We start from the raw sequence: 111,108 nt of genomic DNA on the forward strand, positions 1-111,108 counted from the left end.
CCGCCATGCAGGCTGTTTGGCCCGTTATTGGCGGCGAGCTGGTATTGGGTACCGTCGAGCGCGAACTTCGCGCCGCCGATGCGATTGCCGTAGCGCCCGATCAAGGCGCCGAAATAGGGGTTCTTGGATTCGTAGTCGGCGAGTTCCTTGAAGCCGAGCACGATGTTGTCGAGCTTGCCCCAGCGGTCGGGCACGTTGATCGCCGTGATGATGCCGCCATAGGCTATGAACTTGACGGACGCGCCCCTGTCGTTGGTGAGCGTGTAGAGATTGACGGCTTTGCCGTCCTGCGTGTTTCCGAATGGAGTCTGGTCCATAGAGCCGGCTCCAGCGCTGGTTCCCGTCAGCACCATGCCGAGCACGGCCGCGCCGAGCACTGACCTGTGCCAGGCACGCGACATGTTGGGATCGATCCGCGTCATGGTTTCCTCCCTCGATTGACCTCTTCGCCGGCGGTTTCTGAAGAGCCGCCTACTGCATGTCTCCTTAAATCGACCTCGATTTAAGGACAAAGACACGCAGCAATTCAAAGTGCTACAGCGTCCTTTGCGCGTCTGATAAGACGCGCGGCGCTGTAGAGGACCGATTCTAAACTCATCGGACCGTTAACGTAAGCTTCTACATGCCTGGGTGTCCCCCGAAGCCTGGCAAGGTGAGCTGCTCCGGCGGCCCCTCCGTTATGTCTGATGTTGATCGGTTAACTGCCGTCCCGAGAAGGCTCATCAAACGGCACGCCACGACGGGAATCGGCGGAAAGCGCCCTTCCCCTCAACCGCCCTGCTGCTATCATCCGTGCATGGCGAAAGATACCGATGCCACGCCGCTTGCCGGCGGCGAGAGAACCGCTGTCAGCCGACGAGGTGAAGTCGTCATACGGGAGACTGGCCCCTGGGCCCGTTCCGTCCATTCTCTCTTGCGCCATCTTGAGGAAGCGGGCTTCGCGGGCGCGCCCCGCGTCGTCGGCGGCGGCTTTGACGCGCAAGGTCGTGAAGTCCTCACCTATATCGAAGGCGATGTCATCAACCCCACCCCCTGGTCGGACGAGGCTATTCATACGCTCGGCAGCCTCATGCGCCGGCTGCACGACGCAACCGCCTCCTTCCGTCCTCCGGCCGATGCCCTGTGGCGCCCCTGGTTCGGCCGGGAGGTCGGCGCTCCGGACATCATCGGGCACTGCGATGCGGCGCCATGGAACGTGGTTTCGCGAAACGGCAAACCGGTCGCGCTGATCGACTGGGAGGCGGCAGGTCCCGTCGACCGGCTGACCGAGGTCGCCATGGCGGCCTGGAACAACGCCCAGCTCTACGATGACGACGTCGCCGAGATGAACGGTTTGCCCGACGCCGGGCATCGCATGCGCCATGTGCGCCTCTTTGCCGACGGCTACGGGCTACCGGCCGAGGCACGGCATCGGCTCGGCTACAGGATCATCGAATTTGCAGCGGAGAGTGCTGCAAACGAGGTGGCCGAGCAGCAGATCACGCCCGACACCGAAATCGCCCCGCGCGTCTGGGGCATCGCCTGGCAGACCCGCAGCGTCGCCTGGCTGATCCGCAACCGTGATGCCCTGGAGAACGCTTTGAGGTGACACCGGGGTCAGGCGATGACGCCGCCGGGCTTCGTTGTCATCATCTCTCGATAGGCCCCTGCCATCCTCTCGGTTTCTTCGAGATAGGTGCCTGCGCCCGGACGAGAGCGAACCAGCTCGTACAGCCTGGCAATCGACGGAAACTGCAGGCACACGGTTTCGCGATCAAGGTAGGCGATCCAGAAGCACAGATAGAAATCCGCAAGAGAGAAGCGGGGTCCAAGCGCATATGGCCCCTTTGCTGCCAGCCTCGTATTCATGACGTCCAGGCGGCTGAGGACGAGCGACTTTGCCAGGTCCTGAATCCCGGCGACATCCTCTCTTCTCAGCGAGAACCGGTGCGGAAAATGGAACCGCTTCATCTCCGATTGTATGTCGCCGGCGATATGGAAAACCGTCGACAGAAAAAGCCCCCTGTCCGGGTCGGTCGATGACGGGGCGAGATCCGTGAGCTGGTGTCGGTCAGCGAGATATACCATCAGCGCGGCGACTTCATAGAGTGTATCGCCCTCGGGCGTAATCAGCACGGGCACCAAGCCGGCCGGGTTTATCGCGAGGAACTCCGCGGAGCGGTGCTTGCCGTTCAATATATCTATCTTTCTGAATTCGTACGCTATTTTTCCTTCCTCGAGCACCCATTGGACGAGCGGTGCGCGGGTGAAGTCACCCCCATAGAGAATGTACATCGGGCTTTCCCCCCTAGAGCGGGATGAGGAAAAGTGTGCGCGCTTTTCCGCCCGCATCCCGCTCTAACTTATTAGAATCGATAACGTTTATGACTTTGGGTCGATTCGACCCAAAGTCATCGTGATCTAAAGCGCCGCGCGTCTGCGAAGCCTTGTATTCCGGCTGTCAAGGTAGCTACACGATTGGGTTGAACGCTGCCTTTCGCCAGCATTACATCCATTCGTCACGACTTTTAAGTAGCCTGCAATGGGAGGGTTTTAGCGGCCTTTGCCGCACACCTGATGCCACGCCGCCTGGTTGTGAGGCATGTGGCGCGGGTCAACCGAGGATGACAAATGAGCAAGTTCGCCAACCTGGCTCTCGCAGCTTTCTTCGCCGCAACAATCGCCGCCGCCAGTACCTCCCCCGCATTTGCAGCCGGTAGCTACTACAAGGGCATATCGACAACGCCCATCAACGAAGGGCACCAGAACGGCAAATACAACCCCGAGGCAAAGACCGTGAACAAGCCGCCGCCAAGAAACGGCGCATACTACAAGGGCATCTTCCGCAAATAGGCACAAAACACTGCAGCGCCGCGCGTACTTCGAGACGCCACAGTACACGACGGCAACGTACTGCGCCTCGTTGCATGCGGTGCGGCGGGTTCTCCTCCGTTCCTCATTCCTGTGCTTGTCACAGGAATCCAGCCCCGGCGCATCCGCGCCGTGATGACTCCGTCTCGCAGCAACACAGATGTTGCCAGAGCTGTGGTTCCGGTTCAGTTACGCAGGATTCTCTCGCGCCCAAGGACTTGGGCGCGCTGGACTCCTGTGGCGAGCACAGGAATGAGGAACGTGGGGGCCGTTCGCCAAACCCACTACGCTGCTGTCGTGTACGGTGGTGAGACGCGCAAAGGTCGCTGTGACGCTTTGAGTTGCTGCATGTCTTTGTCCTTAATTCGAGGTCGATTTACGGAATCATGCAGTGTGCACCGGAAGCGTCACGACAAAGCAGGCGCCGCCGCCCTGCGGGGTTTCGTAACGGACTGCGCCGCCGTGGCGCTCGGCGATCTGGCGCACCAGCGCCAGCCCCAGGCCCCAGCCGCCCGCGGCCTCGCTGCGTCCCGCGGGTCGGTAGAACGGCTCGAAAACGCGGGCGCTCTCGCTATCCGGTATGCCCGGGCCGTGGTCGCGGACCCTGAGTTCCACGGCACTGCCTGCCTGTGCGACAGTGGCTGTGACGGGCGGGCCGCCGTGGCGCAGCGCGTTCTGCATCAGATTGCGTATGAGCCTGCCGATGAGGCGCGCGTCACCCGTGACAGTCGCCGGCGTGCCGGAGACCTCGACGCCGTTGCGCGCTCCTTCTTCCGAGACCAGCGCCAGGAGGTCGACGGACTCGGCCGCATCGAGCCTCTCGACATGGTCGAGCCTGCTCGCCACCAGGATCTCCTCGATCAGCGTGTCCAGTTCGGCGAGATTGCGAACGATCTCTTGCTTGCGGCTCTCGTCCGGCGCCTCCTCGTAGAGGTCGATCGCCATGCGCAGGCGCGCCAGCGGCGAGCGCAATTCGTGGCTGGCATTGGCGAGCAGAGCGCGGTGTGACCTGATCAGCCGCTCGACATGATCGGCGGCCTTGTTGAAGCTCTTCGCCACCGCCGCGACCTCGTCGCTGCCGTCCTCCGGCACGCGTGCCACGAAATCGCCCCTGCCCCAGGCATCCACGCCCCCGCGTAGCCGCTCCAGCCGGCGGGTCAGGTGACGCACCACCGGATAGGCGGCGAGCCCGATGACGCCGGCGATCAACGCCAGATAGGCGAGCGGATTGCGGCCGGCCGGGCGGAAAGGCCGCTCCATGCGCGCGGCTACTGCGCGACCGTCGGGCAGTTCGGTCACCATGGTGTGAAACCTGCCTCCACCGTGGTGCCAGGGTCGCTCGACGATGTCGGGCGGCAGCGGCCGGCCGGCGCTCGCGATCAGCTTGCCGCGCGGGTCGTAGACCGCTATGTCGGCGTCGAAGGCCCGTGAAAACCGCGTGAGCGTCGCCTCGACCGACCGCGGGTCCGTATCGGGCGGAATGAGCGCGGTGACAAATCGCGCGCGTTGGCTCTCCCAACTGGACTCCTCCTCGCCCTGCCCCAGCCACACGAAGGCCGCGCTGGCGACCGCGACCGCGGCAAGGCTCGCCAGCAGTGTCAGGTAGATTTTCAGGAACAGCCGGCTGCGCATCGCTCTAGGTCTCTGTTTACACGCATATCCTCATCCCAAAACCGCTCAGCACTTTCGGGCGACATGCTTTCTTTGGGTCCACGCATGTCGTTGTCCCAAAACCGCTCAGCACTTTTGGGCGACATGCTCTCTTTGGGTTCACGCATGTCGTTGTCCCAAAACCGCTCGGCACTTTTGAGCGACATGCTTTATCTCTCGTCGTCCTGGAAACGGGCGAAGACATAGCCGGCGCCGCGAACGGTGATGATGCGCCTCGGATGCTTGGGGTCGCTCTCGATGGCCGCTCTGATGCGCGAGACATGGACGTCGATGGAACGGTCGAAGGCTTCCAGTTCCTCACCCTTGACCATGTCCATCAACTGCTCACGCGACAGCGTGCGGCCAGCATTTTCGGCAAGCGCCACGAGCAGGTCGAACTGGTAGCTGGTCAGCGCGCATTCGCGGCCGTCGATCCTGACCGAGCGGGATCCGGGATCGATCTCCAGCCGCCCGAAGCGAAAGGTCCGCGAAACCGCCGCGCTGCCGTTGCGGCGGCGCAGGATCGCCTTCAGCCGGGCCAGCAGTTCGCGCGGATTGAAAGGCTTGGGCAGATAGTCGTCGGCTCCGAGCTCCAGCCCGACGATGCGGTCTGTTTCTTCGCCCTTGGCGGTCAGCATGAGGATCGGCACGTCTGAGACGGCGCGCATGCGCCGGCAAGTCTCGAAGCCGTCGAGGTCCGGCAGCATGACATCGAGGATCACGACGTCCGGCGCGCGGCGGTTGAGGTCGGCAAGGCCCGCCGTGGCGGTCGCGGCGGTGTCGACGGTGTAGCCGTTGCCGGAGAGATAGTCGGCAAGCATGGCGGAGAGGCGCGTGTCGTCGTCAACGATCAAGACCCGTTCCGCCATTTCTTGCTCTCCGTTCAGTCACTTGCAGCCTCGCACGCCTTATCAGACGCTGGAGTATAGCCTGTTCCGCCTCGTCGGCTGCGGTACGGCAAGGCTTCTCCTTTGATCCTCATTCCTGTGCTTGTCACAGGGATGAGGTAAAAGTATTCGCCGAACCCGTTACGCCACTGTCGTGTAGTGTGATCAGACGCGCAAGGGTCGCTGCAGCAGCTGAGCCGGTCTTACCACCGGCCGTGGCCCCGGCGCTCCTTCAAATGCTCGACGAGCTTGGCGCGCTGCTCCGGCGTCAGCACTGCGGCAGCGTCGAGAAGCGCAGTCGTCATCTTGCGCGAGGCCTCGTCGATCGCCGCGATGCGCTCGCTGCGCAGTTTTTCGGCGGCGGCACGGTCCAGAGTCGGTGCGCCGAGGAGTTCGATAACCTCCTCACGCGTCTCGCGGAAGTCCCGGAACGTCGGCCTGATCTCGCCGCGCGCCTTGTCGATAATGTCCCAAAGCTTGTCTTCCTGCTCTGGCGTCGTATCGAGTTCGTCGAACATGGAGCCGATCCGGTGTTCCATGAAGCCACCTCCCATATGCGCGTGCATCATGTGACCGCCCATGCCGAAACGGCCCATGCCGAAGCCGAAATCGTCGCTGCGCGCGGCTGCAAAGCCGATCCCGCCGACAACCGCGACGGCCGCGAGACCGCCGATCGCGGCGCGCCGCCCCCATCCTTTCGAGGCGGGTTCGCCGGCCGTCGGGCTCACCAGGTTCTTGTCCTCGTTTTCCATAGTCAGGCTCCTTTCACTCCGCAGCACCTGCTGCGATGTAGGAAAGCTAACCGGGCAACGTTTCGAGCGTTCTGGGCGGATGTAAAGAAATGTAAAGCCGCGGCGGCGCCGTCGCGGCGGGGCTCAGCGGCCCAGCCACGGCGCCCGCTCTGAAAAGCTGGTTACGCATCCGAAGGAATGGGCGCCGAACCTGACGGGTCAGAAGACCAGAGACCGATGCAACTGCGCGCCCGCCCAAGCCCCGTCGGCCACGGCGAGCGAGACCGAATGGGGTGTGCGCGCTACGTCGCCGCAGGCGAAAGCGCCGGGGATGGTGGTTTCCTTCGCGGCGTCGGTGCGGATCTGCGTGCCGAACGGCGTCTCTTCGATCTCGCAGCCGAGCGTCCCGGCGATCGGCGTTGCAGGGGCGTTGCGCGAAGCTGTGAAGAGCCCGGCAAAAGAGAAAGCCCGCCCGTCGGCGAGAAGCACATCGGCATGGCCCTCGATCCTTCTCACCGGCGTCTCCTCGATCGTCACGCCGCGTGAGTTGAGGTCGACGCGGGCAGCGTCGTCGAGCGTCAGCGCGCCGTTGGCGAAAAAGGTCACCTCGCCCCATTCGGGAATGAGCTGCGCTTGATGCACCGACATCGGTCCCGTGGCGATCACCCCGATCCGACCCCGCCCCAGTTCGTATCCGTGGCAATAGGGGCAGTGGAAAATGCTCTTCCCCCAGCGTTCCGCCATCCCATCGATCTCAGGCAGCTGATCGGTCACGCCGACGGCAAAAAGCAGCCGCCTTCCCTCATGCCGGCCGCCATCCGCGATCGTGACGGCAAAGGCATCCTTGACCCCTCCGGCGGCTTCCGCGCGGCCATCGATCCATGTCAGCGTCGGATAGGCCATGAGCTGCGCCCGCGCGCTTGCGGCGATTTCGGCCGGGTCCACGCCATCCTGTCCGAGAAACCCGTGGGAATGGCTGGCAAACCGGTTACGCCTGAGCCCCGCGTCGATCACCACGACGGTGCGACGGGCACGCAGAAGCTGGAGGGCGGCTGCCATTCCGGCATAGCTGCCGCCGACGACGATCACATCATTCTGCATCACTTATTCCTCTTATTGCGCCGCTCCACGTGCCGACGGGCGAAGTCGGTGGCAAGATCGGCCAGGGTGACATGGGCAAAACGCTCGAGCAGGAGCGCCTCGGCGTCCGCGAAGGCGGCGTCGAGCGCGGCGTTCACCGATTGCTCGACGAGACAATCCGGCGTTTCGTTCCGGTTGCCGATGGCAAAGATGGCCGGTTCCCCCAACACTTCGTGCAACTGGCGCAGCGTGACGGCGCCAAGGTCGGCGGTGATGGTCCACCCCCCGGCATGCCCGCGCGCGGAGGCAACGAGTCCCGCCTGTCGCAGGAGCCCCATCGTGCGGCGCACGACAACGGGATTGGTGTTCATGCATTGCGCAAGCGCTTCCGAAGTCATGAACCCGTTATGCTCGGCCATGTGAAGGAGCGCATGCAGGACTGAGGAGAGGCGGCTGTCGCGTTTCATGTAACTTCGATTATTACGAACCGTCGCGGATGGCAAGTTGTTCCTCGCCACGGCGTCTGCTGCGCCATGATTGACGCACATTCAGGGATTGAGACGTGGGCGGAGATGCCCATCGGGCGCGAAGCACTCGCCTTGTCGATCCCGTGGATTCTCTCGCACCGCCGACGCGGTGCGGCTGGATTCCTGTGACGAGCACAGGAATGAGGGAATTCTTGGCTATGGTCGCGCCAGACGAGACCACCGACCAGATCGAGCCCGCCGAAGACTTGGACGAACGCCCCTCACCTGCCGATCAATCCGCCGGCTGCCTCGCACAAACATCCCGCACGCATCCGCGCAGCCAGCGGTGGGCCGGGTCGGCGTCGAGCCGCGGGTGCCAGAGCATCGAAACGGTGATTTCCCGCGTGAAGACCGGGAGCGGAAAACTGTGCATCCCGGCCCGAAGCGCACCGGTGTGCCGCTCGGGAACGCTGGCGATCAGGTCGGAGGCGCGGGCGAGCGCCAGCGCCGCGGCAAAGCCGCCGACGATCGTGACGATTTCGCGTTCGAGCCCGAGCTCCTCCAGTGCTTCGTCGAGCGGCCCCTTGTCGAGACCTCGCCGCGAAACGAGGACGTGCCGGCCGGCCGCGTAACGGGCGGCCGTCACTTCGCCCTTGCAAAGCGGGTGTCCCATGCGCACGACACCGACGAACCGGTCCCGGAAGAGCGCCTGGGTGCGCACCTCCGGACTGATCGCCTCGCCGACGACGCCGGTTTCGAGGTCGACGGCCGCCTCGCGCAGCGGCCCGCTGCCCCGGTCCGGCTTCGGCACGAAGCAGAGGCGCACACCGGGCGCTTCCCCGCCGACACGGGAAATGAGATCCGGCCCGAAGTTCTCCACGAAGCCATCGCTGGTCCTCAGAACGAAGGTCCGTCTCAGCCGTTCGAGATCAAGCTTTTCCTGCGGCCTCAGGACCGCTTCCGCCTCCTCGACGAGGCGGCCGACGCGCTCGCTGAGTTCGAGCGCGCGCGGCGTCGGCACCAGGCCCCGCCCGGCCCGGACGAGCAGCGGATCGCCCGTCGCCTCGCGCAGCCGCGCCAGCGCCCGGCTCATCGCCGAGGGGCTGAGCCGCAGTCGCTTCGCCGCACGGGCAACGCTGCCTTCCGAAAGCAGCACATCGAGAGTGGCAAGCAGGTTGAGGTCGGGCTTCGACATGGCATCGACTATAGCGGACAGTAACATGGCGTCAAACGCACGAATAATGTTCAAACGATGCGCCTTCCGCCATGTCTCACGCTTTCCCGCGATCTCGTTCGGGACGTTGGCAGCTACGGTTGCCCGATCTTGCTGCACGAAGATGGCACCAAAATCTCGACAATGTTTCCGCTCAGGTCAGTGGAAATCCTGCATCCCGTCGCTGTCTGTTCCACCTTCAGCTTGGCCTGTGCTCCTTGCATCGAGATCACCGGCAAGCCGCCAATGTTGGTCGGGCTTGCTGACGCGCCAGGGAACGCGATACCGTACAGGACGATCCCGACCAGGGCGGCCGCGGCGAGAGTCGCCAGGATAGTCGACCAGAAGGACGCGACTGACAGGCGAACGGCGAGCGTACGAGCGGCGGCAACGCGCGTCAGGTCAGGATCGAGGCCATCTTCGGCTCGCTCGGCCCTGCGCGCCAGATTATGCGCTTTCATGATGGCGACGAGCGCGATTATCCCAGCCACAAAGCTGCATAGTAGCACCAGGCATGTCGCCCCAATGACCAGCAAGCCGGCTTGCCTGAACCAGTCGGCAGAAATGAACGTGAATATCCCGGCAACGAGCAAGCCGCAGAACAAAAGAATATTGTTTGCGACAGATGCGATAAGTTCTGCCTGCGCGCTGCCGCGCACCGGAGGAGACGGTGGCTGGGAGGTGTCAGTCGGCATCCATGCACGCCGCTATCGAAATATATGGCCGCGTCAAGGATTCGAGATCGGGGCGATTGTTCAACAGAACCGTTATTCGTGGTGCAGTCAGAGTTTGCCTGCCCGGTTCCACCTCGCGAACATACTTCGATAGCGTCGGAGAGTTTACAAAGTGGTCGATGTGCTCCGATGGTACATTCAGAGTATCCCACGGCACTTTCGGCAAATAATCGTCGAATTCGACAGAAATCTCTCGCCCCAGGATCAACACGTGGTTGCTCGTTCGCGCGGTTGCAGGGACAAGTCTATTGCCGGACAAGACGACTGCATAAGCAAACAGCGCCATGGAAGTGAGCTTGGACGCGCTTTCGTCCATCTCATAGCGAATATGAATACGTTGAACTGCGTCGCCTATTTCCATCAGAAAATTGCCCCGTGGAAACCCGACCTGAAAGCATTAGCGCATGTGACATGCACAAAAATCTAAAACGCGTTGCGTGAATTAGTCCGGACGCGGCGTGCTTTAGAGTATGAGAATATTCACAGAACTGCAATTAGACATTGAAAAAGATTCATTGCTGTCGGCAGTTCCCCGACTAACGTTGAAGAAGCATGCTTCAATCGAGGCGAGCGTCCGGTGCGGGTAGAGCTGCCTTCCGAAAGCAGCACGTCGAGAGTGGCAAGCAGGTTGAGGTCGGGCTTCGACATGGCATCGACTATAGCCGAACGTGACATGGCGTCAAACGCACGAATGAAGTGCAAATAGTGCGCGTTCCGCCATCCCTTCGGAGCGACTACCTTTTCGGCAAGCTCGTTCGAAAGCCGGAAAAGGAGTCCATGCCCATGACAATCACGACACGACCAGTGGAGGCGACCGCCGAAGGAGGCGAAAGGGCGCCCTCCTTTCGCTGGGCGCTCGCCGCCCTTTCCCTCTCCATGCTGCTCTCTTCGCTCGGCACCAGCATCGCCAATGTCGGACTGCCGGCGCTGGCCGAAGCGTTCGGCGCGTCCTTTCAGGCGGTGCAATGGGTCGTGCTTGCCTATCTTCTCGCCATCACCACCCTCATCGTCAGCGTCGGGCGGCTCGGCGACATTTTCGGCCGCCGCCGTCTGCTCAGCTCCGGCATCGCCCTCTTCACGATCGCTTCCGTGCTCTGCGGCGTCGCGCCCAGCCTCTGGATGCTGATCGCGGCGCGGGCGGCGCAAGGCGTCGGCGCGGCGATCATGATGGCGCTGGCGATGGCGCTCGTCGGCGAGACGGTGCCGAAGGCACGGACCGGCAGCGCCATGGGGCTTCTTGGAACGACATCGGCGATCGGCACCGCCCTCGGCCCCTCGCTCGGCGGCGTCCTGATCGCCGGCCTCGGCTGGCGGGCGATCTTCCTCGCCGGCGTACCGTTCGGCGTGCTGGCATTCTTCCTGGCGTTTCGCAGCCTGCCCGCAGACCGCGAGGGACCCAAGCATCGCGCGGGCTTCGACACGACCGGCACCGCGCTGCTGGCGCTGACGCTCGCGGCTTACGCGCTCGCCATGACCATCGGCCGCGGCAGTTTCGGTCCGCTCAACATGAGCCTACTGCTGGCGGCGATCTTCGCCGGCGCCCTCTTCGTGTTTACCGAGGCAAGAGCCGCCTCGCCCCTGCTCCGCCTCGCCATGTTCCACGATCCGGTGCTTTCCGCCGGCCTCGCCATGAGCGCACTCGTCTCGACGGTGATGATGGCGACGCTGGTGGTCGGGCCGTTCTATCTCTCGCGTGGGCTCGGGCTCGACGCCGCTTCTGTCGGCCTCGTCATGTCCGCCGGCCCGCTCGTCGCGGCACTCGCAGGCGTTCCCTCCGGCCGCCTCGTCGACCGGCTCGGCGCGCAGCCGATGACCGTCGCGGGGCTCGCCGCAATCGCCGCCGGCGCGTTCCTCCTCTCGCTGTTCCCGGCAGGGTTCGGCGTCGCCGGCTATATCGCGCCGATCGTCGCGGTCACCGCCGGCTACGCCCTGTTCCAGGCGGCCAACAACACTGCCGTGATGAAGGATGTGGGGCCTGGCGCGCGCGGCATCGTTTCCGGCATGCTCAACCTCTCGCGCAATCTCGGCCTCGTCACCGGCGCCTCCTGCATGGGGGCCGTGTTCGCGCTCGCCTCCGGCACGAGCGAGATCACCGAGGCAGCCCCCGAGGCCGTCGCCGCCGGCATGCGCATCACCTTCGCCGTCGCCGCCGTCCTGATCGTCGCGGCACTCGTCATCGCCGTCACCAGCCGCGCTTTCGCTTCCCGGTGACGTGAAGTGTTCCTGGTAACGTAACGTGAAATCGTGTGGGCAGGTCGCCCCTGCGTTATGCTCCTTGGTGGCACGAACAGCAATGGACTCTCATGGAGTCAGTTGCGCAGTGATGCATCCCCACCCACCTCATTCCTGTGCTCGTCACAGGAATCCAGCCACGGCGCGTCGGCGCCGTGAATGACGTGGTCTCCCGTATATATGGACCAAATGCTGGTGGCCGTCCCGAGGGTGATCCGCGCCCGTTCGCGCGTCGAGCCGAGTCTCCCGCGCCGCAGACGCGGCGCTGCTGGATTCCTGTGACGAGCACAGGAATGAGGGAGTTAGGGGGCATGCCCGCACCAAAAAGCCCTGGCTATGTCCGCTTGGCGATCGCTCTCCCAAGCGTCTGGAACACCCGATCGTCCAGACACTGCGAAACATTGAAGCGCATGAACTCCTGGGCCGACTGGGAAAGACTGAAGGCGTTGCCGGGCGCCAGCACGACGTTGTCTGCCAGGGCTTCCCGGGCGATGTCGGCGGCGTCGAGTCCCGCGGGCAAGCGGCCCCAGAGAAACATGCCGGACTGCGGCTCCAGCCAGGGTTCGATGCCGAGCTTTCTGAGCCTGGAGCCGGTCTCGGCCATCGCGCGTGAGAGCCGCGCGCGGAGCGTCTCCATGTGCTTGCGATAGCCGCCGTCCCTCAGCACGTTGTAGACGAGTTCGGCTGACAGGCGTCCGCCGCCGAATGCGGTGGCGATCTTGAGATCCACCAGTCCCTCTATCCATTCCCGACGGGCCGTGATGAAGCCGCAGCGGGCCGAGGCCGACAGCGTCTTCGAAAAACTGCCGATGTGGACGACGCGGCTGAGACCGTCGAAGGCCGCCAGCCTCGGCGCAGGGGTCAGTTCGAAATCGGCAAAGATGTCGTCCTCGACGATGGTGAGGTCGAACTGGTCCGCGAGCTTCAGCACCCGGTGGGCGACGACGGGAGAGAGGACCGCACCGGTCGGATTGTGGATCGCCGAATTGGTGATGTAGAGGCGCGGCCGGTGCTCCGCGACCACCCTGGCGAAGGCTTCGATGTCCGGCCCCGTCGGCGTGTAGGGAACGCTGACGATCTTCGCGCGGTGGGCGCGCAGCAGCGCGTGGAAATTGAAGTAACACGGGTCGTCGACAAGCACCGTATCGCCGGTTTCGAGGAAGAAGCGGCACAGAAGATCGATCGCCTGGGTGTCCGACTCCGCCAGCATGATGCCGTCGGGCGAGGCTTCGATGCCGCGCTCCATCATGCGCCGTGCGATGAGCTGGCGGAGCGGCGGAAATCCGAGCGGCGTCCCGTAATCGGTGAGCGCGGCGTCCTCCGCCCGCGCGAGCGCGCGCAGCCCTTTGCGCAATGCCGCCTCCGGCATCCAGGACGGCGGGAGCCAGCCGCAGCCGGGCTTGAGCGCCGCATCGCTGCTTTCGAGAGACTGCCGGGAAACCCACAGCGGGTCGACGGCGCGGTCGAGCCGGGGTCCGATCTCGGCCAATGCCAGGGGCACGACCTGCCCGGAAACGTAGAATCCGGAGCCCGGTCTCGAAGCAATCACCCCTTCGGCGACCAACCGCTCATACGCGTCCACGACAGTCGAGGTCGAGACCTGCATGGTGGCCGCGAAAGCGCGGACCGAGGGCAGCTTGCTCCCCGGCGTCAGGCTGCGGTTGGCGATGCGCTGCCGGATGGCGCTCATCACTGCCGCCACGCGTGTGCCGCCGCTCTCGGCTATCGCTGCAACACCCATCTGTACTGCTCCATGATACACAACAGTTTTGTCGGACTGTACTGGATTGTCTCTGGCCACGCCAGCGACTTCGGCCGATATCGGCATAAAAAGGAGCAGACCATGGACAAGACGACGAGCGGATGGATCAACGGCTTTCTCGGCGTGCTGATCTTCAGCGGCTCGCTGCCGGCGACCAGGGCCGCCGTGTTGGATTTCGATCCGGTGTTCCTCACCGTCGCCCGGGCTGGCATCGCGGGCCTGCTCGCCGCGTGCCTTCTCCTTGTCTTCAGGGAGAAGCGCCCCACCACCGACCAGCTCTTCTCCCTGGCGATCGTCTCCCTGGGCGTCGTGGTCGGGTTTCCGCTGCTAACCGCCTTCGCGCTCCAGCACGTGACGTCGGCGCACTCGATCGTCTTCGTCGGCATGCTGCCGCTTGCGACCGCGACTTTCGGCGTGCTTCGCGGCGGCGAGCGCCCTCGTCCCGCCTTCTGGATGTTCTCCGTCGCGGGAAGCCTGCTGGTTATCGGCTTTGCGCTCGCGCAGGGCGTGTCTGCGTCACCCGTCGGGGACGCGCTCATGCTTGGGGCAATTGTCGCTTGCGGGCTTGGCTACGCCGAGGGCGCGAAACTGTCGCGCACCCTTGGCGGCTGGCAGGTGATCTCCTGGGCGCTCGTCCTGTCGCTCCCCGTCATGCTCTCGATCGCGCTCGCCCTGATGCCGTCGTCATTCGCAAAGGTGGGTATGCCCGGCTGGGTCGGACTCGCCTATGTTTCCCTGTTCAGCATGCTGATCGGCTTCATCTTCTGGTACCGGGGACTGGCCCAGGGCGGCATTGCGGCGGTCGGGCAACTGCAGTTGCTGCAGCCGTTTTTCGGACTGGCCCTGGCCGCGACATTGCTCCATGAAGAGGTGAGCTTGCTGATGCTCGCGGTGACGGTCGCGGTTATCCTCTGCGTCGCCGGCGCACGGAAGTTCGCGAAATGAGCGATCCTGTGCTTGAATGCCTCCATCCATAGGAACCAGACGCGATGTACACACCGCCAGCCTTCAGAGAAGATGACCGCTCCGCGCTCCACGGATTGATGCGCGAGGCGCGGCTTTGCCACTTCGTGACAGCCACCGCCGATGGCCTGATCGCGACGCCGTTGCCGTTGTTCCTCGATCCCGACGAAGGCGAGCATGGGACGCTCCACGGTCATCTCGCCAGGGCCAATCCGCAATGGAAGACCCCGCCGACCGGCGACGCCATGGCGATCTTCATGGGGCCGGATGCCTACATCACCCCCTCCTGGTACGCATCGAAACGCGAGCACGGCAAGGTCGTCCCGACCTGGAACTATGCGGCGGTGCATGCCTATGGACCGGCGGAGTTTTACGACGACAGCCAGCGCTTGCTCGAGGTCGTCACGCGACTGACCGATCTTCACGAGGGGCCGCGCCCGGAGCGATGGGCCGTGACCGATGCGCCCGAAGCATTCGTTCAGGCACAGCTCAAGGGCATCGTCGGGCTCAGAATGCCGATCGCCCGGATCGAGGGCAAAAGCAAGATGAGCCAGAACCGCCCGGCGGCAGACAGAGCGGGCGTTGCCGAGGGGCTGGCAGGCAGCGAACGCGTTTCGGACCGCATCGTGGCGCGGCTGATTCCAGGGGGCGGCGAATAAGGAGCAAGCGTTCGCATTCCGCTGCGCCTCGTCCGGTGTTATGGTGTGGAATGACACGCGATGCAGCCATAGCGAGAGCAGAGGCTTACTTCGATTCCGGTGCTTTCCGGGATGATCTGGCGCGTCGCGTCGCGATACCGACGGAGAGCCAGAACCCGGAGCGCGCACCCGCGCTGGCTGAGTATCTCGAAGCCGAGGTCAAGCCCGCTTTCGAAGCACTCGGATTCACCTGCCGGACATTGTCCGAGGGCAACTGGCCTTTTCTCTTTGCCGAGCGCGTCGAGGATCCGGCGCGGCCGACCGTGCTCGGCTATGGCCATGGCGACGTGGTTCGCGGCCTCGACGAGGGCTGGACTGAGGGTCTCTCCCCCTGGCGAATGACGGAACGCGACGGCCGGTGGTATGGACGCGGCGTCGCTGACAATAAGGGGCAGCATTCGATCAACATCGGCGCGATCAGGGCGGTGCTGGAGGCGCGCGGCAGACTTGGCTTCAACGCCAAATACCTGATCGAAATGGGAGAAGAGCGGATCTCTCCGGGCCTTCGCGAACTGGCTATGACACACAAGGACTTGTTTCGAGCGGACGTTCTGATCGCTTCGGATGGACCGCGTCTCTCGGCCGCACGGCCAACGGTTTTCCTGGGTTCGCGCGGCGCCGTCAGCTTCGATGTCTGGGTGGAGGCGCGCGAGGGCGGCCACCATTCCGGCAACTGGGGCGGCCTCCTTTCCGACCCGGCGATCCAACTTGCCCATGCTCTTGCCAGCATCACCGGGCCGACAGGCGAGATCAGGATTGCGGAATGGCGCCCGCAGAATATCCCGGACGATGTTCGGCGCGTTCTCGCCGACTGCGAGATCGAAACCAGCGCCGGCGATCCCGAAATTGATCCCGATTGGGGCGAGCCAGGCTTGACGCCAGCGGAAAAGCTGTTCGCATGGTGCTCGTTCGCGATCCTCGCCTTCGAAGCGGGAAACCCGAAGACGCCCGTCGGCGCCATTCCGCCGCGGGCCTGGGCGCGCTGCCAGTTGCGTTTCGTCGTCGGCGTCGAGGCAAACGATATCCTTCCTGCCTTGCGACGGCACTTCGACCGCCACGGTTTTTCGCACGTGCGGATCGCTCCGACGAACGACGCTGTCTTTCACGCCACACGACTGGATCCGGGGCATCCATGGGTCAGCTGGACGGTGGACTCGATTGTTCGGACGACCGGGAAGCGACCGGCCATCCTGCCGAACCTCGGCGCATCGCTGCCGAACGACATTTTCTCCGATATCCTGGAACTTCCGACAGTGTGGATCCCGCATTCCTATCCGGGGTGCTCCCAGCATGCGCCGAACGAGCATCTTCCGCTCACGATCGCCCGCGAGGGTCTGGCGCTTATGGCCGGGATCTACTGGGACCTCGGCGAACCGGCCGTGCCGGGCAGTGCGGGCGCCAGCCAGCAAGCTGTTGCCGAGTGATATCGCCAGCCGTCCTTCCCGGCGGCTGTTCCCGGTTGAGGAGCCTCCGTCACATGGGGATCACGGCACATGCACCTGCGGATTGGTTGATGCTGTGGTCTCATTCGATACGCCCATCGGCTGCAGCCATTCGACCATAGCTATGGCGAGGCCGAGAGCAATGGCCGGCGCGGCGAGCGCTGCCAGAAACGCGAATCTCTTCATTGCCGGCATCCCGGAAAGGCTTAACGCAACAGGATACGCAGTGGTGTCGGGGGCGGAATTCTCAGGTTCTGCAAGGAGGTTACGGCACTCATCCACTCCGAAGTATCAGACCTAAGTCCGATGCGGCCTGCCAAAGGTCTTAGGCCCATTGCTTGGTGTTTCTCCGGATGCATAGTGCGGCACAGAAACGCCTGCGGAATCAACGGCTAGCCCCCGCCGCCGTAGGCGTGAGAGGTCCCAGAGCGATGCGCCCCGCCCCCCTTTGCACCGCCCTGGGACCTTTCATATCAACTGCGTCCCGTTGCACCTCTATCGTGCACTGTGATCGGACGCGCAAAGGTCCCCGTAGCACTTTGAATCGCGGCATGGTCTTGACCTCAAATCGATTCCGACTTGAGGAGCCATGCAGCAGTCAATGAGCATCGAGGAACTTGCCGACGCGCCGCCGGGTGGACTCGCAGTCGGGATCGGGCAAGGACGACCGTGACGGCTGGCGCCGGCATCCCCAGACACATTGGCGGTCATCACCCACCGGAGCGATGGCCCGCGGCGCCCTATCCCGGGAAGCGCGGGGCTCTCGGCCCCGCGTGGAAAGCAAAAATCAGCCCGCGATCGCCGCGACGACCGGCACGACGTGCGGCCAGACCTCGAGCGATCCGCGATAGATCATGTCGAGCGCGACGTAGAGGATGATCGCCAGACCGACATAGGCAATCCAGTGATAGCGATTGAGCAGCTTGGCGATGTAGCCCGCGGCAACGCCCATCATCGCGATCGACAGTATGAGGCCGAACACCAGCACCGTCGGATGCTCGCGGGATGCGCCGGCTACGGCGAGCACGTTGTCGAGCGACATGGAGATGTCGGCGACGACGATCTGGATCGCCGCCTGCATGAAGGTCTTCTTCTGCGGCTCTCCGGCTCCATCTTCCGCTCCATCGCCGCCCCGGGCGGCACGCAGCTCGCGCCACATCTTCCAGCAGACCCAGAGCAGCAGGATGCCGCCCGCGAGCACAAGGCCGATGATCTCGAGCAGTTGGACGGTCACGCTCGCAAGTGCGATGCGAAGAACCGTCGCGGCGAGAATGCCGACCAGGATCGCCTTCTTGCGCTGCTCGGTCGGAAGCCCGGCGGCGGCAAGGCCGATGACGACGGCGTTATCCCCGGCAAGCACCAGGTCGATGACAATAACCTGCAGAAGCGCCAGCAAGCCGGCAGACGTAAAAATTTCCATGATGTGTTGATCCCCACTGAGCAAAGCGGCTCGGCATCGCTACGGATAAATCATCGATCGATCAAGTGGCGATGCCGCCCTGCTGAAAAAAAACTGGAATGCGCCGTCTCGGACAGGCTTGGGCGGCTGGCGCGCGATGCTATTGCCGGGCCATTCGGACGAGCACGACGACAACTCCGCCGACCCTGTACCTCTCAGTTGCCGGCAGGAACGCAATCGGCGAGGTGGAAGGCGGCGGTCAGGCCGAAACGCCCTGGGGCCAGCAAGCCCGTGAATGAGCTCGTGCGGCCGCCGTTTTCGCAGTCCCAAACCCGAACAGCCGCTTGGGCACGCGCCCGCATTCACAAGGATGGGTCATGGACGAACCGCTCGCCGTCTTTGCCGTCTTCGTCGGCATCGACGTTTCCAAGGATCGCCTCGACGTCCATCTGCGGCCGTCGGACGAGGCATTCTTCATTTCCCGCGACGGCAAGGGGCGCGACTACAGCCGGTCGCCGCCAACGGCCGTAGAACCATGGTTCGCGTCCGTCAGGTCGTCATCGGCCCGCCACGTGAAGTAATTGGCATCGCCGAGATTGAGCGCCTGCTTGAAATTCTCCATCGCCAGCACGTTGATGTTGCTGCGAGCGTGGCGAAAGCGTTTGTCCCTTCACGCAAATTCGGAGCAGGTCTCGCTGGGGCCGCGTATGCAATCCAGGCTTTCGGAAATCGTCTCGGCACCGTTGTAAATGGGAACTGCGATGCGAGCCATGCTTTCCCCCGTTGCGCGCCCTTGTTGACCTGCTTATAAAAGCGGCGCTTGACCAGCCCCCTGCTCGACCACGCGCCGCCGGCGTTGACAAGCGTGTCCGCCATCGCCCGCCTCAAACCAAGGCTGCATCCATGCCGAAAATTGACGTTTGCATCGTTGCCGCCCGGCGTCCCGATCTGCTCGCCGCGACGCTCGAAAGCCTGTCGAAGCGGATGCTCGACCACTTCGAGATCGAGAACGTCCACATGAACCTCGATCCGATCTTCGGGGACGACGACGCGCACGCTGCCTGCCTCGAACTGGTCCGGGGGCGGTTTCCGGCGGCGATCGTCTTTGAGCCGGAAACGCCGAGCTTCGGCGGCGCTGTTTGTCGGCTCTGGTCGGCCACCAAGGCAGATTTCGTCCTGCACCTCGAGGACGATTGGGTCGCCCTAACCGATATCGGCGCGAACGTCTTCAGCGCCTTCCGCGATCCCACGATCGCGCAAGTATCGTTCCACACCGCCGAGCAGAAATGGGACGTCGCCAAGAAGGGCCATTTTCACAAGCGCAACGAATATATGCGGCTGTTCGGCATCAAGATCCCGAAGTTCACCTCCTTCCCGATCTTCACCACCTCGCCGTCGCTTCTCAGAGGTGCGTTCGTGCGAGATTGCGCGCGCCTCATGGACCCGGCGAAGGATCCCGAGAAACAATTCTACTACGGCGTGAACCCGGCGCTGGAAGAATACGTCCGCAACAAGAAGAGTTATATTTTCTCTCCCGAGAAGCGCCCGGTCATCAAGGACATCGGCCGCGACTGGCAAAAGGAAAAGAAGATCAAGAAGGTCATCCGCGACGCCAACTCGGTCTGGGAGCCGGTTGGGTAGAGTTTTGGCTGGGTCCCCCCGAGCCTCACCGCAGACGCAGGCTGGTACCCATGTGGCGCGGCGCGGCTAGAGCAATTCCAGGAAAAGTGTCTAACGGTTTTCCGTCCGGAATTGCGTAATTTCAAATAGTTAGATCATTTCACTGTTTCAAAGAAACAATGAAATGATCTGGAGCCGCGAGGATGAAAGCGAGCCCCCGCGATGGCGGACGTCAGCGAAAGATCCTACGAACGGCTGACGTCAGCAGACCTGGAAAGGATCGCCGCCGTCGCACTTTGCACGCTCGGTGCCATTTTCGATCGCGCGCCGGTCGCCGGCCTTTACCGCGATCGCCTGCTCCTCATTGCTCTCGCCCAGGGCAGTGCGCTGCATTATCTTGACGGCACGAACGGGCTCAAGGACATCGACGTCTGGGCCTTCTTCGAGGCGGGTCTCACCAAGCCGTTCCCTCACCGGAAGCGCTGGTGCGTGGATTTCGGCCCGTCCCGCTTCGGCCGGCACCCGGCCGATCTCGGCTATCGCGGCCGCCGCCTCGACCTCATGGGCCGTTCGATCGCCGTTACCACCGGCGAGTCGCCGCAAGAATCCGTAAAGCGATGGCTTGCCTCGAAAAACCGGTCCGCGATCGAACTCAGCAAGAAGCCGATGTTCTTACTGTTTCCGCAAGCGTTCTTCGGCGAGCGGCTCAACTGAGCAATTCCAGGAAAAGTGTGTGCGGTTTTCCGTCCGGAATTGCGTTGGACGGAGCAATTCCAGGAAAAATGTGTAACGGCTTCCGTCCGGAATTGCGCGGGTGCGCCGTCGCAAAAACGATTGACTCCCTCCCAATATAGAACATAATAAGAACATCCATCGGCAATACGGCCGCCAATCTGAAATTCATCGAAGTGAGAACTCCGGCTGTCCACGGAGAAGGAGAATCCATGTCTGCCGCGGAGCGTTCCGATATCGAGGAATTTGACGAGTGGCTGGACGAGGTCGCAGCCGCGCTCGCCTGGCATGACGGCGACGCCGTGGCGACGATCCGCACCTTGCTCGCCGACTGCAAGCATCTACGGGAGCAACTGGCGCTGACCCAGATCGCCATGGGCATGGGTTTCGCGCGCGGCTGGTCGCCCTGCCTGGAACGCCGGGACGAACTGACTGCTGCATGCTTCCTTAAATCGTAGCCGATTTAGGGATAAAAAATGCAGCAATACAAAGTGCTGCAGCGTCCTTTGTGCGTCTGATAAGACGCGCGGCGCTGTAGGCAGGGGAAGGCGGCCACAGCAACTCCGGAAGGCGCACAGCGGTAGTCATCCCTGCAATTTCAATGAATTGACCAAATTCATTCAGAGAAACGTTGAAGCAATCTACCGGCCGATCGCACGCTCCTGCAATTCCTCGCCGATGAAGCAATTATAGGGCTGCTCATATTGGACCGGGCTCGGCCTCGTTTCCTCCTGCCAGCTCACCTTCAGTCCGGAAATCTCGATGACGAGCTTGGCGAGGATCGCTGCGGCAAACTCGTCGATGTGCCTCACCTTCAGGAGAAAGGATCCCGGGCCGCCGATGACGCACTCGCGGTAGTAGGCGTCGAGATCCGGGATCGACGTCGTATCCGGATCGTTCCGCAGCATAATCGGTAGGCCGTCGATCGTGATCCCCTGAGCGATGGTGTTGTTGCGCGCGAGAGGCGCCGGCGCGCCGGCATTGTTGGGCCCGTCGCCCGATATGTCGATGACGCGGCGGCGCGCTCTGAATGGGCTTGTCTGGAAAAGCATGCGGCCGACCGCAAGCGTGTTGGAGATCGAGGTGAAGCCGATGCGCCTGAGCGGCTGGCGCTCCAAGGTCTCGGCGAATTCCCCCGCGGTCCGGGCGTCGTAAAGCAGCGTCCACGGTATCACCTGAACCGCCTTGCCACCCCATTCGACATAGGTGACGGCAATCTTTCCAAGCGGCCCGCCGCTCAATGCCGTGATCACCTCCGGACTGCGGAAGGCCTCCAGATAGCCGGTCCGCTGCACACTCAACTCCTCCGGCTCCATCGAATAGGAGACGTCGACCGCAATGACGAGTTCGAGATCGACGGCAATGGGATCAGCGGACGCAGTTCCGCAGAGAAGGCAGAGAGCAGCAAGCGGCCAACGGCGTTTCATGGCGGTCACCTTGCGGGATGGGGTCCGCATGGGATTACAGCATGAGCCTCAAATTTCAGGAAGCACGCAGTTATCAACGGGGACGGCTACGGATCTGCAGAAAGGCGATTTTCCACGCCGTTACTCACCGTCGTTTCATATTCAGCGATCATCTTCGGTCTCGCCCCCGAGGATCCAACGCCTCGCGAACCGAAATGGGGATCGATTCTGGATTCTCGAGCCAAGCCCGAGGATGGCGGAAGAGGAAAGTCCGGCACCAAACAGCCGGCTGGACGACCCCAAGCCGCCATTCGCTCTCGGCCGGCGGAGCGTTCCGCCGCTGTGGATAATCATCTGCCGTGCGCGGCGCAGGCGAAAACGTCCGTCAGTCGTCGTCGGCCGGGCACGGCCATTTGGCGGGGACCGTCAAGCCCGCCGGCAGCTTGGTCGCGGCGTCGCCGCAGGCAAGGTCGACCTGCTCCTGTTCGAGCCCGGTCGCGGCCGAGAGGTCGAGGCCCTCTATCCTGGTAAGGAACAGGAAGGCGCGGTCGAAATCGATCGGCCCTTCGAAGACCGCGCCGCTGAGATTGGCGCGCGAGAGATTGGCCATCGAAAAGCGGGTGCCTGTCAGCACGGCCTCATGGAAATTGGCGCGCCCGAGTTCGGCCTTCTCGAAATCCGCACCGGTCAGGCGCGCCCGGCTGAAGTCGGTGCGCTGCAATTCGGAGCTCACGAAGGAGGCGCCCTCGGCAGAAATGTCGGAAAAATTGCCGCGATAGGCCTCTACCCGAGTGAAATTCGCCTTGTCTGCGACGGCGCCGGCGAGCGAGGCGCGCATCAACGTCGCCTTTTCGAGATTGGCGGCACGAAGCGTGGCGCCCCTGAGATCGGTCAGCGTGAAATCGGCATTGACAAGATTGCTTCCCTCGAGGTCGCTGCCGCCGAGCATGAGCAGTCGCTTGTTGCAGTCCTGCCAGTTCGTTTCCGGTCCGGCGGAACTCTTGCAGTCCGCTGCCTCGACATGACCGGTGAAGGTCGAGGCGGCCATCGCGAGAAGGAGCGCCGCCATGCCAAGCAAGAGCGACGATGCGCGCCCCGCAGCCGCCGGATGGCCCGATCGTCCTTCCGTCGGCGAAATCAAACCGGCCGAACCTTTCAGCCTCTTACCAGCGATGTCCATCCCCTTGCTCCAACGCCCGCAGCGAAAAGAATTTTCCAGCAATTCAAGGCGTTACGCCGGTCATTGCCCGACAGAAAAGACACGCAATGACCGCCTTCGTCAAGACCGCGCGCGCCCCCAGAGCTATTCCGAGAGGTTGTGGCACGTCGAGCGCCCCAAGTGATTTTACGCTCAAGCCGGGCCGGGCTTAAGCAAATAAGCGATCGAAAATTCACGAAATCGGGAATGCCCGGCGCCGCCACAGCGCCATGACAGCGCTGTGCGGTCGGAACGGCCGAAGCCGGGCGTCAGGCCTGGACGCCCTGGATGGCGGAGACCTGCCATTCCGCGCCGGGCTTGCGCAGGAAGGTCCAGAGCTCGACCGCCTCGGTGAGGTTGTCGGCGTCGCCGCTGACGACGCGGCCGGTCGAGCGGTCGCGCATCACGTCGATGCTCTCATAGCGCATCGCGACGGTTGCGTAGTCCATGCCGTTCTCGCGCCAGGCCTCGGCGACATCGCCCTGCACGAGATGGACGTCGCGAACCTCGTTCTTGACCCCACTCGTCGCGTTCTCGCTGAGCTCCTCGGCGAGATAGGACATGGCCTCCGGCGTGGTGAGCCGGCGTAGCGCCGCGTAGTCCTCTGCACCGTAAGCCGCCTGCACCTCCTTCAGCATCGCCTCGAAGCGGTCGAGGTCGCGCTGGGTGATGCCGATTTCATCGGTTTCGCCCGGAGCAGCGGCGGACGATTGCGTGGAGGCGGAAGCCTTTGTCGCAGCCTGCCCGCTCAAGCTCGCGCCCCTGCCCGCTCCCTCGCCAATGTTTGGAATGCGGAAGGACGGCGCACCCGACGAGGCGGCAGCCGACGAGCGGGCCGAAGCGCCCGCGCCCGAATAAGCAGGGCGCTGGCCGCCGCGGAAGAACCGCATCGCCAGCGAAATGAGAACGAAGATCAGGCCCACCTGCAGGAGAAGGCCAAGGAAGCCGACACCGCCGCCAAGACCGTGGCCGAGCAGCATGCCGATCAGGCCGCCCATCATCAGGCCGCCGAGCATCGAGCCGCCGAAGCTGTTGAAGAAGCCCGGCCTCCGGTTCGTCATCGGGTTCTGCGCCGCGGGGTTGGTCGCGGGATTGGTCGCCGAATTCGAGCGTGGCGTCATCGTCCGCTCGATCGGCGCGGCATTGGTCGGCGCCGTGCGCGTGACCGGCGCGGTGGAAAAGGTGCGGCTGCCGCGCGAGCCGAAACCGCCGCCGGCCCGCCGTGCCTCGGCCACGTCCACCACCGTCATCATGACCGTGAGGCCAACCGCGACCATTGCCAGAACTCGTCCAAAACGCTGCATGCCACCCATTCCCGTTGTTTCTTTTGGCCGTACGTAGACCACGAAACGCCATATAGCGATTGCCGGCGCCAAGTTTAAGGGCTGCGGGCGGATTTCCGAGCAGTGGTCGCCCCTTAAGCCGGCCGGCCAAGGGCATCGGTGCGGTAGGATTGCGTCTTGAACTTGTTGAGAAAGGCCGTGAACGTGCCAGACGTGCTCTCGATGATCGTCGCCCCGTCCTGCCAGATGCCGTTTTCGGCGGCAAAGGGGGATGTTACCGGGTCGCCCTGGTTCTGGTGGATATTGTGGACGCCAAGGCCGACATTGAAGGGCTCGCCGAAGACGTAGCAGCGGGCCGCATTGGTCAGCACGCCTTCGAGGTCGGTCAACGCGTCGATGCCAAGCCCCTGGTTCCACGGCGGGTTCCAGCGGATGAAATCGAGAAAGCGGGAAAGGCAGCTGTTATGGCGGACGAAGCGGATGCCGAGTGGCGGATGCAGCACGGGCGAGCGGATGTAGTCGAGCGCACCGGAGCTGTCGTTCGACGCAAGCGCGTGCCAGCCATTGGAAAGCTGGCTGAACTGGCTCATCGCACCGGTGGCGAGCGCAACCACTCGCCACTCGATGCCGTTCGGCATGTTCTTCGGATCGACGTCGATCGCGCAGTGGTAGGGCCCCTGCGGCGTGCCGACGATCAGGTTGCCGTGGTAGTAGCGCCCGAAATCGTCGGGGTCGTCGCGAAAATAATCGAGCTTCGTCCCGATCACGAGCCCATAGCCATCCTGCAACGGCATGTCGCGCCCTCCCCGGTCGGGCGGCATCGGCCTGCATCCCGCGATGCTGAAACGAAGCGCTCGATCGTACTAAACTTACCATAGGTTGTGAGCTTCCGGTAGCATCGTGCGGGCCTATGCAACTCTTCGGCCTCAGCCTTCCTCTGAGGTCGAGATTCCGGTATTCACGACTCGACCGGCCATCCTGAAATGGAGGTTTGCGCGCCTTGCCGCGCGTCATCTGGCCTCATAGGAGTTCGCGCGTGCGCAAAGTGAAAGTCTTCTCCGCCACCGTCGGCGAGAGCTTCGGCAAGACCATCGAGAACTTCGGCGACAACCTGATGGCCGATATTCTCCAGGACCTTTTTTCCGTCGAGCCGGTCTATGTCGAACCCGCGCGGGCGGAACTCATCGGTGTCGGCAGCATCATCGACGCCTACTATCGCTATAGCCGCAAGAAATACGCGTTCTGGCGCAAGCGCCCCTGGCGAACGCTGCACGTCTGGGGTTCCGGTTTCATGAATACCGGAACGCCGGCCCCATGGCCGCAGCGCCTCGTCTTTGACGCGGTGCGCGGCCAACTGTCGAAGGCAAGAGTTGCTCCCGACCGCGATATTGCACTCGGTGATCCGGCGATCCTGCTGCCGTTGATCTGGCCCAAGAAGACTGCGGCAACGTCGGAGGTCGTGGTCATCCCGCACTTCGTCACCTACCAGACCTTTCTGGAACGCTACGGAACGTCCCTGCCCAGACACTGGAGAGTGCTCAATCTTCTCGGAGATCCGCAGAAGATCTGCGAGGCGATTTCCGCCAGCGACCTCGTGATCTCCAGCAGCCTCCATGGCCTCATCGTCGCCGACGCCTATGGCGTGCCCGCGATCTGGATGGAGCCTCACGGCAAGATAAAGGGCGACGGCTTCAAGTTTGCGGATTACTTCAGCTTCCGCGGCGCAGCCCTTCCCGGTCCCCTCGATTTCGATAGCCTGCTAACGGCCGGCGGGGTGGACAGGGCTGGCAACGCGCCCGCCGTTCCATCCGCGGAGACGATTGACCGCCTGTTACGGTCCTTTCCGTTCCGTTGAGGCCACGGAGGCGTCAGCCGGCTAATTCGACGTAAATGAGATCGGGGCGATGAAGCCCAGTTCGCGCAATTGCTTCGAGCCGGAAAATCGCACGGAGTCCGGGCTCTGGAAGTCGAATTCGCCGGACTTCTGCAAATCGTCCAGCATCTTGCGATAGGCTGCGGCACCGTCGAAATATTGTCCGTCCGTCACCGCGTGCTCGATCTTCTCCTTATAATCGGAGAAGAACTTGAAGTGCAGCAACACGCCGGAGATCGCCGGAAAGTTCCGCTCGCAGGGAAGCGGCTGGTGAATGCTGACCCCCAGGTTGCATTCCTTGTCCCAGAAGATCAGCGGATATTTCATCAGCTCCAGCACATGGGCGAACTTCCGCTTGCGCGGCCCGCCGGTGATGCTGATCGCCCGCTTGGTATAGGTGATCTCGTACCCGGCGCCGTCGAAGTGGTCGGCGATCTCCCAAGGCATCCGCGCATCGGTGCCGTCGAGTGTCGCCGATCCGAGCGGGCCGACCGGGTACATGTCGAGCATGGGGGCAGCAAGGCGCTTTTCGCCGCGCGTTTCGAGCGCCCGGATAAGATTGCGGAGCGGCTGGCGTTCGCAATCGTCGTAGATCAGAAATTCGTCCGAGTCGACGTTGAGATACCATCGGTCCTTGCCATAGCGCTCGAACAGCGCCTGGCGCCATTCGCGCCCGCGCCGGGCGTCCCGGTATCTGAGCGGCGAGCTCCAGACGTCAACGTCGGGCTGCGAGCTGAGATATTCGCGCGTCCCGTCGGACGATACATCATCGATGCAGATGAAGCGCGAAACGCCGAGCCTTCTGTAGTGGGCGAGAAAGGACGGCATCAGCTTCAGGTCGTTGTGCGTGTTGACGACCACCGGAATGTCGTCCTGGCCGAGTGGCCGCGCACCGCCCGCGTTCAGGCAAGACATTTCGATGGTGCGCTTCCGCTTGCGCTCGCGCGCCGCCAGCTTGAGGGATTCGTACCGGGTCACGATCCGGTCGAGAAGGCTTCGCTGACCCCGCCCGCTCTCATGGTCGGAAAGACGAAAGGGGTAGTGAAGGTCCTTCAAAATCCGCTCCAGGTGCCGCTGCGATAGCTGCGTTTATCGGGATCATCACCGGAATTCAACTCGGCAGACCGTGGCGGCGCGAATCCGCAACTCCCGCGCGGCGGGGACCGGTTGTCGGCGCGCTTTTGCTCGCAGCCATGCTCGGCTGCCGCCACGAAGGTCCGCGAAAAATCCAGCGCTCTGCCAATATGCCGGGAGCCCTTCCGCGAAAAATGTCCATCGTCCTCGTAGATCGCCACGCCTTCGTCTTCCGCCCGGCAATTGACGGCGTCGCAAAGGTAGTCGGTGAAATTCAGGACGGGAAAGTCCGCAGCCACGCTGGCCAGCACCGATCGGACCTTCCTGTCATGTGCCTCGACCGCCGCAACCGGCAGGTCGCAGTCGCCGGGAGGCAGACCAAGCAGGCGTGCCCGCGCTACGCAAAGTCCGGTATTGCGGCCGTCCCTCGGAGGGGGACTTACGACAACGGCCTGGAGCCCGTTCGAGCGCAGCCAGGCGAGCGTCGACTGGAAGTTTTGCGTGACAAGCTCCGGGCTTGAACGTGTGAGGCCCTTGCCGCGGAGGAAAACCGTCTCCCGGCCGAGATACTGGGTCAACGGCGAGGATAGCACGACGTATCTGACGGACTTGTGTGCCAGCAGGAACCGGCGGACCGCTTCATTGTGGTCGAGACACTGCTGCGGCCAGTCGAGAGCGAGGTTGGGAAGCACGGGCGCCAGGTCGAAGAACGGACCACAATTGTTTTTCGTCAATTGCGCCAGGCGCACGTCGGGATCCGAGGCGCGTGCGCCATCCACGAGGTGTCTGGCGAAGGAGTCGCCCCATATTACAATCTCGGGATTCTCGTTGGTGCTGCATTTGAGATCGACGACGCCATCGCATTCTTTGCCCATGCCGACGCTCGGTTCATTCAAACGAGCAAGCGCGAGGTGTCGCGAAGCAAACCCGTCGCTGTGATCCATGGACAGGCCCGCGATGACCGCGACGGCACCCGCCGTCAGGGTCATCGCAAAGACCGGTCGCCGTCCGAAACGCCGGCGATCGCGGAACGGCGTTTCGACATGGCGCCAAGTAAGATAGGCGAGCACAAAACAAAGCCCGATCAAGCCAGCATAGCCCGCCTGCGTCACGCCGCCGCTGAGACGCAGGCGCGCGAAGGCGAACACCGGCTGGTGCCAGAGGTAGAGGCTGTAGCTGAAGAGCCCGACAGCGACGAGCGGTCTCAGGGAAAGGCATTTTCCGGCAAAGGTGTCGCTCCGGCCAAAGGCGATGAAAGCCGCTGTTCCCGCCACCACCGGCACGGTCGCCCAACCCGGATAGCTCGCAGATTCGCGCACGAGAACGTAAGTCGCAACGATCGCCAACAGGCCCAGTGCCGCAAGAATCTCGCGCGCTGGTTTCGCCACCTCGGCTTTCGACAGGCCGGAAAGCGCGACCGCTGCCCCGAGGCCTAGCTCCCAGAAGCGGCTTGGCAGCAAATAGAAGTTGGCGGAAGGATCGAGGCGCGCGAGCACCTGCGTGGCACCGAAGCTGAGCGCTGAAATCGCGAGAACGACGGCGAGAACGCTCACCCCCGAGAAGCGGCGCAAGGCAATGAGCAGCAACGGGAACACGAGATAGAACTGCTCTTCGACCGCGAGCGACCACATGTGCAACAGCGGCATCTGGTCGGTATCCGGCGAAAAGTAGCCTGTCTGGTCCCAGAGCTGGATATTGGCCGCAAAGAGACTCGTCGCGTAGAGCCCCTTGCCGAAAGTGTTGAGCTCATGCGGCAGCATCCACAGGAGGGCAAACGCGGTACAGACGGCACAGACGAACAGCAATGCCGGCGCGAGCCTTCTTGCCCGACGCTCATAGAAGGAAACGAGGCTGAATTGGCCGTCGCGGATTTCCCTGTCGATGATCGAGGTGATCAGGAAACCGCTGATGACGAAGAAGACGTCAACGCCCGCGAAGCCTCCCGAGACAATGTCGAAACCTGCGTGAAACAAAAGCACTGGAACGACTGCAACCGCACGCAGGCCGTCGACTTCGGGTCTGTACTGCATTCCTGTGTGAGATTCCGTATCCGAGGGGTTATCGGCCGGTAACACGGCACCGGCGCCAAAGCCATAAGCTGCGGCCGCGTGCGCCTTGGTTAACTTGGAAATGCTGGGGAAAAAAGGCGGCCACGCAATCACCGCGGCGAGATGCAACGAAGAAACATGTAATAGCCTAAAGCGCGAAAGGATAGCGCGGCTTGAGTTTCCCGGTTGCCAGTTTCGCGAAATTGCGCATCTTGCCCGGGATGTGCTCGCGGCGATCATAGGCCGTGAGCAGATCCCCCGAGCGGCAATCCTCGTTGAAGCGCGCGATCCATTCCTCGGTGAGGCCGTCGCGCTGGACCGTCATCGTCGTTCCCGTCGTTGCCGGTGCGGAAACGCGCAACTGCTCGGCGATATGCGCGATGAAGGGGCTCGGATCGCTCGCGAGGTCCTCATAGGCAAATTCGGTGAAGGGCGCGCCCAGGAGATCCAGATAGCTCTGCCAGAAACTGTAGCTTTCCCGGACATAGAAGTAGCATCGGGCGATCTGCTCGAAATCGTAGCGCGGCTCGGCCTTGGCCCCGTGGTGGGCGGCGAAGGCGCGCGTCTGCCTCGCCCGCGCAAACGAGATCGCCTGCCTCAGCGTGTCTCTGCGCCGTAAAAAGACGATCGCTGTGTCATGTTCGGAAAGGCAGTGGCGGATGAAATCCCGGCCGTAGCGCTCGCGCGTCACGAAGAGCTGGTTCGGAAAGATCTTCATGCCAAACACGCCGTTCGGGGTCGAGCACTTCCGGATGACTTCCGCGAAGAAGGAGTCCCAGGAGAGCGCGCCCATATCGAGACCGTGAAGCTTGGGCGACAGCCACTCGGTCGAATTGCCCATGGCCTGTGAATGATTGATGAGCGACCCGAGCCAGTTCGATCCGCTTCGTGCTTCGGTCAGAAGGAGATAACCACGCATGAATCCTCATCTAGTCCTTGTTGCGCGATAGCGGGAGCGTCGGATTCCGGGGCGTTCCGCGTGCATCGGCAATGAGTCTTTTCTCTCCACGGACACCCACTTTTCGCGCGGGAACGCCGGCGTAGATGCCGAGTGGGTCCGTTCGCCCCCTGACGACGCTGCCCGCGCCGATCACGCATCCCCGGGAAATGTGCGCCCCATCGAGGACCACTGCGCCTGCGCCGATCCAGACATCGTCCTCGATGACGATCCCCTGTCGCGTCTCGGGTTGCTTCTTTATCGGGGTATCGGGATCGCTGAAGCCGTGATTGGCCGGGATCACGACCACATGGGCGGCGATCCGCACCCAATTGCCGATCGTGAGGCCGCCGGAGCCGTAAAGTATCGAATACGGATTGAGGCTGAAATGATCGCCGATGATGACGAAGCCGTCATTGGCATCAATGATCGCGCCGCGCTTGATTTCCGCCTTGCGGCCGATGCGGATCTTGCCCCTGTTCGGATTTATCGTGCCTCCGTCGATGCGGAACTTGCCACCGATCTCAAGGCGCCCCCAATAGCGCAGCCGAAGCAGCAATGCCCGAATTTCGCCAAGCGTCATACCCGCTCTCTCCGGTCACAGTCCGCGAAGTTTCGCAGAGACCCCTGCCGCTCGCAACATCCGCGTGAACGTCGAAAGGCCGGCAAGTCGATCGCGGCCGTCGCCGCGCCAGTCGTCGCTAAAACGCGAACGGATATCGCGGCTCGAGCTTCCCCGACGCCAGTTTCGCGAAGTTGCGCATCTTGCCGGCTATATGCTCGCGGCGGTCGTAGGCAGTCAGCATGTTTCCCGACCGGCAATCTTCGTTGAAGCGCGCGATCCATTCCTCGGTCAGGCCGTCGCGCTGAACAGACATCGTCGTTTCGGCCCTCGCCGGAGGCCGAACGCGAAGGTGTTCCGCGATATGGGCGATGAAAGGATTCGGGTCGCCGGCAAGATCCTCGTAGGCAAATTCGGTGAACGGCACACAGAGGAGCTCCAGGTAGCTCTGCCAGAAATTGTAGCTCTCCCGGATATAAAAGAAGCAGCGGGCGATCTGTTCGAAGTCGTAGCGCGGCTCCGCCTTTGCTCCGTGGTGGGCGGCAAAGGCCCGCGTCTGCCGCGCCCGCGCGAATGAAATCGCCTGCCTTAGCGTGTCTCTGCGCCGGAGGTAGACCAGCGCCGTCTCATGCTCGGAAAGGCAGTGGCGGATGAAGTCCCGGCCGCAGCGCTCCTGCGTCACGAAAAGCTGGTTCGGAAAGATCTTCATGCCGAACGCCCCGTTCGGGGTCGAGCACTTCCTGATGATTTCCCCGAAGAACGCATCGAAAGGCAGGGTCTTGGTGTCAAGACGATGGGCCTTCGGCGCCAGCCACTCGGCCGGTAAGCCCATTTCGCCGGAATCACCGAGGAGAGTGCTCAGCCAGCTGGAGCCGCTTCTTGCTTCGGAGAGGATCAAATATCCGCGCATCAGGTCCCCTGTCTTGTGTTTCACAAACCTGAAGTGCGCGGCTAATCGTCAATCTGGGCAATTTTCTGCCGTGTCCGCCCGATCTTGTCGAGAAAACGGGTGCGTAGTTGTTGATCGACGCAAACATGCAACAGCGCGCGGGAGCGACCGGATGGCGGCAGAACAAATCCACACCGTCGCGCATGCGCAACTGGATGTTTCCTTAAATCGTAGCCGATCTAAGGATAAAAACATGCAGCAATTCAAAGTGCTACAGCGTCCTTCGCACGTCTGATCAGACGCGCGGCGCTGTAGGCCGGCCGATCGCGCGTTGTTCCTCTCCCGATTCAGTGATATATTTTTCGGGTTCGATCGAGGGTGCCGGCACCCCTACTGCAGATCGTTCGCCTGGAGCGCGCTTGGCCCAAACAAGCGCGCTTTCGCTTTTTTGGCGCCCGGAGGAATCGGGTCTAGCGAGACTTCGCGTTCGACGCTGCCCTCTTGCGACCGGTGAGACGCCGGACGACCGCGCTGAACCTCGAGGCAAATCTTGCCCGTGAGAAAAGGGCATGGCCGTCCAAGGTATTGGCCGACTGCAACCGGGCGGCCCTCAGCACCTTCTCGGCCTCATCGACCGTCAGGTCCGTGTTGCAGTAGGTCGCCTGGAACAAGTTCATGACCGCGGGCACGATCATGCTCTGCAGGTGCCTGCCGTCTTCGACGAAACGGTTCGGAAACGCCTCGTTCACGATCTCGTAGGCGGGAAAATAGTAAAGGCGGCCCGCCCATTCATCGCCGCGCTCGCGGATCGTCTCGTCGACGGCGGCGCGGATGATCGCCTTGGACGCCGAGTTGGCTGTCAGGCAGGCGACCGGCCGGAATGTGGCAACAAGCGGAATTGGCGAGACGGTGACGACGATCTTCGCCTGAGGTACGTGTTTGCCGATCAGGTCGATGATCTCCTGGATGCAGGCCTTCGTCTCGCCGAAGGTGCAAACGCGGAACTTGTGCCGGCTCGGATCGTAGTGCTTCATCGGAACTGCACGCCAGAAAACGCCGCCGGTCACCTCGTCGTACCAGATTTCCGACAGGCCGAACGTCAGAATGAAGACGTCCGTCTTCAGGAACACGTCCCGCGTGCGCTCTCGGATCTCTTCCGTCAGGTCGAATTCTTCGGCCTTGTAGCCATGCCAGAGGTTTGTCGGCGGCGCTATGCCTTCGAGCGCCCAGCGGAACTGCTGGACGATCGAGTGGACATTGACCAGGCCCTCGCCCATCGAGGAGATGTAGATGTCGCGATCTCGGTTCTTGGAGACATCGAAGCCCAGCTTCGCAAGGTGTTTGCTGATGTTTTCGGCAAAGCACGACCCGAAGGCGGTAACGTTCGTCGTGGGAGAGATGAACGGCTTATCCGGCGTCCAGCCCTTCAACAGGAATCGCGACGCAAAGTCGTCCTTCACGTGATCGGAGCCGTATGGATTGAAGTTGCTCGCGCTGCCCCGGAAAAAGGATGACCCCATCTTCTTGGGAGCCTCACCCGCCGGGACAACGGAGACCGTCTCCTGGAAACCGGAATGGTCTATCGCCTTGATCGACATGATTGCCCCCTTGCCACGTGGCCGCGCGTGGAACTTATTAAAGAGGCCTTTGTGAGGCAACAGCCGTTGCGCAAGAACGATAACGATCCGTATTGCATCTTGCCCTACAGGATAAAATGGAAAATGGTTGTTGCAGGTGGCGCCGGCACTCTGCTGCATGTTTCCCTAAATCGTAGCCGATTTAAGGAAAAAAAACATGCAGCAATTCAAAGTGTTACAGCGTCCTTTGCGCGACTGACAAGACGCGCGGCGCGGTAGCCTAACCACGGATAACCCAAGCCCCCAGCACAAGCAGGATAAGTGGCGGGCCGAGCAGCATCCCGCCGAAAAGCAAAGCCGCATTCTGTACCCGCCTGCCGGTTCGAAGTCGGCTGCCAATCTCGTCTGGCACGACGACGCTCGGGCTTCCGGATGCAGCAGCCTTTTCCCTAATGGATGCCACCTCATTCTCGGCTTTCCAGCCGTCGGTGACCACTGTCCAGGCCTTGACGAAGATGGAGCCTCCATCCGTCACATCTCGCCGCCGTCCTTCGATTTCCACGTAGACGACCAGTGTCAGCACCCAAAGCGCGGAGACGATCAACCACAGTCGAAAGAGGCCACGTAGGATAGTCATCTTGCGTCCTACCTCACGACCGAGGATAGCACAGCGGCGATTGGCGACTAGTCCGTTCGATCTAGACCTCCACCTACAGCGCCGCGCGTCTTATCGGACGCGCAAGGCCTCAGTCTCATCGAAGAGAAGGGCTGCGGTCCTGGTACCGTGATCTATTCACAGACCGAAGGAGCAATATCACGGCGGAGGCCGCCCGGGACCTGAAGCAAGTCGTCTTCCACGGCGATCGATCCGTTAACCCGTCACCCCAGCAAGTGCGTGAAGAGGCGGAAAGAATCGCAAATGAACTCGGAGGCTGCGAGGCTCTGATCCGGATCCATGATGCCGAGTAGCGCGCGCAATCGGTGGACGTAGACGATCGACTGTCGCGTAACCGGGTGCACCGCATGGCAGGTCCTTGTCGCGCCGCCGACGTGGTCGACCGCTGCAAGGAGCCGAACGCAGGCGCGCCGGCTCTGGCTCGCCACTGAAACATGTCGGAGCGGGGCAGGAAAGATCAAGCCGACAGAACATTCACCTCTGCCGCGGCGAGCCGACGATAAAGCCGGCGACGGCGCACGATCGGCCACCAGTCATAGAGAAAGATTTCGAGAGCCCGCCAGTTGGCCACCCAACCGAAAATGACCAGGCTTTCGCTGAACACTCGTGAAAAAGTGGCGGCTTCCGAAGCGTTGTCGACCAGTTTGCTCGCGATGAGACTGAAGGCCAGAATCGGGATGCCGATGAACAAGGATCGCCGACCCTCTCTGAGAAGTTCGCGCAGTTCCCGGCGCGCCTGATTGGCGCGACTGCCGAAATTGTATCGCACTGCGTGCTGCACGGCATGCGTATGTTCCGGGTTCACTTCCCCAGGCGGCAACTGCACGACAATCTTGATGGGCAGATTCCCCGGCGCTTCCTGAGCCCATTCGACGATGAACCGCTCGGCATCGTCGTCCAGATCCCGCTCCCGAAAGGGAGTTGGATCGAGCGAATTGAAGAGGCGTGCCACCTGGTCGACACGGATCAGGATTGTGTAGCGGTTATCGGGCGTCGGCATGATGCTTTCGTGTTCTCCTCCGTTCAACCAGAGCGTTATTCTCCTGCGGGTGTCATGGCATCGATGATAGCCGATAGCGCTGCCGCGTTGCAGACGCCCGAAATGCCGCCTGATCTGGCAAAAGGATCATCAAACCCGACCGCACGCCCGAACATAGCGAAAAAGGCGAGAGCGAAAATACACATGATGGGAGAGCGTCCAGACGCGGACCCTTCAAACAGGCCAAAAAACAGCTTGAAGGTCGTTCACGGTCCTTGGTTTGGATTTCGGCATCAGCAGACACCTGTCAGCAACTTGAGCGGCACGGTGTCTGTAGCTCGAACCGATGCTCGGCGGGGGAGTCGGCTTTCCGGTCGTCTCCCGGTTGTTTCGGGTGTCGTCGTTCACGTATTTCTTGCCTTTGGCGCGTGCCTGCGCGAACATCACATGCCCGGCGTATTTCGGAACTGGCATGAGTTAACCCCTGGGGATGATCATGAACCTCGTCAAGATGATGCTTAGGTCTTCGCTCGTCTCATTGGTGCTTGCTCTGGCGCTGGTGGCATCACCGGTGGCGGTTTCGCGTGACGCAAACGCTCAAACCAACATCAACATCAACATCGGGATCGGCACCAGCCTCGATAGAGGTCGAGGGATAACCTGTCGTCAGGGGGAAAGACTGCTTCGCAATCGCGGCTTCCGCGATGTTCGTCGGATCGACTGCCGTGGCAGGTTCTTCATCTATCGCGCTTGGCGCGGCAACACACGCTTCGAGATCGCAGTTCGCCAACGCGACGGCCGCATTGTCGACATGGAGCGCATCGGACGCCGGAGATAGAAAAGGATTGGTTTTATTGAGGTTTTTGGTGGGTGATCACGGGCTCGAACCGTGGACCCGCTGATTAAGAGTCAGCTGCTCTACCAACTGAGCTAATCACCCGTCCAGAACCGCGTCGCTGCGGTCTGGTGGGGCGTATAATGGCGTTCGCCCGGCTTGTCCAGCACCCTTTGCAAAATTTTTGGGAAATTTTTCAACGGCTCATGGCATGGCGGCGAGAGCGGTGATGCGGGTGGCGGGGACGACGCCGTCTGCTCTTTTCCCGTCGTCGGGGGCGGCGCCGCGTGTGCGCGAAACCGCTCACACTTATCCGCGTCCCGCTCTAAACTGGGCTCATCTGGCCGGCGTTCTGGAGGAGCAAGAAAATGGCGTCCTTGACGGTTGAATTGCGCAATATCGAAGGCACGGAGGCGGCGATCGCCTGGGCCGGAAGCCACACGGTCGTGGTCGATCGGCCGGAAGGCAAGGCGGGCGGCCGCGGGCTCGGTTTCAACGGCGCACAACTGTTGGCCCTGGCACTTGGCGGCTGCTTCTGCAACGACCTTCGTTACGCCGCGCACCAGATGGGCGCCGCCCTCGGCAAGATCGCCGTCAGCGTCACGATCGAGCTCGAGGGCGAACCGTTGCTGACGACGGCCGCGGCCATGTCGGTCAGCTGCGCAACGCTCGACGGCTCCGATCCGCAGGCGATCATCGATCGCGCCAAGACTATCTGCATGGTCGCCAACACACTCAAAAAGGGTGTCCCGGTGGCGATCCGGTCGGCTGCCGCTGCGTGACCCCTACAGCGCCGCGCGTCTAATCGGACGCGACAGTAACGTAATCGGATTTGGCGGATGCCCCTTTTTTGCCCTCATCAAGGCAGTTGAGCCGTGACGCGCGGCGTCCCCCATCCTCCCTCATTCCTGTGACAAGCACAGGAATGGGCAACGGGACGAGATGCCCGGCCGTACTGCAACCGACGACGCAGCTGCAGGCTGCTGTCGTGTACTGTGGCCTCCGATAAGACACACGGAGCTATAGGCCGCCGCCCGCCTACCCCACCTCGACGAGCAGCGCCCGATGGTCGGAGACTTCCGGCTCTTCGACCACGTCGAAGCGGATGACGTTCACCTCCGGCGTCACTAGCAGGTAATCGGCGAAGCGGTTCTCCTTTTCGTAATAGGAGGTCCGGGTATCCGTGAAACCGCGTGACGTCACGAGATCGGTAAGCCCGAGCTTTCCCAAGACGTCGAAGGTCTCGCTTCCCGGCAGGACGTTGAAGTCGCCGCAGACGACCAGCCGCTCGTTGTCGCGCCGGACCCACTGCACCATGCGCACCAACGCCTCCGCCTGTGCCCGGCGCGCCGGCGTGTCCTCCTTGCCGGCAATATCGCGCAGCCCATGCAAATGGGCGATGGTGATGGTGAAGCCGTCCTCGTAACTCATCAGCCGCAGGCAGTGGGCGTTTCGCGCACGCGGATGCGCGCCCCAGCCGTCGGCCGAAAAGCCGCCATGGACGAAGTCGAGCGCCTGGCCGATGACCGGCAACGACTTGCGCACGAAAGTCGCCAGCCCGAACTCGGAGACAACCACATCCTCGCCATCGAAAAGCTCGCCCCTCGCCGTCGGGCAAAAGAACCCGTCATGCCCCGGAAGCACGGCGGCGATCTCGGCGAAGAGATTGGCGCGCTGCGGCAGTTCGAGCCCGCGGTCGCGGTAGACCAGCCAGTCGGCGCGCGAGCCGGCCGTGCGCGTCACCTCCTGCAGGCAGAGCACATCCGGGTCGATCCCGGCGAGATAGCCGATCAGCGGCGCATGCACCCGGCCGCCCCATGCGTTCAGCGAAACTATGCGCAATGCCATGCCTTTGCTCCCGCGCACCGATGCGGACGCGCCTTGCTGATCGAATGAATTTTTCGAGCGACTCCGGGAAAAGTGTGTAGCGATTTCCCGTCCGGAATTGCGTAGTTTCAAAGAGTTAGACCGCCAGCTCGCCGCCGGCAACCTTGACCGCATGACCGCCGATGCGGGCGGTCGCGATCTTGCCGCCGGCTATGTCGAGATGCAGGTGGATGAAGGACGGCCGCCCCATCTCCACACCTTGCTCGATCAGGATCGGATGGTGCCCGTCGACCAGCTCGTCGAAGAGGTTGATGGCGCCGGCAAGGGCAGCCACCGCGGAGCCGGTTGCCGGATCCTCGCGCATCTCGGGCTTGAACATGCGGGCGTGGAAGCGCGCCATGTGGTTGACGCCGCCGCGACAGTAGAGATAAGCGTTGGCGAGCCTGCCTTCGGCCATCGGCGCAAGCTGCTCCCAGCGTTGCGCGTCGAACTCCACCGCCGCCACCGCGCCGACGTCGTGCAGCGGCACCATGACGAAGGGCACGCCGGCGGTCCAGAACGAGATCACATGGTTCTCGAAGCCGATCTGCGTTGCCTTGAGGCTCAGCGCGTCGGCGATCGCCTGCTTGTCGAAGCGCGCGTCGAGCCGGCTCGGCTTTCGCGGCAGGTCGAACTCGGCAAAGGTCGCCTCCCCCGGCTTCAGCCGCACCGCCGAGCGCACCGGCCCCACCCGCTCCTCCAGCACCTGCATCAGGTCAAGCGGTTTGCCGTTATCGCCATGGTTGGCTTCCGCCAGCGCCACGGCGGCGCCGACGGTCGGATGGCCGGCAAAGGGCAGTTCATGCACGGGCGTGAAGATCTTCAGCCGCGCCGAATGGGCTGCACTTCCCGGCCGCTGCACAAACACTGTTTCCGAAAGATTGAATTCCTGGGCAATCGCCTGCATCGCCCCGTCGCTCAGGCCGTCGCCATCGAACACTACGGCGAGAGGATTACCCTCCAGACGCTTCTCGGTGAAGACGTCGTAGATCGCGTAGCGCCGTGTCATCCATGCCCCCTCGCCGGCACCGCATGTTTCCTCAAATCGGAACCGATTCAAGGAGAAAACCATGCAGAAATTCAAAATGCTACAGCGACCTGCGCCTCTTGATCAGACGCGCTGGCACTGTCGCGTGTGGCTGTGGAGAACCGCCCCGGCCTTGCGAAGGAAATCACGCGCATTTCAATGTCGTGTCGCACACACGAAGTCATCCGCAGGCATCGCGGCGCTCCACCGAAGAGCTTGCAATGCCATCGCGCGGGCGGCAAGGCAAAAAAGCATCGCACGCGGCCAGTCGCCTCACTGCGGCGCGCGCGTCGCTGCGCCAGTCTTGACGGCGAACTCGGCGATGTAGCCGAGGAAAGGCACCGGGTCTTGCGTCTCCACGGCCACCGCCACGTGGCCGTCCGGGCGCACCAGATAGGCGGCATCGCGGCTCAAGCCCGCCTCTCCGGCGCCCGGCGTCCAGGCAAAAGCGTGGATCGGAATCCCGGTTGGGGCGATCGCCGCGCGGAAGGCCGGGCTTGCCGTGCCGTAGACGTGGATCTGCCAGTCGAGCGATGAAAGCGACGCGAAGTTGTCGCCCGCCGACCCGTCGACATGAGCGAGCCCCTCGACGTAGGGCAGCCGATCGCCGCCGCGCACGCGTCCGGCCCCGCCGCGGCTAACGATGCTATTCCCGTAGGAAATGCCGATCTGAGACACGGTCCTGAAGGCAAAGCGCGCGCCGGCTCTGTTCGCGACGAGCAGGGCGATCATCGTCGGCAGGAGGTAGCGCCGCCAGAACCCGACGAGCGCCGAGCGGCTGGTCATCACCCGGAACACCTGATCGGTGGTCTGGATCAGCCGCCGGGCAAAGGCGATCCGCTCCGGCTCGTAGCTGTCGAGCAGCCGCGCATCCGCCCGCCCGCCAAGAACGGCGGCAAGCTTCCAGCCGAGGTTCATCGCGTCGCCAATGCCGGTATTCATGCCCTGCCCGCCGGCCGGACTGTGGATATGGCCGGCGTCGCCGGCAAGGAACACCCGGCCGTCGCGAAAATGCTCGGCGACCCGGTGGTGGAGGCGATAGGTCGAGAACCAGTTGACCGCCTTGACGGTGACGCCGGTGATCCGCTCGACCTCGTCCCGGATCGTCCCGAAGCGGATCGTCTCCTCCGCCGCATGGTCGCCCGGCACGATGCCGATCAGCCGCACCGAGCCCGACTGGCGCACCGGCAGCACGATCGCGAAGCCGTGTGTGTCGAGGCAGACGTTGAGTCCGTTGCGCGCGATCACGTCCTCAGCCTCGACGTCGGCGACATAGAAGGACTGCTCGTAGGTGCCGCCCGGAAAGCCGAGCTTCAGGCCGTGGCGCACCGCGCTGCTCGCTCCGTCCGCGCCGCAGAGATAGGCGGCCCGGACAACCTCGCTCGTGCCGTCCTTCATAACGGTCGCGGTGACGCCCGCCGCATCCTGCTCAAAGCCGACGAGCTCTGCGCGCCGCTCGACGGCGACGCCAGCCTTTTCAAGATGGTCGATCAGGATGCGCTCGTGAATGTCCTGCGGCAGCGCGAAGGCGAAGGGATAGCGGCTGAGCCCGGCGCCGAAATCGCCGAGCTTCAAGGTCGCAGCGATCCCCGACGGGGTGCGCACGGTCAGCCTCTCGACACGGATGCCGGCCGCCAGCACGTCGTCGACGATGCCGAGCTGGCGGTAGAGTTCAAGCGTGCGCGCCTGCACCGCGATCGCCCGCGAGGTCTCCCCCGGCACGGGCGCCTTGTCGATGATCCGAAGATCGATGCCGAGCCGGCTCAGCCACAGCGCCAGCACGAGCCCCGTCGGCCCGGCTCCGGCTATCAGCACCTTCGTCGCGAAAGTCTTCATCGAACCTACCTTGCCTCGGCGCCAACGCGCACGAAGGCCCGATGATGCACCCGCTCCTCACCCGCTGTCATCGGCCTGCACAGCGGTCTTTTGAGACGCACAACGGTCGTTGCACCACTTTGAACTGCCTCATTGTTTTATCCTTGAATCGGCGACGATTTAACGAGCGTCTTGTCGTTCCTACGCATCCGCTGGAGTTTGCAAGCAACCGAGCGATACTCGGGACTTTAGCGATTGCTCAACAATGGGATCGCACATAAACTGCAGCGCGCGATAAGGTAACAACGGGGGCGGTGATGGCCATTTTCATGGACCGGCATGACCTCAAGGGATACACGGCGGCCGATGTCGCCGAGGCGCATCGCAAGGATCTCGAGATCCAGGATCAGTACGGCGTAAAATTCCTCACCTACTGGTTCGACCAACAGCGCGGCACCACTTTCTGCCTCATCGACGCCCCGGACAAGGAAACCTGCCAGTGCGTGCATCGCGAGGCGCATGGCCATGTCGCCGGCGAGATCGTCGAGGTCGCGCTTTCGGCGGTCGAGGCTTTTCTCGGACGCATCCAGGACCCGGAGCCGCCCGCCGACCACCCGCAGGACGATAAGGACTGCGGGCATCGCGCCATCATGTTCACCGACATCGTCGGCTCCACGGAAATGACGGCGCGCCTCGGCGACCGCATGGCCACCGAACTGGTCCGGGCACACGATTCGATCGTGCACAGGTGCCTGAACGAGTTTGGCGGCCGCGAGGTGAAGCACACCGGCGACGGGATCATGGCGTCCTTCGCCTCGACCAGGTACGCCGTTGATTGCGCAATCGCGATCCACCGCGATTTCCGGCGCTACAACAGCGGCAACGCCGAACCCATCCACATCCGCATCGGCATCGATTGCGGAGAGCCCGTCGAGGACAGCAACGATCTCTTCGGCACCACCGTACAACTCGCGGCCCGCCTGTGTTCGGCTGCTGCCGCAGACCAGACCCTTGTTTCGGAGAATGTCTACCGCGAGCACGGTAGCCCCGACGCCTTCAGCGCGACGAGACGTCGGCGGCTCAAAGGATTTACCCGGCCCGTTGCAGCATTCGAATGCACCCCGGCAGGGTCAGGGGGCCGATAGCTCGCCAAACACGCAGGCGTTTGGATTTGCGACAGCTTCCGGACGCCCCTTGAGTGTCACCCGCGGCCCGCGAGGTCTCTCCCGGGTCGCTGTTCGGACCCACCCTTGGCTTGCGCTTACGGCGTGTACCAGATCGGCGACGTGTAGGCCCGCTCCGTGACGGTCATCGACGTGCCCGGCAGCGGCCTTACGCCGAATCGCTTTGCATCATAGGCGGTCCAGCGCGGCGTCGGAATCTCGATCACCCGGCCGTAGTAAAAGGCGGACTGGGTGGCGTCGAATTCCGGATCCGTCCAGACGGCACTGAGTTCGGGAGCGCCGATCGTGTTGGTCCAGGTCGCGTTCGCCTCGTCCACGGTATTGCCGACCGGCGGAACCTTGCCGTCGCTACCCGGCTTGCGATCGCCCGACCAGGCGACGTCATAGACCTTCTCGTGCAGGTTGCCATCCTTGTCGAGCCAGCCCTTGACGATCTGGTAGCGGTCGAGGTTCGCCCCGATCGGGTCCTTCAACGCGGCAACGAGGAATGTCGGCGCCTTGCCTCCGGGTGCGGCGCTGAGATCGCCGCCCATGGGCACGCCCCTGCTATAGCCGATCCGCGCGGGCAAGCGGTCCTCCGCATCCTGCTGAACGAAGTCCCAGCCGCCGAAGAAGCGCACGATCATGCGGGGGCCGGTGGTGGCATAGGTTTCCTTGCGCTCCATGGCGTCCCAAAGGGATTCGCGCGTGTTCTCCCTCGCCCAGACGGCCGCATAGCCCGATGCGGAAACCTCCCAGTCCATCACCTTCACGCCGGTCTTGGGATTGTTGATGAAGGCCTCCATCATCCGGTGCGCGCTCGGCTCCTGCGGCACGGTCTTGCCGAAGAAATTGTCCTCCTCCATGGCGGTCAAGCCGGTGTGTGCGTCGCTGCTGCCGACGAGACCGAATTTGTAGGGGTTGGTACCGAGTTCCTTTTCGAGCTTCAGCCCGTTCTTATAGGCCGAGCGGGCATATTCGAATTCGAGCATTTCCTTCTTCTTGGGGACGCTGCCGTCGAGATTGCCCTTGTCCCAGATCTCGAAATTGGCGAATTCGTCGTTGGGAGACAGGAACGGATGGGCCTCCCCGGTGCCCTTCGTCTGACTGACTTCGACCAGCCGCTCCCATCTCGCCCGCGTCGCGACATAGTCGCCATCGAGCTTCTTGCCGAAGGCCTCGACGACGGGGAACATCAACCCGTTGCTCAGATTGCCGTTGTGGGCGATCGCGAGCACGTTGCCGCCGGTCTTCGTTTCGTAAGCCTGCATCCATTTCCACAGTTCGGCCGGATTGTCGCTGCCATAGGGCGGGTACACTGTGAACGGCTCCACCTGGCTCGCCTTGTCGCTATTGTCGCGGAAAATGACGTTACGGTGCAGGTTGTTGCCGCCGGTGTTCGACGTCCACTCGTAGCCGATGAAGGCGGTGAAACGGCCCGGATCGTTGTATTGTTCCGCCGCGTCGATCGTTGCCTTCCAGGCGCTCTGGTAGGCCGGCGTTCCGGGGAAATACATGAGATCCTTCGGGAAGGTCGCGTGCGAGAACGCGACGATGATGGCAATCGCCGCGTCCGCGCCCTTGCCGGACTGGATCATGTCGTACCATTGCCGGCCCGTCGGGTCGGCGAGCAGGTTCGGCTTGCCGGCGAAGAGGTCCGGGAAAAAGCCCATATTGTCGGAATGATCCGCGACGACGAGGAAGTCGAGCGGTCGGGACAGCTTTACCGGCTGACCGGTGTTCGAGGTGATCTCGTCGCCCCGCGCGAAGCGGTAGGCATCCGTCGGCCCCAGGCGCGCGCCGAACGCGCCCGCGTCCATCGAAAACGACGTGTGCAGGTGCGTATCTCCGAAAAAGGGCCGCGTCGGAAAATCCCGTCCCACATAGGGTGAATAGGCCGGCGGCCGGCGCTGCGCCTGCTCGGCCTTTCCCTGATCGAGCGTGCCGGTGTCCTGCGCGAAGGCTGGCAGCGCGACGGCGGACGCCAGCAGGCTCGCGAGCCTTGCTCCGTGACGCAATGTCCTGATCATGTTCCGTGCTCCCTCAGTTGACTTGTCTCGGCATGGATTGGTTTCAGTGATGTCCTGGCCCGCAGGCGAGCGCGCCGCGGGCCTCGAATTGCGTGGACTGAAGTGCGGCCGGCGCCATCATCGAAACGGACAGCGGTTGCGCCAGGCGCGTCGCCGCTTTCCTTTCCGGGACCGATCGGGCCGCATGGGCGCTGGTGCCGGCGGCAGGCCTTGCACTGCTGGCGGAGCGGTAGGCGCCGATGAACGCCGCCTTCTGGCTCGCCGTGCCATAGAGGCGGATCAGGCCGCGCTCGATCGCCTCGCCCGTCGACAGCCGGCCCGCTGCGATCTCCTCGATGACGGCCTCGCCGGACACAAGAACCAGCTCGCCGGCTTTTGCGCCGGTGACATGAACCTTGGTCACGAGCCTGCCCCCGGCAGCCTCGTAGCGAGTCCACAGCATCGGCTCGAGCAGAACGAGCGAAAACGAGAGGGCCGGCCTCTCGCCGGAACCGTCGCCAAGCTCCTCCCCGAACCGTCCCAGCGCCTCGGCCGTTCGGCGATATCGCGAACCGAAGAGATCGGGTGCCGTATCCCTGACGGGAGCAGGCAGGCGCTGCGCAGCGATCGCCGTCGAGATTGCGCCGAGCACATGGAGCGAGTCCGGATAGACCCAGTTCATCACCCCCCGCGCCCTGGACACGTCATCATGGTAGCCGCAGGCCTGCCCCGGCGGCGGCGACGCAAGAATGAGAGCCGCCGCGATGGAAAGCTGCGAAGCCACTTGCAAAGGTTGCCGATATCCACCCATATCAACCTCCCGCGCGTTCAAGGAATGGAGAACATCGCGACGCGCTGGATGGTCCAGAACATCGCGACGCTGCCGATCGCGTAGGCCGGGACGCGCTGCGCCCAGACCGGCAAGGTGACGGGCAGCCGCCGCGCGACCGCCAGAAGCAAAATCACGGCCGCAACGAAAACGAGCTGCCCCGCCTCCACCCCGACATTGAAGAAGAAGAGCGCCAGCGGAATGTGACCCTCAGGCAGGCCGACCTCGCTGAGCGCACCGGCGAAGCCGAAGCCGTGCAGCAGGCCGAAGCCGAAAGCGACGATCCACGGCGCCCGCGCCGCCACGCCCACGCGCCCCTCGTCCCGGTGCACGATCTCGGCGGCGACGAAAACGATCGAAAGCGCGATCACGGCCTCGACCGGCGCCTGCGGCGCATGGACAAGGCCGAGCGTCGCGAGCGCCAGCGTGATCGAATGCGCCACGGTGAACGCGGTGACGGTCTTCACCAGCATCCCCACGCTACGGGTCAGCATGAGAAGCGCCAGCACGAAGAGCAGATGGTCGATGCCGAACAGGATGTGCTCGACGCCGAGCTTCAGATAAACCCGGGCGACATCGAGCGCAGCGTCGGCGATCGGGATCAGCGCCGCCGGCTCGCGCGGCGTCAGCCGCTGCGTCCAGGACGTGCCGTCCAGGTATTCGACGCGAGCCAGCGCATCGGTCATTGTCGCTTCAAGGCCGTCGATCGAGAGCGTCTGGCCGCGCAGCGCCGGGGCGGTGAGCGTCCAATGCTCGATCGCCGCGCCGGAAGCAGCCCGGCCAACACGCGCCGATGCGCGTGTCTCACCGGAAAAGACGGGATCGAGGCCGAGCCTCATCTCGCCCTGCATCGGCACCTTCCAGAGCACCGAATATTCGCCCGGCCGCTCCTCGCGCAATTCGAGATAGGCCGGCCGGACCTCATGTGCGAGGGCTGCCGTCGGAAGGAGCAAGGACCATGCCCCCGCGAGACAGATCGTCAGGAGGCAGATCGTTGCGAGACGGATCGCAAACCGGCTCATCGACGCGTCCCCGTGTCTCCGATCGCCGTGTCCCCAGGCCCCGGTTCTCCGGGCAGAGGTCCGACCGCGGCCTCGATGCGCTCGTCCGCCACGATTTGGTATTTCCTGAAGAGCTCGGCGAAATACCGCTCTTGAAGGACACGCCGCTGCTCATCGCGCCATCGTTCGGCAACGTCGGCTTTCGCGTCCGCGAAGGGACGCTGTTCGCCGGGTATCGCCTCGTAAACACGGACGAGGTGCAGCCCATAGGCGGACTCGATCGGCCCGCTCCATTCGCCCGGAGAGAGCGCAAAAACCGCATCGGCAAACACCTGCCCGAACTGTCCCGCGACTCCGTAGCGGTCGGCGTCGCGGATATCGCTTTCGATCAACAGGCGGTCGCCCTCCTCGGCCGCAGGCGCCAGCGCGTCAGACGCCGCGAGTTTCGCCAGCAACTGCCTCGCGTCGGCCGCGGCATCACTTCGCTTGCGACGGTCGAAGAAGATATGCTGGAAGGATATCCGGCCGGGCCGGACGAACTTCTCCCGATGCGCATCGTAGAACGCCCGCAGTTCGCCTTCCGTCGGCTCGGCAATCCGCGCGGTGTCCTCGATCAGGAAGGTCATTTTCTGCGCGAGCCGGCGGCGCACGACGGTGTCGTCCCCGTCGAGGCCGAGTTCCCGCGCCTCGCGGGCCAGCAGCTCTTCCTTGAGCAGATCCAGAACCAGGCCGCGCAATTCCTCGCGAGACGGCTGGCGCTGCCATTGCCGCGCCCAGGTCTCGCTGACCCAGCGCAGTTCCCCTTCGCCGATTGCAACCTCCAGCGTACCGCGCGCCGGTTCCACCTCACCGCTACGGCCGAGCCAGGCATAGGCGGCAAACAGCGCGGCGCCCGCCAGCGCGAAATGCAAAAGAGGTTCCCTCAGCAACTTCACAGACTTTCCCCCGTCGGCCGTAGCAGGATTGGGTTCAGGCGCGGATCACGTTCAAACGGATCTCGTCAATTCATGGGGACTGCTGTCGCTTCCGTCACAGGTCCTTGGGTCGGATCCAGTCAAGGATCAGGGCAAACAGAAAGATTTGAAATGTTGCGATACTTGCCGGGTCAATGAAGCGGCGCACCCGCAACGATACCGGGTACGCGCGAAAATCTGATGTATTTCGTTTTTTGCTATCGTTTATAGTGTACCATAGCACTCGAAAAGCCAAGTGCCTTTTACCTCCGAGCCGTTTTCATTGAAGCGTATCAACGGGTTCGTGATCACCGCAGTAGGCCGCTTTTCTTCATCTACTCCCCGCTCACGTCATGAATTTGGGCAACTGGGCCGCCAAGGCATCAACCGCAAGTCGCACCTTCAGCGGCAGATGCGGCGTCTGCTCGCCGCAAGGCTGCGGATCGCGAGGTCAAAGCCATCGCCCGCGAGGTCGGCGAAGTGATCGCTGAACGACAGATCGAGTTCGAGCGCCGGATATCGCTCGGCAAGCTTGAGGAGGATGGGGACAACACAGCGCCGGCCGAACAGCGCGGGCATGGTGACGCGAAGGCGTCCGCGCGGCTCGGAAAGCTGATCGGCCGCGAGCGCGTCGGCGGCCTCGGCTTCGGCGAGCACAACACGGCAGCGCTCATAATAGGCGCGCCCGAAGTCCGTCAGGCTCTGGCGTCGCGTTGTGCGGTTGAGGAGGCGTACGCCGAGCCGCTCTTCCAGGAACCGCACATGCTTGCCGACCATCGGTCCGGACAGATCGAGCGCGGCCGCGGCGGCCGCAAACGAGCCGAGGTCCACGGCTTTGACGAAGACGGCCATGCTCGCAAGGCGATCCATATTCGGAACTCCGGGTTTCCACTGTCCTGCACATCAAGCTATTTATCGCCCAAATGCTCGCTGGCATAGCTCATTCAGTTCAATTGTTTTGGAGTTCTGCCGATGGTGCGTGTCGTTCGCTTTCATGAGCTTGGTGGCCCCGAGGTCCTGCGCATCGAGGACATCGATGTTGTGGGGCCTGGTCCGGGCGAGGTTCAGGTCCGCGTCAAGGCGCTCGGCCTCAACAGGGCCGAGGCGCTTATCCGCGCCGGCACCTACATCGAGACGCCCACCCTGCCCTCCGGTCTCGGCCTCGAGGCGGCAGGCATTGTCGAAACCCTCGGCGAAGGCCTGGAGGGTTTCGCACCGGGCGACGTCGTCAGCGTGGTACCGCCACCGTCGATGGTCCGCTGGCCCGCCTATGGCGAGCTTGCCAATTTTCCGGCGAGGCTCGTCGTCAAGCACCCGCCATCGCTCGGCTTCGAGGCGGCGGCCGCCGTCTGGATGCCCTATCTCACCGCCTATGGTGCGCTGATCGACATCGCCGGACTGCGCCGTGAGGATTTCGTCGTGATCACCGCCGCATCGAGCAGCGTCGGACTGGCCGCGATCGAGATTGCCAACTGGGTCGGCGCAACCGCGATCGCAGTCACGCGCACCTCCGGCAAGAAGCGGGCCCTCATCGGTTTCGGCGCCGCGCATGTCATCGCCTCCGCCGAGGATGATCTGGAAGCCCGGCTGACGGAGATCGCCGGTCCGGCGGGCGTACGTGTGGTGTTCGACGCGGTCGGCGGACCCGCCTTCGAGCCGCTGACCGCCGCGATGTCACGGGGCGGCATCCTCATCGAATATGGCGGCCTGAGCCCCGAGCCGACGCCCTTCCCGCTCTTTGCCGTGTTGAGCAAGAGCCTGACGCTGCGCGGTTACCTCGTCCACGAAATCATCTCCGATCCGGCGCGGCTCGATGCCGCCAGGACCTTCATCCTCGATGGGCTGACGGATGGTTCGCTCCGGCCGGTGATCGCCAGGACCTTTCCGTTCGAAGAAATCGTCGAAGCGCATCGATTTCTGGAGTCGAACCAGCAGTTCGGCAAGATCGTCGTGACAGTTTGAACGCGGCGCCGCGCCTCAATCTTCGGGAAAGCATTCGTATTGCGGCAGATCGTCGGTGATCTCAAACCATTCCGCCTTCGACCCGACGAAGATGTGCGCCGAGGGCCGGATCGCCGGCGCGTCGACGAGCGTGCCGAGCGTCACATGCGCATAGGCACCTTCGCGCACGACGGAATAGAGCAGTGAGCCGCAGGCCGCGCAATGGACGTCATGCGCCTCTCCCTCGTCGCCATAGATCAGGCGAGCCTCCTCGCCCCGAACAAGGCTGAGTTCGCCGCGTTTGACGCCGGCGAAGGGCTTGAAGGCCGAACCGGTCGCGCGCCGGCAATTCGAGCAATGGCAGTTCATCGCATATTCGAACCGGTCCGCCACCCGGTATTCGATCGCCCCGCACAGACATTTGCCCGTCAGCATCCTGACGGTGCCGAAACTCGCGTCAGCCATGGCCTCCTCCTGTCTTCGGCCGGCAGGCTACATGACGCCCGCCCCGGTCCGCAACCGGGTCACCGCGCTTGTTCCAAGGTCGCCCTGCAGGCTGCGGTCGCCGCCGACGATCACCGCTTCAAGCCCTCGGCGTCGGAGCGACTTGATCGCCTTTCACATCCTCGCCCAACAATTCCGAAACCCACTTGCTGGACGGATGCTGGCTGCAGAAGGTCAACAGCGCGATCGTTATGGGCACGCCGATGAAGGCGCCAAAGACGCCCCAGAGATAGCCCCACAACAGAACGGAAAACAGGACAACGACGGGTGACACCGACAGCGCGCTGCCTGCGACTCGTGGCTCGACATAACTGCTCACAACGAACTGAATGAGATTCAATCCCACGAAGACCAGCAAGACGCTTTCCGCGGTACCGAACTGGATGAGGGCGAACAGCGTGGGGAACAGGGTGGCGAAAAGCGGTCCCAGAAAGGGGATGTAGTTGAGAGCGAACGCAATGAAGCCCCACTCCTCGGCGAGGGACAACCCGACAGCGCGAGCGAAAATCCAGACCAGAAGCCCGGTGACGACACTCATCGCCGTCCTGATCATCATGTAGCGGCGGATCTTCATGGCCGTTAGCCGACTGCCATGAAGCAGCAATGTGCTGGCAGTCTGGTTTCGCAGCGCCCCGATCCTGCGCTCGAAGGCCTCGACCTCCATCAGCCCGAGCAGAACATAGACGAGAGCGATCAGCCAGAAGCTGAAAGTGCTGTTAAGGCGGCCGCTTACGGTCTGTACCGTACGCAAGATCCAGCCAACGCCGAAGTTGTCCGACCAAAGTACCTCAACGACGAAGCCGTGTTCCTCGAGCCAGAGGCGAGCTTCGTCATAGAGCTGCTGAAAACGCGCGGCATCCGCGATGATCCACCGGCCGACCTGCCCGAATGCCCAGGCTATCAGCCAGCCGAACGCGAGGAAGGCAAGCACGACCATCAGGAAGGTGATGACGACCGCCAGATAATGAGGGAGCACCACCTGCAGCCGGCGCTGCGCCGGCCAAACCAGCGCGATGATGAACAGCGCGAAAGCAACTGGCGCAAAAACCGAACTCGCCACCGAGAGCATCGCGACGAAGAGCAGAGTCGCGATCAGAACTTGGGCGGTGTAAATTGCCTTGTATCCTGCGGCCCGCACGCTCTCCACCTTCCAGATAATTCCACCTGTCTCGCGACGTCAGGCCAATCTGGCAATGGACGCCGCTCCCGCAGCCGTGAGGAAGTTTCGTCGCGAGAACGCATCGAGACGACGTGACACTTGCTGGAGAATGGGACTGGAGCACCCGCAACCGGCGCCGTGGACAAGGTGTTGACAATTCCTGCCCAACCGAAGCATCGCATCCCCTCACTGCGTGCCGCAAGAAGACCGTCAGCAATCTAACATTGCACCCGCGCAGAATCCACCAGGGCCGGCAACAGCTCGACACCATTGCGATCTAATCGGATACGATATATATAAAAGCCCGACAGCAAAGAAGCGGATTGGATATGCCATGACCCCTGCAAAGAACCCGGATTCGGCCACGCTCGCTCCCCCGCAGGCAGGCACGGAAAAACCGAAACTGGCGAATTTTCTGTGCTTCGCGATCTACTCGGCAAATCTTGCCTTCGGCCGCGCCTACAAGCCGATTCTGGATGAGCTTGGCCTCACTTATACCCAGTACATCGCCCTGGTCGCGCTTTCCGAAAGGGACGACCAGACGGTCGGCGAACTCGGCGAAAAATTGTTCCTCGAATCCAACACGTTGACGCCGATCCTCAAGAAGCTCGAGCAGATCGGTCTCATCAGCCGTCGCCGCGACCCGGAAGACGAGCGGCAGGTGCGGGTGAGCCTGACACCCGCCGGCCGCCGACTTGCAGACGCCGATCCCGGCGCGTCGCTGACGGATGCCACCGGGCTCGGAGAAGACTTTGACGAGGTACAGCAAAGCGTGGCGAGGCTGCGCGATAACCTCATGCGCGCCACGCCGGGCAAGCCGTAAACGGCGGGTCAGCCATCCTCTTCCCTGTCGCGGAACAAAGTGTGAGCTTCGGAATTTATAGGAGGTCGTCCTTCATCCGAGGTCGGCGTAGACGTCACGCACAAACAGCAGCAGTATCCGCAATCCGGCGGGCACTGCCGGGGTTGCGGCAATGTCTTTAGTGCGCAACGGCAGAGCCAGACTCGCGCTGGCTTTACCACATCATCGACAGCAGCTTCGGGCCGTCAGGAACCGGGAAATGGAAGACCTGTTCGAGGCCTATGCTCTTGCCGCAGGGGCCATTGAAAGCCTCCGCAACGAGTATCCTCGGCGCGAAGAACTGCTGCTCGAATATCAGAACCTGTGCCTCGACATGCAGGCCGAGGTCGTGGCGTTCCTGGAACGCGGCCCGGCCCCTCACGCACAACAGCCAAAGGATGAGTGACAACTCCCCTCTGGCGCGGACAGATTTAACCCCAACGCGTTAGCAAACAGAGCCCCCAGTCATCTCTCAGGGGCTCTGCTCTAAATTGCTACTAAAAAGGAATGGGTAATTCTATGACGCTACAAAGTTGTAGCCGAATCATTTTGCCAAACTAAAATTGCATGTCTACTAGCCTATAAGGATTATTTGGCGAGCCGGCTGCGCCGAAGCTCGTCTGCGTTTGCGCCGCGGAAGTTGGATGAAAAGGAGCCCGCCACTAGGAATGATCGGGAAACCGGCGGGCCCTGAGTTTGACGCCAATTATGTTGGCCTTCCAATCGTGCCAGAATTGGCCGATTTGTCCACTAATCGATAGGGCTAGATCAACCCGCGCGTGCAACTGCAAAGGCGTTGTCTACGAAAGCGTGCTCGCTGTTCGTTGTCGGCGATAGGCGACACAGCCACCATGCGAAGGAATTAAAGAAGCCCACTTCCGGAGAAGTGGGCCCTGAAAACGTCCTAAAACCACTTAACAATATGGAGTACAACGTGCCAGATTTTTTCCCCGTTTCCAGTAACATTTTAGGGGTAATCGCAATCTGGCATGCCCGCACTTGGCGTCGTTCCCCTGCACTGTGGTGTTGGGCCTGAGCGACTTCACCGATCCGAGCCGTGGCCGCCTATGGCGCACGAGCTGGCTTTTGCGAGCGCGCGACGATGATGATGCCGATCAGCGAAACGATCAGTCCCCCGGCCATCGCAAAGGACAACGGCTCGCCGAACATCATCCAGGACCAGATCATCGTCACCGGCGGGCTCAGATAGAGGATGGCCGTAACCCGGGCCGGGGAGGATTTGCGAAGCGCGATGTAATAGAGGCTCCACGCGCCGAAGGTCGCGACGAAGACGAGCCAGAGAATACCGCCGATAAAACCGATGTCGAGCACCGGGAGAATGCCTCCTTCGTGCCAGGCGAACACCGCGAAGATCGCGGCCGCCGAAAGGCATTGGATGCACAGGCTCTGGTAGATGGGCATGGAATTCGTCGGACTGCGTTTCTGCAACAGCGTTGCCATTGCGAGCGAAAGCGTGCCGAGAACCGGCAGGCCATAGGCCCAAAGCGGCACGTCGCCCATGTTGAGCGACCAGCCCGAGGCGATCAACACGCCGGCCATGCCGAGGATCGAGCCGAACCACTGGCGCGCGGTCAAGGCCTGCCCGAGGACCGGCCAGGACAATATCGCCACCGCAAGCGGCAACATGTCGGCAATCAAGGCGACGAGGCCCGTCGGGACGCCATAGGAGATCGCAAGCGCAAACCCGGCGAGATAACCGGACATCGCCAGCGCGCCGAACAGCATTTGCGAGAAGGCATCTTTCCACCTGATCGCCGGCCCCATGGTGAGCGCGAAAGGAAGCAGCAGAAGTCCGGACACCAGGCTTCGCCACAGGAGGATCAGGAAGATCGGCGCATGGTCGATCGCAAATCGGATGCCGACAAAGCCGGCGCTCCAGGAAATCACCAGGGCCGCTTCGAGGATGACCAGGATGAGAACCGCCGACATTCCCCTCTTCGGGCGGTACGAGCCCGCGGCAACAGCTTCACTCATGGATGGGGTCCGTTTTCTGGCGATGGCGCAGTTGTGAGAAATTCGGAGACCTGAGGGGAGAACGTTGCCCTCAGAACTGCTCCAAAACCGAGATTGCGATCTTGCGGGCCGTCTTCAGCCGCGCGTCATGCCCGTCGAGACCCGCACGCGACATCGCCCCTTCGAGCAGAAAGGACAGATGTTGCGCGGTCTCGTCGACCGCCGTGCCGGCTGCCGGCTGCATCTCGAGGAGGTGTTCCCTGAACAGCCGCTCCACCTCTTGCTTCTGGAGCGCGACCACCGCCCGGCCGGGGTCGCCGACTGGCAGCTCGGCGGCGGCATTGAGGAGCCCGCAGCCTCGAAATCCCCACGCATAGGCAAGGGCCGCATGGTCCACATAGGAGTCGAACACCGCCAGGATACGCTCCTGCGGTGTCGTCGCCGTCCTTAGCCGCTCCTGATAGACGTCCCTCCATTCATCGAGACGTCTCTGCATATACGCGTTGACGAGATCCGCCTTGGACGAAAAATTATTGTAGAGGCTCATCTTCGCGACCCCCGCATGGGCGGTGATCGCATCGATCCCCGTCGCCCCGACACCCTCGCGATAGAACAACTCGGCTGCTGCTTTCAGCAGGCGCTCCCGGGCTGGCGTTCTCTCGGTCATCTCGTCTCTCCAACAAATATGTAGACCGATCTACCTATTCAGTTGATCTGTCAAGTCTGTTGGAGGGCAATTTGCTGGCGTTGCGGAAGATGGCGGGAGCGAAACCAGCAGGCGGGGCTTTCACCACCCCGCCTGTGATCCCTACTATCTATCGCTTGCCGAGCAGCGGGAGTGTCTGCAGCGACTTCGACAGCTGGATCGCGCTCCACGGCATGTATTCGGCAATCGCCAACCCGACGACGTCGGCCTCGGCATCCACGGCCGTGAGAATCCTTGCGACCTCCTCGAAGCGCATCCGGCCCTTCGCGATGCCGTCAAAGGCGTTCGGCTTGGCCGCCGGATCTAGGGAAAGGAGGAAGTCGTAAAGCGTCGGATCGAGCACATCCAGGTCGAAGTGCACCGCAACCTTCTTCGCGCCCGAAGCGCGCAGCCACGCCAATACCGGCTCGGCCGAGCCGGCCAGGTCTTCCGGGCTGAGACGTGCCAGTCCATGCTTCGCAATGAAATCCGTTTCGAACGGAGTGGTTTCGGTCAGACCGACATAGAGGATCTGGCGCGCTTGCACCGGCCTCGGGACGGCGGCCACAAAAACGGGATCGCCTATCCCCATCAGCATGGCGAGCACATGCGCATGGGCGTTTCGGAACTGCTCTGCCCCCATTACGTCGGGATGCGCATCGACCCACAGAACCGCCAGATCGTCGCCATACCGCTCATTGAGATAGGCAATCGGCGCGAGATCCACGAGGCAATCGCCTCCGAGCGTGACAACAGCGTCGGGACTGTGTCGGCGGATGGCCGACATGGCTGCCGCAACGAGATCCAGAAGCGGCCGGCGGGAGACGATGCCCTCCTCGACCGGTCGCACATCGTCATGGGCTTCGGGGACCGCAACCGTCTCTTCCGGCCCAAGCGGTTGCGGGGCTATGGCGGCAAGGACACGCGCGCCTATTCTGTAATCGGGGTGGTCGCCGCCCTGCCATTGAGGCAGATTCAGGCGCAGAACCTTCTTCGGATCGACTGTCATCGTCTCACTCTTTCCTGTCAGTATCGGTACTCCCCAATCGGGAGCAGGAAATAGCTGGTGATTGAAATCGGAAACAAAATGGTTCATCTGTGACATGTCCGTCCACAGGCATGGACAATCTCCCACCCGGAGAAACACGATGAACCAGTTGCTTGCGATGCGAGCCTTTGTGCGGGTCGTTGAATCAGGGTCGTTCCGGGGAGCTGCCAACCAGCTTCTGGTGCCGCGCTCGACCGTCAGCAAACTTGTGACGGATCTCGAGAAGCATCTCGGGACAAGGCTGATGCACAGGACCACGCGCAGCATCGTCGTGACGGCGGAAGGCGAGGAATATTATCGATATGCGGCGCGTCTGGTCGCGGAGGTCGACGAAGCCGACAGTGCCGTGCGCGGCAAGAAGCTGACGCCCCGAGGACATCTCCGCATCGAATCCCACCCGACCTTCGCGCAGAATGTTCTGATACCGCATCTCCCGGAATTCCATCAGCAATATCCTCAGATTTCGATCGCGTTAGGTATTGGCAATCGACCTGCGAACATCATGGGAGAAGGCGTCGACTGCGCCATCAGGGCCGGCGAAATCGGCGACGAGTCTCTGGTGGCAAGGCATCTGTTCGATGCCGAGTTCGTCACATGTGCATCACCGGCCTACCTGGAGCGGATGGGAGTACCCGCCTCTCCGGAAGACCTCGACAGCAAACATGCCAAGGTCGGCTTCTTTTCCCACGCCGACGGCAGTATGAAGCCTCTGATTTTCACGAAGCCCGACCGCAGATACGTCGCCGGCGATCTGCAATTCTCAGCCAATGAAGACAACGGTCAGATCGCAATGATGCTGGCCGGCATGGGGATCGGCCAGAACCTGAGGCCGTTCCTGCTGCCCTACCTGCAGACGGGGCAACTCGTCGAGGTCCTCGGCGAATGGAGCCACCCACCCCTGCCCTTCCATGTGGTTTACGCGCCCGGCAGGCATCAGAGCACCAGGCTGAAGGTCTTCATCCAGTGGCTCGTGCAGCGCTTCGGAAAAACGGGCAGACCTCCCGGAGCCAGCTAGGTGTGAGTTTTCCATAGGTTGTCCATCCGGTCCGGACCGGCAAAGCTGAGGTCGTCGAAGCTTCAGTGATTCCAGGGGGACCGGATGAACATCCATAAGAATGCCCGTCTGACGGCGCGCGGTCGAGAGCGCATTGTAATGCAGGTCGAGAGAGGGCAGTCGCCGCAGGCCGTTGCCGAAGCCGCAGGCGTCTGCGCGCGCACGGTGCGAAAATGGGTTGATCGCTATCGATGCGAAGGACTGGCGGGATTGCGGGATCGCTCTTCCCGGCCGCATCGCTTGCGCCGGCCGACGCCTCAGGCGGTTGTCGCGGAAATTGAGCGGCTGCAGCGGCGAGGCAGGCGGCGGCAACCCCTTGCCCAGAGGATTCTAGGCAGCGAATTGCTCGGAACGGAGATAACGAGTAGAATCTCAGACATTAATTCGACCATAGGGGGAGTAGGCAATGAGCAGACTGTTGATCCTGTCGGCTGGTGCCATCCTGGCACTAACCTCCGCTGCGCCGGCTATGGCGTCCACTGCGCCGGCTATGCAACCACTCAAGATCTCTAAGGAATGCAGCCAGTACACCGGCGATACCCCGAGCTTCTGCACCATTACGGAATCGAACCTCGCGGCGATCCCGGCGGGCACCAAGATCTTCTACTATGGGCCGGTGACCGGCAGTCCTCTTTTCAGCAGCAGCGCGGCGGTCATTACCGTCGGAAACGGAGACTCGGCGGTCGGGTACTGCGTCGTCTACGACACGGCCAGCCCGCCGCTAGGAACCTGTGCGTTCCATGCCGGCAGCGGGACGCTCGCCGGATTCCAGGCGGTCGTCAAGGTCACTGTCGACGACAAGCAGATCTGGCACTGGGACGGAGGCTACCTACTTGGCGCCGCCAAGTGAGAACGAAAGAAATGCTGCTCTCGTCTGGCTGTTTGACGTGAATTCGTGCCCTGACTCATAACCGCAAAGTGGCAGGACGACGGGGCAAATGCCGTGGTGATCATATGCAGGTGCTGCGGACATGGATCTGATCGCGGCCTTCAGCACGCTTTATGCGTGGTTTGCCGAGGACCTTCGCTTTGTCCGCCTGCTTTTCCTGGCGGTCGGAGTGTGGCTTGCTTTGGATATCGCCTGGAAACTGCGACGTGACGCGCTGCTTCGACGCGTCGGGACATCGACCGAGGGACAGATCGTCCGGGTGTCCAAGGGGGAGGACTATGACACCGCGATCATCCGCTTCACGGATCAGACAGGGCGTACGCACGAATTCGACTCGGAAATTCCCCACTCCGGCCCCCCGGGGGCAAGCGTCAACGTTTGCTATGACCCTCAGAACCCACGCCGCGCCCACGTTGCCGGCAGCCCCCTCGGACGCGCCTTGCTCTACGTGGTTTCGCTGATGACCGCGGCGGGTTTTGTCTTCATGTCGGTAGTGATGGACCACTGACGCGAGCGGCATCTGCTACCGAGTGGCGTGTTGCCTGCGCTTCCATGCGCGTCTCCGGATCGGAAAGGCCCGAGCATTGCCGCATCAACGCGGAAGTAGCGGACCGAGAGGTCCCAGGTCGATATTCAGGTCTTCGGCGGCGAGCCCGAAGTGCTCCCGCAATTGCGACATGCGGTCGTCTAGAAGCATCAATGTCATACCGACGCGCTCCTCCTCCGATTCGGTCAGACCTCCCTCGTCGAGACGACGAAGCGCCTGCCGCTCCATGAGCTGGCGCAGCAACTCCACGACGGTGAGCACCAGGCGGGCCAGATCTCGTTCGACCGTGTCAGGCGCCATCGATATGCGCTGGCGCAGCCCCGGCTGATGTCCAGCGACGCCGCCGCTCACTGGTCTCGCTCCGTTGCGCCGGATTGCGTGGTCCGGCCGAGCGACGTGATCAGGGCGCGAAGCGAGATCTGCACCATGTCGATGTCGGCGATCGCGAGCGTGATGTCTCCGGTGAGCATGATGCCGCCCGCTAGGAGCCGGTCGAGCAGGTCGACGAGCGCGATCTCTCGGGCGGGGAGTGCGGCGGGGCTCACGCGTGCCCCCGGTGCTCGCCGCCGGCGAACGAATAGGGCGGCCAGGGGCCTGTGACCTCGATTGTCACGTGCGGGTTTTCGGCACAGAGCCGCCGTGCACGGGTGGCGAGCTCTTCAGCGAGCCCGGCATCCACCAAGTAGGCTGCGTTGAATACATTTTCGCCTGGAGCTGCGGACAGCTCGGCGCTCTGCGCTCGGTGCTGGCGGCGATCGACGGCAAGCATGGCGAGAGCGGCGTCCACCTGCTCGGCCACCGTGGTTGCGCGCTGCCACGCGTGCTGGCGCCGATCGCGTTCTTCGCGGCGGTAGCGCAGGTAGTCCCTCCCCGCGCGCGCCGATCCGGACCCGCTGGTTTTCTCATCCACGGACATCGCGGCGGGGGCAGATGCGCCCGCGTGTTGCACGTAGATCTTTACCCCCACCTCCACGCGGCCCGCGAGTCGATCCAGCGTCTCGCGGAAGCGCCGATACTCGCGGCGCAGCAACTGCGCAACGCGGTCGTCGGTGCGGTGAACGGTCGCGAGGCGGAACGGCAGCGTTGGTGTGCAAGCGGCAACCGCCGCCACGACCCTGTGGTGCGCACGTGCGATCGCCTCCAGCTCCGCCAGCGTCTCCAGCCTCGCTCGCAGCGCGATTTCGTCGGCGTTGGCAGGCGCAAGCGGACTGACCACGGCGACCAGGTCCTTGTGGCGGACCAGGTGGATCGCGGCGCCGTCGACGCCGACGAGGCCGGCCACCTGGATGGGATCGAACGGGTGCGCGACCGCGTATGTATAGCTCGCCGCGCTCATCGCCGTGCCTCCAGAGCGGCGACTTCCAGCGCCCTGATCTTTTTGCGCAACCGCGCGTTCTCGACCGCAAGCTGCCGCGGCCTCGGATGGGAAAGCGCCGGATCGTGCTCCCACCAGTCGATCCCCATCGCCTTGGCCTTGTCCACCGACGCGACCAGCAGCCGGAGCTTGATGGTCAGAAGCTCGATGTCGAGCAGGTTGATCTTGATGTCGCCGGCGATGATCAACCCCTTGTCCAGAACCCGCTCCAGAACATCAGCCAGGTTCGGCGACGCACCCTGGTGCCGCAAGCCTTGTTGTTCCATCATGCGATCAGCCCTCGCTTTCGTCCCTCGTCCAGCCGGTCGAGGATCTCGTCCTCGCGTCGATCGAATTCCTCGGCATCGATCAGTCCTTCATCCAGTTGCCGCGAAAGCTCGGCCAGCTCGCGCCGGATGGCGGCCGGGCCGCAACGCTGTTCGGCAGCGGCGTCGACCACCCGATCGACGGTCCACAGCGCGACGCGGGCCGGCGCGAGCGGCAGCAACAAAAGGTGCGACAGGAGTCCCACCGTCACGGCCTCACACGTTCGCTTCGTCGCCGACGAAGCTGTAAGGCGGCAAGGGCCCATTCAACTCGACGCTTGCGTAGCCGGGCAGTTCGCTGCGGAGCGACGACAGAGCGCTGTCGAAGCGGGGCCGGGCGCCGGACGCGACCAGGAACGATACGTTGACGAAGCAACCGTCGACAGACGGGCCCGGTCGTACCTGCGCGGCATGTGGTTGCAGGCGGGCGATGACCTGGTCCGCGTCACGCGCGCGCCACTCCGCGACGACGGCGGCCACGTGTTCGCCGAAGGCCAGCTTGTCCTGGTGGCTGCCGCCGTCCGCGGCGCGCAGTGCGTGATTGCGCGCGCGCAGCTCGTCGTTCTGGAGCAAGACGTCGCGGAGGAGACCCTCCTCCGCATGAACGCCTTTGACGTTGAGCTCGGCGTGGCCATCGATCCGGGACAAGAGTTCGCCATAGAGCCGCGCGCCCGATCGAAGCTCTGTCTGCACGGTCTCGTCGTCGGGCGCGACCATTCCGAACCGCATCGGCAGCACGGTGCCGGCTGCGTACATCCGTCCGATGACCGCATCGTGCTTCACCAGATCGCGCCGCTTCGCGCGCAAGTTCTCGGGCGCGTCGCTAACCACCGCGACGAGATCCTGCTCGCGCACGAGCCGGAGGGCGGGGGCGTGCTCCCCCACCCCGACCGCCCCTTCGAGCGGTAGTGGGTGGGAGGCATGCGTGACACAGTAAACGTAGTTGCTCATCAGTCATCCTTTCCGTTACGTCACGCCGGTTCCGTGCGCGCCCGGCCGGGAAGCTCGAGCGGCAGCGCGCCGTCGATTAGCGAGCGGCCGATCTGGGGGCTGCTGCCGGTGAGACTGAGGCGGCCGCACATCTCGGCGAAGCGCAGGTAAGCATCGACGCCGGCGACGACGACCCGCGCATCGATGGTGACCACCTCGAGGCCGATCACCGACACACGCACGAACACGTCGATGACCAGCCCGCGGTCCAGGATCAATTCAACGACCTTGTACAACTCGCCCGACAATCTGCCGCCGGTTGCTTGAGGCGTTTGAGTCATTGCCATTCCAGTCATGCGGTGTCTCCTTCAGGAAGCTGCTACTTGCCCTTCTGGAAACTGATACGGGCATAGCTTCAGGTTAGTTTCAGGGGACGTATGCCGCGTCGCCTTGGCTTCACCTAACGTGATGACGCAGCGGCAAGCCCGCCGGCCTCCATCATCTCGGCCGCCTTGGCGTAGCCGCCGTCCATGCCGTCGAGGAAATGCAGGTGCGATTCCGGCCGGCCGGACGGCACGAGGCAGGTCATCAGCGCATGGGACTGGCGATGCAGTCCGAAGTTGACCTCGCCGCGCGCCCTCGCCGCGGCAAGGATGGCCTCGACCGCATCGATCTGTTCGGGCGTGCAATCGAGTGTCAGGCGCAGGCCATCGTCGTATTTGCGGAAATCCGAGTTGGAGGCGACTTCCGACCAATGTTTCGGATCGACATAGGTCGCCTTGTTCTTGGGAACGCCCACGTCCTCTGGAAGCGGATGAGACTGCCGCTGCCCTGCGTCGAACACCGCAAGCACGCGCCGTGCGAGCGCAGCAAAGACCTCTTGGCTCGTATGCTCATAGGGCTCGACCAGCAGCGACAGGATCTCGCCCTGCTGGCTCGCAAACGGCGTCCATTCACACATGAGCCCGGTCAGGTCCGGCTTCGTCGTGTACCGGCCCGGCTTGACCAGATACCGCCCGTTCTTGATCTGCTCTTCCGCCCATTTGAGCCCGCCGCCGGAAAACATCGCATAGGTCGCGTTTTCCGAGGCCGCGTATCGCGCGACGCGCACGTCGCGCCCGCCGGCGCGGATTTCGCGGACAGGCAGCAAGCCAACTCGAAGATCGAGACCGAGATTGCTCTTGGCAAAGGCTGCGACCTGTCGCAACGCCGAAGTGGCGACCATGAGGCCCTCTGGCGGCAAGGCGAATGCCGCCCCGTCGCCGCGAAACACGAAGGGGAAATCGAAGGCGCCCCAGGCATTGCCGAGCGCGGCAATGATCGACGCGCCGGCGTAGTTGACGTCTTCGTAATGCCCGGATCGGATCGCCGACGTCGAGCCGACAACATCGGTTATCCCGATCAACCAATCATCGGGCAGCGGCTCGTAGATGGACGGATCGAGCACAAGCGAAAACTCGCCATAGGCTTGCGGCGGCTCGGCGCGGCTGTCGGTCATTGCGTGTTTTTCCCCTTGTTGTCCTGTCAGCTTTTTTGGCTACAGCGCCGCGCGCCTTATGAGACGCGCAAAGGTCGCTGTAGCACTTTGATTTTCTGCATGTTTTTGTCCTTTAATCGGCTACGATTAAAGGAAACATGCAGTAGGCGTCGGGTCTGCCTGCCGGAGCGGTTCACTGCTTCGTTGAACCTGCGAACCGCCCGATTCTTTGAACTCACGCAATTCCGGACGGAAAACCGCTGCACACTTTTCCCGGACTTCCTTGAGAGGCAGACCCGACCCATCCCGTTCAGACGAGGCTGGTGGTCACGTCGATGTTGCCGTGCGTTGCCTTGGAATACGGGCAGATCCCATGCGCCGCCTCGATCAGCTCCTGCGCCAACTCACGCTCGATACCCGGCAGGCTCACGTTCAGCCTTGCCCGCAGGAAGAAGGAGCCGTCGTCAACGTTGAGATCGATCTCGGTGTCGACCTCGGGTCCCGCCGGAAGCTTGACGTTTCGCTGCGACGCGGCGAGCTCGATCGCTCCGATGTAACAGGCCGACCAGGCGGCGCCGAAGAGCTGTTCGGCGGCGGGATGCGGCTGCGAAAGCTTCAGGTCAAGCTTGCCGTCGCTGCTCCGCGTGCCGCCATTGCGGCCGCCGGTGTTGTGGGTCTTGCCGGTGAAAAGAAGCTTCTCGGTCATTGGGAAATCCTTTCTGTTCAATTTAACTCGGATCCGCTTCAATCGGATGCGCTGTAAATACGTGAAGGAAATACCTCTGTCAAGCGGTTTCGATTTACTCGGATGCGATTTATTTAATGAGTGCGCCACGGGCGACGCGCTACGCCCTCAGGCCCTGCAAGGCGCGTTCGGATTTTTCCTGTGCCGGAAGCGCTTTTTGTGCGACATTGGCCCTGCCTATTCCGAAGGCATTACAGCCAGGGGGGCCGCAGCGGACATGGAGGATAGCCGCTGCCGCACGTTGTGAGTTCCGACGTCCGCATCTCGTAAATCGTTGCCCTGTCACATTCCGACTTCGCTCAGGAGGCTTCGATGTCTACGCTTGAGACCGCACACGAAATCCGAACGGAGACCCCGCTCTCGCCTGATGAGTTGCATCTCATCGATGCCTATTGGCGGGCTTCCAATTATCTCTCGGTTGGCCAGATATACCTGCTCGACAATCCGCTGCTCAAGGGGCCGCTGAAGCGCGAGCACATCAAGCCGCGGTTGCTCGGCCACTGGGGAACCTCCCCCGGCCTCAACATGCTCTATGTGCATCTGAACCGGGTGATCAGGCGCGACGATCTCAACATGATCTACGTCATCGGCCCCGGCCACGGCGGACCGTCACTGGTCGCGCACGCTTACCTTGAAGGCACCTACAGCGAGTTTTATCCGAATATCAGCCAGGACGCGGAGGGCATGAAGCGGCTGTTCAAGCAGTTCAGCTTCCCCGGCGGCATACCGAGCCACGTCGCGCCCGAGACGCCCGGCAGCATCCACGAGGGCGGCGAGCTCGGATATGCGTTGAGCCATGCCTATGGTGCCGCATTCGACAACCCCGACCTGATCGTCGCCTGTGTGGTCGGCGACGGGGAAGCCGAGACCGGGCCGCTTGCCACCGGATGGCAGGGCAACAAGTTCCTCAATCCGGCCCGCGACGGCTGCGTGCTGCCGATCCTCCACCTGAACGGCTACAAGATTGCCAACCCCTGCTTCCTCGCCCGCATCCCCAAGGAGGAGTTGCAAAAGTTCTTCGAGGGCATGGGCTACAGGCCCTATTTCGTCGAAGGACGCGATCCCGAGGACGTGCACCGGCAACTGGCAGGCGTGCTCGACACGGCCGTCGGCGAGATCCGGAAGATCTGGGCCGATGCGCGATCCAACGGCAATCTCAAGCGTCCCGCATGGCCGATGATCGTCTTCCGGACGCCGAAGGGCTGGACATGCCCGCCGGAGATCGACGGCAAGAAATGCGAGGATTACTGGCGATCGCACCAGGTGCCCATGGGCGAGATGGACAAGCCGGAGCATATCCGCATCCTCGAACAGTGGATGAAGAGCTATCGGCCCGAGGAGCTTTTCGACGACGCCGGCCGACTCAAGGGCGAGATCGCATCGCTGGCGCCAGTGGGCCGCCGCCGCATGAGCGACAATCCGCACGCCAACGGCGGACTGCTCCTGCGTGATCTGAAGATGCCGGATTTCCGCGACTATGCCGTCGAGTTTTCCGGGCACGGCGCAACCGTGGCCGAGTCCGCCCGCGTCATGGGCACGTTCCTGCGCGACGTGATGAAGGCGAACCTGGAGAGCAAGAACTTCCGGCTGTTCAGCCCGGACGAGAACAACTCCAACCGCTGGCAGGATGTGCTGCAGGTGACGAACCGCTGCTACATCGCGGACATCTATCCGGAGGACGACCATCTCTCGCCGGACGGCCGCGTCATGGAAGTGCTCAGCGAGCACCAGTGCCAGGGATGGCTGGAAGGCTACCTGCTGACCGGCCGCCACGGCTTCTTCTCCTGCTACGAAGCCTTCATCCACATCATCGACTCGATGTTCAACCAGCACGCCAAGTGGCTGAAGGTGTGCAACGACATCCCGTGGCGCAGACCCATCGGCTCGCTGAACTACTTCCTGAGCTCCCACGTCTGGCGGCAGGACCACAACGGCTTCAGCCATCAGGACCCAGGCTTCATCGACCACGTCGTCAACAAGAAGGCCGATGTGATCCGCGTCTACCTGCCGCCGGATGCCAACACCTTGCTCTGTGTGACGGACCACTGCCTGCGCAGCCGCAACTACGTCAACGTAGTCGTCGCCGGCAAGCAGCCGGCGCCGCAATGGCTGACGATGTCGGAGGCCGTCCGGCACTGCGCCATGGGCATCAGCATCTGGGACTGGGCGAGCAGCGACAAGGGCAACGATCCGGATGTCGTCATGGCCTGCTGCGGCGACGTTCCGACCCTCGAAACACTGGCGGCGGTGCAGTTGCTCCGCGAGCATCTGCCCGAGTTGAAGGTCAGGGTCATCAATGTCGTGAACCTGATGAAGCTGCAGCCAGCGAACGAGCATCCGCATGGACTGTCGGATCGCGATTTCGACGGCCTCTTCACGAGGGACAAGCCGATCATCTTCGCCTTCCACGGCTATCCGTGGCTGATCCATCGGCTCACCTATCGCAGGGCGAACCACGGCAATCTTCACGTGCGCGGCTACAAGGAAGAAGGCACGACGACGACCCCGTTCGACATGGTGGTGTTGAACGAACTCGATCGCTTCCACCTCGTCGAGGACGTCATCGACCGACTGCCGCAGCTCGGTGCGCGTGCGGCCTATTTCAAGCAGGCGATCCACGCGAAGCTGATCGAGCATCGCGAGCATATCGAAAAATACGGCGACGACATGCCTCAGATCAGCGGATGGAAATGGGGCGCGAAGAGCACACCACCATCCCGACCGAGGACATCGACCGAGGGAGACAACGTCTAAGCGGCACAAGGCGGTAGTGGGCTAGCGATATGTCACGGACGCTCTCGATCGCTCCGAAACTGGAGCGCATGCCGACCGAACAGGATCTCGGTCGGCTGCAGTTTACGTCGCTGCTCTACTATCTCCATTGCACCAATCCGGACAACGGGCTCGTTCGCGACAAGACTGCGCCCGATGCTCCGGCGAGCATCGCGGCGATCGGCATGGCGCTGGCGACGCTTCCCGTGGTCGTCGAGCGCGGCGTCCTGATCCGCAAGTTTGCGGCCAAGCTCGCCCGCAAGAAGCTGTCGTTCCTGCTGGCATGTCCCCAGGGACCGGAGCCCGACGCGTCCGGCTACAAGGGTTTCTTCTATCATTTCCTCGACATCGAGACCGGCCGCCGGGTCTGGCAGTGCGAGCTGTCGACGATCGACTCGGCCTTCCTGTTCGCCGGCGCCTTGACCGTGGCCGCCTATTTCGACGGGGACAGCGCCGACGAGGTCGAGGTCCGGTGGCTGGCCAACACACTCTACGAACGGGCCGACTGGAACTGGGCCTGTGATCACGACCTTACCTTGACCCATGGATGGCGATCGGAAAACGGATTCATCCCTTATCGCTGGCGCGGTTACGACGAGGGCCTGCTGCTCTACATCCTCGGGCTGGGATCGCCGACGCATCCGTTGCCGGCCGAAGCCTATTCCGCCTATACGGAAAGCTACGACTGGCGAAACATCTATGGGCGCGAGCTGCTCTATTCGGGACCGCTCTTCACCCACCAGCTCTCGCACATGTGGATCGACTTCCGCGGTATCCGCGATGATTTCATGCGCCACCACGACAGCGACTACTTCCAGAACAGCCGCCATGCGACCTACGTCCAGCGCGAATACGCCATCCGCAACCCGTTGAATTTTGCGGGTTACGGCGAGCACTGCTGGGGCTTCACCGCGAGCGACGGCCCCGGCTGGATCAAGAAAAATGTCGATGGCGGCGAAAGGGAGTTCTACGACTATATCGCGCGCGGCGCGCCCTTCGGACCGGACGACGGCACCGTCTCACCTTGGGTGGTCGTGGCGTCCCTGCCCTTCGCTCCGGAGATTGTCGTCCCGACCGTCTGGAACTTTGCGAGAATGCCTTTGGGAATGACGCGCCTCTACGGCTTCAAGCCATCCTTCAACCGGACCTTCGCGGTCGAAGGCAGCGACCCTGGCTGGTGGGTAAGCCCTTACCACTTCGGCATAGACCAGGGCCCGGTCGTGCTGATGATCGAAAACTACCGCTCCGGTCTCCTCTGGAACATCATGCGCCACTGCCAGCCGATCGTCGCCGGACTGCGCCGGGCGGGATTTGCCGGGGGGTGGCTTTAAGCGTGCTCAAGCTCACGGTACGTCCGCGCGGCGCCCAAGCCCGTCAGTGGATGTCTTTGGGAACCCTGCCAATCATTTGCTGGCTCCCCGGCCCGGAAGCCGCAGTCGCGTCATCCGTCCGCGTGGCAGGTGACCGGCCGGAATTGGACTGAGACAGCTGTCTGAGCACGAACGCATAGAAGAGAAGGGACGACGCCGATCCTGCCCATCGGCCTCTTGTCAGTTGCAGGACGCCGAGGCCGAGGAAGGCAAACGCAATAAGTGAATTGTTGAGAATTCGAAGCCCGCCGAACGCGTTCCAGAAATTCTCGGTGGCAGGCCCCACGACGTTGCCCCGCATCGCCTGATAGAACGCAAGGCCCGTCAGGCCCATCGCCGTCGCCCGGCTTCGTTCCACCGCAACCACGCCGGGGATCGTCCTCTCCGCGCTGCGAGGGGGTGCGACAGACTGCGGCGATGGCATGGGCTCTTCCTGAAGATCGAACACATCGCTCCTCGCCGCGATCTCGCGAATCGAGGACAGGTCGGTCTCATGCTGAATGAGAATACTCGCGGTCATCGGGTTTGCCCGCAAACCGGCGATCTCCGGATGTTCGGACAACTTCTCCACGGCGGAGCGAAAATAGGAGACGTCGCCGCGGCGAAGAGGGACCCTCACCCGCACACGGCCCGCCATCGAATGTTCGATGATTGCTGTCGGGAGCATGACGGCCTCCTTTTCTACTGCATGTTTCCTTAAATCGGAACCGACTTAAGGAGAAAAACATGCAGCAATTCAAAGTGCTACAGCGACCTTTGTGCGCATAAAAAGACGCACGGCGCTGTAGGGTCAGTGTCGCATGTCGATCATGCCTCCACCAGCGCTATCGCACGCGCTGAACACTCGGGAAGATCCCCACACCAAATCTCCCTCTGGCGCTGTCATCAGCTCTTCATGTGACGCGCTTATTGGAGCGACGAACAGCCGCGCCCTCAAACGGCGGGCCTCCGTGCAGCAAAAGGTACTACCAAATTGATCGCCCAGATCGTTCACTACACACCGGGTCGGTTGCGGATCAAGATTCCCGCCGCGCGGCACCAGACCACGTTTTTCGCTGACCTGCAGCAACAGCTTGTCGGCGCCGACGGCGTCTTGAGCGTCACGGTCAATCCAACTGCGGCAAGCCTGGTCATCGTGCACGACATTGCCGTCGATCCGCTCGCTCTCTGCCGCGAGATTCCGGGGCTGGCGGTCACGTCGTCTGCTGTTCATCCCCACCTTATGGGGACCGGCCGCGCCGATAACCTCAGCGGCGGCCGTGAGACCGACCTCGTATCTCTGCTGGCGAAGCTTCTGCCTCTCGTATTCGCCCGCCATCCCCTTGCCCAGTTGGCGGAGCCCCTTGCCGAGCCGATACTGCGGGCGGCCTTTGACTCTCTGACACAACCCACGTCCTACCCCTTGCCTGTCGCGGCAAGCAGGAAAGAAGAGGACGTCATCGCGATCGCTGCGTAGAGCGCCGTGCGCTCAAAGCCGGTCCGCCGGGAAGCATCGCTGGATCTCTCCGGCGCTTCCACACCAACTCCCTTGTGGTGGTGTTACGCCCTGATTTCATCCACTCCATGATGAGGAATGGCAGCGTTCCACCGGCAAGCGTGACCACGGCATCGATTGCGGTGATCGGCGCGATGCCGAGGAGCCTTCTCAGGAACGGCACAAACAGTCCCGCCGTCTGAACGGCCATCGATCCGCCAACGATCAATGAAAGTGCGTGGTTGGGCGGCCGGTCGTCGGGCGCGAAGATCCCGTTGGATTCGGATCGCGACGTTATGGCGTGGAGCAGCTGGGCCATCACCAGGCTCGCGAAGGTCATGGTCCTCGTGCGCGGAGAATTCAATCCGTAGCGTGAGGCGCCGAAAAGACCCGTTGCCATCGCTGCCCCACCCATCACCGTAGCCTGGGTGGCCAGGCTACCGAGCTTCCTGGCCGGCAGGATCGCCGAGCCGCCCTCGTTCGGACCCTGTTGAAGGACGTCGGGTTCGGGCGCCTCCATCGCCAGTCCTATGCCGGGAAAGACATCCGAAATCAGGTTGATCCAGAGAAGCTGCATCGGCGCGAGCGGCGCTTGCATGCCGATCGACGTGCCCGCCACCACCACCAGGATCTCGCTAAGGTTGGTGCTGATCAGGAAGCAGAGCGTCTTGCGGATGTTCCGCCGCGTCGTGCGGCCTGTCTCTATGGCTGGCTCGAGGCCGGCAAGACCATCGGCGTCGATGATCACATCCGCGATCTCCCTGGCCGCGCTCGTGCTGTCGCGCCCGATGGCGATGCCCACGTCCGCGGCCTTCAAGGCCGGGCCGTCGTTCACTCCGTCGCCGACCATGGCGACCCGCGCCCCGGCTTGCTGAAGGGAACGAACGATTTTGAGCTTCTGGGCAGGGCTGACGCGGCTGAACGCCTGCGCATGACGAGCGGCCGTCACAAGCTCTTCCGGCGTCATCCCTTCGATCTCCGCCGCATCGACAACCGCCAGCTTGCCCTGGCCGTTGAGCCCGATACGCTCGCCAACGGCGGCGGCCGTCGTCTTCTGATCGCCCGTCAGCATGATGGTATGGATGCCTGCTTCGTGCAGCCGTGCCATCAGCCGGCCGACGCCCGGACGCAGCTGATCGGCCATCCCGACCAGCCCCAGCCAGACGAGATCCCGGCCGTCACGTGCGCTCGGCTTGGAGCCTCTCGTCTGCTTGCGCGCAACCCCGAGGACGCGCAGCGCCTGGGACGCCATTTCGAGATTTGCCTCCTTTATCGCGGAGCGCCGACCCGGTGTAAGCTCTCGCCGGGAGCCGTCCGGCAGGATTTCCGCCCCGCACCGCCGCAGGACGTCGTCCGGGCTTCCCTTCACCGCAATCAGCATCCCGTCTTCCGCCAGGTGTCGTGTCACCATGAGCCGAGACGTTTCGCTTCGATACTGCACGGTAATGCGGGCAAGACGCGTGCGCAGGGCACCCACGTCGACGCCATTGTCGAGGGCGGCCTCGATCAGGCAGCTCTCCGTCGGCGAGCCGTTCAGATGCTGCCCTGTGCCGGTCTGGACGATCTCGACATCGTTGCAGAGGCAGCAGGTTTCCAACAGACGGCGCAAGCTTCCCTGCGGCTTTGCGGCGCTTCGCCGGATGTCCTCGATCGAGTAAGTCCTGTCGCCTACCCGGACGGTATCCACCGAGATGCGGCCGCGCGTGAGCGTTCCGGTCTTGTCGAAGAAGGCAACCCGTGTGGACGCAAGCGTTTCGATCGCGTCCAATTTGCGGATGAGAACGCCTTCGCGTCGCAGTCGCTCTATACCGAGTGCAAGCACGGTCGTCGCCACCATCGGCAGGCCCTCGGGTACCGCGGCAACGCAAACGGAAAGCGCGGAGCGCACCATGTGCAGAAGGCCGAAGCCGCGCAGCCACCCCGCCAGCATGAGGACCGCGCATGCTCCCAGCGTCAGCCAGCCGAGCTGCCGCCCCAGGTCGCCGAGCTCCGTTTGGAGAGGCGTCTGCGGGGTGGCGGTTTTGCCGACGAGCCGCTGGATCCGGCCCGCTTGAGTAAGCGATCCCGTCGCCACCACGATTGCGCGTCCGCTGCCTCCCGTCACAATCGTTCCGCGATAGATCATGTTCGACCGCGCGCCGAGAGGCACGTTTCGCCTTCTGATCGTGCGCACCGTCTTCGCGATCGGTACGCTCTCACCGGTGAGCATCGCTTCGCTGACGCTCAGGGCTTGAGAGTCCACGAGGCGCGCGTCGGCGGGGAGGACGTCGCCCCGCTGCACAAAGAGAACGTCTCCAGGCACGATTTGCTGGATCGGGACGGCGGCGCTTGCGCCTGCGCGCACGACTTGCGCCGCTCGCGGCCCGTGCGATGTCAGGCCCTGGATCGTCCGCTCGGCGCGGCTTTCGGTTTGATAGCCGATGACGGCATTTGCGCCCACCACCGCGAGTATCGCGGCAGCTTCGAGCGCGCCCCCCGTCAGGATGGAAACCGCTGCGGCACCAAGCAGCATCGCGACCGGCACGCTTTGAAACTGGGCCGCAAGAATGCTCGCGCTCGACCGCGGCTGGATGGTTTCGAGGACATTGGGACCAATGCTTGCGAGGCGCTGGGAGGCAACCGGGCGCGATAGTCCTTCCTCCGGCGAAACCTCGAGCGTCGAACACAATCGCGCGGGCGAAAGCCTGTGCCACTCGGGATCTCGCGCATCGCCCGGCGCAGCGATTTCGCCTCCGAGCAAAGCCGCGAGGTAGTCGATGATCGAGTCGAGGTTCGACGTTTTCTCGAATTCGAGGAGGATATTTCCGGTAGCGTCGCTGGCGCTGATGTCGATCACGCCCGGCGCCGCGGGGCTTGCCCGCTCCAGCAGATCCTTGACCTCGCTCGACCCTTTGAGGCCGTCGACCTTCAGCCGGGCACGTCCCGGCACGGACACCTGGATTGGGACGATGGAGACTGCGGCACGGTTGCTGGGCGCATTGCGCCCTGTTGTCTTGGGCCTACTTGTCTTGGGCCTTCTTGTTTCGACGAAGGTATGCATCGCAGGCTACCATTCCCCGACCGGCGCCTCGGAATTGCAGCAAGTCCGAGGCGATCACGGCGGTGAAAAAAGATCAATACCCCACCTCCCGTGCTGGCCCGAAGCCAACACGGCGGCGAGAATTTCTCATGCTTGCACGGACTAGCTGCTGGAAGCGGCAGTCTTCTTCTCAGGCGCACGGCGCCCGCCCGCGGTCTCGGCCTCTCCCCCGTTGGCCATTTCCGCCCTTGCCTCGGCGACGAGGTCGGACGCCCGCTCGTTCATCTCGGCCACGGCGACGCGGGTTTGGTCATAGGCAACCAGTCCCGCCTTCAGAATCGTCTTGGTAATCGGCCGCAGCAGTGGGGCTGCGAGTGGCGCCAGGACGATGGCACCCACCCCGATCGCCAGGCCCGTTACTACGTTCCCACCTTTCAATGCATCTTCGATTATCGCCATTGAAGTTGCCTCCTTTCCGTGGCGAGCATGCCGCGGGTCGGACCTGATCTAGCGGTCAGGATTTGGCTTTGGATCCGGATGATCCGTCGGCAGCTTTGCGCTCTTCTTCTATTTCTGCTCTGATCTCGGAAATGGCCGTATCGGTGCTCGCGTTGAGTTCCGCGACAGCCACCTTTGCCTGATCGTAGGTTATCACGCCGGCCTTGATCGCAGATTTGGCGAGGGGTCTGAGTATGGGAGCGATGATTGGCGCAAGCAGGCCCGCTGCGACGCCGATTATCAAGCCCGTGACCAGACGCAGCGCCATGTCCTGCTCCTTGAAGGCTCGTCCGATGTCTCCAACGATTTTCCGCCGGGATGGTTCAGGAGAACACCAAATATTGTCCCAAGTTTGTCACCAGACTGTCACATTCGGCGCTGCGCGTTGATTGCACGCCTAACGCGATTCCAGGGAAAATGTGCAACGGCTTTCCGTCCGGAATTGCGTGGATTCAGCAGCCTCGAGCGCGGCTCAAATCATCCGAGCAATTGAGACGCCAGGAAGATGCAACACCCTGCGATAGCGCCGACGATGGTGCCGTTCATGCGGATATATTGGAGATCGCTGCCAACGACGAGTTCCAGGCGATCCACCAGCGTCCTCGTGTCCCAGCTCCTCACCACTTCCGCGACAAACGCACCGATCTCATGGCGCCACGAAATCAGATAGACGGTAAATCTCTCGAGAATTGCGTCGATATGCTTCAGCATCGTTGCGTCGGTCGCGAGCGCCCGGCCAACCAGCAGGCAGAGTTTCTCCACTGCCATCCGCGCTTTCGAGTCTGGCTGCGACAGGTCCTCGAGCATCGCACGTGAGCTCTTGCGCCATACCACGGCGACCCATGCCTTGACTTCCGGGTGCTCCAGAATGCGGTTCTTGAAGGCGTTGATCTGCTCACGCTGCGCCGGCGAATTGATCAGGTCATCGACCAGGTGATTGAGCGCCTCGCGGAACTTCAGCCGAACATCACTCTCGGGTTCGCGCAGGTCGTTCAGAAGCTCGGCGGAGCCCGTGACGATCGCGTTGGCGATCTTTCGGTCGATGGTCCGCGGAATCCACCAGCGACTGCGTTCCCGGACAAGTTGGAAGATCTGCTCGCGGTTCTCCTCCAGCCATTGGGAGGCAACGCCGAGCGCTCGCTCGAACAGCACGTCCGACTCGCCGCTTGCCGTCATTATACGAACGGCGCGGCCCATGACGGGTGCAATATCGGCCTGTTGCACCTGCTCGCCGACGCTCCGTCGCGCAAAGTCCTGCAGGTCCTTGTTGTCGAGCGTGCGAATGACATAGGGCAGCGCAGCCGCGACGGCCTCCGCAAGGACCGGCGCGGTTGCCGGGGCGGCAAGCCAGTCGGAAAGACGCTGCGCCGCCTGGGCGCTCCGCAACTTCCGCAGCAGCACCTCCTCGGTCAGAAAATGCCGTTCAAGGAAGCGGCCGAGCGTTTGACCGATGCGTTCCTGGTTGCTGGGTATGATCGCCGTATGAGGAATCGGAATCCCGAGCGGGTGGCGAAAGAGTGCGGTTACGGCGAACCAGTCGGCAAGCCCGCCCACAATGCCCGCCTCGGCGGTTGCGCGCAGCAGCCTTACGAGAAAGCCCGGCTGGGTGACGAGGTGCGTGCCGAGGAGGACTGCCCCCATGAAAACGAGGAGCGATGTCGCCAGAAGGCGGTTCCGGTTGAGGCGACGACGCAGGGCATCCTCGGCGACGGACGCTGTGCTGCCCTGCGGCGGCGCGACGAGGGTGTCGAGTGAGCGGGAACGATCCGATGACATGTCTACCTCTTTGGAGGCGGGTATCCAGCTGTTGCGCAAGGCAATGCCGTCCCACGCTCCGTGGCGAGCTGGTGCGACCGGGGTGACCTGCTTGGAGCAATCGCCGCTTACCCGCCCGAAATCGAGGAATGCTACCGTCGCGGCTCCGGTGCTGTCAAAAAACGGTCCGTTTTGACCGCCTCACTCCGGCAGGCCCGCCTTCAGCAAGCCCTGGCGGAACAGTTCGCGCTGCTCGGGCCGCTCCAGGAGCAGGCCGCGGTTGATGAAGTCTTCTGTCGAAAAATCCGGGCACAGTCTTAGAAGCCGCGCCTTCGCCTCATCGGTCGCGGCCGCATCCCCCGCCTGCGCGTAGCAGGCGACGAGGCGTGCGCAGGTGAAGGGGCCGGGATTGGGCAGCTCGTTCAGCGCCGCCGCCGCTTCGCCGTATCGCCCGAGAATATAGAGCGCGTTGCCAAGGGTAGCACTGTACCATGGCGGCGGGAACGGATTGAGCCGGAAGCCTTCGTCGATCCATCGCATCGCTTCCTCGATCTTGCCGCGCCGCGCCAGCAACCCGCCCATCTGCACCAGTGTGTTCGCATCGTTGGGGTTGAGCTGGTAGGCCCGGCGATAGTGCCGCTCTGCCAGATCGAACTCTCGACGGTTCGTGTGAATGAGCCCCAGCAGGCGCTCGCAGCCGCTCTCGCCCTCGTCGAGCAGGACCGCCTTTCGCGCAAGCGCGAGCGCAGCGTCGAGAATGTCTCGCGGCGCGTTGGCGTAGCCGTGGAGCGCGATCATGCTCAGTGCCAGATAAGCGTGGGCGAGCGCAAATTGCGGGTCGCGCTCAAGCGCCGCCCCGAACATCATGTGGGCCTGATGATTGTCGTCGGCGCCGTAGCTGCGCATATGCACGAGCCCGCGCAGGTAGAATTCGTAGGCCGCGAGGCTCGTCGTCGGCTTGCGCAGCGCCTGCCGGACATCGGCACTCTCGATCTGCCCGACGAGTGTCGAGACGATCATCTTGGTCACCTCGTCCTGGACGGCGAAAATATCGGTGACGCTGCGGTCGTAGTGCTCCGACCACAGGTGCTTTCCGCTTGTGGCCTCGACAAGCTGCGCCGTGATGCGGATCCGTTCGCCCGACCGTCGAACGCTGCCTTCGACGAGATAGGTGACGCCGAGCTTGATGCCAATCTCCCTCAGCCCCACCGCCTTGCCGCGAAAGCTGAAGGAAGAACTGGCAGCGATGACGGAGAGCGAACGAAACCGGGCAAGGCCGCCGATGATATCCTCGGTAATGCCGTCGCTGAAAAAATCCTGGTCCGGCGCTCCGCTTGAGTTCTCGAACGGCAGGATCGCGATCGACGTCCGCGCCGCCGGCGAAGACGTCGATGGCCCGGCCATCGGCGCGTGCCCCCAGTGCCAGACGTGAACGGGCCGCACGATGTTCTTCAGCGCGATCTCCCCGCCATCCCGGAAATCCAAACGGCACTTTGCGCCGAGTTGCCGGTGGACGATATCGGCGATGCATATGCCGCCCGGCTCTGCGGATGCCTCCAGGCGGGCGGCGACATTGACGCCGTCGCCGAGCAGATCGTCCCCTTCGATGACGACATCGGCCAGGTTGATGCCGATCCTGAAAAGGATGCGATCGTCAAGCACGACGTCCTTCTGATCCGACACCAGTTCTTCCTGAAGCGATATCGCACAGTCCACCGCTTCGACCGCCGAGCTGAAGACGACGAGCGAGCCGTCGCCCATCAGCTTCACGATGCGGCCGCCGCGTGCGGCGATATTCGGCGAGAGAATGGAAGCCTGCAATCGCTTCACGGCGTCGAGCGTGGAGGTTTCGTCGGCCTCCATCAGGCGGGAGTAGCCGACGATATCGGTCGCCATAATGACCGCAACTCGCCGTTCGACGCGCTCGTCCACCATCCCGCCTCTCCACACTATGCGGGATAGTTTAGCCCGTCCTCATAAAAGTCGAAAGGTAATCAAGCGAGGGAAAGCCTACAGCGCCGCGCGTCCAATCGGACGCCACACTACACGACAGTAGCGTACTGCTGCGTCGTCGGTCGCGGTACGGCAATGCTTTCCTCCGCTCGTCATTCCTGTGCTTGTCACAGGAATCCAGCCAGCCCAAGTCCTTGGGCTGAAAAGACTCTTCCGCGCCGCAGACGCGGCGCTGCTGGATCCCTGTGACAAGCACAGGGATGAGGGAAAAGCATCCAGCGAACCCAATTACGCTCCTGTCGTGTACTGCGATCAGACGCGTAAAGGACGCTGTAGCACTTTGAATTGCTGCATGTTTTCATCCTTAAATCGGCTACGGTTTAAGGAAACACGCAGTAGCGCCACGTGATCGGCAACGATGGCGAACACTATCTTCCGTTCTTCGCAAACAACCACTCAAGGATCGGCGGGATGAAATCTGGATAGTTGTGCGCCTGAGGATCCGGCCCGCGGATCGCCACCGCCTCGTCGACTTCCGGATGCGGGTCGGTCGCGACATGGTCGGCCACCCGCGCAACGAGTTCGTCGGCCGTCACCGCCAGCCGGTGGATTCGGAAGACTATGAGGGTGCCGTTCATGTGCACCGCGTGGTAGCCGCGCTCCGCTGTCGCCTCGGAGAGCTCGATGCCGGTCTCCTCCCGCACCTCGCGCGCAATGTTGCCGTCGAGGTCGCAGCGCCCGTCGACGATGTCCTCGGGCTCCAGCGAGCCGCCGGGGCTGTAGACCCGTCCCGCATTGGCCGTGTGGCTGCCCATGCGGATGGCAATCAGTGCACCGTCCGAGGAAAGGATCATCGGCATGCCGAAGATATGCAGGGCGCCGGGCGCGCGGCTCCTGCGCCACCAGAGAAAGGTCGAATAGGGAACGACGTGGCCGCTCGCGGCAATGCGCCCGTCCTCGATGCGGATCGTCCGCTGCAGCACCATCCTGCCATCAAAGAGGTGCGGGTTCGCGGCAATCTCGTGCTGCCAGCTTTCCTGCGCGCGCTCCACCTCGGCCATATGGAACGGATGCGGCTCCGGCGAAACATCGATCCGGACCGCCGAAATCGGGAAGATCGTGCCCTCGGCGGGCCATTCGGCGCGGTTGCTTTGAAGAAGGCTCATGTTCAGATATCCAGGGTGATCGCGACAGGGCAATGATCGGAGGCCTTCGGCCGGTCCCAGCCGGTGCGCGGATAGCGTTCCACCGCCTGCCCGTCCGGAAAGATCGTCCGGAACGGTTGGCCGGCGCGGATGATCTCCGGCACCCTGCCTGCGTTGCGGCTGGCGAGCGCCGGCGACAGCCAGATATAGTCAAGCTGGCAGAGATGCCGCTCCTCCGGCCCGCGGCTGTGGAACAGCGTCCAGCGGTCGAGCACCGGCCGGCGCAGCATCGGGTTTTCGACGAAGCCATCGAGCGTGAAGATGTCGAGCGCGCTTGCCGCCTCCTCGCTCGGCACGAATTCATAGCCGTTGCGCCGGTCGCCCCGGATCTCCACTTTCTCCTGGTAGTCGTTCATGTCGCCGCAGATCGCAAACATCTTGTCGGCGGTGCGGCCCCGCCCGAAGCGGCTTTCGATGATGTGGCGCACGGCCTTGGCCTCGGCGATGCGGAGCGGCATCGTCGCCTGCCGGCCGTCGAGCCCCTCGCGCGCTGGCCCCATCGACTTGAAGTGCACGACATAGAGCGTCAGCGGCCGGCCGCCGATCCTCAAGTCCACCTCCAGGCAGTCGCGCTTGAAGATGCGGTCGCCCGGCCGATTGGTTTGCGCCAGCTCGTCATTGAAGAGATCGAGGTCGGCATAGGTGAGCCCCGCATGGCTCTTCACGTCGAGGCACTCGATCGGCCGGCCGTCGCGCGTCTCCTCGCGCATCAGCACGGCGACATCGATGCCGCGCGAATCGTTGCCCTCGATCAGGTATTTCTGCCGGTAGCCGTTGCCGACCATGCGGAACAGATAGCCGTATTCGAAGGCCTGCAGCGCCGCCATGTTGTCGGCCTCCTGCAGGCAGAGGATATCCGCGTCGCAATCGGCGATCGCCAGCGCCGACATCTGCCGCGTGTCGTCCGTATGCGCGATCGTGCGGGCCTCCTCCAGCCGCTGGTACTCGGCCTCGCTCCTGACGTCGAACAGCCGCAGCACCCGATCCTGCTTCAACTGGTTGCGAAAGCCGGAAAAGTCGAAGCGGCTCATGAGGTTTTCGATGTTAAAGGTGGCAAGGCGAAGCGACATCAGGCAATTCCGTGAAACAAAGTGTCGCGGAGCTTAGGCATTGGGCGGCAAATGTCGAGGGGGTGCTTCTCTATGGTTCCGTCAGGGGTTTGTGGACGCTTTTTTCTCCCTCATCCCTGTGCCTGCCACAGGGATCCAGCAGCGCCGCGTCCGCGGCGCGGATGACTCGACTGTCTCGTGAGTCATGCCGGAACACCCGCCCTCACCGCGAAGCCGCGCCGTTTGCGTACAAATGAAGCGCCCGGTAGACCGCGGTATGCGCCGGCGTCGGCACGCCGAGTTGATGGCCGAGCGCGTGCATCCGGCCCGACAGCCATTCGAGCTCGATCCGCTTGCCGCGCTGAAGGTCGTTGGCCATGGAGGATTGTGTTTCCGGCGGCAGCATCTGCCAGAGCGACGTGGCCTGCTGCACATAGCCCTCCGGCATCGGATGGCCCTTGGCCGCGGCGATCGCCATGCCCTCGTCGCGCAACTGCTCCATGAATTTCCGGCCCTCCGGGTCGGCGACGATCGCGCCGATGCCGGAGCGCATCAGGCTGGTGCCGCCGGAAAAGGCCGCAAGGGTCACGAACTTCATCCACAGCACCGGCTCGACATCATCGACCACCTGGAGGGAGATTCCCTCGGCCCGGGCGCAGGCGTCGCGGAAGGCGGCGATCATCAGGTCGCTGCGCCCGCCGACCGTCATCTGCGTCATCCCGCTTGTCTGCTTGATCAGACCCGGCTCTTCCAGATAGGTGGAAATGTAGATGGCGCCGGCCACGACCTGCGGCCGTGGCACTGAGCGCGCGAGGATATCGAGCCCATCGACGCCGTTCTGCAACGTCAGGACGATCGTCTTCGGCCCGACCATCGGGGCGATCGCGGCCGCCGCTTGCTCGCTGTCGTAGAGCTTGACCGCGAAAATCACGAGATCGACGACGCCGATCTCGGCAGGATCGTCGGTGGCGTTGACATTCGGCAGGCTGACATTGCCGAGCGGGCTTTCGAGCCTGAGTCCGCGGCTGCGCATCGCGTAAAGATGCTCGCCACGCGCGATGAAAGTGACGTCTTCGCCCGCTTTCGCGAGCCTGAGGCCGATATAGCCCCCAATGCCGCCCGAGCCCATCACCGCGATCCGCATGGCTTCCCTCCCCGCGCTGTTGTCCGCGCAAGATATCAGCTTCTCCAGGTCACGGCACGATCAAATCACGCCCCGGCCGTCGCGCCTCTACTGCATGTTTCCTTAAATCGTTGCCGATTCAGGGATGAAAACAAGCAGCAATTCAAAGCGCTACAGCGTCCTTTGCGCGTCTGATAAGACGCGCGACGGCCGAAGCGATGGGGCGGATCACTCTCCGCCGGCCGAGCGCAGTTGCTCTTCAATCTTGCTGAGATTGAAGGAGCCCGGCGTCTGGCTCGGCGGATAGTCCTTCATGGACTGGAGGAAATTCGCCGCCAGCGCCTGGATCGGCACGATCACGAACACACGGTCGAGGAACCAGTCGTTATAGGTGTTCGAGTTGTGCTGGGCCTTCTCGAACGGGTCGCGCCGCAAGTTGAACAGCAGCGGCACGCGCAGTTCGGTGAAGGGCTCGCGCCAGACGCCGAACGCCTCGCCGCGGTTTTCGAGGAACACCGCCTTCCAGTCGTCATAACGCGCTGCAACCACCTGACCGTCGTCGTTGACGTACCAGAACTCGTGACGCGGCGACTGGTCGACCTTGCCTTCGAAGTAGTCGAGCTGGTTGTAGCCGTCGATGTAGTTGCGGTACGTCCGGCCATTGAGCTCGATCGTGTTCGCCAGCTTCTGCTTGATGTCAGGCTCGCCGGCGATGGCGGCGAAGGTCGGCAACCAATCCTCGTGGGAAACGATGCCGTTGGGCGTCTTGCCCGCCGGGAAGCGGCCGGGCCAGCGGGCAAAGGCAGGAACGCGATAGGCGCCTTCCCAGTTGGAGTTCTTCTCGCTCCGGAACGGCGTCGTGCCGGCGTCCGGCCAGGTGTTGTAGTGCGGCCCGTTGTCGGTCGAGTACATCACCACCGTGTCCTGGGCGATGCCGAGGTCGTCGAGCAGCTTCAAGAGTTCGCCGACATGCATGTCGTGTTCGACCATGCCGTCATGATACTCGTCGCCGCTAGGCCCCGAAATTCCGGTGTTCTGCTCCTTCACGTGCGTGCGGAAATGCATCCGCGTGCCGTTCCACCAGACAAAGAACGGCTTGCCGGCCTGATGCTGGCGGGTGATGAAGTCCTTGGCCGCGGCGACGGTCTCGTCGTCGATCGTTTCCATGCGCTTCTTGGTCAGCGGGCCGGTGTTTTCGATCTTCTGCGTCCCATCGGCGTTGGCCCAGCTGTGCAGAACACCGCGCGGTCCGAACTCTTCGAGGAACGTCTTGCCGTTGGCCAGCACGCGATCTCTCGGATAATCGCGGTTCTCCGGCTCCTCCTCGGCGTTCAGGTGATAGAGGTTGCCGAGGAACTCGTCGAAGCCGTGCATCGTCGGAAGGTGCTCGTCCCGGTCGCCCTGGTGGTTCTTGCCGAACTGGCCGGTCGCATAACCCTTGCTCTTCAAGACCGTCGCTATGGTCACGTCGGTCTTCTGCCAGCCTTGCGGAGCGCCGGGCAGCCCCACCTTGGTCATGCCGGTGCGGACCGGCACATTGCCGCCGATGAAGGCGGCGCGTCCCGCCGTGCAGCTTTGCTGGGCGTAATAGTCGGTAAAGGACAGGCCTTCGCGGGCGATGCGGTCGATGTTCGGCGTCTGGTAGCCCAACATGCCGCGGTTGTTGTGGCTGAAGTTCCAGGTGCCGATATCGTCACCCCAGATGACCAGGACGTTCGGCGGCTTGCCGGAGGGCGCGGTCGTTGCCTGCGCCTGCGCGGTCCCCGGCGAGGCTGCCGTTCCGAGAGCGGAGGTCACCGCGAGCGCTGTGCCGGCAAACAGGATCTCGCGCCGGCTGACGGCGCTTGTGCTGCTTTCCGGATCGGGATGCTTATCTGTATGGATCGTCTTGTCACGCATGGATATTCCTCCTTGGCCGCCGCATGATCGAGGACAAAATCATGCAGCAATTCAGAGTGTTACGGCGGCCTTTGCGCATGCGATGGCGCACGGGCGCCGTAGGCCCGGTTCGTCAGTCGTTCCTTCTTGTCATGCGGTACTTTTGAACGGCCACAGGGGGGGCCGTCGCCTCAGGCGACCGACCAGCCGCCATCGACCAGGAGATTAAGGCCGGTGATCAGCGAAGCGGCCGGCGAGGCCAGGAAGACCACTGCACCGACGACATCGTCGGTGTCGCCGATCCGGCCGAGCGGAATATGCCCCACGGTCCGGTCGTAGAAGTCCGCGTCAGAGAGCGCCGGCTTCGTCCCGTCGGTCCAGATGAAGGTCGGCGCAACGGTATTGACGGTGATGCCGTATCTTGCCCATTCGGCGGCGAGGCAGCGGGAGAGATGGTTGATCGCCGCCTTGCTCGTGCAATAGATCGCCTCGCCGCGCAGCGTTACCGTGCCCGCCTGCGAGCTGATGCTGATGATGCGGCCCGCCTTCCGAGCGATCATCTGCCGGCCGACCGCCTGCGTCATCAGGAATGTCCCCTTGATATTGACGTTCAGGATCTCGTCGAGATCGGCCTCGACGACATCCTCCGCCAGGTTGCCGGGCGCGACGCCGACATTGTTGACGAGCACGTCGATGCGCCCGAACATCGCGATCGCTTCGGCGACCGAGGCCTCGATGTCGGCGCGTTGCGAAAGATCGAGCCGGACGGGAAGGACTTTCCGCCCCATGTCCCGGATGTCGCCGATCAACTCCGCGGACGCGGCGATGTCGCGCAGGCCGAGCACGATATCCGATCCGGCGGCCGCGCAGGCGAGCGCACAGGCGCGGCCGATCCCGCGTGAGGCGCCCGTCACAAAGGTCACCTTGCCCTTGAGGCTGAAATCCGGCGCATGCTTGAGTTCGTTTGCCAAGGCTTGCCCTCCTCCAGCAATTCGCTGGCAAATGAATGGAGCGGAACGGATCGGATTCCTGCACCGGCCTCACTCGCCTGTGCGGAAATCGATTTTACCCGCCCGCTCTGCCGCTCACTGCTTCAGCGCCCCGCTCTTCTTCGCCACCCAGGTGGCGACATAGTCCATCAACTCGGGCGACAGGCAGTCGTAGGGCTCCAGCCCGATCCGCCTCAGGTGATTGCGCACACCGTTCATCTTCGCGGGATCGACACCGCTTTCAATGATCGAGGAGACGAAGGCGGCAAAGCCCGGTTCCGGCCAGCCGCTCTCCTCGAACCGTTCGGGATGGATGAAGTCAAGCCCCTGGAACGGGTGCTCGCGCTCCACCGGCCCGTACATGTGCACGCCGCATTCCTTGCAGGCGTGCCTCCGGATGAGCGCGGTCGGATCGACGATTTCGAGCTTGTCGCCGTTTTCGACAACGGTGACGCTGTCATGCGGTGCAACCGCGACGATCGAGAAGGCCGCACCCTTCGGCTTCCAGCATTTGGTGCAGCCGCAGGCGTGGTTGTGGGCGATCCCGCCGTTGACGCGGACCCTGACCGGACGGTCCTTGCAGGCGCAGACCAGCGTGCCGCCGCTGAATGTGGCGCTGCCCTTGGCCATGCCGGCGTCGAGATAAGGGTGTAATGGGACCGGATTTTCCATGCTTTCCTCCTTCGCCGGTTGTCTCGCCGGCGGTTCGGCGTCGGCGGCAACCTCGTGTTCACTCTCCCCTCCGGAATATACCACTGCACGCGCAATTGTCTTCGGGTGTGGAGGCCACGCGTGGCCACCCGGATGCCTCGCCGTCGTAACCGTAACGTACTTGCGCTTCGCCACCGCCGGCCGAAGATGGACGTATCCATCGCCAGTCCTCGCCGGAGGTTTTCGCCATGCTCGGACGACGCTCGTTTCTAATGATTTTGGCACTGTTTGCGGCGGCCCTGCCCGCGCCGCTGACGGCCGTGCGCGCGGCCGATCAGACGCTCTCTCCGGAGGAAGCCCGGGCGATCGCCAAGGAGGCCTATATCTACGGTTTCCCGCTCGTCGACAATTATCGCGTGCAATATTCCTATTTCGTCGACAAGAGCGACCCGGAATACAAGGCTCCCTGGAACACGCTCTTCAACACCGCGCGCGTCTACACCCCCGAGGACAAGGCGATCCAGACGCCGAATTCCGACACGCCCTATTCGTTCGTCGGCGCGGATCTGAGGGCAGAACCCCTCGTCTTTACCGTTCCCGCCGTCGAGACAGGGCGCTACTACTCGCTCCAGTTCATCGACCAGTACACCTTCAATTTCGCCTATGTCGGCAGCCGCGCCACCGGCAACGAGGCGGGGAAATTTCTGCTCGCCGGGCCGGGCTGGAAGGGCGAGACGCCGCCCGGCATCAAGCAAGTGATCCGTTCCGAAACCGACTTCGCCTTCGTGCTCTATCGCACCCAGCTCTTCGATTCGGCCGACATCGACAACGTCAAGAAGATCCAGGCCGGCTACGCGGTCGAGCCGTTGTCCCGCTTCCTGGGGCAGCCGGCGCCCCCCGCCCCCGCCACGATCGACTTCCCGAAGCCGCTGACGCGGGAGGAACAGAAGGCCTCGCCGGAATTCTTCGACGAACTGAACTTCATCCTGCAGTTCAGCCCCACACACCCGTCGGAGACGGAGATACGTGCGCGCTTTGCCGATCTCGGCATCGGTCCCGACATTACGTTCGATCCCGACACACTGTCTCCGGAGCAGCAGCAAGCCGTCAAGGACGGCATGGCCGAGGCCTGGGCGGCCTTCGACGATTTCAAGAAGAACGAGCTCGAAACCGGGAAGAAGACCAGCGGCGACACCGTCGGGACACGCGAGCACCTGAACGGAGATTACATCGCCCGCATGTCCGCCGCCGTGCTCGGCATCTACGGCAATTCCAAGGAAGAAGCGCTCTACCCGATCTACTTCACCGACGATCAGCAGCAACCGCTCACGGGCGCCAATCGGTACACGCTGCGCTTCGGTCCCGACGAGTTGCCACCGGTCAACGCATTCTGGTCGCTGACACTCTACGAACTGCCTGAGAGCCTGCTCTACGCCAATCCGCTCAACCGCTATCTGATCAACTCGCCGATGCTGCCTGGCCTCAAACGCGACGCCGATGGCGGCATCACGCTCCGGATCCAGCACGATTCGCCGGCTGCGGACGAGGACGCCAACTGGCTGCCCGCTCCGAGCGGCCCCTTCTTCACGGCCATGCGGCTCTACTGGCCGAAGCAGGAAGCGCTCGACGGACAGTGGAAGGCGCCGCCGCTTCAGAAATCGAACTGCCCCCCCGTGAGGAGGATGCATCATGACGACGAAATCCGCGTTCTTTTTCCTCGCGCTGGCGCTCGCGGTGGCGGGCGTTGCGCAGGCGCAAACCGCCGGCAACGCCGTGCCCGTCACGCCCGATAATTTTGTCCGGGCGGAGACCGACCTCTATTTCGGCGGCGTCCTCAAGGACGGCGGCTTCGGCAAGTTCTTCGTCAATCGCGAGCCGACCCCGATCGACAAACAGACCGTGATCCGCATGAACCGCGACACGCTCTATAGCGGTGCCGTGTTCGAGCTCGATGCCGCGCCGGTGACGGTCACCCTGCCAGATCCGGGCAAACGCTTCTTGTCGATGCAGGTGATCGACGAGGACCAGTACACGCCAAAGGTTGTTTACGGCGCCGGTAGCCATACGCTCAGCAAGGAAGAAATCGGCACGCGCTACGTGCTCGCCGCGATCCGCATCCTGGTCAATCCGATCGTTCCCGGCGACCTCGACGAGGTCCATGCGCTGCAGGACGCGATCAAGATCGAGCAGCCGGGCGGGCCAGGCAAGTTCGAGACCCCCAATTGGGATCACGAGAGCCAAGGGAAGGTGCGCCAGGCGCTGCTGGCACTCGCCGCCACCCTTCCCGATTCCAAGCACATGTTCGGCCCGAAGGGTAAAGTCGACCCGGTGAGGCGGCTGATCGGCGCGGCGTCCGTCTGGGGTGGCAACCCGGAAAAGGACGCGCTCTACCTGACTGTCACGCCCGAGAAGAACGACGGCAAGACCGTCTACAAGCTCGACGTCAAGGATGTGCCCGTCGACGGCTTCTGGTCGATCAGCGTCTACAACGCCAAGGGCTATTTCGAAGAGAACAGCGAAAACGCCTATACGCTCAACAATCTCACCGCCAAGGCCGGCGACGATGGCGCCGTCGCGATCCAGTTCGGCAATTGCGACACCCAGACCGTCAACTGCCTGCCGATCACGCCCGGCTGGAACTACCTGGTGCGGCTCTACCGGCCGCGCGAGGAAATCCTGAACGGCTCATGGAAATTCCCGGAGCCGCAGCCGGTGAATTAATGCAGTTTGCGTGGTTTCAGCGTTCGGCTACTGCGGAACGGGAGCCGGGCAAAGCCCGCTGTCGTTGGACGACATCGGGCCGAAACTTTCTTCGGGCGGGCGGCATTCAAACTTCGCGCCGACGATGCCGTCCCAGCCTTTCATGATGATCTCCCGCGCCCTTTCCTGCTCGTCGACGCTCGGAAAGGCCGGATCTGCATAGCCCACGCCGCCCTCGAATTGCGGGAGGCTATTCCGCAATTCGGCCGGCAGCTTTCCGTTGCGCACGAGGTCCGCAAGACGGATCGGCGAACAATGGCCCTTCAGGAAGGCGAGTTGCACTTCGTCCGAGTACAGATATTCCATCCATAGCCGGGCGGCATTCGGGTGCAGAGCCCGGGCACTGATCGCCTGCACATAGACGCCCGCGACGGCGCCGGTCTCCGGCCTGACGATCTCGACCTTGGTTTTCCCCGCAAGACGGTCACGGTCGCCGAGCGCCAGATAGTCCCAGCGGATGAGGATCGGCGTACGGCCGTCGGCAAGCGAGCGGGCATCGCCGACGATCGGAACGAAATTGCCCTTGCGGTGGAGGTCGGCAAAGAACTCGAGCCCCCGATCGGCGGCTTCGTCCATATTGCCCTTCGCAGCCGAAAGGCCCGCGGCGAACACGCCCTGGATCGCCTGGTTCGAGAAGATGTCGCCGGCGAGGCTGACGCTGTTCCGGTATTCAGGGGCGAGAAGGTCGGCCCAGTCCTGCGGCGACTGCTTAACGAGGTTCGCGTTGATCTCGAAAACGACCACGCCGTAATAATCGCCATACCAGTATCCGTCCGCGTCCTTGGCGGCGTCCGGAATCGTGTCCCAGGTCGAAACCTTGTAGGGCTGCAGTAGGCCCTCCCTCTTCGCCGACGGGGCGAAGGAGAGACCGATATCGATGACGTCCGGCATCTCAGCGCCGGTCTTTCCCGGCTGTTGCGTGATGGCCTCGATCTCTTTGGCGGACGGGGCGTCAGGCTGAAGTTCGCTGACGCTCAGCCTGTATTTCGTGGCAAAGCCGTCGATGATGCCGCCGTATCCGCACCAGTCGCGCGGCAGCGCGATGACGCTAAGCTGCCCCTCTTTCTTGGCGGCCGCCACCAACTCGTCCATCGCGTCCGCGGATGCCGTCGGGGCGAATGCCACAAAGGCACGCGCCGCTGCCACCGCCGCCAGGAATATCGCACCCCACCTTCGCCTCATGGCCGTCCCCCTTCCGACTTATGGACAGCGGCGGGAAAAAGTTTAGCAGCTTCTAAAAGTCTCAGGAAGCACCGTCGCATGCCCCGCTCCTCACCAAACAAGGCGTCTTTTCTGCCGCAACGGTCGTGCTACAGTTTGCTTTACAGCGCCGCGCGTCCAACCGAACGCGCAAAGGTCGCTGTAGCGCTTTGAATTACCGCATGATTCCTCAAATCGATTCCGATTTGAGGAATCATGCGGTAGCGTCACGGGGCTGACCGGGGGGTGGAATCCAGATGAAGGCTTTGGTTGCGAAGGTCGCTGCGGCTGCCTTCGTCCTGTTTGCCCGCGCGATAACCGCGGTTCGCGCCATCTGGTCGGAAGAAGGATTGCCGGCCAAGCCTTGTGTTTATTTTGCCAATCATTCTAGCCACGGCGATTTCGTCCTGGTCTGGGCCGTGCTGCCGCCGCGGCTCAGGCATCGGACCCGCCCCGTCGCCGGCGCCGAGTACTGGCTGAAATCGCATACCAACGCCTTCATCGGGCGCGACGTTTTCAACGCAGTGCTGATCGAGCGCGACCGGGAGAAGCGGACGCAGGATCCGATCGCGCTGATGGTCTCTGCTATCGATGACGGCTCGTCGCTGATCCTCTTTCCCGAGGGCACGCGAAACCAGACCGAGGAGAGACTGCTGCCCTTCAAGAGCGGCATCTTCCATCTGGTCGATCAGCGCCCGGAGGTCGATCTCGTGCCGGTCTGGATCAACAATTTGAACCGCGTCATGCCGAAGGGCGAGATCGTGCCGATCCCGCTGATCTGCACCGTCACCTTCGGCAACGCGCTCCGCATCGCGCCCGGCGAAGACAAGGAAGTATTTCTCGATCGGATGCGCGTCGCTCTGCTGGCGCTCGCGCCGAAACCGGTGGGGAGCGGCGAATGACTGCGGCAAGCTCCGATCTCGTCACCCTCGTCCTCGGCATCTTCGGCGTGCTGATCGTCGCCTCGGCGGTCGGCTACCTGCTGGAGCGGCGTCTCGCGACCGACGGACCGAATGCAGCGGTCGAGAACCTCAATGCCCGCATCCGGGCCTGGTGGGCCATGGTCATCCTGATCGGCCTCGCCTTCATCGCCGGCCGCGTCGGCGTCCTCGTCCTCTTCGCGTTCTGCTCCTTTGCGGCGCTGAGGGAATTCATCACGCTGATCTACACCCGGCGCGCCGACCATTGGGCGCTTGCCTCGGCCTTCTTCCTCGTCCTGCCGATCCAGTATTACCTGCTCTGGGCCGAGGAGTACGGCATCTTCTCGATCTTCATCCCCGTCTATGCCTTCCTGCTGATGCCGATCATTTCGGTGCTGCGGGGTGATACGGAGCGCTTTCTGCTTCGCGTCGCCGAAGTGCAATGGGCCCTGATGATCTCAGTCTTCTGCGTCTCGCACGTGCCGGCGCTGCTGACCCTCGACATACCCGGCTACGAGGGGCGCAACGTGCTGCTGATCGCCTTCCTGGTGATCGTCGTCCAGCTAAGCGATGTGCTGCAATATGTCTGGGGCAAGCTCTTCGGCCGCACCAAGATCGCGCCGAACCTCTCGCCGTCGAAGACGGTCGAGGGCTTTGTCGGCGGCGTTGCCAGCGCCACGCTGATCGGCGCCGCGTTGTGGTGGATCACGCCGTTCACGCCGCTCCAGGCGGGCCTCCTGTCGTTCATCATCACCCTCATGGGCTTTCTCGGAGGACTGGTGATGTCGGCGATCAAGCGCGATCGCGGCGTCAAGGACTGGGGTCATCTCATCGAGGGTCATGGCGGGCTGATCGACCGGCTCGATTCCGTCGTCTTCTCGGCGCCGATCTTCTTCCACATCGTGCGCTACTGGTGGTCGCTCTCATGAGATCCGTGTTGAGGGGCTGGGCGCGCAGCAGCACCGTGCATGTGCTCTTCGCCTTTCTGGCCATGGGCGGCTGGGCCGTCTTTGCCAACAGCGCTCATCCCATGCCGCAGCCGCTTGTTTCGGGCCTCCTGCAAGGGGCGCTGTCAGCCGGCCTCACGCTTTTCCTCAAGTCCGTGATCGACGGCCTCTCGAAGCGCTTCGACGGCGCCGCGCGCTTCTGGGCGCCACCGCTGATTGCCTGCCTCGGCTCGGCAAGCCTGCTGGTATCGCTCCACGCTCTCGGCGGAACGCCCGAAATACTCAAGACCGTCGCGGTTCCGCTGCTGGTCTCGACGACCTACGCGTGGACCTATGCGTATTCGATCTCCAGGAAGAGAGGCGTGGAACCATGACCGAGACAGGCGACCGGCGGCCGCTCGCAAGCCGCAACACGCGCTGGGCCGGCGCGATCGCCCGATGGATGGCGGCGCAGGCGATCACGCCCAACCAGATCTCGCAGGCGAGCATGGTAGCCGCAGCCCTCGCCGGCGGCGCGTTCTTCCTGGCGGGCCAGAGCATGGGCGCGTCGCGGATCGTCTACCTGCTTTCGGCGGCCTTGTTCTGCCAGCTCCGGCTGCTCTGCAACCTCTTCGACGGCATGGTCGCCGTCGAGGGCGGCAAGGGCGAGCCGGATGGCCCCTTCTGGAACGAGTTTCCGGATCGTGTCGCCGACCTCTTGATACTCACGGGGCTCGGCTATGGCATCGGCGCGCCGGGCCTCGGCTGGGCGGCTGCCGCCTTGGCCGTCCTCACCGCCTATGTCCGCGAGCTTGGCCGCGCCACCGGAAACCCGAGCGATTTTTCCGGGCCGATGGCCAAGCAGCACCGCATGGCGACGGTCACCGCCGCCGCAGTCATTTCCATCTTCGAGCCCCTGTGGCAGGGCCACAACGAGGTGCTGACGATCGCTCTTTGGGTGGTCGCCCTCGGCGCGGCGCTGACGGCGTTCCGCCGCGGACGGACATTGGTCCGCCGGCTGAAAGAGCCGGGCGAGCACTGATCCAACCACTGTCGGTCGGCCCGCGGAAGGCTGCGGCAAAGTGCATGCGGCTCAATCCCACCTCGCACGCCATGTCGCCAAGCGCGAGCGGCGACGAGCCGCCACGGTGCAAGCGCCGTGCGGCAGCGTCCGGCGTCTGAGCGGCCCCGCCAATGGAACCACCAGTTCAACCCTTCCCCGCGTGCAGCCGCGCCTCGACCCGCGCCAGCGCGCGTTCGAACACCGCCGTATCGTCGAGCGCGCGGCCGAGAACCAGTGCGCCCTGAATGGCGATCACCGCCTCTTCGGCAAGGTCGCCCGCGGTGGCCGGGTCGTTGCCGGCCCTCTCGAGAGCCATGGCGAGTGCCGCCCGCCACCCGGCAAAATAGCCACGGACCTGATCGGCGAAGCGGTCGCGGACATTGTCGAGCGCGAAGGCGCCGACCAGACAGACACGGCGGCCGGAGCGGAAATAAGCCGCCATCGACTGGCACATGGCGCTGATCGCCGTGTGCGGGTCCTCCGCCTCGCGAAGCGGCAGGTAGACGTGCTGCTCGAACCATTGGTCGATTTCGCGGAGCACCGTCGTCGCCATCTCCTCCTTTCCGCCCGGGAAGAAGTGATAGAGGCTGCCCTTGCCGAGCCCGGTCTTCTCGCTGATGACCGAAAGGCTCGCGCCTTCGAAGCCATGCTCCCGGAAAATCTCGGCCAGGACAGGGATGACGTCCGAGCGCTCCGCGACGGTCTTTGCCATGATGTTACAATCCGAGTTCCGAAAGGCCGGGATGATCCGCCGGCCGAGGCCCGGACCTGTCCCAGAAGAACTTCCGGTCCGCTTCCTTGATCGGCATGTCGTTGATGCTGGCGTAGCGCGTATGCATCAAACCGTTTTCATCGAACTCCCAGTTCTCGTTACCGTAGGCGCGATACCAGTTGCCGGAGTCATCGCGATGCTCATAGGCGAAGCGCACCGCGATGCGGTTGCCGTCATGCGCCCAAAGCTCTTTGATCAGGCGATATTCGAGCTCCTTATTCCACTTGCGCGTCAGGAAAGCGACAATCGCCTCACGGCCCTCCACGAATTCAGCGCGGTTGCGCCAATGGCTGTCGACGGTATAGGCGCGCGACACCCTTTCCGGATCGCAGCTGTTCCAGCCGTCTTCGGCCGCACGGATCTTTTGAATGGCCGTCTCGCGGGTGAAAGGCGGCAGCGGCGGGCGTTGTTCGGACATCTTCATCTCCTTGTTTATGTACTGATCGGTAAACTGTGTATCAATCGGTACAGTCGGCACTCAACCAAGTCAATGCCGACGTTTCGCGCACCGCCAATTTGTCGTGCGAATTTGAAAAACACTTAGCGCCAGGAATGCGGTCACGCTGAAAGCTCCTTGCCGTTTCGGCACGGACCGGCGTGATCGGGCGGGTGTGCAAAAATTCGTTGGGCCTTGCTGTCGGAAGCGGCGAAGCGGAAGCGTCCTAGATAGAACCGGATACCGGTTGAGATACGCAAACAGGAGGCTTTCCCCATGTCCAAGGTCATCTCTCACCTCTGGTTCGCCGAGAACGCCCGTGAGGCCGTGAAATTCTACGTGTCGGTCATCCCGAACTCCTCGATCGGTCGCGAAACGACTATTCCCGCCGAGACGCCGAGCGGCCCTCCCGGCAGCGTATCGATCATCGAATTCAAGCTGGACGGTCAGGCTTTCATCGCGCTCGAAGCCGGCCCGCTCGACCCCTTCAACCATTCCTTCTCGATCCAGGTCGAATGCGACAGCCAGCAGGACGTCGACCGCATCTGGGACGCCTTCATCGGCAACGGCGGCGAGGCAGAGCAGTGCGGCTGGCTGAAGGACCGCTGGGGGCTCTCCTGGCAGATCGTGCCGCGTGCGCTCGGCGAAATGGTCGCCCACCCGGACCGCGAACGTGCCAAGCGTGCAACGGAAGCGATGCTCGCCATGGTCAAGATCGACGTCGCCGCGCTCGAACGCGCCTTTAACGGCTAGAGCGGGATGAGGAAAAGTGTGTGCGGTTTTCCGCCCGCACCCCGCTCTAACTTATTAGAATCGATCACGTTCATGATTTTAGGTCGATCCGACCTAAAATCATCGTGATCTAGGACGCCGTGCGTTCAAATGAACGCACAAAGGACGCTCTAGCACTTTGATTCTGGAGCGTCGCATTTGCGTCGGCGCGAGCCATCTCTGCTCCCCTTTCGGGGATCGGTTGGATCGCGGCGCCGCGCACTCGTTCGGAGACGCGAAAAACTGCCTGTAACGATTTGAATTTGCGGACGATTCCTCACGTCCCCATCTCGGTTCTGGAAGCCCCGCGGCAGGCTCAACGTTTCGGATTTTGGACTGATTGCGGAGCGACCGTCGTCGCACGGAAGACAATCGTGTTTCGTTACAGATCGCCCCTAAAAGTTACTGGACCGGCGCATTGGATTTGGCAAATATGAGCACGCAAATCCGTGAGAATTCTTTTCTAAGAATTCATTTCAGTAGCCATTTAGATCAGAGCTCGCTGCCGTCAGTCGGGCTCTGATTGGGAGTGCGAACTCACAGGAATGGCGGCGGTTCCCGAGGGGGGTATAAACGGATTGGCCCGAAGTTTTCGTCGGGCGGGCACGGCGTTTCTGGCAATAGATGAGCGCCAGTAGGTTGGCAGGCATTTCGTCGCAAACTACCATCAGAGTCCGTTCCTGCGGGGCGGGCTCTGTTTTTGTGTTCCGGGGCATGTATCCTTAAATCGTATCCGATTTAACGATAAAACATGCAGCAATTCAAAGTAAGACGGTAGTCAGCGCATTCTTATCACCTTGAGCAGATCGCTCAGCTGACGTCCGCAAGGACGCCGTCTGCCGGCCACAACCTCAACGTCAGCGCGCCTGCTATCCGGCCACGTCCAGGGCCGCCGCCACTCGCCCGTGCGGCCGCGCCCCGCCGCCGCAATGGCGTCGGAGAAGCGCCTGCTGTAAGCTGTTGCGAAAGATGTGGGGCCGATTCCCGCTCAAATCTCTTTCTGATCTTACGGCGCCGCGCGGTTTTTCCGATGTGCGGCGGTCACTGTAACAGTTTGAATGACGGCATGAATTATCATGCCGAGGAAGCCGGCGGAGTACACGCACTGCGGGAAAGCCGCGCATGGAAGACCGGGCATGGAGCGCCGTCTCGCAGCCATCCTGATTGCCGATGTCGTCGGATACAGCCGCTTGAGCCGGATCGACGAAGAGGACACGCGCATCCGCTTCCAGGCGAATTTTGTCGAGGTCTTCGAGCCGCAGATCGCCGAACATCACGGGCGCCTGGTCAAGACAATGGGCGACGGCCTGCTCGTCGAGTTCCACAGCGTCGTCGATGCGCTTCGCTGCGCCGTGGAGGTGCAGCGGCAAATGGCCCGACGCAATGCCGGCACGCCGCCGGATCGTCGGCTCGATTTCCGCATCGGCGTCAACCTCGGCGACGTCATCGTCGAGGGCGACGATATCCACGGTGACGGCGTCAACATCGCCGCCCGGCTGGAGCCGCTCGCCGAACCGGGCGGCATCGCGATTTCCGGCTCCGCCTACGACCAGCTGAGGACGAAGCTTGCCGTCGGCTTCGTCTCGCTCGGCGAGCAGAAGGTGAAGAACATCCCGGAGCCGGTGCGGGTCTATCGCGTCGTGCTCGATCCGGCGGCGGCGGGCAAGACGGTCGCCGTGCGCAAGACCCGTAGCACCTGGCTCGCTGCCGCGGCGGCCGGCGCCAGCATGCTCGCGGGAGCCTTGCTCTGGTGGCAGCCGTGGACGCTGTTCTGGCCCGAGCCCGCTCCCCAGCGCATCGCCTATCCGCTGCCGGACAAGCCTTCGGTCGCGGTGCTGCCTTTCATCAATGTCAGCGGCGATGAGACGCAGGACCATCTGGCGCAGGGCCTGACCGACGATCTGATCACCGAGCTCTCGAAGGTCTCCGGCCTCTTCGTCATCGCCCGTCATTCGGTCCTTGCCGTGCGCAGTTCCGAGACGAACATCCAGGACGTCGCGTCCGAGCTCGGCGTCCACTACGTGCTCGAAGGCACATTGCAACGGGCGGATATGCGGCTGCGCATCAATGTCAAGCTGATCGACGCGACCACCGGCCACTCGCTCTGGGCCGAGCGCTACGATCGCCAATACAGGGATATCTTCGCGGTCCAGGACGATGTCATCGGCAAGATCACGTCAGCCCTCGAGGTCAAGCTCAGCCAGGGTGAGCAGGATCAGCTCGCCCGCATACCGACCGACAATCTGGAAGCCTACGACAATTATCTCAGGGCCGAGCAGGAAGGGCTGATCTACAGCGACGTCAACACCTATCGCCGCACGCTCTCGTTCTACCAGAAGGCGATCGACCTCGATCCGCGTTTCGCCAACGCCCATGCCGGCATCGCCCGCGTCGCCGTCGATGTCTGGCGCAACGACTACAACTATCTCTGGTCCGCGGCGGTCGCCCGCAAGATCGCCTATGACGCCGCCGGCGAGGCGCTGAAGCTCGACCCGAACAATGCCCGCGCGCATACCGTGCTTGCCCTGTTGCAGCTCGTCGACGGTCGCGCCACCGAGGCGCTCGATTCCGCCAATCGCGCGGTCGCCGCCCAGCCGAGCGACGCGGAGGCCTACGGCAATCTGGCGCTGATCCTTGCCCATACCGGCAGCCACCAGCAGGCGATCGGAGAGATGCAACGGGCCTTGCGGCTCGACCCCTCGCCGCCGCCGAGCTTCCAGCTGCTCGCTGGCATCGTCTTCTACACCGCCCGCGACAACGACCGCGCCATCCCGCTGATCGAAACGGCGAGCCACGCACTGCCCGATGCCGAGCCCGCCCATGAATATCTCGCCGCGGCCTATGCCCATCGTGGCGATGCGGCGCGAGCAGCCGACGAGGCCGGAAAGCTGAAGGCGCTCTTTCCGGAGGCGAATTTCACCTATTACAGCTATCTTTATGACTACTGGAACAGGGGGGATCTGGCCTACCACCTCTCCGGACTGAAAGCGGCGGGCATGCCCGAATGGCCCTTCGGTTTTGCGGGATCGGCCGCCGACCGCCTCGCCGGGGCCAATCTCGCCGGCCTCACCGCCGACAAGACCTGGATCGGCAAACACAAGAACGGCACCGAGTTCATCCAGGCTTTCGACAGGGCCGGCAACACCGCCTATCGCACCGCCAACACCAGCATCACCGGCATCGCGGAGATCCGGGGCGATCAGCTCTGCGAAAAGATCGGCGGCTATTTCCTCGACCGCATGGTCTGCGGCTATGTCTATCGCAACACCACGGGCGAGCAGACCGACATGGACTACATCCACGTCACCCCGCAGGCGCTCAAGTTCTTTTCGCTGGAGCGGTGAACACGGAGACGGTGGCGCCCGCCCCATCCGCCTCGTCAAGCGAGTTGGGGGCGCGGCGCCGGATTGTGAGCGCCGGATCAAGACCGGCGGACATCGCTTCGGCTGCTTGTGACAAGCCGCAGCCATGGCGCCGTATGGAAGGCGCTCATGAGCAGGTACATAAGCGCCATTCCGCTCAGCGGGGAACCGTCCTGCGTGGTGGAACAGATCATGTCCGCGCCACCCGCTGAAGTCGTCAGCAGTGCCATGATCGCGAAAGTGGGGGCAGCGGCAAGGCACAGCCAGTCGGCTGCGCCGTGTGCGGCGCCTTTCGAGCTCTCGGGATGATGCAACATCGGGCGTCAACCCCGCCCATAGGCGTCGCGGTGGCGCCACCAGATACCGTTCTCGTTACGCCCCAGAGGCGCTCGGTCGAGCCACTGATACACGCCCCACAGCCCGTCCAGTCCGCGCGCATAGCTGGAATAGGTGTGGTAGACGACACCGTCGTCGAGCACGAAGGCGCTGACGCCGGGCCTGTCGCGCGTGTAGGTGGGAACGTCGGTGCCGGTCATGGCCGCGATTTGCGCGACCGGCCCCTCGTCGCCGCTCCACTCCCGAACGGTCTTTCCGGCAAGCGGCTCCGGCGCCGGCGGCTCGCGGCGGAAATTGTATTCTATGGTGCCCGCGCGCTGCTCTTCCGCGGTGAACCAGACGCTGAAGTCTCGGTTGAACTCGCCGTCGTTCGAGGACGCCCAGGGAAAGCTCCACCCCATCCTCTTCTTGAACGCCTGCAGTTTTGCGAGCGGCGCGCGCGACACCGCCGAGAAGGCGACATCGTGGTTCTCAAGATGAACGACGATGCCGTTGAACCCGTCCGCGATCGAGGAGCAGGACGGGCAACCGGCCGTGTAGTCCGGTCCGAACATGAAGTGGTAGACGAGGAGCTGCGAACGCCCGCGGAAGAGGTCTTTGATCGAAACGTTTCCGTCCTCGGTGTCGAACCGGTAGTCCTTGTCGATCCGGACCCAGGGCAGCGCCTGACGCCTGAGCGCCAGCTCGTCGCTGCGCCGCGTCAGCTCCTTCTCCTCCTGGAGCAGGTCGAGCCGCGCTGCCAGCCATTCGTCACGGGTTCCGGTCACATGTGCCGTCATCACTCTTCTCCTTTGGCCATTTGTCGTCGTACCTTCCTGGCGCGACGTGCTGCTTCGTTTGGTCGTGAGGCAGATTAGGACGGGAGAACGAATGGTGAGAGTGACAAGTGTGACGGGATTCCGATGGATTCGCTGATCACCGCCGCGGCACGCGCGCTTGCAACGGGCGATCCGCTCGGCGCCTTGAAGCGGGTTGCGCTCCGCGATGATCCGCCCGCGCTGGCGCTCCGGGGCATCGCCATGGCTCAGCTCGGCGATCTTGTTCGCGCGAAGGCACTGCTGAAGAGCGCCGCGCGCGCCTTCGGCCGGAAGGAGGCGGTGGCGCGCGCCCGCTGCGTCGTCGCCGAAGCCGAGATTGCGCTCGTCTCGCGCGACCTCACCTGGCCCGCAAAGGCCCTCGACGCCGCACGCGTGACGCTCGAAGCGCACGGCGACCGGGCGAATGCCGCCCATGCACTGAACGTCGAGGTCCGGCGGCTGCTGCTGATCGGCCGCCTCGACGAGGCCGAGCGCATGCTGGCCGGGTTCGATCCCTCCCCGCTTCCCCCAGCCTTGCGCGCCGCCCATGAACTGGCAGTCGCGGGCATCGCTGCCCGGCGCCTGCAGACGCAGGCCGCGCGCGCCGCGCTCACGCGCGCCTCCGAGGCCGCGCGCGAGGCGGATATCCCGGCGCTGACGGCGGAGGTCGAGACCGCATCGCTGGTGCTGAAGACACCGGCGGCGCGCCTGATCGCACGCGGCGAGGAACAGCCCCTCCTGCTCGAGGAGGTCGAGGCGCTGCTTTCGTCCGGTGCGCTCGTCGTCGACGCCTGCCGCAACGTCGTCAGGGACGAGAGGCTGGCGGTCTCGCTCGCGACGCGCCCGATCCTCTTCGCGCTGGCGCGTGCGCTGGCCGACGCCTGGCCGGGAGACGTGCCGAGGAGCACGCTGCTTTCCCGCGCCTTCCGCGCGAAACACGCCGATGAATCCCATCGCGCGCGGCTCAGGGTGGAAATCGGCCGGCTTCGCGCCGAGTTACGGGCGCTCGCGGACATAAGCGCGACGAAGCGAGGCTTCGCGCTGGTGCCGCGCCATGCGCACGAGGTCGTCGTGCTGGCGCCACCTGTCGAGGAGCGGCACGCGGCGGTGCTTGCCTTCCTTGCCGACGGCGAATCCTGGTCCAGCTCCGCGCTGGCGATCGCGCTCGACGCCAGCCCTCGTACCGTGCAGCGGGCGCTCGAACAGCTCGCTGCAGACGGCAAGGTGCAGGCTTTCGGCCGCGGTCCGGCGCGCCGCTGGATGACCCCGCCGCTCACCGGCTTCCCGACAATCTTGTTACTCCCGGGCCCGCTGCCGAACGACTAGTGTGAGGCTACGGCGTCATCGGCCAGGGCCCGATTGATGCGGGCTGGATAAAGACGGATACTTCTCGGCAGGCTTTCGGCTACCGCATGTTTCCTTAAATCGGAGCTGATTTAAGGATAAGAACATGCGGCAATTCAAAGTGCTACAGCGTCCTTTGCGCGTCTGATCAGACGCGCAAAGGACGCTGTAGATGGAGACTGGCGCGATGGACATTCGATCGACACTGACGGAGCTATGCGGGGCCTTTAACGCCCATGACCTCGATCGCATCATGGCGTTCTTTTCTGACGATTGCGTCCTGGAGATGCCGAGAGGAAACATGCCCTGGGGTTCCCGTTTTGAGGGCAAACGGAACGTGCGTGACGCGCTGGCAACACGCTTCGAAGGCCTGCCTGATGTCCACTATGACGACGACGAGCATTTTGTGGATTCCGCGGCCGATACCGGCATTTCGAAATGGACCCTTACAGGCACGAACCGCGAGGGAACGAGAATAGAGGTCCGGGGTTGTGACTTCTACACGTTTCGCAACGGAAAGGTGATCCGCAAGGACTCCTATTGGAAAATCGTGGAGTAAGCTTGCGATGTCGGCCCATCGGATCGATCGGCGCATCGCGGCAAGCCAAATGCTGCGGCGAGCTTTGTGCCGCGCTGCAGGAGATCATGCATCAGGAGGAAAAGCATGAAACGATCCGCCGCCGAAATCCTTCGTGAATACGGCCCCTTCCCCGAAGCAGACGACGTGCATGGCGTCACGTTCGACGGCAGTCACGTCTGGTTCGCCTCCGGCGACCGGCTGAACGCCGTCGATCCGGCGAGCGGAGAATTGACGCGCTCGATCGATGTCGCCGCCCATGCGGGAACGGCTTTCGACGGCCGGCACCTGTTCCAGATCGCCGAGGACCGCATCCAGAAAATCGATCCGAAGAGCGGCCGCGTGCTCGCGACAATCCCGGCACCGGGAGGCGGCGGTGACTCGGGGCTCGCCTGGGCCGAAGGCACGCTCTGGGTGGGCCAGCACCGGGGCCGCAGGATCCACCAGATCGATCCCGAGACCGGAAAAATCCTCCGCACCATCGAGTCCAACCGCGTCGTCACCGGCGTCACCTGGATCGACGGCGAACTCTGGCACGGCACCTGGGAAGGCGACGAGGCCGATGTCCGGCGCGTCGATCCCGAAACGGGCGCGGTCCTGGAGCGGCTCGACATGCCGCCTGGTATGGGCGTGTCGGGGCTGGAATCCGACGGCCGCGACCGCTTCTTCTGCGGCGGGGGGCGCGCCGGCAAGATCAGAGCCATCCGTCGGCCGAGGTAGGATTGGACGACCCGCCTCCGAACCCGCCCCCACGTCGGGCACGATGACAAACGGCGGGCGGTAAGCCGCCTGCTACGCCCGCTGCAGAATTTTTTAAAGGCATGTCGTTTTTCAATCAGCTCGTTCGTCTTGAAGGAGCGCCACCTGCCTGGGCGTCGCCAATTTTGCCAAGAGGTCTTTTCATGTCGAATGCGCAGATCCAGACGCAAAGTCCATATCGCTGGGTGATTGTTGCCGCCGGCGGCCTGTTGGGCTGCATCGCAATCGGCTCCATGTTTTCACTTCCGGTTTTCCTTCTGCCGATTTCCCGCGATACCGGGTGGTCCGTCACCGGCGTCTCCAGTGCCATGACCATCGGGTTTCTCGCCATGGCGCTGGCAAGCATGATCTGGGGTACGCTGTCAGACCGCTGGGGGCCTCGCCTTGTGGTGTTGATTGGCTCGGCTGTCTTGGCCGCAGCCCTCGCTCTGGCAAGCCAGGCGACCTCCCTTATCGAGTTTCAACTCGTGTTCGGTTTGGCTGTCGGCGGTGCTACCGCCGCGATCTTTGCCCCGATGATGGCCTGCGTGACCGGCTGGTTCGAGACACACCGCAGCCTTGCCGTGTCTCTCGTCTCGGCCGGCATGGGAATGGCGCCCATGACCATGTCGCCCTTCGCGGCCTGGCTCGTGACCATCTATGACTGGAGAACGTCCCTCCTGATCATCGCCGCCTTTACCGCGGCCGTGATGATCCCGGTCGCGCTGCTGGTACGCCGACCGCCCGCTCTCGAAGGCCAAAATGCCGTCGCTTCACCGGCTGGAGAGCAGGAAACCGCCATGTCCGTAGGACAGGCGATGAGATCGCCTCAGTTCATCATCCTGTTTCTGACGAACTTCTTCTGTTGCGCCACGCATTCGGGACCGATTTTCCACACGGTGAGCTACGCGATCAGCTGCGGCATCCCAATGATTGCGGCGGTCTCGATCTATAGCGTGGAGGGGCTGGCGGGCATGGGCGGTCGCGTCGCCTTCGGTCTTTTCGGGGATCGGTTCGGCGCCAAGCGCGTCCTGGTCTCAGGGCTGCTGCTCCAGGCGTTCGGCGCATTGGCGTATTTTTTCGTCCGCGATCTTGGCGCGTTTTATGCGGTGGCGGCGGTGTTCGGCTTCATCTACGCCGGGATCATGCCACTATACGCCGTGATCGCCCGCGAGAACTTTCCCCTGCGCATGATGGGCACTGTCATCGGCGGGACGGCAATGGCTGGCAGCCTGGGCATGGCAACCGGTCCTTTGGCTGGCGGTCTGATCTACGACGCCTTCGCGAGCTACGGCTGGCTCTATATCGGCGCCTGGGGCATCGGGATCGGCGCCTTCCTGATCGCCCTGACCTTCAGGCCCTTCCCCAAGGCTGAGAAGGCTGAGCCGGCGCCATTGCCAGCGTGAGGACATTGCACTCGGTCGACCGCGAACAGAGTGTGTCGCGGCCGACCAAGTTTCTTAGAGCCTCACTCGGCGCTTGCCTGCCAATTGGTGTGCAGCTTTTCGGTAACCAGCGTCTGCTGCACCTCGGACCAGTGCTTCTGCGAGTCGACCACCTTGTTGGGGTTCTTTTCGAAGCCGTCGGCGGCACCCGGGTCGTAGCTGATGTAGAGCTTGCCGTCGATGATGCGCCACGCCTTCGGGTCGATATTGGTGGTGACGGTCCCGAAGGAGACACCATCGGCGCAATAGCCGCCATATTGCGGGGCGTATTTCGAGGGCTCGCGCATGAAAAGGTCGCGATGTTCGGCGCTGGCGAAATGCCAGGTGGCGCCGAGCCAGCGGTGCGAATATTTCGCCGATCCCTCGACGGCCTTGTTTTCGGTGAAGTAAGCTACCGGGTCATAGCCCTTGATGGCGACGTCGCCAAAATAGCCGGTGTTGACGAGGTCTTCGGCGCGCGCAATCCCGCCCATGGAGAAGAGCATGGTCGCCGCACCGAGCGCGACGGCTATCCGCATCCGGCATTTACGTTGATAGTCCCTCATGACAGTCCTCCGAATTCCGACCGCTACCCGCGGAACGTCATTTCCGTTTGGTGCACTCGGTGTAGAGCCATTCGCCGACCAGATCGGCGCCCTGGCAGACAGCACCTGCCTTGAGCAGCAGCCCCGCGGCATCCCAGTGCTCGCGCCAACCCGCCTGGGTCAGCGGCGTATAGCCGTTTCTTTCCTTCGCCTCGACCACCGCCTTGTTGGTGAGCAGAAAAGCGACCACATCCGCGTGGCCCTCCTCGGCCGCCGCATGGAGCGGCGTCATCTTGTAGAAATTCTTGTCGTCGTTGACGGCGGCACCTTTTTCGACGAGCAGCTTGACGGTGTCGAGGCTTCCGCCATAGGCGGCCGCATGCAGCGCGGTAAGCCCGCCCTTGTTGCGGATCTCGATGTCGGCGCCCTGCTCCAGGAGAAGCGCGACGACATCGCTCTTCCCGGCGAGCGCGGCGATCAGCAATGCGGGCTCGCCGGAGTCGTCCGGTTCCGCCACCTTGGCGCCCTGGTCGATGAGTTCCTTCACCCGAGCGACGTCGCCGTCCCTCGCCGCGTCATGCAACGGCCCTGCCGCAACGGCGGAGGCCGAAAGCAGGACGCAAAGAACAGGGACGCAAAGAAAATACGACATGCTCCGCGCCATCTTCGTTCTCCCCATGGGCGGAAAGGCGCCAAATTATCACAGCCGCGTGAGGCGAGGCAAGAATGTGCGTATACGTTGCAGCTGGATCAGAACGGGTTGATATAGTTCGTGATCGCGATCTGCCGGAGCAATACACGGCGGACCACGTGCGCGGGCTTGACCCGGTCGGTGAAGATCGCCGCGTCGCCGGTGGCGCCGGCCGGCAGGCGGTTGGCGAAATCCTGGTCGTCCAGCTTCACCCGAACGATGAAGGGCACGCTCTCGATCGTCGTCGGCGCGACCGCCGTCCCGGATGTCTGCGTCTGCCCCGTGGCAACGGCCTGCAGGACGCTTTCGACCGTGCCGGTGTAAACCTCGCCGGGCGCGAACTTGAACGTCGCCTCCACCGGTTGCCCGGGTGCGATATAGCGCGCGTCGATCTGGGGGATTTCGACGCCGATGATCGTCTCGGACGTGTCGATGAACGCCATCACCGGCGACAGCGGCAGGTTGGAAACACGCGCGCCCTTCCGGAGCGCCAGATTGGTCACGTAACCGTCGGCCGGCGCGCGGACCGTCGTCTTGTCGAGATCCCAGCGGGCATTGGTGATCTGCGCCCTGAGATTGTCGACCTCGGCCTGCCGCTGCTGCACGTCGAAGGCCGGGCCGGCCCCGGTCGTCTGCAGTTGCGTCGTCTGCGCCAGCCGCAGTTCCTGGAACTTCAACTCCGCCTCGAGCGCCTCGACCTTCGATTGGTAAGGCACGGGATCGATACGGAACAGCACGTCGCCGGCCTTGAGCGGCGCGTTCGCCGCCACTGGCACGTCGACGACCTCGCCCGCGACATTCGGCACGATGCCGACCGAATTGCGCACGACCAGCGCCAAGCCTTGCGGCGCGCCCCAGTTCATCGGGATGAACAGGCCAACCAGCAGAAGGAACAGCACTAGGATCGGCGAGATCTTCCAGAACAGGTTGAATGGGATGATCCCGAACTTCACCAGGCAGAACAGGAGGACGAGATAGACATTGAGGAGGACGACGATCATGGCCGCCGCTCCCTTGCGGCCGATGCCGGGACATCGACATAGGCCCAGATCAGCACAATCGGCCAGAGCACGAAGCCGAAGAACAGCGTCACCCACCCACCGACGGTGACTGCTTCTGCCCAGGGATGGTTGCGCCGTTTCGCGATCATGCCCGGCAGCATGGCGAGGAAGACGATCACGAAGACCGTGCTCAACACGAGCACGATCAGCACGATCCAGGCAAAGATGTCGATCATGCTCACGGCCGCCCTCCTTCCTCTGTCGGAGACACGATACGAAGTCCGGGACCGAGTGATGAAGTACGTTACTGTTAAAATTCGGCCCAGGACGTCTGGCCTACAGCGCCGGGTTTCTTAACAGACGCGCCGCGTCTGTAGCACTTTCAGCCGTAGAGATATTCCGGCAGCCAGAGCGTCATGCCGGGCCAGAGATACATGATGATCATGCAGAGGATGACGATCAGCATGTAGGGCATCATGCCGGCGAAGATCTGGTTCAGGGTGACGTGCGGCGGCGACACGCCCTTCAGATAGTAGGCCGACATCGCGACCGGCGGCGACAGGAAGGCCGCCTGCAGGTTGACGAAGACGAGCACGCCCCAGAGCACCGGGTCGATGTCGAAGTGCCTCAGCATCGGCAGGAAGATCGGCACGAAGATGATGATGATTTCGGTCCATTCGAGCGGCCAGCCGAGGAGGAAGATGATCGCCTGCGACAGGATCATGAACTGAACGGGCGTGAGGTCGAGTGCGAGCACCCATTGCTCGATCAGCGCCTGTCCGCCGAGGATGGCGAAGACGGCGGAGAAAAGCGCCGAGCCGACGAAGAGCCAGCAGACCATGGCCGTGGTCTTCGCCGTCAGGAACACCGCCTCCTTGGTGCGTTTCCAGTTGAGCGTGCGCGCCTGGAAGGCAAGCAGGAAGGCGCCGGCGGCGCCGACCGCCGCGGACTCCGTTGCGGTCGTGATGCCGAACAGGATGACGGCGAGCACGAGGACGGTGAGGATGGCAAGCGGCATGACGGAGGAGACGAGCAGCTTCATCACCTGCAGCCGCTCGGCGCTCATGTTGCGGTAATAGCGGAGGAGCACCACGGTCGCGATCGCGGCCGCGATACCGAAGGACACATAGAAAGCCGTCGTCGGCCCGTTGACGACGGCCGGCCCGGCATCGGCGGCGGGCGCGCCGAGCTGTTCCAGCCCCTCCGGCGCTTCCGTCTCGGCGGAAGCCTGCGGATGGATGACGGCATACCACCAGACGAGTGCCAGGGTGAAGGCCGTCAGCGAGAAGGGCACAAGCGCCGCGCCGAAATTCTTGACGAGCCGCCAATAGGTCAGCCGCCCCTCGCCCGTCTCCAGCGCCAGCGCCCTCGCCGGCGAGACCAGGGCGCGGAAAAGCCCGGCCAGCATGTTCGGGGAGTAGGCCGTTTGGAGGCTGCGCATCCAGGAGGCGACCGGAACCCGCGTCTGCTCCTCGGGCAAAGCCGGCGCGATCTTCGGATTGATCGCCGCCCAGCCGAGAATGTAGGCGAGATAGAGGAACGACAGGAAGAAGCCCGGCAGCATCGTCGCGGCATAGAGCTTGACCACGGACTGCCCCGCCACCGCCGCATAGACGATGATCATCACCGAGGGCGGGATGAGAATGCCGAGCGTGCCGCCCGCAGTGATCACCCCGGAGGCGAGCTTCACGTCATAGCCGGCGCGCAGCATCGGGTTCATGGCGATCACCCCCATCAACACCACCACGGCGCCGACGAGGCCGCTGGCGATGCCCCAGAAAGTGCAGACGATCAGCGTCGCGACGGCGAGCGACGCCGGCAACCGCCGGAAGGAAAGCTGGATGCTGTAGAACATCTTGTCGACGAGCGCACCGCGCTCCATCACGTAGCCCATCAGCACGAAGAGCGGGATCGAGATCAGCACGTCGTTGGTCATCGCCCCATAGGTGCGCTGGACCATCAGGTCGAAGACGCGGTTGTCGATCCAGTGCTCGGCCGGATTGTAGAAGGCGTAGAAGCCGAAGAGCATGCCGAGCCCCATCAGCGTGAAGGCGGTCGGAAAGCCCATGATGATGACGACGACGATGAGCATCAGCATCGTCAGTCCCAGAAACTGATCGCTCACGGTTCGATCTCTCCCCCCATTCCCCGCTGCCGGGCCGCCTTTTCGATGTTCTGCGCCCGTTCGATCGCCGCTTCGCGGGCTTCCAGGTCGACATATTCGCTGTGGGCGAGCTGCTCGGCGACCACGTCGATCTCCTCGACGTCGCGCAGCCGCTCCGGCCACTCCCCGGTTCTGAGGCACAGGATACAGCGAACGATCTCCGCGAGCCCCTGCAGCATCACCAGCGCGCCCGCGATCGGGATGACCGTCTTGAAGTGGTAGATCGGCGGACCTTCCGCCGTCACGGTCGAATGCTCGCCGATCCGCCACGACAGCGCCGCATAGTCGTAGCCGGCATAGACGAGCGCTGCGACGCCTGGCAGGAAGAACAGGATGTAGAGCAAAAGATCGAGCGCCGCCTGCGTGCGGGGCTTAAGCGAACTATAGAGGAAATCGCCGCGCACATGGGCGTTCTGCGCCAGCGCATAGGCGCCGGCAAGCATGAACAGCGTGCCGTAGAACATGTTGCTGGCGTCGAAGATCCACGCTGTCGGCATGTTGAGGATGTAGCGCTTGAAGACCTCGACGCAGACGAGCGTCATCAGGCCGATGATCAGCCAGGCGGCGGCCTTCCCGATCCAGACGCTGATCGCATCGACCCTCAGGAGAAAATGCTGAACGTTCACCCCGCGCCTCCCACCGGCGGCAGACGCGGCCGTGGCCGCATCACCGCTCTATCTTTATTGCAATCGGTGACGTTTGCGGCCCTGGGCCAGACGGCCCACGGCCCTGTCGAGCTAAAGCTCCTTGGCCACGCCCTCCTGGCCGAAGTAATGATCGAAGACCAGCCGCCGGCCGACGACGGTATCCTGTTCCCATCGCGTCGCCCGATCGGCAAAGGCAATTTGGGACTGGATGACCTCCTTGAACAACGGGTTTTCCGCCGCCTTCTTCTTCACCACCTCGTCATAGACTTCGAGCTGCCTTTTGAGGATCGCCTCCGGCGTCTTGTAGAACTTGACCTGGTCGGTCGTCTGCATCTCGACATAGTCTTTCGAATAGCGGTCGATTGCCTTCCAATGCATGTCCTGCGACGCGGCCTCCGCCGCGTTGGAGATTATCGCCTTCATCTGCTCGGGCAGGCCGTCATATTTGGTCCTGTTGAACAGGATCTCGAACTGTTCGGCATTCTGGTGATAGCTCTGCAGCATGCAGATCTTCGAGACGTCCGGGAAACCTAACACTCGGTCGGACGAGGCATTGTTGAACTCGGCCGCATCGAGCAGGCCGCGGTCCAGTGCCGCGACGATTTCTCCGCCCGGCAGTGCGTTGACGGCGGCACCGAGACCGGTGAAGACGTCGATCGAGATGCCGACGGTGCGGAACTTCAGGCCCTGCAGGTCCTCGGCCTTGGCAACCGGCTTCTTGAACCAGCCGAGCGGCTGCGTCGGCATCGGTCCGTAGAGGAGAGAAACGACATTGGCGCCGATTGATTCATAGAGCTTTGCCAGCAGCTCCTTGCCGCCGCCGTATTTGTGCCAGGCGAGCAGCATGTTGGCATCCATGGCGAAGCCCGGCCCGGAGCCCCACAACGCCAGCGCCGACTGTTTGCCATAGTGGTAGGCGACGACGCCGTGGCCGCCGTCGAGCGTTCCTTGGGACACCGCGTCGAGCAGGCCGAAGGCGGGCACGACGGCTCCCGCCGGCAGTACCTCGATCTTGAGGTCGCCACCGGTCATGTCGTTGACCTTCTTGGCGAAATCGAGCGCGAATTCGTGAAAGATGTCCTTCGAAGGCCAGGTGCTCTGCCAGCGCATGTTCACTGGCCCCTGTGCCTTGACGATACTCGGTGCTGCGACCATCGCCGCCCCGGCCATTGCTGCGCCGCTCAGGAATTTGCGACGCGACGTCCTCCCCCCAATCTGGGTTCTGCCTTTCATCTCTTCCTCCCGAAAGCATAGACTTTTATTGCTTTTCGGAGCGCGAGAACGATGTCACGCGGTCTTCCGCTCGTCTCCCGCTCACTATCCAGAGCGCCAAGCAAACGCGCCAAGGGCGCTCCAGAGTTGAATGTAGAGCATTTCATCCACTTTCAATGATTGCGCGTGAAAACCGGACATTCTCGACAATACTCCTCGATAGGGCCCCGCGCAAAAATGCAGGAACTGGGCTCAAACGCACAGTTGGAGGGATCCGGACAGAGAGCGGGCGACGCGGTATGGCGCAAATTCATGAGGCACTGCGACGTCCGTATCCGTCCCGGCGCGGCGGCAAGGGATCGAACCCGAACGGCAGGGCCGTTCGGGCCACGATGGTAAGAGGAGCAGGCTTAGGCTTATGCTTGGGCTTGGGCTTGGGCTTGGGCTTGGCCTTGGCCTTGGCCTTGGCCTTGGGCTTGCGCTTGCGCTTGGGGCGGAGCCAGGGGCCGCTGATGTACGACGATCCGGGCATGGTAGGGCACACGCGTGTAGAGATCGATGACATCCTGGTTCACCAACCTGACGCAGCCGGACGACGTCGCCTTGCCGATCGATTGCCATTCCGGCGTGCCGTGCAGACGATAGAGCGTATCCTGGCCGTTCTGGAAGATGTAGAGCGCGCGCGAGCCGAGCGGATTCGAGACACCCGGATCCATGCCGCCATTCGCAACCGAATACTTCTCGAGATGCGGCTGGCGCGCGATCATCTCGCCCGGCGGCTTCCAACGCGGCCAGGCCTGTCGCCAATGGATAACGCCTTCGCCTTCCCAGGCAAAACCGTCGCGGCCGATACCGACCCCATAGCGCATCGCCGTACCGCCCGGTTCGACCAGGTAGAGGAACCTTCCGGGCGTATCGACCACGACCGTGCCTGCCAGCTCGCCGGTCGGATCCGCAACGCGCTGGCGATAGTACTTCGGATCCATCTGCTCGTACGAGACGGCCGGAATAAGATGGCCGCCATCCTCGATGGCAGCGTACCGGGCCCCCAGTTCCGCGTTCGTCGCCGGCACGATCGGCCGGCTGAACTCTTTCGGGATCGGCACATGTCGGGGGGATGGCATCGTGCTCGCGCACCCTGCGAGCGTCGCCGTAGTGGATATGGAGCCCACGATGAAGGCCCTCCGCGACAGGCGGTATTCTCTTGGCATTTTTGAAAACATCTCTCGTCAAAGAAGCGGTGTATACAGATAGGCCCCTATCCAGCACGCCCGAGAGTCGCAAGACGCGGCCGGATCACATCTCTGGCATATTGCCGACCAGCCCCTGCAGCACCGGCACTTTCATGGACTCCCAATCACGCGATTGCTACTCTTCCAACCGGGAGTAAGGGGCGCATGAAGCGGCGACTGGCAGCAATTCTGGACGCGGACTTTTCCGGCTACAGCCGGATGATGCGGCATGACGAGGCCGGCACGTTCGCGGCACTGAAGGCCCATCAGACGGAAGTCATCCTTCCCGCCATTGCCGGTCATGGCGGGCGGGTCGTCAGCCACATCGGCGACGGCCTGCTCGCCGAGTTTTCGAGCGTCGTCGAGGCGGTGACCTCAGCGTTGGAGATTCAGCAGGCGATGCTCCGGCGCAATGAAACCATGGACCCCGACCGGCACATGCACCTGCGTATCGGCATCCATCTCGGCGACGTCATCGTCGAGGATGACGGCATCCATGGCGACGGTGTCATCGTCGCCGCGCGGCTTCAGGAAATCGCCCCTCCGGGCGGCATCTGCCTGTCGCAACAGGTCCACGACCATATCGCCGCAAAGCTCGATGTTCCCTTGACCGATCTCGGCCGTTGCACGCTCGCCGACATTCGTCACCCCGTTCGCGTCTGGCGATGGACGCCGGACGAAAAGCCCGGCAGCCCGGCAGCGGCTCGACCCGATGGAGAGGCGCGGTCCGACCGCCCGCCGTCCGCTCGCACCCTGCCCGACCGCAAGCGGCCGTCGATCGCCGTGCTGCCCTTCATCAACCTGTCGAGCGTCGACGAGCAGGAGCATTTTGCCGACGGCTTCACCGAGGAGCTCATCCACACGCTCGCGCGCTGCCGCTGGCTGCAGGTCGTCGCCCGCAACTCCTCCTTCGCCTACAAGGGCAAGCCCGTCAACGTCCGGAAGGCCGCCGAAGACCTCGGCGTCAAATACGTGATCGAGGGCAGCGTCCGGCGCTCCGGCGACCGCATCCGCATCACCGCGCAGTTGCTCCGCGCGGAAAGCGCCACGCTTCTGTGGGCGGAGCGCTACGACCGGACGCTCGATGACCTCTTCTTGCTGCAGGACGAGATCGCCGGCGAGATCACCGGGACGGTCGGGCCCGAGCTCGGCATCATCGAATTCGCCGCGCTTCGCGGACAGACCGCCGCCGACATGGATGCCTGGGACATCTACCTGAAAGGCCTCTGGCATCTCTACAAGTTCAATCTGGATGACCTGAAGATCGCGAAGGACCTCTTTGAAAACGCAACCGGCGTCGATCCGACATTCGCGCAGGCCTATGCGCGCCTCGCCTATGTACACATCCAGCTCGGCTGGTACGGCGCCATGGACGAGCGGGGCGCCAGGATCACCGATGCCATCCGGCTCGCGGAGCGGGCGATCGCGCTCGACAGCCGGGAACCCGCTGCCCATCTCGCCCTTGGCCGGGCGCTGGCGCTGCGCGGCCAGCCGGAACGCGGCATCACCTACCTGCGCACCGCGCTCGAACTCGATGCGAGCTTTGCGCAAGGGCATTTCGCCCTCGGCCAGGCGCTTTGCTACGTCGAGCGCCCCGAGGAGGGCATCGCCGAAATCAACGAGGCGTTCCGGCTGAGCCCGCGCGATCCGCATCTCTGGACGTTCCACAACATGCTTGCGATCGCGCATTACCAGTCGGGACGGCTCGTGGAGGCCGAAGCCGCCGCCCGTGCGTCGCTCAGGCAGGAAAACACCACCTTCTGGCCGGCGATGGTATTGACGGCGGTCGTCGGCGCACAGGGTAACGCCGGGGCGGCCCCTGCGGCGCTCTCCGAGCTTCTCAAGTTCCGGCCGGAGATGACGCTCGAAAAGGCCCGCGCCGAATTCTATTTCGGCGGCATTCCGGTCATGCAGGAGCACTTCATCGACCGCTTCGCCGCCGACCTCGAGCGGGCCGGACTGCCGCAATAGACAGTGCCGGAGAAGCTGCGGGACGAGGAGGCTCGCCTTTTGCCGCTGCTTCTCCGGCTCCCCCGCCTAAGCAATTCCAGGAAAAGCGTGTAACGGTTTTCCGTGCGGAATTGCGTAAATTCAAAGCAATTCCGTGTGCGATGGTTTCGCCTCCGGAATTGCGTCGTTTCAAAGAACTATTGCAGCGTGCGCGATGCAACCTGTGCCGGCTGGCCGTTGACCATCTCGGGCTGGCCCTGGGTGTCGCCGGTCGTGCGCGGGCTGTCGAGACCCGTTGCCACCACCGAGACCCGGAAGGTGCCGTCGAGCGTGCGGTCGAAGATCGCGCCAACGACTATGTCGGCCTCGTCATAGACCTCCTCGCGGATGCGCGTCGCCGCCTCGTCGACCTCGAACAGCGTCATGTCCATGCCGCCGGAGATCGAGACCAGCACGCCCTTGGCGCCACGCATCGAGACTTCGTCGAGCAGCGGATTGGCGATCGCGGCTTCCGCCGCCATCATCGCGCGGCTCTCGCCGGTCGCCTCGCCCGTTCCCATCATCGCCCGGCCCATGCCCTTCATCACCGTCTTCACGTCGGCGAAGTCGAGGTTCATCAAACCTTCCTTGACGATCAGATCGGTAATGCAGCTCACGCCCGAATAAAGCACCCGGTCGGCGATCATGAAGGCGTCGGCAAAGGTAGTCTTCGCGTCGGCGATGCGGAAGAGGTTCTGGTTGGGGATGACGATCACCGTGTCGGCGCTCTCGCGCAGCCGCTCGATGCCCATCTCCGCGGTCTGCATGCGCCGCCGGCCCTCGAAGCTGAAGGGTTTGGTGACAACGGCGACCGTCAGGATGCCGGCCCGCCGCGCAGCCTCCGCAATCACCGGCGCCGCCCCGGTACCGGTGCCGCCGCCCATGCCGGCGGTGACGAAGCACATGTGCGTGCCGCCCAGATGATCCATGATCTCGTCGATCGACTCCTGCGCCGCCGCATTGCCGATATCCGGCAGCGAGCCGGCACCGAGGCCCTCGGTGACGGCGGTGCCGAGCTGGATGCGCCGCTCCGCCTTCGACATCGAAAGCGCCTGCGCGTCGGTATTGGCGGCGATGAAATCGACCCCCTGCAGGTTCTCGGTGATCATGTTGTTGATGGCGTTGCCGCCCCCGCCGCCGACACCGATGACAGTGATTTTCGGACGCATCTCCGTGATGATCGGCTTCTTGAACTCTGTCATGGCTCTTCTCCTTGGGCAGTTTCGTGGGGCTCGTCCGTCCCCGAAAACTGCGACGAAAGCGGTGCGGGCGCGAATCAGTCGCTCATTTTAGGAACTCAAAAAGGCCACGGAGAAGGCAAGAACGGCAAAAACGAGGCAAGTCCACAGCTACGTGCGGCCAGACTCAGAAAATGGCACTGCACGCGTCGGCAGGGATCAAGGCAGGCAGGGCGATTGTCTACGTCTGCTCGATCGGCCGCGACGTAGCCCATCGCCGAAGCGGTGGTTCGCGGTCGTCGAACGCCGCCTCGAAGCAGGCGGAGGCGAGCACTGCATGCATATGAAGCGTCGCCGAGCCTATATTGCGGAAGCCGTGCCGGAGACCGGCGGGAACGATCAGCGATTGACCGGGCGTCAGGACTGCGCGCTGCGCGCCAAGGCGGATCTCCGCCTCGCCCGCCAGCACGGTCAGTACCTCCTCGACGAAATGGAAATGGTCGGGCGCCCCGGCGCCGGGCAAGACCCATTGCTCGAATATGCAGAGCTCGCTTGCGCCCACGGAAGCGGCGACATTCATCCGGGTCTGTACGCCCGGGCGCCATTCCTCGAGCGGCTGGTCGGCATGCGAGAGGATGTTCATTGGCAGCCCCTGTTACGCTAAGAATGATGCGATATAAACGGGTCAGTCCTACCCCGATGCGGCTGCGATGTAGCGGCGGCGCACCGCCTCGGCGATCCCGTCGCGGCTCTCGGCGGGAGAGAGCGAGCGATCCTCCTCGATCCCTGCGGCTTCCTCTGCCAGCTCCGCGTCGCCGATGCTTTCGCCGAACCATTTCGAGTAGTCGCCGCCCCGCAGATGATGCTCCCAGGTCTCGTCATTGATCCCCTCGGCAATCTGCAGGAAGATCATCAGGTTGTGGGCACGCAGGTTCATCTCTTCGTCCGGACCGCGGAAATAGAAGCTCGCCTCCTCGTCCAGATGGCCTTCGGCATATTTGCGCGTGTGGCGCTTGCGGACCTGCCGCGGCTTTTCAACCCGGATGCGCCGCACGGGCGCGGCGCTCGATCGCTGCCAGAAAAGGACCTCATCGTGCGCCCGCGGCTCGTCAAGACCGTCCGGCGGCGCTTCTTCGACAGCCGCACAAAGAACCTCGATCGCCTCGCGCGCCTTCGGACCGAGTGCTGCAACGGCGGTGACAGCCGCGAGCACGTCCGGAGAAACGGAATCCGGATGAACGGTGATCATGATCATGCCCGAGCGATCGTCCGCAAGAGCGAGCGAAGCGCTGTCGCGTGACGCCGGCAGGGCGAGATGCGCCTCGTCGATGATCAGCCAGTGCGGCCTGCCTG

Annotated in this window: 110 protein-coding genes, 1 tRNA gene and 3 pseudogenes (2 of these 114 only partly in view); 37 read left to right on the forward strand and 77 right to left on the reverse strand. The window is 63.2% G+C overall.

Annotated elements, in window-relative coordinates:
- On the reverse strand, positions 1 to 422 hold the 5' end (the start) of the coding sequence (locus RB548_RS10995) for an aldose epimerase family protein (RefSeq protein WP_331371355.1). Its footprint begins 742 nt before the window's first position; 422 of the gene's 1,164 nt are visible here — the first part of the coding sequence; its start codon is at positions 420 to 422; its stop codon lies beyond the left edge, outside the window.
- Between the two features lie 374 nt (positions 423 to 796).
- On the opposite strand from RB548_RS10995, the gene RB548_RS11000 reads away from it, so the two are divergent.
- Positions 797 to 1,588 (forward strand): aminoglycoside phosphotransferase family protein, encoded by a 792-nt coding sequence (locus RB548_RS11000; protein ID WP_331371356.1) that lies wholly within the window; start codon positions 797 to 799, stop codon positions 1,586 to 1,588.
- Positions 1,589 to 1,596: 8 nt separating this feature from the next.
- Here the strand turns inward: RB548_RS11000 and RB548_RS11005 are convergent, their stop codons facing one another.
- Positions 1,597 to 2,274, reverse strand: a complete 678-nt coding sequence (locus tag RB548_RS11005; protein WP_331371357.1) for a glutathione S-transferase family protein — start codon at positions 2,272 to 2,274, stop codon at positions 1,597 to 1,599.
- A 336-nt stretch (positions 2,275 to 2,610) separates the two neighbouring features.
- Here RB548_RS11005 and RB548_RS11010 point away from each other — a divergent pair, with 336 nt between their 5' ends.
- A complete protein-coding gene (locus tag RB548_RS11010; RefSeq protein ID WP_331371358.1) occupies positions 2,611 to 2,832 on the forward strand; it encodes a hypothetical protein in 222 nt (73 codons plus the stop codon).
- A 402-nt stretch (positions 2,833 to 3,234) separates the two neighbouring features.
- On the opposite strand, the gene RB548_RS11015 is transcribed toward RB548_RS11010, so the two are convergent.
- From RB548_RS11015 to RB548_RS11050, 8 genes are all read right to left on the reverse strand, one after another.
- Positions 3,235 to 4,482 (reverse strand): sensor histidine kinase, encoded by a 1,248-nt coding sequence (locus tag RB548_RS11015; protein ID WP_331371359.1) that lies wholly within the window; start codon positions 4,480 to 4,482, stop codon positions 3,235 to 3,237.
- Between the two features lie 188 nt (positions 4,483 to 4,670).
- Positions 4,671 to 5,369, reverse strand: coding sequence for a response regulator transcription factor (locus tag RB548_RS11020; RefSeq protein ID WP_331371360.1), 699 nt, complete (start codon positions 5,367 to 5,369; stop codon positions 4,671 to 4,673).
- A 221-nt stretch (positions 5,370 to 5,590) separates the two neighbouring features.
- Positions 5,591 to 6,139, reverse strand: a complete 549-nt coding sequence (locus RB548_RS11025) for a Spy/CpxP family protein refolding chaperone (RefSeq protein WP_331371361.1) — start codon at positions 6,137 to 6,139, stop codon at positions 5,591 to 5,593.
- Positions 6,140 to 6,337: 198 nt separating this feature from the next.
- Positions 6,338 to 7,219: an NAD(P)/FAD-dependent oxidoreductase gene (locus tag RB548_RS11030; RefSeq protein WP_331371362.1), complete on the reverse strand. Its 882-nt coding sequence runs from the start codon at positions 7,217 to 7,219 to the stop codon at positions 6,338 to 6,340.
- Positions 7,219 to 7,665: an RrF2 family transcriptional regulator gene (locus tag RB548_RS11035; RefSeq protein WP_331371363.1), complete on the reverse strand. Its 447-nt coding sequence runs from the start codon at positions 7,663 to 7,665 to the stop codon at positions 7,219 to 7,221. The genes RB548_RS11030 and RB548_RS11035 overlap by 1 nt, the downstream gene beginning before the upstream one ends.
- A 292-nt stretch (positions 7,666 to 7,957) precedes the next feature.
- Positions 7,958 to 8,860, reverse strand: coding sequence for a LysR family transcriptional regulator (locus RB548_RS11040; protein WP_331371364.1), 903 nt, complete (start codon positions 8,858 to 8,860; stop codon positions 7,958 to 7,960).
- A 113-nt stretch (positions 8,861 to 8,973) separates the two neighbouring features.
- Positions 8,974 to 9,573, reverse strand: coding sequence for a hypothetical protein (locus RB548_RS11045; protein ID WP_331371365.1), 600 nt, complete (start codon positions 9,571 to 9,573; stop codon positions 8,974 to 8,976).
- On the reverse strand, positions 9,563 to 9,973 hold the full coding sequence (locus RB548_RS11050) for a hypothetical protein (RefSeq protein ID WP_331371366.1): 411 nt from the start codon (positions 9,971 to 9,973) through the stop codon (positions 9,563 to 9,565). The genes RB548_RS11045 and RB548_RS11050 overlap by 11 nt, the downstream gene beginning before the upstream one ends.
- 422 nt (positions 9,974 to 10,395) lie before the next feature.
- On the opposite strand from RB548_RS11050, the gene RB548_RS11055 reads away from it, so the two are divergent.
- Entirely contained in the window at positions 10,396 to 11,823 is a 1,428-nt protein-coding gene (locus RB548_RS11055) for an MFS transporter (RefSeq protein ID WP_331371367.1), read from the forward strand.
- Between the two features lie 355 nt (positions 11,824 to 12,178).
- Here RB548_RS11055 and RB548_RS11060 read toward each other — a convergent pair whose 3' ends face one another.
- A complete protein-coding gene (locus RB548_RS11060) occupies positions 12,179 to 13,585 on the reverse strand; it encodes an aminotransferase-like domain-containing protein (RefSeq protein WP_331371368.1) in 1,407 nt (468 codons plus the stop codon).
- Between the two features lie 102 nt (positions 13,586 to 13,687).
- On the opposite strand from RB548_RS11060, the gene RB548_RS11065 reads away from it, so the two are divergent.
- From RB548_RS11065 to RB548_RS11075, 3 genes are read left to right on the forward strand one after another with little or no spacing between them, the layout of a single operon-like run.
- Entirely contained in the window at positions 13,688 to 14,551 is an 864-nt protein-coding gene (locus tag RB548_RS11065; protein ID WP_331371369.1) for a DMT family transporter, read from the forward strand.
- A 44-nt stretch (positions 14,552 to 14,595) separates the two neighbouring features.
- Complete coding sequence (locus tag RB548_RS11070; RefSeq protein ID WP_331371370.1) at positions 14,596 to 15,228, forward strand: FMN-binding negative transcriptional regulator; 633 nt, start codon at positions 14,596 to 14,598, stop codon at positions 15,226 to 15,228.
- Positions 15,229 to 15,278: 50 nt separating this feature from the next.
- Positions 15,279 to 16,691 carry a M20 family metallopeptidase gene (locus RB548_RS11075; RefSeq protein WP_331371371.1) on the forward strand — a complete coding sequence of 471 codons (1,413 nt, stop codon included), beginning with the start codon at positions 15,279 to 15,281 and terminating at the stop codon, positions 16,689 to 16,691.
- A 60-nt stretch (positions 16,692 to 16,751) separates the two neighbouring features.
- On the opposite strand, the gene RB548_RS11080 is transcribed toward RB548_RS11075, so the two are convergent.
- Together RB548_RS11080 and RB548_RS11085 are read right to left on the reverse strand one after the other, a co-directional pair.
- Positions 16,752 to 16,895, reverse strand: a complete 144-nt coding sequence (locus RB548_RS11080; protein ID WP_331371372.1) for a hypothetical protein — start codon at positions 16,893 to 16,895, stop codon at positions 16,752 to 16,754.
- A 601-nt stretch (positions 16,896 to 17,496) separates the two neighbouring features.
- Positions 17,497 to 18,129, reverse strand: coding sequence for a TerC family protein (locus RB548_RS11085; protein ID WP_331371373.1), 633 nt, complete (start codon positions 18,127 to 18,129; stop codon positions 17,497 to 17,499).
- A 356-nt stretch (positions 18,130 to 18,485) separates the two neighbouring features.
- On the opposite strand from RB548_RS11085, the pseudogene RB548_RS32340 reads away from it, so the two are divergent.
- From RB548_RS32340 to RB548_RS11105, 4 genes and pseudogenes are all read left to right on the forward strand, one after another.
- Positions 18,486 to 18,611 (forward strand): annotated as a pseudogene (locus tag RB548_RS32340) (IS110 family transposase); the annotation flags it as partial.
- 400 nt (positions 18,612 to 19,011) lie between these two features.
- Positions 19,012 to 19,749, forward strand: coding sequence for a glycosyltransferase family 2 protein (locus RB548_RS11095; protein WP_331371374.1), 738 nt, complete (start codon positions 19,012 to 19,014; stop codon positions 19,747 to 19,749).
- A 201-nt stretch (positions 19,750 to 19,950) separates the two neighbouring features.
- Complete coding sequence (locus tag RB548_RS11100; RefSeq protein ID WP_331371375.1) at positions 19,951 to 20,442, forward strand: hypothetical protein; 492 nt, start codon at positions 19,951 to 19,953, stop codon at positions 20,440 to 20,442.
- A gap of 230 nt (positions 20,443 to 20,672) precedes the next feature.
- Positions 20,673 to 20,918 (forward strand): hypothetical protein, encoded by a 246-nt coding sequence (locus RB548_RS11105; RefSeq protein WP_331371376.1) that lies wholly within the window; start codon positions 20,673 to 20,675, stop codon positions 20,916 to 20,918.
- A gap of 183 nt (positions 20,919 to 21,101) precedes the next feature.
- Here the strand turns inward: RB548_RS11105 and RB548_RS11110 are convergent, their stop codons facing one another.
- The 4 genes from RB548_RS11110 to RB548_RS11125 form a co-directional block, all read right to left on the reverse strand.
- A complete protein-coding gene (locus RB548_RS11110) occupies positions 21,102 to 21,887 on the reverse strand; it encodes a DUF1194 domain-containing protein (protein WP_331371377.1) in 786 nt (261 codons plus the stop codon).
- Positions 21,888 to 22,251: 364 nt separating this feature from the next.
- Entirely contained in the window at positions 22,252 to 22,935 is a 684-nt protein-coding gene (locus RB548_RS11115) for a pentapeptide repeat-containing protein (RefSeq protein WP_331374939.1), read from the reverse strand.
- A 398-nt stretch (positions 22,936 to 23,333) separates the two neighbouring features.
- Positions 23,334 to 24,368 (reverse strand): Tim44 domain-containing protein, encoded by a 1,035-nt coding sequence (locus tag RB548_RS11120; RefSeq protein ID WP_331371378.1) that lies wholly within the window; start codon positions 24,366 to 24,368, stop codon positions 23,334 to 23,336.
- 113 nt (positions 24,369 to 24,481) lie between these two features.
- On the reverse strand, positions 24,482 to 25,141 hold the full coding sequence (locus RB548_RS11125) for a DUF2278 family protein (RefSeq protein WP_331371379.1): 660 nt from the start codon (positions 25,139 to 25,141) through the stop codon (positions 24,482 to 24,484).
- Positions 25,142 to 25,383: 242 nt separating this feature from the next.
- On the opposite strand from RB548_RS11125, the gene RB548_RS11130 reads away from it, so the two are divergent.
- Positions 25,384 to 26,202, forward strand: coding sequence for a polysaccharide pyruvyl transferase family protein (locus RB548_RS11130; protein ID WP_331371380.1), 819 nt, complete (start codon positions 25,384 to 25,386; stop codon positions 26,200 to 26,202).
- A 21-nt stretch (positions 26,203 to 26,223) separates the two neighbouring features.
- Here the strand turns inward: RB548_RS11130 and RB548_RS11135 are convergent, their stop codons facing one another.
- The 9 genes from RB548_RS11135 to RB548_RS11175 all read right to left on the reverse strand — a co-directional run bounded on the left by RB548_RS11135 (position 26,224) and on the right by RB548_RS11175 (position 35,436).
- Positions 26,224 to 27,201, reverse strand: coding sequence for a glycosyltransferase family 2 protein (locus RB548_RS11135; RefSeq protein ID WP_331374940.1), 978 nt, complete (start codon positions 27,199 to 27,201; stop codon positions 26,224 to 26,226).
- A 71-nt stretch (positions 27,202 to 27,272) separates the two neighbouring features.
- Entirely contained in the window at positions 27,273 to 29,324 is a 2,052-nt protein-coding gene (locus RB548_RS11140; protein ID WP_331371381.1) for an acyltransferase family protein, read from the reverse strand.
- 166 nt (positions 29,325 to 29,490) lie between these two features.
- Positions 29,491 to 30,261: a Stf0 family sulfotransferase gene (locus RB548_RS11145; protein WP_331371382.1), complete on the reverse strand. Its 771-nt coding sequence runs from the start codon at positions 30,259 to 30,261 to the stop codon at positions 29,491 to 29,493.
- A 10-nt stretch (positions 30,262 to 30,271) separates the two neighbouring features.
- Positions 30,272 to 30,862, reverse strand: coding sequence for an acyltransferase (locus tag RB548_RS11150; protein WP_331371383.1), 591 nt, complete (start codon positions 30,860 to 30,862; stop codon positions 30,272 to 30,274).
- A gap of 118 nt (positions 30,863 to 30,980) precedes the next feature.
- Complete coding sequence (locus tag RB548_RS11155; RefSeq protein WP_331371384.1) at positions 30,981 to 31,751, reverse strand: Stf0 family sulfotransferase; 771 nt, start codon at positions 31,749 to 31,751, stop codon at positions 30,981 to 30,983.
- A gap of 449 nt (positions 31,752 to 32,200) precedes the next feature.
- On the reverse strand, positions 32,201 to 33,328 hold the full coding sequence (locus RB548_RS11160; RefSeq protein ID WP_331371385.1) for a GSCFA domain-containing protein: 1,128 nt from the start codon (positions 33,326 to 33,328) through the stop codon (positions 32,201 to 32,203).
- Between the two features lie 259 nt (positions 33,329 to 33,587).
- The gene (locus tag RB548_RS11165; RefSeq protein ID WP_331371386.1) at positions 33,588 to 33,944 is read right to left on the reverse strand and encodes a hypothetical protein; all 357 of its coding nucleotides are present in this window, start codon (positions 33,942 to 33,944) and stop codon (positions 33,588 to 33,590) included.
- A 496-nt stretch (positions 33,945 to 34,440) separates the two neighbouring features.
- A complete protein-coding gene (locus RB548_RS11170) occupies positions 34,441 to 34,983 on the reverse strand; it encodes a hypothetical protein (protein WP_331371387.1) in 543 nt (180 codons plus the stop codon).
- 213 nt (positions 34,984 to 35,196) lie between these two features.
- Complete coding sequence (locus RB548_RS11175; protein WP_331371388.1) at positions 35,197 to 35,436, reverse strand: hypothetical protein; 240 nt, start codon at positions 35,434 to 35,436, stop codon at positions 35,197 to 35,199.
- Positions 35,437 to 35,458: 22 nt separating this feature from the next.
- Here RB548_RS11175 and RB548_RS11180 point away from each other — a divergent pair, with 22 nt between their 5' ends.
- Positions 35,459 to 35,800, forward strand: coding sequence for a hypothetical protein (locus RB548_RS11180; protein ID WP_331371389.1), 342 nt, complete (start codon positions 35,459 to 35,461; stop codon positions 35,798 to 35,800).
- 26 nt (positions 35,801 to 35,826) lie between these two features.
- Here the strand turns inward: RB548_RS11180 and RB548_RS11185 are convergent.
- A tRNA-Lys gene (locus RB548_RS11185) sits at positions 35,827 to 35,902 on the reverse strand.
- 263 nt (positions 35,903 to 36,165) lie between these two features.
- On the opposite strand from RB548_RS11185, the gene RB548_RS11190 reads away from it, so the two are divergent.
- A complete protein-coding gene (locus tag RB548_RS11190; protein WP_331371390.1) occupies positions 36,166 to 36,579 on the forward strand; it encodes an OsmC family protein in 414 nt (137 codons plus the stop codon).
- A gap of 256 nt (positions 36,580 to 36,835) precedes the next feature.
- Here RB548_RS11190 and RB548_RS11195 read toward each other — a convergent pair whose 3' ends face one another.
- The 3 genes from RB548_RS11195 to RB548_RS11205 form a co-directional block, all read right to left on the reverse strand.
- On the reverse strand, positions 36,836 to 37,645 hold the full coding sequence (locus RB548_RS11195; protein ID WP_331371391.1) for an endonuclease/exonuclease/phosphatase family protein: 810 nt from the start codon (positions 37,643 to 37,645) through the stop codon (positions 36,836 to 36,838).
- Positions 37,646 to 37,760: 115 nt separating this feature from the next.
- Positions 37,761 to 38,672: a PhzF family phenazine biosynthesis protein gene (locus tag RB548_RS11200; protein ID WP_331371392.1), complete on the reverse strand. Its 912-nt coding sequence runs from the start codon at positions 38,670 to 38,672 to the stop codon at positions 37,761 to 37,763.
- A 291-nt stretch (positions 38,673 to 38,963) separates the two neighbouring features.
- Positions 38,964 to 40,526 carry an FAD-dependent monooxygenase gene (locus RB548_RS11205; protein ID WP_331371393.1) on the reverse strand — a complete coding sequence of 521 codons (1,563 nt, stop codon included), beginning with the start codon at positions 40,524 to 40,526 and terminating at the stop codon, positions 38,964 to 38,966.
- A gap of 296 nt (positions 40,527 to 40,822) precedes the next feature.
- Here RB548_RS11205 and RB548_RS11210 point away from each other — a divergent pair, with 296 nt between their 5' ends.
- Positions 40,823 to 41,650: a nickel-binding protein gene (locus tag RB548_RS11210; protein WP_331371394.1), complete on the forward strand. Its 828-nt coding sequence runs from the start codon at positions 40,823 to 40,825 to the stop codon at positions 41,648 to 41,650.
- Positions 41,651 to 41,766: 116 nt separating this feature from the next.
- Here the strand turns inward: RB548_RS11210 and RB548_RS11215 are convergent, their stop codons facing one another.
- The 5 genes and pseudogenes from RB548_RS11215 to RB548_RS11235 all read right to left on the reverse strand — a co-directional run.
- On the reverse strand, positions 41,767 to 43,698 hold the full coding sequence (locus tag RB548_RS11215; protein WP_331371395.1) for a DUF3604 domain-containing protein: 1,932 nt from the start codon (positions 43,696 to 43,698) through the stop codon (positions 41,767 to 41,769).
- A 43-nt stretch (positions 43,699 to 43,741) separates the two neighbouring features.
- Positions 43,742 to 44,488, reverse strand: coding sequence for a hypothetical protein (locus RB548_RS11220; protein WP_331371396.1), 747 nt, complete (start codon positions 44,486 to 44,488; stop codon positions 43,742 to 43,744).
- Between the two features lie 17 nt (positions 44,489 to 44,505).
- Positions 44,506 to 45,528, reverse strand: a complete 1,023-nt coding sequence (locus tag RB548_RS11225; protein ID WP_331371397.1) for a HupE/UreJ family protein — start codon at positions 45,526 to 45,528, stop codon at positions 44,506 to 44,508.
- Positions 45,525 to 46,442 (reverse strand): peptidylprolyl isomerase, encoded by a 918-nt coding sequence (locus RB548_RS11230; RefSeq protein WP_331371398.1) that lies wholly within the window; start codon positions 46,440 to 46,442, stop codon positions 45,525 to 45,527. The genes RB548_RS11225 and RB548_RS11230 overlap by 4 nt, the downstream gene beginning before the upstream one ends.
- A gap of 453 nt (positions 46,443 to 46,895) precedes the next feature.
- A pseudogene (locus RB548_RS11235) lies at positions 46,896 to 47,330 on the reverse strand (LysR family transcriptional regulator); the annotation flags it as partial.
- A 102-nt stretch (positions 47,331 to 47,432) separates the two neighbouring features.
- On the opposite strand from RB548_RS11235, the gene RB548_RS11240 reads away from it, so the two are divergent.
- Complete coding sequence (locus RB548_RS11240; protein WP_331371399.1) at positions 47,433 to 48,422, forward strand: zinc-dependent alcohol dehydrogenase family protein; 990 nt, start codon at positions 47,433 to 47,435, stop codon at positions 48,420 to 48,422.
- 15 nt (positions 48,423 to 48,437) lie between these two features.
- On the opposite strand, the gene RB548_RS11245 is transcribed toward RB548_RS11240, so the two are convergent.
- Together RB548_RS11245 and RB548_RS11250 are read right to left on the reverse strand one after the other, a co-directional pair.
- A complete protein-coding gene (locus RB548_RS11245) occupies positions 48,438 to 48,866 on the reverse strand; it encodes a GFA family protein (protein WP_331371400.1) in 429 nt (142 codons plus the stop codon).
- A 118-nt stretch (positions 48,867 to 48,984) separates the two neighbouring features.
- Positions 48,985 to 50,043: an AI-2E family transporter gene (locus RB548_RS11250; protein ID WP_331371401.1), complete on the reverse strand. Its 1,059-nt coding sequence runs from the start codon at positions 50,041 to 50,043 to the stop codon at positions 48,985 to 48,987.
- Positions 50,044 to 50,398: 355 nt separating this feature from the next.
- Here RB548_RS11250 and RB548_RS11255 point away from each other — a divergent pair, with 355 nt between their 5' ends.
- Entirely contained in the window at positions 50,399 to 50,887 is a 489-nt protein-coding gene (locus RB548_RS11255) for a MarR family winged helix-turn-helix transcriptional regulator (RefSeq protein ID WP_331371402.1), read from the forward strand.
- 238 nt (positions 50,888 to 51,125) lie between these two features.
- Entirely contained in the window at positions 51,126 to 51,311 is a 186-nt protein-coding gene (locus RB548_RS11260) for a hypothetical protein (protein WP_331371403.1), read from the forward strand.
- Positions 51,312 to 51,970: 659 nt separating this feature from the next.
- On the opposite strand, the gene RB548_RS11265 is transcribed toward RB548_RS11260, so the two are convergent.
- The 3 genes from RB548_RS11265 to RB548_RS11275 form a co-directional block, all read right to left on the reverse strand.
- A complete protein-coding gene (locus RB548_RS11265) occupies positions 51,971 to 52,900 on the reverse strand; it encodes a DMT family transporter (protein ID WP_331371404.1) in 930 nt (309 codons plus the stop codon).
- A gap of 70 nt (positions 52,901 to 52,970) precedes the next feature.
- A complete protein-coding gene (locus RB548_RS11270; protein ID WP_331371405.1) occupies positions 52,971 to 53,546 on the reverse strand; it encodes a TetR/AcrR family transcriptional regulator in 576 nt (191 codons plus the stop codon).
- A 148-nt stretch (positions 53,547 to 53,694) separates the two neighbouring features.
- A complete protein-coding gene (locus RB548_RS11275) occupies positions 53,695 to 54,573 on the reverse strand; it encodes an arginase family protein (protein ID WP_331371406.1) in 879 nt (292 codons plus the stop codon).
- 139 nt (positions 54,574 to 54,712) lie between these two features.
- On the opposite strand from RB548_RS11275, the gene RB548_RS11280 reads away from it, so the two are divergent.
- The 4 genes and pseudogenes from RB548_RS11280 to RB548_RS11295 all read left to right on the forward strand — a co-directional run bounded on the left by RB548_RS11280 (position 54,713) and on the right by RB548_RS11295 (position 57,063).
- Positions 54,713 to 55,627 carry a LysR family transcriptional regulator gene (locus RB548_RS11280; protein WP_331371407.1) on the forward strand — a complete coding sequence of 305 codons (915 nt, stop codon included), beginning with the start codon at positions 54,713 to 54,715 and terminating at the stop codon, positions 55,625 to 55,627.
- An 84-nt stretch (positions 55,628 to 55,711) separates the two neighbouring features.
- Positions 55,712 to 56,038, forward strand: a pseudogene (locus tag RB548_RS32150) (leucine zipper domain-containing protein); the annotation flags it as partial.
- 34 nt (positions 56,039 to 56,072) lie between these two features.
- On the forward strand, positions 56,073 to 56,516 hold the full coding sequence (locus RB548_RS11290; RefSeq protein ID WP_331371408.1) for a hypothetical protein: 444 nt from the start codon (positions 56,073 to 56,075) through the stop codon (positions 56,514 to 56,516).
- A gap of 121 nt (positions 56,517 to 56,637) precedes the next feature.
- Positions 56,638 to 57,063, forward strand: a complete 426-nt coding sequence (locus RB548_RS11295) for a DUF3592 domain-containing protein (RefSeq protein ID WP_331371409.1) — start codon at positions 56,638 to 56,640, stop codon at positions 57,061 to 57,063.
- Positions 57,064 to 57,147: 84 nt separating this feature from the next.
- On the opposite strand, the gene RB548_RS11300 is transcribed toward RB548_RS11295, so the two are convergent.
- From RB548_RS11300 to RB548_RS11340, 9 genes are all read right to left on the reverse strand, one after another.
- Positions 57,148 to 57,453: a gas vesicle protein K gene (locus RB548_RS11300; protein ID WP_331371410.1), complete on the reverse strand. Its 306-nt coding sequence runs from the start codon at positions 57,451 to 57,453 to the stop codon at positions 57,148 to 57,150.
- Entirely contained in the window at positions 57,450 to 57,647 is a 198-nt protein-coding gene (locus RB548_RS11305; RefSeq protein ID WP_331371411.1) for a gas vesicle protein, read from the reverse strand. Before RB548_RS11305 ends, RB548_RS11300 begins: the two co-directional genes overlap by 4 nt.
- The gene (locus RB548_RS11310) at positions 57,644 to 58,438 is read right to left on the reverse strand and encodes a GvpL/GvpF family gas vesicle protein (protein WP_331371412.1); all 795 of its coding nucleotides are present in this window, start codon (positions 58,436 to 58,438) and stop codon (positions 57,644 to 57,646) included. The genes RB548_RS11305 and RB548_RS11310 overlap by 4 nt, the downstream gene beginning before the upstream one ends.
- Positions 58,435 to 58,746: a gas vesicle protein gene (locus tag RB548_RS11315; RefSeq protein ID WP_331371413.1), complete on the reverse strand. Its 312-nt coding sequence runs from the start codon at positions 58,744 to 58,746 to the stop codon at positions 58,435 to 58,437. Before RB548_RS11315 ends, RB548_RS11310 begins: the two co-directional genes overlap by 4 nt.
- Entirely contained in the window at positions 58,743 to 58,994 is a 252-nt protein-coding gene (locus RB548_RS11320) for a gas vesicle protein GvpG (protein ID WP_331371414.1), read from the reverse strand. The genes RB548_RS11315 and RB548_RS11320 overlap by 4 nt, the downstream gene beginning before the upstream one ends.
- A gap of 4 nt (positions 58,995 to 58,998) precedes the next feature.
- The gene (locus RB548_RS11325) at positions 58,999 to 59,733 is read right to left on the reverse strand and encodes a GvpL/GvpF family gas vesicle protein (protein ID WP_331371415.1); all 735 of its coding nucleotides are present in this window, start codon (positions 59,731 to 59,733) and stop codon (positions 58,999 to 59,001) included.
- A gap of 20 nt (positions 59,734 to 59,753) precedes the next feature.
- Positions 59,754 to 60,068, reverse strand: coding sequence for a gas vesicle protein GvpJ (gene gvpJ / locus RB548_RS32155; protein WP_408642368.1), 315 nt, complete (start codon positions 60,066 to 60,068; stop codon positions 59,754 to 59,756).
- 104 nt (positions 60,069 to 60,172) lie between these two features.
- Positions 60,173 to 61,210: a DUF3095 family protein gene (locus RB548_RS11335; protein WP_331371416.1), complete on the reverse strand. Its 1,038-nt coding sequence runs from the start codon at positions 61,208 to 61,210 to the stop codon at positions 60,173 to 60,175.
- A gap of 289 nt (positions 61,211 to 61,499) precedes the next feature.
- Positions 61,500 to 61,895, reverse strand: a complete 396-nt coding sequence (locus tag RB548_RS11340) for an organic hydroperoxide resistance protein (protein ID WP_331371417.1) — start codon at positions 61,893 to 61,895, stop codon at positions 61,500 to 61,502.
- A gap of 351 nt (positions 61,896 to 62,246) precedes the next feature.
- On the opposite strand from RB548_RS11340, the gene RB548_RS11345 reads away from it, so the two are divergent.
- Both RB548_RS11345 and RB548_RS11350 read left to right on the forward strand, forming a co-directional pair.
- On the forward strand, positions 62,247 to 64,688 hold the full coding sequence (locus RB548_RS11345; protein WP_331371418.1) for a phosphoketolase family protein: 2,442 nt from the start codon (positions 62,247 to 62,249) through the stop codon (positions 64,686 to 64,688).
- A gap of 29 nt (positions 64,689 to 64,717) precedes the next feature.
- Positions 64,718 to 66,037, forward strand: a complete 1,320-nt coding sequence (locus tag RB548_RS11350; protein ID WP_331371419.1) for a glucoamylase family protein — start codon at positions 64,718 to 64,720, stop codon at positions 66,035 to 66,037.
- Positions 66,038 to 66,080: 43 nt separating this feature from the next.
- Here the strand turns inward: RB548_RS11350 and RB548_RS11355 are convergent, their stop codons facing one another.
- Positions 66,081 to 66,743 (reverse strand): hypothetical protein, encoded by a 663-nt coding sequence (locus tag RB548_RS11355; protein WP_331371420.1) that lies wholly within the window; start codon positions 66,741 to 66,743, stop codon positions 66,081 to 66,083.
- A gap of 306 nt (positions 66,744 to 67,049) precedes the next feature.
- Here RB548_RS11355 and RB548_RS11360 point away from each other — a divergent pair, with 306 nt between their 5' ends.
- A complete protein-coding gene (locus tag RB548_RS11360) occupies positions 67,050 to 67,532 on the forward strand; it encodes an HMA2 domain-containing protein (RefSeq protein WP_331371421.1) in 483 nt (160 codons plus the stop codon).
- Here RB548_RS11360 and RB548_RS11365 read toward each other — a convergent pair.
- From RB548_RS11365 to gfa, 11 genes are all read right to left on the reverse strand, one after another.
- Positions 67,513 to 70,479, reverse strand: a complete 2,967-nt coding sequence (locus RB548_RS11365) for a cation-translocating P-type ATPase (protein WP_331371422.1) — start codon at positions 70,477 to 70,479, stop codon at positions 67,513 to 67,515. The genes RB548_RS11360 and RB548_RS11365 overlap by 20 nt on opposite strands.
- 252 nt (positions 70,480 to 70,731) lie before the next feature.
- Entirely contained in the window at positions 70,732 to 71,028 is a 297-nt protein-coding gene (locus RB548_RS11370; protein WP_331371423.1) for a DUF5132 domain-containing protein, read from the reverse strand.
- Positions 71,029 to 71,083: 55 nt separating this feature from the next.
- Positions 71,084 to 71,335 (reverse strand): DUF5132 domain-containing protein, encoded by a 252-nt coding sequence (locus RB548_RS11375; RefSeq protein WP_331371424.1) that lies wholly within the window; start codon positions 71,333 to 71,335, stop codon positions 71,084 to 71,086.
- 209 nt (positions 71,336 to 71,544) lie between these two features.
- Positions 71,545 to 72,843: a DUF445 domain-containing protein gene (locus tag RB548_RS11380; protein WP_331371425.1), complete on the reverse strand. Its 1,299-nt coding sequence runs from the start codon at positions 72,841 to 72,843 to the stop codon at positions 71,545 to 71,547.
- Positions 72,844 to 73,023: 180 nt separating this feature from the next.
- A complete protein-coding gene (locus RB548_RS11385) occupies positions 73,024 to 74,757 on the reverse strand; it encodes an adenylate/guanylate cyclase domain-containing protein (RefSeq protein ID WP_331371426.1) in 1,734 nt (577 codons plus the stop codon).
- 446 nt (positions 74,758 to 75,203) lie between these two features.
- Positions 75,204 to 75,941 (reverse strand): NUDIX domain-containing protein, encoded by a 738-nt coding sequence (locus tag RB548_RS11390; protein ID WP_331371427.1) that lies wholly within the window; start codon positions 75,939 to 75,941, stop codon positions 75,204 to 75,206.
- A gap of 2 nt (positions 75,942 to 75,943) precedes the next feature.
- Positions 75,944 to 77,050 (reverse strand): endonuclease/exonuclease/phosphatase family protein, encoded by a 1,107-nt coding sequence (locus RB548_RS11395; protein ID WP_331371428.1) that lies wholly within the window; start codon positions 77,048 to 77,050, stop codon positions 75,944 to 75,946.
- Positions 77,051 to 77,252: 202 nt separating this feature from the next.
- The gene (locus tag RB548_RS11400) at positions 77,253 to 78,173 is read right to left on the reverse strand and encodes a ketopantoate reductase family protein (RefSeq protein WP_331371429.1); all 921 of its coding nucleotides are present in this window, start codon (positions 78,171 to 78,173) and stop codon (positions 77,253 to 77,255) included.
- 207 nt (positions 78,174 to 78,380) lie between these two features.
- On the reverse strand, positions 78,381 to 80,051 hold the full coding sequence (locus RB548_RS11405; RefSeq protein ID WP_331371430.1) for an arylsulfatase: 1,671 nt from the start codon (positions 80,049 to 80,051) through the stop codon (positions 78,381 to 78,383).
- 170 nt (positions 80,052 to 80,221) lie between these two features.
- On the reverse strand, positions 80,222 to 81,001 hold the full coding sequence (locus RB548_RS11410) for an SDR family NAD(P)-dependent oxidoreductase (protein ID WP_331371431.1): 780 nt from the start codon (positions 80,999 to 81,001) through the stop codon (positions 80,222 to 80,224).
- A 114-nt stretch (positions 81,002 to 81,115) separates the two neighbouring features.
- The gene (gene gfa, locus RB548_RS11415; RefSeq protein ID WP_331371432.1) at positions 81,116 to 81,691 is read right to left on the reverse strand and encodes an S-(hydroxymethyl)glutathione synthase; all 576 of its coding nucleotides are present in this window, start codon (positions 81,689 to 81,691) and stop codon (positions 81,116 to 81,118) included.
- A gap of 227 nt (positions 81,692 to 81,918) precedes the next feature.
- Between gfa and RB548_RS11420 the strand changes: the two genes are divergently transcribed.
- Positions 81,919 to 83,463 carry a DUF1254 domain-containing protein gene (locus tag RB548_RS11420; protein WP_408642369.1) on the forward strand — a complete coding sequence of 515 codons (1,545 nt, stop codon included), beginning with the start codon at positions 81,919 to 81,921 and terminating at the stop codon, positions 83,461 to 83,463.
- Complete coding sequence (locus tag RB548_RS11425) at positions 83,360 to 84,391, forward strand: DUF1214 domain-containing protein (RefSeq protein ID WP_331371433.1); 1,032 nt, start codon at positions 83,360 to 83,362, stop codon at positions 84,389 to 84,391. The genes RB548_RS11420 and RB548_RS11425 overlap by 104 nt, the downstream gene beginning before the upstream one ends.
- 27 nt (positions 84,392 to 84,418) lie before the next feature.
- Here RB548_RS11425 and RB548_RS11430 read toward each other — a convergent pair whose 3' ends face one another.
- Positions 84,419 to 85,612 (reverse strand): ABC transporter substrate-binding protein, encoded by a 1,194-nt coding sequence (locus RB548_RS11430; RefSeq protein WP_331371434.1) that lies wholly within the window; start codon positions 85,610 to 85,612, stop codon positions 84,419 to 84,421.
- Between the two features lie 275 nt (positions 85,613 to 85,887).
- Here RB548_RS11430 and RB548_RS11435 point away from each other — a divergent pair, with 275 nt between their 5' ends.
- The 4 genes from RB548_RS11435 to RB548_RS11450 are packed head-to-tail and all read left to right on the forward strand — an operon-like array spanning position 85,888 to position 88,518.
- On the forward strand, positions 85,888 to 86,532 hold the full coding sequence (locus tag RB548_RS11435; RefSeq protein WP_331371435.1) for a lysophospholipid acyltransferase family protein: 645 nt from the start codon (positions 85,888 to 85,890) through the stop codon (positions 86,530 to 86,532).
- On the forward strand, positions 86,529 to 87,479 hold the full coding sequence (locus RB548_RS11440; protein ID WP_331371436.1) for a phosphatidate cytidylyltransferase: 951 nt from the start codon (positions 86,529 to 86,531) through the stop codon (positions 87,477 to 87,479). Before RB548_RS11435 ends, RB548_RS11440 begins: the two co-directional genes overlap by 4 nt.
- On the forward strand, positions 87,476 to 87,871 hold the full coding sequence (locus RB548_RS11445; protein ID WP_331371437.1) for a hypothetical protein: 396 nt from the start codon (positions 87,476 to 87,478) through the stop codon (positions 87,869 to 87,871). The genes RB548_RS11440 and RB548_RS11445 overlap by 4 nt, the downstream gene beginning before the upstream one ends.
- Positions 87,868 to 88,518: a CDP-alcohol phosphatidyltransferase family protein gene (locus RB548_RS11450; protein WP_331371438.1), complete on the forward strand. Its 651-nt coding sequence runs from the start codon at positions 87,868 to 87,870 to the stop codon at positions 88,516 to 88,518. The genes RB548_RS11445 and RB548_RS11450 overlap by 4 nt, the downstream gene beginning before the upstream one ends.
- A 166-nt stretch (positions 88,519 to 88,684) precedes the next feature.
- On the opposite strand, the gene RB548_RS11455 is transcribed toward RB548_RS11450, so the two are convergent.
- Together RB548_RS11455 and RB548_RS11460 are read right to left on the reverse strand one after the other, a co-directional pair.
- Complete coding sequence (locus RB548_RS11455; protein WP_331371439.1) at positions 88,685 to 89,251, reverse strand: TetR/AcrR family transcriptional regulator; 567 nt, start codon at positions 89,249 to 89,251, stop codon at positions 88,685 to 88,687.
- A 4-nt stretch (positions 89,252 to 89,255) separates the two neighbouring features.
- Positions 89,256 to 89,729, reverse strand: coding sequence for a nuclear transport factor 2 family protein (locus tag RB548_RS11460; protein ID WP_331371440.1), 474 nt, complete (start codon positions 89,727 to 89,729; stop codon positions 89,256 to 89,258).
- A 294-nt stretch (positions 89,730 to 90,023) separates the two neighbouring features.
- Between RB548_RS11460 and RB548_RS11465 the strand changes: the two genes are divergently transcribed.
- Positions 90,024 to 90,500 carry a VOC family protein gene (locus RB548_RS11465; RefSeq protein WP_331371441.1) on the forward strand — a complete coding sequence of 159 codons (477 nt, stop codon included), beginning with the start codon at positions 90,024 to 90,026 and terminating at the stop codon, positions 90,498 to 90,500.
- Between the two features lie 1,154 nt (positions 90,501 to 91,654).
- Positions 91,655 to 93,862 (forward strand): adenylate/guanylate cyclase domain-containing protein, encoded by a 2,208-nt coding sequence (locus RB548_RS11470; protein WP_331371442.1) that lies wholly within the window; start codon positions 91,655 to 91,657, stop codon positions 93,860 to 93,862.
- 77 nt (positions 93,863 to 93,939) lie between these two features.
- Here the strand turns inward: RB548_RS11470 and RB548_RS11475 are convergent, their stop codons facing one another.
- Entirely contained in the window at positions 93,940 to 94,197 is a 258-nt protein-coding gene (locus tag RB548_RS11475; RefSeq protein ID WP_331371443.1) for a hypothetical protein, read from the reverse strand.
- A 6-nt stretch (positions 94,198 to 94,203) separates the two neighbouring features.
- Positions 94,204 to 94,995 (reverse strand): DUF899 domain-containing protein, encoded by a 792-nt coding sequence (locus tag RB548_RS11480; protein WP_331371444.1) that lies wholly within the window; start codon positions 94,993 to 94,995, stop codon positions 94,204 to 94,206.
- Positions 94,996 to 95,118: 123 nt separating this feature from the next.
- On the opposite strand from RB548_RS11480, the gene RB548_RS11485 reads away from it, so the two are divergent.
- The 4 genes from RB548_RS11485 (at position 95,119) to RB548_RS11500 (ending at position 99,078) form a co-directional block, all read left to right on the forward strand.
- Positions 95,119 to 96,339 carry a helix-turn-helix domain-containing protein gene (locus tag RB548_RS11485; RefSeq protein WP_331371445.1) on the forward strand — a complete coding sequence of 407 codons (1,221 nt, stop codon included), beginning with the start codon at positions 95,119 to 95,121 and terminating at the stop codon, positions 96,337 to 96,339.
- Between the two features lie 205 nt (positions 96,340 to 96,544).
- Positions 96,545 to 96,916: a nuclear transport factor 2 family protein gene (locus RB548_RS11490; protein ID WP_331371446.1), complete on the forward strand. Its 372-nt coding sequence runs from the start codon at positions 96,545 to 96,547 to the stop codon at positions 96,914 to 96,916.
- Between the two features lie 105 nt (positions 96,917 to 97,021).
- On the forward strand, positions 97,022 to 97,654 hold the full coding sequence (locus tag RB548_RS11495; protein WP_331371447.1) for a Vgb family protein: 633 nt from the start codon (positions 97,022 to 97,024) through the stop codon (positions 97,652 to 97,654).
- A 182-nt stretch (positions 97,655 to 97,836) separates the two neighbouring features.
- On the forward strand, positions 97,837 to 99,078 hold the full coding sequence (locus RB548_RS11500; RefSeq protein ID WP_331371448.1) for an MFS transporter: 1,242 nt from the start codon (positions 97,837 to 97,839) through the stop codon (positions 99,076 to 99,078).
- A gap of 62 nt (positions 99,079 to 99,140) precedes the next feature.
- Here RB548_RS11500 and RB548_RS11505 read toward each other — a convergent pair whose 3' ends face one another.
- The 8 genes from RB548_RS11505 to RB548_RS11540 form a co-directional block, all read right to left on the reverse strand.
- Positions 99,141 to 99,662: a YHS domain-containing (seleno)protein gene (locus RB548_RS11505; protein ID WP_331371449.1), complete on the reverse strand. Its 522-nt coding sequence runs from the start codon at positions 99,660 to 99,662 to the stop codon at positions 99,141 to 99,143.
- Between the two features lie 37 nt (positions 99,663 to 99,699).
- Complete coding sequence (locus RB548_RS11510; protein WP_331374942.1) at positions 99,700 to 100,293, reverse strand: ankyrin repeat domain-containing protein; 594 nt, start codon at positions 100,291 to 100,293, stop codon at positions 99,700 to 99,702.
- A 98-nt stretch (positions 100,294 to 100,391) separates the two neighbouring features.
- On the reverse strand, positions 100,392 to 101,333 hold the full coding sequence (locus RB548_RS11515) for an HlyD family secretion protein (protein WP_331371450.1): 942 nt from the start codon (positions 101,331 to 101,333) through the stop codon (positions 100,392 to 100,394).
- Positions 101,330 to 101,575, reverse strand: a complete 246-nt coding sequence (locus RB548_RS11520; protein WP_331371451.1) for a DUF3302 domain-containing protein — start codon at positions 101,573 to 101,575, stop codon at positions 101,330 to 101,332. Before RB548_RS11520 ends, RB548_RS11515 begins: the two co-directional genes overlap by 4 nt.
- 140 nt (positions 101,576 to 101,715) lie before the next feature.
- Positions 101,716 to 103,458: a TRAP transporter large permease gene (locus RB548_RS11525; protein ID WP_331371452.1), complete on the reverse strand. Its 1,743-nt coding sequence runs from the start codon at positions 103,456 to 103,458 to the stop codon at positions 101,716 to 101,718.
- A complete protein-coding gene (locus tag RB548_RS11530) occupies positions 103,455 to 104,123 on the reverse strand; it encodes a TRAP transporter small permease subunit (protein ID WP_331371453.1) in 669 nt (222 codons plus the stop codon). The genes RB548_RS11525 and RB548_RS11530 overlap by 4 nt, the downstream gene beginning before the upstream one ends.
- Positions 104,124 to 104,234: 111 nt before the next feature.
- Complete coding sequence (locus RB548_RS11535; protein ID WP_331371454.1) at positions 104,235 to 105,377, reverse strand: TRAP transporter substrate-binding protein; 1,143 nt, start codon at positions 105,375 to 105,377, stop codon at positions 104,235 to 104,237.
- Positions 105,378 to 105,772: 395 nt separating this feature from the next.
- A complete protein-coding gene (locus tag RB548_RS11540; RefSeq protein ID WP_408642370.1) occupies positions 105,773 to 106,579 on the reverse strand; it encodes a L,D-transpeptidase in 807 nt (268 codons plus the stop codon).
- Between the two features lie 174 nt (positions 106,580 to 106,753).
- On the opposite strand from RB548_RS11540, the gene RB548_RS11545 reads away from it, so the two are divergent.
- On the forward strand, positions 106,754 to 108,559 hold the full coding sequence (locus RB548_RS11545) for an adenylate/guanylate cyclase domain-containing protein (RefSeq protein ID WP_331371455.1): 1,806 nt from the start codon (positions 106,754 to 106,756) through the stop codon (positions 108,557 to 108,559).
- Positions 108,560 to 108,735: 176 nt separating this feature from the next.
- Here RB548_RS11545 and ftsZ read toward each other — a convergent pair whose 3' ends face one another.
- The 3 genes from ftsZ to RB548_RS11560 all read right to left on the reverse strand — a co-directional run.
- Complete coding sequence (ftsZ, locus tag RB548_RS11550) at positions 108,736 to 109,779, reverse strand: cell division protein FtsZ (RefSeq protein WP_331371456.1); 1,044 nt, start codon at positions 109,777 to 109,779, stop codon at positions 108,736 to 108,738.
- A 217-nt stretch (positions 109,780 to 109,996) separates the two neighbouring features.
- Positions 109,997 to 110,398, reverse strand: a complete 402-nt coding sequence (locus tag RB548_RS11555) for a cupin domain-containing protein (protein WP_331371457.1) — start codon at positions 110,396 to 110,398, stop codon at positions 109,997 to 109,999.
- 48 nt (positions 110,399 to 110,446) lie between these two features.
- Positions 110,447 to 111,108 carry the final stretch of an HAD family hydrolase gene (locus RB548_RS11560; protein ID WP_331371458.1) on the reverse strand. 1,045 nt of this gene lie beyond the right edge of the window, so only the last 662 of its 1,707 coding nucleotides appear in the window; the start codon falls outside the window, past its right edge; its stop codon occupies positions 110,447 to 110,449.

This window comes from Sinorhizobium chiapasense (genome assembly GCF_036488675.1).
Lineage (GTDB): Bacteria > Pseudomonadota > Alphaproteobacteria > Rhizobiales > Rhizobiaceae > Sinorhizobium > Sinorhizobium chiapasense.

What these genes read in the sequence shown, in the direction of transcription:
- RB548_RS11000 (WP_331371356.1), top strand. Translation starts at nt 797, where the DNA reads ATGGCGAAAGATACCGATGCCACGCCGCTTGCCGGCGGCGAGAGAACC.
- RB548_RS11005 (WP_331371357.1), bottom strand. Translation starts at nt 2,274, where the DNA reads ATGTACATTCTCTATGGGGGTGACTTCACCCGCGCACCGCTCGTCCAA.
- RB548_RS11010 (WP_331371358.1), top strand. Translation starts at nt 2,611, where the DNA reads ATGAGCAAGTTCGCCAACCTGGCTCTCGCAGCTTTCTTCGCCGCAACA.
- RB548_RS11015 (WP_331371359.1), bottom strand. Translation starts at nt 4,482, where the DNA reads ATGCGCAGCCGGCTGTTCCTGAAAATCTACCTGACACTGCTGGCGAGC.
- RB548_RS11020 (WP_331371360.1), bottom strand. Translation starts at nt 5,369, where the DNA reads ATGGCGGAACGGGTCTTGATCGTTGACGACGACACGCGCCTCTCCGCC.
- RB548_RS11025 (WP_331371361.1), bottom strand. Translation starts at nt 6,139, where the DNA reads ATGGAAAACGAGGACAAGAACCTGGTGAGCCCGACGGCCGGCGAACCC.
- RB548_RS11030 (WP_331371362.1), bottom strand. Translation starts at nt 7,219, where the DNA reads ATGCAGAATGATGTGATCGTCGTCGGCGGCAGCTATGCCGGAATGGCA.
- RB548_RS11035 (WP_331371363.1), bottom strand. Translation starts at nt 7,665, where the DNA reads ATGAAACGCGACAGCCGCCTCTCCTCAGTCCTGCATGCGCTCCTTCAC.
- RB548_RS11040 (WP_331371364.1), bottom strand. Translation starts at nt 8,860, where the DNA reads ATGTCGAAGCCCGACCTCAACCTGCTTGCCACTCTCGATGTGCTGCTT.
- RB548_RS11045 (WP_331371365.1), bottom strand. Translation starts at nt 9,573, where the DNA reads ATGCCGACTGACACCTCCCAGCCACCGTCTCCTCCGGTGCGCGGCAGC.
- RB548_RS11050 (WP_331371366.1), bottom strand. Translation starts at nt 9,973, where the DNA reads ATGGAAATAGGCGACGCAGTTCAACGTATTCATATTCGCTATGAGATG.
- RB548_RS11055 (WP_331371367.1), top strand. Translation starts at nt 10,396, where the DNA reads ATGACAATCACGACACGACCAGTGGAGGCGACCGCCGAAGGAGGCGAA.
- RB548_RS11060 (WP_331371368.1), bottom strand. Translation starts at nt 13,585, where the DNA reads ATGGGTGTTGCAGCGATAGCCGAGAGCGGCGGCACACGCGTGGCGGCA.
- RB548_RS11065 (WP_331371369.1), top strand. Translation starts at nt 13,688, where the DNA reads ATGGACAAGACGACGAGCGGATGGATCAACGGCTTTCTCGGCGTGCTG.
- RB548_RS11070 (WP_331371370.1), top strand. Translation starts at nt 14,596, where the DNA reads ATGTACACACCGCCAGCCTTCAGAGAAGATGACCGCTCCGCGCTCCAC.
- RB548_RS11075 (WP_331371371.1), top strand. Translation starts at nt 15,279, where the DNA reads ATGACACGCGATGCAGCCATAGCGAGAGCAGAGGCTTACTTCGATTCC.
- RB548_RS11080 (WP_331371372.1), bottom strand. Translation starts at nt 16,895, where the DNA reads ATGAAGAGATTCGCGTTTCTGGCAGCGCTCGCCGCGCCGGCCATTGCT.
- RB548_RS11085 (WP_331371373.1), bottom strand. Translation starts at nt 18,129, where the DNA reads ATGGAAATTTTTACGTCTGCCGGCTTGCTGGCGCTTCTGCAGGTTATT.
- RB548_RS11095 (WP_331371374.1), top strand. Translation starts at nt 19,012, where the DNA reads ATGCCGAAAATTGACGTTTGCATCGTTGCCGCCCGGCGTCCCGATCTG.
- RB548_RS11100 (WP_331371375.1), top strand. Translation starts at nt 19,951, where the DNA reads ATGGCGGACGTCAGCGAAAGATCCTACGAACGGCTGACGTCAGCAGAC.
- RB548_RS11105 (WP_331371376.1), top strand. Translation starts at nt 20,673, where the DNA reads ATGTCTGCCGCGGAGCGTTCCGATATCGAGGAATTTGACGAGTGGCTG.
- RB548_RS11110 (WP_331371377.1), bottom strand. Translation starts at nt 21,887, where the DNA reads ATGAAACGCCGTTGGCCGCTTGCTGCTCTCTGCCTTCTCTGCGGAACT.
- RB548_RS11115 (WP_331374939.1), bottom strand. Translation starts at nt 22,935, where the DNA reads ATGGCGGCGCTCCTTCTCGCGATGGCCGCCTCGACCTTCACCGGTCAT.
- RB548_RS11120 (WP_331371378.1), bottom strand. Translation starts at nt 24,368, where the DNA reads ATGCAGCGTTTTGGACGAGTTCTGGCAATGGTCGCGGTTGGCCTCACG.
- RB548_RS11125 (WP_331371379.1), bottom strand. Translation starts at nt 25,141, where the DNA reads ATGCCGTTGCAGGATGGCTATGGGCTCGTGATCGGGACGAAGCTCGAT.
- RB548_RS11140 (WP_331371381.1), bottom strand. Translation starts at nt 29,324, where the DNA reads ATGCAGTACAGACCCGAAGTCGACGGCCTGCGTGCGGTTGCAGTCGTT.
- RB548_RS11145 (WP_331371382.1), bottom strand. Translation starts at nt 30,261, where the DNA reads ATGCGTGGTTATCTCCTTCTGACCGAAGCACGAAGCGGATCGAACTGG.
- RB548_RS11150 (WP_331371383.1), bottom strand. Translation starts at nt 30,862, where the DNA reads ATGACGCTTGGCGAAATTCGGGCATTGCTGCTTCGGCTGCGCTATTGG.
- RB548_RS11155 (WP_331371384.1), bottom strand. Translation starts at nt 31,751, where the DNA reads ATGCGCGGATATTTGATCCTCTCCGAAGCAAGAAGCGGCTCCAGCTGG.
- RB548_RS11160 (WP_331371385.1), bottom strand. Translation starts at nt 33,328, where the DNA reads ATGTCGATCAAGGCGATAGACCATTCCGGTTTCCAGGAGACGGTCTCC.
- RB548_RS11165 (WP_331371386.1), bottom strand. Translation starts at nt 33,944, where the DNA reads ATGACTATCCTACGTGGCCTCTTTCGACTGTGGTTGATCGTCTCCGCG.
- RB548_RS11170 (WP_331371387.1), bottom strand. Translation starts at nt 34,983, where the DNA reads ATGCCGACGCCCGATAACCGCTACACAATCCTGATCCGTGTCGACCAG.
- RB548_RS11175 (WP_331371388.1), bottom strand. Translation starts at nt 35,436, where the DNA reads ATGCCAGTTCCGAAATACGCCGGGCATGTGATGTTCGCGCAGGCACGC.
- RB548_RS11180 (WP_331371389.1), top strand. Translation starts at nt 35,459, where the DNA reads ATGAACCTCGTCAAGATGATGCTTAGGTCTTCGCTCGTCTCATTGGTG.
- RB548_RS11190 (WP_331371390.1), top strand. Translation starts at nt 36,166, where the DNA reads ATGGCGTCCTTGACGGTTGAATTGCGCAATATCGAAGGCACGGAGGCG.
- RB548_RS11195 (WP_331371391.1), bottom strand. Translation starts at nt 37,645, where the DNA reads ATGGCATTGCGCATAGTTTCGCTGAACGCATGGGGCGGCCGGGTGCAT.
- RB548_RS11200 (WP_331371392.1), bottom strand. Translation starts at nt 38,672, where the DNA reads ATGACACGGCGCTACGCGATCTACGACGTCTTCACCGAGAAGCGTCTG.
- RB548_RS11205 (WP_331371393.1), bottom strand. Translation starts at nt 40,526, where the DNA reads ATGAAGACTTTCGCGACGAAGGTGCTGATAGCCGGAGCCGGGCCGACG.
- RB548_RS11210 (WP_331371394.1), top strand. Translation starts at nt 40,823, where the DNA reads ATGGCCATTTTCATGGACCGGCATGACCTCAAGGGATACACGGCGGCC.
- RB548_RS11215 (WP_331371395.1), bottom strand. Translation starts at nt 43,698, where the DNA reads ATGATCAGGACATTGCGTCACGGAGCAAGGCTCGCGAGCCTGCTGGCG.
- RB548_RS11220 (WP_331371396.1), bottom strand. Translation starts at nt 44,488, where the DNA reads ATGGGTGGATATCGGCAACCTTTGCAAGTGGCTTCGCAGCTTTCCATC.
- RB548_RS11225 (WP_331371397.1), bottom strand. Translation starts at nt 45,528, where the DNA reads ATGAGCCGGTTTGCGATCCGTCTCGCAACGATCTGCCTCCTGACGATC.
- RB548_RS11240 (WP_331371399.1), top strand. Translation starts at nt 47,433, where the DNA reads ATGGTGCGTGTCGTTCGCTTTCATGAGCTTGGTGGCCCCGAGGTCCTG.
- RB548_RS11245 (WP_331371400.1), bottom strand. Translation starts at nt 48,866, where the DNA reads ATGGCTGACGCGAGTTTCGGCACCGTCAGGATGCTGACGGGCAAATGT.
- RB548_RS11255 (WP_331371402.1), top strand. Translation starts at nt 50,399, where the DNA reads ATGACCCCTGCAAAGAACCCGGATTCGGCCACGCTCGCTCCCCCGCAG.
- RB548_RS11260 (WP_331371403.1), top strand. Translation starts at nt 51,126, where the DNA reads ATGGAAGACCTGTTCGAGGCCTATGCTCTTGCCGCAGGGGCCATTGAA.
- RB548_RS11265 (WP_331371404.1), bottom strand. Translation starts at nt 52,900, where the DNA reads ATGAGTGAAGCTGTTGCCGCGGGCTCGTACCGCCCGAAGAGGGGAATG.
- RB548_RS11270 (WP_331371405.1), bottom strand. Translation starts at nt 53,546, where the DNA reads ATGACCGAGAGAACGCCAGCCCGGGAGCGCCTGCTGAAAGCAGCAGCC.
- RB548_RS11275 (WP_331371406.1), bottom strand. Translation starts at nt 54,573, where the DNA reads ATGACAGTCGATCCGAAGAAGGTTCTGCGCCTGAATCTGCCTCAATGG.
- RB548_RS11280 (WP_331371407.1), top strand. Translation starts at nt 54,713, where the DNA reads ATGAACCAGTTGCTTGCGATGCGAGCCTTTGTGCGGGTCGTTGAATCA.
- RB548_RS11290 (WP_331371408.1), top strand. Translation starts at nt 56,073, where the DNA reads ATGAGCAGACTGTTGATCCTGTCGGCTGGTGCCATCCTGGCACTAACC.
- RB548_RS11295 (WP_331371409.1), top strand. Translation starts at nt 56,638, where the DNA reads ATGGATCTGATCGCGGCCTTCAGCACGCTTTATGCGTGGTTTGCCGAG.
- RB548_RS11310 (WP_331371412.1), bottom strand. Translation starts at nt 58,438, where the DNA reads ATGAGCGCGGCGAGCTATACATACGCGGTCGCGCACCCGTTCGATCCC.
- RB548_RS11315 (WP_331371413.1), bottom strand. Translation starts at nt 58,746, where the DNA reads ATGATGGAACAACAAGGCTTGCGGCACCAGGGTGCGTCGCCGAACCTG.
- RB548_RS11325 (WP_331371415.1), bottom strand. Translation starts at nt 59,733, where the DNA reads ATGAGCAACTACGTTTACTGTGTCACGCATGCCTCCCACCCACTACCG.
- gvpJ (WP_408642368.1), bottom strand. Translation starts at nt 60,068, where the DNA reads ATGACTGGAATGGCAATGACTCAAACGCCTCAAGCAACCGGCGGCAGA.
- RB548_RS11335 (WP_331371416.1), bottom strand. Translation starts at nt 61,210, where the DNA reads ATGACCGACAGCCGCGCCGAGCCGCCGCAAGCCTATGGCGAGTTTTCG.
- RB548_RS11340 (WP_331371417.1), bottom strand. Translation starts at nt 61,895, where the DNA reads ATGACCGAGAAGCTTCTTTTCACCGGCAAGACCCACAACACCGGCGGC.
- RB548_RS11345 (WP_331371418.1), top strand. Translation starts at nt 62,247, where the DNA reads ATGTCTACGCTTGAGACCGCACACGAAATCCGAACGGAGACCCCGCTC.
- RB548_RS11350 (WP_331371419.1), top strand. Translation starts at nt 64,718, where the DNA reads ATGTCACGGACGCTCTCGATCGCTCCGAAACTGGAGCGCATGCCGACC.
- RB548_RS11355 (WP_331371420.1), bottom strand. Translation starts at nt 66,743, where the DNA reads ATGCTCCCGACAGCAATCATCGAACATTCGATGGCGGGCCGTGTGCGG.
- RB548_RS11370 (WP_331371423.1), bottom strand. Translation starts at nt 71,028, where the DNA reads ATGGCGATAATCGAAGATGCATTGAAAGGTGGGAACGTAGTAACGGGC.
- RB548_RS11375 (WP_331371424.1), bottom strand. Translation starts at nt 71,335, where the DNA reads ATGGCGCTGCGTCTGGTCACGGGCTTGATAATCGGCGTCGCAGCGGGC.
- RB548_RS11380 (WP_331371425.1), bottom strand. Translation starts at nt 72,843, where the DNA reads ATGTCATCGGATCGTTCCCGCTCACTCGACACCCTCGTCGCGCCGCCG.
- RB548_RS11385 (WP_331371426.1), bottom strand. Translation starts at nt 74,757, where the DNA reads ATGGTGGACGAGCGCGTCGAACGGCGAGTTGCGGTCATTATGGCGACC.
- RB548_RS11390 (WP_331371427.1), bottom strand. Translation starts at nt 75,941, where the DNA reads ATGAGCCTTCTTCAAAGCAACCGCGCCGAATGGCCCGCCGAGGGCACG.
- RB548_RS11395 (WP_331371428.1), bottom strand. Translation starts at nt 77,050, where the DNA reads ATGTCGCTTCGCCTTGCCACCTTTAACATCGAAAACCTCATGAGCCGC.
- RB548_RS11400 (WP_331371429.1), bottom strand. Translation starts at nt 78,173, where the DNA reads ATGCGGATCGCGGTGATGGGCTCGGGCGGCATTGGGGGCTATATCGGC.
- RB548_RS11405 (WP_331371430.1), bottom strand. Translation starts at nt 80,051, where the DNA reads ATGCGTGACAAGACGATCCATACAGATAAGCATCCCGATCCGGAAAGC.
- gfa (WP_331371432.1), bottom strand. Translation starts at nt 81,691, where the DNA reads ATGGAAAATCCGGTCCCATTACACCCTTATCTCGACGCCGGCATGGCC.
- RB548_RS11420 (WP_408642369.1), top strand. Translation starts at nt 81,919, where the DNA reads ATGCTCGGACGACGCTCGTTTCTAATGATTTTGGCACTGTTTGCGGCG.
- RB548_RS11425 (WP_331371433.1), top strand. Translation starts at nt 83,360, where the DNA reads ATGACGACGAAATCCGCGTTCTTTTTCCTCGCGCTGGCGCTCGCGGTG.
- RB548_RS11430 (WP_331371434.1), bottom strand. Translation starts at nt 85,612, where the DNA reads ATGAGGCGAAGGTGGGGTGCGATATTCCTGGCGGCGGTGGCAGCGGCG.
- RB548_RS11435 (WP_331371435.1), top strand. Translation starts at nt 85,888, where the DNA reads ATGAAGGCTTTGGTTGCGAAGGTCGCTGCGGCTGCCTTCGTCCTGTTT.
- RB548_RS11440 (WP_331371436.1), top strand. Translation starts at nt 86,529, where the DNA reads ATGACTGCGGCAAGCTCCGATCTCGTCACCCTCGTCCTCGGCATCTTC.
- RB548_RS11445 (WP_331371437.1), top strand. Translation starts at nt 87,476, where the DNA reads ATGAGATCCGTGTTGAGGGGCTGGGCGCGCAGCAGCACCGTGCATGTG.
- RB548_RS11450 (WP_331371438.1), top strand. Translation starts at nt 87,868, where the DNA reads ATGACCGAGACAGGCGACCGGCGGCCGCTCGCAAGCCGCAACACGCGC.
- RB548_RS11455 (WP_331371439.1), bottom strand. Translation starts at nt 89,251, where the DNA reads ATGGCAAAGACCGTCGCGGAGCGCTCGGACGTCATCCCTGTCCTGGCC.
- RB548_RS11460 (WP_331371440.1), bottom strand. Translation starts at nt 89,729, where the DNA reads ATGTCCGAACAACGCCCGCCGCTGCCGCCTTTCACCCGCGAGACGGCC.
- RB548_RS11465 (WP_331371441.1), top strand. Translation starts at nt 90,024, where the DNA reads ATGTCCAAGGTCATCTCTCACCTCTGGTTCGCCGAGAACGCCCGTGAG.
- RB548_RS11470 (WP_331371442.1), top strand. Translation starts at nt 91,655, where the DNA reads ATGGAGCGCCGTCTCGCAGCCATCCTGATTGCCGATGTCGTCGGATAC.
- RB548_RS11475 (WP_331371443.1), bottom strand. Translation starts at nt 94,197, where the DNA reads ATGTTGCATCATCCCGAGAGCTCGAAAGGCGCCGCACACGGCGCAGCC.
- RB548_RS11480 (WP_331371444.1), bottom strand. Translation starts at nt 94,995, where the DNA reads ATGACGGCACATGTGACCGGAACCCGTGACGAATGGCTGGCAGCGCGG.
- RB548_RS11485 (WP_331371445.1), top strand. Translation starts at nt 95,119, where the DNA reads ATGGATTCGCTGATCACCGCCGCGGCACGCGCGCTTGCAACGGGCGAT.
- RB548_RS11490 (WP_331371446.1), top strand. Translation starts at nt 96,545, where the DNA reads ATGGACATTCGATCGACACTGACGGAGCTATGCGGGGCCTTTAACGCC.
- RB548_RS11495 (WP_331371447.1), top strand. Translation starts at nt 97,022, where the DNA reads ATGAAACGATCCGCCGCCGAAATCCTTCGTGAATACGGCCCCTTCCCC.
- RB548_RS11500 (WP_331371448.1), top strand. Translation starts at nt 97,837, where the DNA reads ATGTCGAATGCGCAGATCCAGACGCAAAGTCCATATCGCTGGGTGATT.
- RB548_RS11505 (WP_331371449.1), bottom strand. Translation starts at nt 99,662, where the DNA reads ATGAGGGACTATCAACGTAAATGCCGGATGCGGATAGCCGTCGCGCTC.
- RB548_RS11510 (WP_331374942.1), bottom strand. Translation starts at nt 100,293, where the DNA reads ATGTCGTATTTTCTTTGCGTCCCTGTTCTTTGCGTCCTGCTTTCGGCC.
- RB548_RS11515 (WP_331371450.1), bottom strand. Translation starts at nt 101,333, where the DNA reads ATGATCGTCGTCCTCCTCAATGTCTATCTCGTCCTCCTGTTCTGCCTG.
- RB548_RS11535 (WP_331371454.1), bottom strand. Translation starts at nt 105,377, where the DNA reads ATGAAAGGCAGAACCCAGATTGGGGGGAGGACGTCGCGTCGCAAATTC.
- RB548_RS11540 (WP_408642370.1), bottom strand. Translation starts at nt 106,579, where the DNA reads ATGTTTTCAAAAATGCCAAGAGAATACCGCCTGTCGCGGAGGGCCTTC.
- RB548_RS11545 (WP_331371455.1), top strand. Translation starts at nt 106,754, where the DNA reads ATGAAGCGGCGACTGGCAGCAATTCTGGACGCGGACTTTTCCGGCTAC.
- ftsZ (WP_331371456.1), bottom strand. Translation starts at nt 109,779, where the DNA reads ATGACAGAGTTCAAGAAGCCGATCATCACGGAGATGCGTCCGAAAATC.
- RB548_RS11555 (WP_331371457.1), bottom strand. Translation starts at nt 110,398, where the DNA reads ATGAACATCCTCTCGCATGCCGACCAGCCGCTCGAGGAATGGCGCCCG.